This window comes from Anaeromyxobacter sp. SG66 (assembly GCF_022690805.1).
Taxonomy (GTDB): domain Bacteria; phylum Myxococcota; class Myxococcia; order Myxococcales; family Anaeromyxobacteraceae; genus Anaeromyxobacter; species Anaeromyxobacter soli.
In genome coordinates, this window is the sequence record NZ_JALCZC010000010.1 from 1 (window position 1) to 83933 (window position 83933).

At 72.0% G+C, this 83933-nt stretch carries 66 protein-coding genes and 1 pseudogene; 34 read left to right on the forward strand and 33 right to left on the reverse strand.

The window, feature by feature from the left end:
- The 4 genes from MNZ39_RS05055 to MNZ39_RS05070 form a co-directional block, all read left to right on the forward strand.
- A partial coding sequence (locus tag MNZ39_RS05055) for a phosphatidylserine/phosphatidylglycerophosphate/cardiolipin synthase family protein (protein ID WP_242335477.1) occupies positions 1–1229 on the forward strand: 1229 nt, incomplete at its 5' end.
- A gap of 79 nt (positions 1230–1308) precedes the next feature.
- Complete coding sequence (locus MNZ39_RS05060) at positions 1309–2808, forward strand: hypothetical protein (RefSeq protein WP_242335479.1); 1500 nt, start codon at positions 1309–1311, stop codon at positions 2806–2808.
- Between the two features lie 96 nt (positions 2809–2904).
- Entirely contained in the window at positions 2905–4212 is a 1308-nt protein-coding gene (locus MNZ39_RS05065; protein ID WP_242335482.1) for a DUF2157 domain-containing protein, read from the forward strand.
- Positions 4199–4720 carry a GDYXXLXY domain-containing protein gene (locus MNZ39_RS05070; RefSeq protein WP_242335485.1) on the forward strand — a complete coding sequence of 174 codons (522 nt, stop codon included), beginning with the start codon at positions 4199–4201 and terminating at the stop codon, positions 4718–4720. The genes MNZ39_RS05065 and MNZ39_RS05070 overlap by 14 nt, the downstream gene beginning before the upstream one ends.
- A 16-nt stretch (positions 4721–4736) precedes the next feature.
- Here MNZ39_RS05070 and MNZ39_RS05075 read toward each other — a convergent pair whose 3' ends face one another.
- A complete protein-coding gene (locus MNZ39_RS05075) occupies positions 4737–6188 on the reverse strand; it encodes a PAS domain-containing sensor histidine kinase (protein WP_242335488.1) in 1452 nt (483 codons plus the stop codon).
- Between the two features lie 9 nt (positions 6189–6197).
- Complete coding sequence (locus MNZ39_RS05080; protein ID WP_242335491.1) at positions 6198–7289, reverse strand: alpha/beta fold hydrolase; 1092 nt, start codon at positions 7287–7289, stop codon at positions 6198–6200.
- Between the two features lie 297 nt (positions 7290–7586).
- Here MNZ39_RS05080 and MNZ39_RS05085 point away from each other — a divergent pair, with 297 nt between their 5' ends.
- The 7 genes from MNZ39_RS05085 to MNZ39_RS05115 all read left to right on the forward strand — a co-directional run bounded on the left by MNZ39_RS05085 (position 7587) and on the right by MNZ39_RS05115 (position 15499).
- Positions 7587–7925 (forward strand): P-II family nitrogen regulator, encoded by a 339-nt coding sequence (locus tag MNZ39_RS05085; protein ID WP_012099225.1) that lies wholly within the window; start codon positions 7587–7589, stop codon positions 7923–7925.
- Between the two features lie 8 nt (positions 7926–7933).
- Positions 7934–8989 (forward strand): nitrogen regulation protein NR(II), encoded by a 1056-nt coding sequence (locus MNZ39_RS05090; RefSeq protein ID WP_242335494.1) that lies wholly within the window; start codon positions 7934–7936, stop codon positions 8987–8989.
- 90 nt (positions 8990–9079) lie between these two features.
- Positions 9080–10534 carry a sigma-54 dependent transcriptional regulator gene (locus MNZ39_RS05095; protein WP_242335497.1) on the forward strand — a complete coding sequence of 485 codons (1455 nt, stop codon included), beginning with the start codon at positions 9080–9082 and terminating at the stop codon, positions 10532–10534.
- A gap of 257 nt (positions 10535–10791) precedes the next feature.
- Entirely contained in the window at positions 10792–12216 is a 1425-nt protein-coding gene (gene glnA, locus MNZ39_RS05100) for a type I glutamate--ammonia ligase (RefSeq protein ID WP_242335500.1), read from the forward strand.
- A gap of 173 nt (positions 12217–12389) precedes the next feature.
- Complete coding sequence (locus MNZ39_RS05105) at positions 12390–13640, forward strand: MFS transporter (protein ID WP_242335503.1); 1251 nt, start codon at positions 12390–12392, stop codon at positions 13638–13640.
- A gap of 84 nt (positions 13641–13724) precedes the next feature.
- Positions 13725–14843 carry a DUF2332 family protein gene (locus MNZ39_RS05110; protein WP_242335505.1) on the forward strand — a complete coding sequence of 373 codons (1119 nt, stop codon included), beginning with the start codon at positions 13725–13727 and terminating at the stop codon, positions 14841–14843.
- A complete protein-coding gene (locus MNZ39_RS05115; RefSeq protein ID WP_242335508.1) occupies positions 14840–15499 on the forward strand; it encodes a hypothetical protein in 660 nt (219 codons plus the stop codon). Before MNZ39_RS05110 ends, MNZ39_RS05115 begins: the two co-directional genes overlap by 4 nt.
- A gap of 46 nt (positions 15500–15545) precedes the next feature.
- On the opposite strand, the gene MNZ39_RS05120 is transcribed toward MNZ39_RS05115, so the two are convergent.
- Both MNZ39_RS05120 and MNZ39_RS05125 read right to left on the reverse strand, forming a co-directional pair.
- Positions 15546–16757: a hypothetical protein gene (locus MNZ39_RS05120; protein ID WP_242335511.1), complete on the reverse strand. Its 1212-nt coding sequence runs from the start codon at positions 16755–16757 to the stop codon at positions 15546–15548.
- Positions 16758–16954: 197 nt separating this feature from the next.
- Positions 16955–17701, reverse strand: coding sequence for an SDR family oxidoreductase (locus tag MNZ39_RS05125; protein ID WP_242335514.1), 747 nt, complete (start codon positions 17699–17701; stop codon positions 16955–16957).
- Positions 17702–17857: 156 nt separating this feature from the next.
- On the opposite strand from MNZ39_RS05125, the gene MNZ39_RS05130 reads away from it, so the two are divergent.
- Positions 17858–19162, forward strand: a complete 1305-nt coding sequence (locus tag MNZ39_RS05130; protein ID WP_242335517.1) for an MFS transporter — start codon at positions 17858–17860, stop codon at positions 19160–19162.
- Between the two features lie 3 nt (positions 19163–19165).
- On the opposite strand, the gene MNZ39_RS05135 is transcribed toward MNZ39_RS05130, so the two are convergent.
- Positions 19166–20452, reverse strand: coding sequence for a hypothetical protein (locus MNZ39_RS05135; protein WP_242335520.1), 1287 nt, complete (start codon positions 20450–20452; stop codon positions 19166–19168).
- A gap of 346 nt (positions 20453–20798) precedes the next feature.
- Between MNZ39_RS05135 and MNZ39_RS05140 the strand changes: the two genes are divergently transcribed.
- From MNZ39_RS05140 to MNZ39_RS05160, 5 genes are all read left to right on the forward strand, one after another.
- Positions 20799–22256: a CotH kinase family protein gene (locus MNZ39_RS05140; RefSeq protein WP_242335523.1), complete on the forward strand. Its 1458-nt coding sequence runs from the start codon at positions 20799–20801 to the stop codon at positions 22254–22256.
- 152 nt (positions 22257–22408) lie between these two features.
- The gene (locus MNZ39_RS05145; protein WP_242335526.1) at positions 22409–23446 is read left to right on the forward strand and encodes a sulfate ABC transporter substrate-binding protein; all 1038 of its coding nucleotides are present in this window, start codon (positions 22409–22411) and stop codon (positions 23444–23446) included.
- A gap of 34 nt (positions 23447–23480) precedes the next feature.
- Positions 23481–24566 carry a porin gene (locus MNZ39_RS05150; protein ID WP_242335529.1) on the forward strand — a complete coding sequence of 362 codons (1086 nt, stop codon included), beginning with the start codon at positions 23481–23483 and terminating at the stop codon, positions 24564–24566.
- 173 nt (positions 24567–24739) lie between these two features.
- Entirely contained in the window at positions 24740–26056 is a 1317-nt protein-coding gene (locus tag MNZ39_RS05155) for a response regulator (protein ID WP_242335532.1), read from the forward strand.
- 170 nt (positions 26057–26226) lie between these two features.
- Positions 26227–27348, forward strand: a complete 1122-nt coding sequence (locus tag MNZ39_RS05160) for an alpha/beta hydrolase family protein (RefSeq protein WP_242335535.1) — start codon at positions 26227–26229, stop codon at positions 27346–27348.
- Between the two features lie 215 nt (positions 27349–27563).
- On the opposite strand, the gene nagZ is transcribed toward MNZ39_RS05160, so the two are convergent.
- The 6 genes from nagZ to MNZ39_RS05190 form a co-directional block, all read right to left on the reverse strand.
- Positions 27564–28658, reverse strand: coding sequence for a beta-N-acetylhexosaminidase (gene nagZ / locus MNZ39_RS05165; RefSeq protein ID WP_242335538.1), 1095 nt, complete (start codon positions 28656–28658; stop codon positions 27564–27566).
- Positions 28659–28747: 89 nt separating this feature from the next.
- Positions 28748–30901 carry a BatA domain-containing protein gene (locus tag MNZ39_RS05170; RefSeq protein ID WP_242335541.1) on the reverse strand — a complete coding sequence of 718 codons (2154 nt, stop codon included), beginning with the start codon at positions 30899–30901 and terminating at the stop codon, positions 28748–28750.
- Positions 30898–31803, reverse strand: a complete 906-nt coding sequence (locus MNZ39_RS05175; RefSeq protein WP_242335544.1) for a DUF58 domain-containing protein — start codon at positions 31801–31803, stop codon at positions 30898–30900. Before MNZ39_RS05175 ends, MNZ39_RS05170 begins: the two co-directional genes overlap by 4 nt.
- Before the next feature lie 7 nt (positions 31804–31810).
- Positions 31811–32839, reverse strand: a complete 1029-nt coding sequence (locus MNZ39_RS05180; protein WP_242335547.1) for a MoxR family ATPase — start codon at positions 32837–32839, stop codon at positions 31811–31813.
- Between the two features lie 22 nt (positions 32840–32861).
- On the reverse strand, positions 32862–34472 hold the full coding sequence (locus MNZ39_RS24815) for a peptidase MA family metallohydrolase (protein ID WP_242335550.1): 1611 nt from the start codon (positions 34470–34472) through the stop codon (positions 32862–32864).
- The gene (locus MNZ39_RS05190) at positions 34469–37705 is read right to left on the reverse strand and encodes a DUF4175 family protein (RefSeq protein ID WP_242335553.1); all 3237 of its coding nucleotides are present in this window, start codon (positions 37703–37705) and stop codon (positions 34469–34471) included. Before MNZ39_RS05190 ends, MNZ39_RS24815 begins: the two co-directional genes overlap by 4 nt.
- Before the next feature lie 193 nt (positions 37706–37898).
- Between MNZ39_RS05190 and MNZ39_RS05195 the strand changes: the two genes are divergently transcribed.
- The 3 genes from MNZ39_RS05195 to MNZ39_RS05205 all read left to right on the forward strand — a co-directional run bounded on the left by MNZ39_RS05195 (position 37899) and on the right by MNZ39_RS05205 (position 39488).
- Positions 37899–38510, forward strand: a complete 612-nt coding sequence (locus MNZ39_RS05195) for a sigma-70 family RNA polymerase sigma factor (protein WP_242335557.1) — start codon at positions 37899–37901, stop codon at positions 38508–38510.
- The gene (locus MNZ39_RS05200) at positions 38507–38983 is read left to right on the forward strand and encodes a zf-HC2 domain-containing protein (protein ID WP_242335559.1); all 477 of its coding nucleotides are present in this window, start codon (positions 38507–38509) and stop codon (positions 38981–38983) included. The genes MNZ39_RS05195 and MNZ39_RS05200 overlap by 4 nt, the downstream gene beginning before the upstream one ends.
- 64 nt (positions 38984–39047) lie before the next feature.
- Positions 39048–39488, forward strand: a complete 441-nt coding sequence (locus tag MNZ39_RS05205; RefSeq protein WP_242335562.1) for a hypothetical protein — start codon at positions 39048–39050, stop codon at positions 39486–39488.
- Between the two features lie 121 nt (positions 39489–39609).
- On the opposite strand, the gene MNZ39_RS05210 is transcribed toward MNZ39_RS05205, so the two are convergent.
- The 5 genes from MNZ39_RS05210 to MNZ39_RS05230 all read right to left on the reverse strand — a co-directional run bounded on the left by MNZ39_RS05210 (position 39610) and on the right by MNZ39_RS05230 (position 46465).
- The gene (locus MNZ39_RS05210; protein ID WP_242335564.1) at positions 39610–40737 is read right to left on the reverse strand and encodes a polysaccharide export protein; all 1128 of its coding nucleotides are present in this window, start codon (positions 40735–40737) and stop codon (positions 39610–39612) included.
- Complete coding sequence (locus tag MNZ39_RS05215; protein ID WP_242335567.1) at positions 40734–41180, reverse strand: low molecular weight protein-tyrosine-phosphatase; 447 nt, start codon at positions 41178–41180, stop codon at positions 40734–40736. The genes MNZ39_RS05210 and MNZ39_RS05215 overlap by 4 nt, the downstream gene beginning before the upstream one ends.
- A gap of 174 nt (positions 41181–41354) precedes the next feature.
- Positions 41355–43100, reverse strand: coding sequence for an ABC transporter ATP-binding protein (locus tag MNZ39_RS05220; RefSeq protein ID WP_242335569.1), 1746 nt, complete (start codon positions 43098–43100; stop codon positions 41355–41357).
- 134 nt (positions 43101–43234) lie between these two features.
- Positions 43235–45124, reverse strand: a complete 1890-nt coding sequence (locus MNZ39_RS05225) for a nucleoside-diphosphate sugar epimerase/dehydratase (protein WP_242335572.1) — start codon at positions 45122–45124, stop codon at positions 43235–43237.
- A 147-nt stretch (positions 45125–45271) separates the two neighbouring features.
- Positions 45272–46465 carry a DegT/DnrJ/EryC1/StrS aminotransferase family protein gene (locus tag MNZ39_RS05230; protein ID WP_242335575.1) on the reverse strand — a complete coding sequence of 398 codons (1194 nt, stop codon included), beginning with the start codon at positions 46463–46465 and terminating at the stop codon, positions 45272–45274.
- A gap of 287 nt (positions 46466–46752) precedes the next feature.
- Here MNZ39_RS05230 and MNZ39_RS05235 point away from each other — a divergent pair, with 287 nt between their 5' ends.
- From MNZ39_RS05235 to MNZ39_RS05260, 6 genes are all read left to right on the forward strand, one after another.
- Positions 46753–48072: a nucleotide sugar dehydrogenase gene (locus MNZ39_RS05235; RefSeq protein WP_242335578.1), complete on the forward strand. Its 1320-nt coding sequence runs from the start codon at positions 46753–46755 to the stop codon at positions 48070–48072.
- Positions 48073–48187: 115 nt separating this feature from the next.
- Positions 48188–49141 carry a Gfo/Idh/MocA family oxidoreductase gene (locus MNZ39_RS05240; protein ID WP_242335581.1) on the forward strand — a complete coding sequence of 318 codons (954 nt, stop codon included), beginning with the start codon at positions 48188–48190 and terminating at the stop codon, positions 49139–49141.
- A gap of 7 nt (positions 49142–49148) precedes the next feature.
- On the forward strand, positions 49149–49796 hold the full coding sequence (locus MNZ39_RS05245; RefSeq protein ID WP_242335584.1) for an acyltransferase: 648 nt from the start codon (positions 49149–49151) through the stop codon (positions 49794–49796).
- Positions 49797–49804: 8 nt separating this feature from the next.
- Positions 49805–50932 carry a DegT/DnrJ/EryC1/StrS aminotransferase family protein gene (locus MNZ39_RS05250; RefSeq protein WP_242335587.1) on the forward strand — a complete coding sequence of 376 codons (1128 nt, stop codon included), beginning with the start codon at positions 49805–49807 and terminating at the stop codon, positions 50930–50932.
- A gap of 13 nt (positions 50933–50945) precedes the next feature.
- A complete protein-coding gene (locus MNZ39_RS05255; RefSeq protein WP_242335590.1) occupies positions 50946–52190 on the forward strand; it encodes a lipopolysaccharide biosynthesis protein in 1245 nt (414 codons plus the stop codon).
- 121 nt (positions 52191–52311) lie between these two features.
- The gene (locus MNZ39_RS05260; protein ID WP_242335593.1) at positions 52312–53544 is read left to right on the forward strand and encodes a glycosyltransferase family 4 protein; all 1233 of its coding nucleotides are present in this window, start codon (positions 52312–52314) and stop codon (positions 53542–53544) included.
- A 23-nt stretch (positions 53545–53567) separates the two neighbouring features.
- Here the strand turns inward: MNZ39_RS05260 and MNZ39_RS05265 are convergent, their stop codons facing one another.
- Positions 53568–54773 (reverse strand): glycosyltransferase, encoded by a 1206-nt coding sequence (locus MNZ39_RS05265; protein WP_242335597.1) that lies wholly within the window; start codon positions 54771–54773, stop codon positions 53568–53570.
- A 59-nt stretch (positions 54774–54832) separates the two neighbouring features.
- Positions 54833–56200, reverse strand: coding sequence for a hypothetical protein (locus tag MNZ39_RS05270; protein WP_242335600.1), 1368 nt, complete (start codon positions 56198–56200; stop codon positions 54833–54835).
- A 427-nt stretch (positions 56201–56627) separates the two neighbouring features.
- Between MNZ39_RS05270 and MNZ39_RS05275 the strand changes: the two genes are divergently transcribed.
- Positions 56628–57242 carry a sugar transferase gene (locus MNZ39_RS05275; RefSeq protein ID WP_305037315.1) on the forward strand — a complete coding sequence of 205 codons (615 nt, stop codon included), beginning with the start codon at positions 56628–56630 and terminating at the stop codon, positions 57240–57242.
- A gap of 77 nt (positions 57243–57319) precedes the next feature.
- Here MNZ39_RS05275 and MNZ39_RS05280 read toward each other — a convergent pair whose 3' ends face one another.
- From MNZ39_RS05280 to MNZ39_RS05315, 8 genes are all read right to left on the reverse strand, one after another.
- Positions 57320–58525, reverse strand: coding sequence for a hypothetical protein (locus MNZ39_RS05280; RefSeq protein ID WP_242335603.1), 1206 nt, complete (start codon positions 58523–58525; stop codon positions 57320–57322).
- A gap of 8 nt (positions 58526–58533) precedes the next feature.
- A complete protein-coding gene (locus tag MNZ39_RS05285) occupies positions 58534–59898 on the reverse strand; it encodes an SLBB domain-containing protein (protein WP_242335606.1) in 1365 nt (454 codons plus the stop codon).
- A gap of 551 nt (positions 59899–60449) precedes the next feature.
- Positions 60450–61355 (reverse strand): SDR family oxidoreductase, encoded by a 906-nt coding sequence (locus MNZ39_RS05290; protein WP_242335609.1) that lies wholly within the window; start codon positions 61353–61355, stop codon positions 60450–60452.
- Positions 61355–62365, reverse strand: coding sequence for a dTDP-glucose 4,6-dehydratase (gene rfbB, locus MNZ39_RS05295; protein ID WP_242335612.1), 1011 nt, complete (start codon positions 62363–62365; stop codon positions 61355–61357). Before rfbB ends, MNZ39_RS05290 begins: the two co-directional genes overlap by 1 nt.
- A gap of 15 nt (positions 62366–62380) precedes the next feature.
- On the reverse strand, positions 62381–62929 hold the full coding sequence (rfbC, locus tag MNZ39_RS05300) for a dTDP-4-dehydrorhamnose 3,5-epimerase (protein ID WP_242335615.1): 549 nt from the start codon (positions 62927–62929) through the stop codon (positions 62381–62383).
- On the reverse strand, positions 62929–63816 hold the full coding sequence (gene rfbA, locus MNZ39_RS05305; protein ID WP_242335619.1) for a glucose-1-phosphate thymidylyltransferase RfbA: 888 nt from the start codon (positions 63814–63816) through the stop codon (positions 62929–62931). Before rfbA ends, rfbC begins: the two co-directional genes overlap by 1 nt.
- A 255-nt stretch (positions 63817–64071) precedes the next feature.
- On the reverse strand, positions 64072–65010 hold the full coding sequence (locus MNZ39_RS05310) for a glycoside hydrolase family 16 protein (protein ID WP_242335622.1): 939 nt from the start codon (positions 65008–65010) through the stop codon (positions 64072–64074).
- A 22-nt stretch (positions 65011–65032) separates the two neighbouring features.
- Positions 65033–65809 (reverse strand): hypothetical protein, encoded by a 777-nt coding sequence (locus MNZ39_RS05315; RefSeq protein ID WP_242335625.1) that lies wholly within the window; start codon positions 65807–65809, stop codon positions 65033–65035.
- A 225-nt stretch (positions 65810–66034) separates the two neighbouring features.
- On the opposite strand from MNZ39_RS05315, the gene MNZ39_RS05320 reads away from it, so the two are divergent.
- The 4 genes from MNZ39_RS05320 (at position 66035) to MNZ39_RS05335 (ending at position 70797) form a co-directional block, all read left to right on the forward strand.
- Positions 66035–66688, forward strand: a complete 654-nt coding sequence (locus MNZ39_RS05320) for a hypothetical protein (RefSeq protein ID WP_242335628.1) — start codon at positions 66035–66037, stop codon at positions 66686–66688.
- A gap of 15 nt (positions 66689–66703) precedes the next feature.
- On the forward strand, positions 66704–67486 hold the full coding sequence (locus tag MNZ39_RS05325; protein ID WP_242335631.1) for a glycosyltransferase family 25 protein: 783 nt from the start codon (positions 66704–66706) through the stop codon (positions 67484–67486).
- Positions 67487–67538: 52 nt separating this feature from the next.
- A complete protein-coding gene (locus tag MNZ39_RS05330; RefSeq protein ID WP_242335634.1) occupies positions 67539–69164 on the forward strand; it encodes a capsule assembly Wzi family protein in 1626 nt (541 codons plus the stop codon).
- A gap of 73 nt (positions 69165–69237) precedes the next feature.
- Positions 69238–70797, forward strand: coding sequence for a glycosyltransferase (locus MNZ39_RS05335; RefSeq protein WP_242335637.1), 1560 nt, complete (start codon positions 69238–69240; stop codon positions 70795–70797).
- Between the two features lie 56 nt (positions 70798–70853).
- Here the strand turns inward: MNZ39_RS05335 and MNZ39_RS05340 are convergent, their stop codons facing one another.
- Complete coding sequence (locus MNZ39_RS05340; RefSeq protein ID WP_242335639.1) at positions 70854–72110, reverse strand: hypothetical protein; 1257 nt, start codon at positions 72108–72110, stop codon at positions 70854–70856.
- Positions 72111–72228: 118 nt separating this feature from the next.
- On the opposite strand from MNZ39_RS05340, the gene MNZ39_RS05345 reads away from it, so the two are divergent.
- Together MNZ39_RS05345 and MNZ39_RS05350 are read left to right on the forward strand one after the other, a co-directional pair.
- Entirely contained in the window at positions 72229–73152 is a 924-nt protein-coding gene (locus MNZ39_RS05345; protein ID WP_242335642.1) for a nucleotidyltransferase family protein, read from the forward strand.
- 1484 nt (positions 73153–74636) lie between these two features.
- Positions 74637–75944 carry a UDP-glucose/GDP-mannose dehydrogenase family protein gene (locus MNZ39_RS05350; protein WP_242335665.1) on the forward strand — a complete coding sequence of 436 codons (1308 nt, stop codon included), beginning with the start codon at positions 74637–74639 and terminating at the stop codon, positions 75942–75944.
- Here MNZ39_RS05350 and MNZ39_RS05355 read toward each other — a convergent pair.
- The 6 genes from MNZ39_RS05355 to MNZ39_RS05380 all read right to left on the reverse strand — a co-directional run bounded on the left by MNZ39_RS05355 (position 75941) and on the right by MNZ39_RS05380 (position 82800).
- Entirely contained in the window at positions 75941–77335 is a 1395-nt protein-coding gene (locus tag MNZ39_RS05355) for a hypothetical protein (RefSeq protein ID WP_242335645.1), read from the reverse strand. The genes MNZ39_RS05350 and MNZ39_RS05355 overlap by 4 nt on opposite strands.
- A gap of 209 nt (positions 77336–77544) precedes the next feature.
- Complete coding sequence (locus MNZ39_RS05360; RefSeq protein ID WP_242335648.1) at positions 77545–78240, reverse strand: LON peptidase substrate-binding domain-containing protein; 696 nt, start codon at positions 78238–78240, stop codon at positions 77545–77547.
- A 1-nt stretch (position 78241) separates the two neighbouring features.
- Positions 78242–80680: a sodium-translocating pyrophosphatase gene (locus MNZ39_RS05365; protein WP_242335651.1), complete on the reverse strand. Its 2439-nt coding sequence runs from the start codon at positions 80678–80680 to the stop codon at positions 78242–78244.
- Positions 80681–80905: 225 nt separating this feature from the next.
- Entirely contained in the window at positions 80906–81490 is a 585-nt protein-coding gene (locus MNZ39_RS05370) for a biopolymer transporter ExbD (RefSeq protein ID WP_242335654.1), read from the reverse strand.
- A 9-nt stretch (positions 81491–81499) separates the two neighbouring features.
- Positions 81500–81997, reverse strand: a complete 498-nt coding sequence (locus MNZ39_RS05375) for a biopolymer transporter ExbD (protein WP_242335657.1) — start codon at positions 81995–81997, stop codon at positions 81500–81502.
- A 122-nt stretch (positions 81998–82119) separates the two neighbouring features.
- Positions 82120–82800 (reverse strand): MotA/TolQ/ExbB proton channel family protein, encoded by a 681-nt coding sequence (locus MNZ39_RS05380; RefSeq protein ID WP_242335660.1) that lies wholly within the window; start codon positions 82798–82800, stop codon positions 82120–82122.
- A gap of 334 nt (positions 82801–83134) precedes the next feature.
- Between MNZ39_RS05380 and MNZ39_RS05385 the strand changes: the two are divergent.
- Positions 83135–83933: pseudogene (locus MNZ39_RS05385) on the forward strand (hypothetical protein); the annotation flags it as partial.

Below are 83933 nucleotides of genomic sequence, written 5' to 3' on the forward strand. Positions count from 1 at the left end.
AGCTGCGGCTGCCCGAGCGCCGCGCGCGCGCGCCGGGGGACGAGGCCGCGCCCGCGGCGCCGCTCGCGCCGGAGGCGGCGCACCTCGCCGGCCTGCACGCGCTCGGCGACGCGGTCGTGCGCCGGCCGCTCCTCGCCGGCAACTCCGTGGAGCTTTTGCCCGGCGGCGCGGTGGCCTATCCGGCGATGATCGCCGCGATCGAGTCGGCGCGGCGCTCGGTCACCTTCTGCACCTACATCTTCGACCCAGGCGTCGCGGGCGAGGCCTTCGCGGAGGCGCTCGCGCGGGCGCAGGCGCGGGGCGTCACCGTGCGCGTCCTCGTGGACGCCGTCGGGGCGCGCTACCGGTTCCCGCCCGTGCACACCCGCCTGCACCGGCGCGGCATCCGCACCGAACTCTTTCTCCCGCGGGTCACCCCCGCCTTCCTGCCCTTCGTGAACCTGCGCAACCACCGCAAGATCCTCGTCGTGGACGGGCGCGTCGGGTTCACCGGCGGGATGAACGTCCGCGACGACTTCCTCCCGCCGCCGGGCGGCGGACCGCCGTTCATGGATCTGCAGGTGAAGGTCGAGGGGCCCGTGGTCGCGCACCTGCAGGGCGCCTTCGCCGAGGACTGGCTCTTCACGACGGGGGAGTCGCTCGAGGGCGACGCGTTCTTCCCGCCCATCCGGCGCGCGGGGGAGGTGGTGGCCCGCGGCGTGGCGGACGGCCCCGACGAGGACTTCGAGGCGATCCGCTGGGTGCTCCTCGGCGCGCTCGCGACGGCGCGGCGGAGCGTGCGGATCGTGACGCCGTACTTCCTGCCCGACCCCGGGCTCATCACCGCGCTCTCGGTGGCGGCCATGCGCGGGGTGGCGGTGGACGTCGTGCTGCCGGAACGGGGAAACCTGCCGCTCGTGCAGTGGGCGCAGACGGCGCAGCTCTGGCAGGTCCTCGACCGCGGCTGCCGGGTGTGGATGACGCCGCCTCCGTTCGATCACACGAAGCTCATGGTGGTGGACTCCGTCTGGACGCTCGTGGGCTCGGCGAACTGGGACCCGCGCAGCCTGCGGCTCAACTTCGAGCTGGCGGTGGAGTGCTACGACCCGAACCTCGCCGCCCGGACCGAGGCGCTCGCCGAGGAGCGCATCGCGCGCGCCCGCGAGGTGACGCTCGCCGACGTGGACGCCCGTACGCTGCCCGTGAAGCTGCGCGACGGCGTGGCCCGGCTCCTCTCGCCTTACCTGTGACCCGACGCCGCTCCCGCGCCGGGAGGTGCCCCGCGGAGGCGGAGCCGGCGACCGGGGAGGGCCCTTATGCTCCGGGCGCATGTCTCGAGCACGCGCCGCCGCGGCGGGCCTGGCGCTCCTCGCCGCCTGCGCCCACGCGCCCGGTCCCGGGGCGCGCTTCGTCTGCCCGGCGCGGGGCGGCCCGCCGTGGAGCGAGCTCACGACTGAGCACTTCGTCGTCTCCTCGGACGTCCGCCGGGGCGAGGCGGTCGAGCTCGCGCGCGAGCTCGAGGAGGTGCACGCGTGGGTCGTCGCGGCGCTCTTCCCCCGCGACGCGCCGAGGCTCGAAGGCCTCGTGCGCGTCGTCGCCTTCCGCACCCCGGAGGAGCTCGACGAGTTCGCGCCGCCCGGCCTGCGCGCGCTCTTCTCGCACAACGGCCTCGGCGAGCCGGTGATCGTCCTGCCCGGCGCGCTCGGCCCCGCGGCGCGGCGCCTCGTCGCCCACGAGCTCACGCACGTCGTGGCGTACCACGCCTACCCGCGCCAGCCGCGCTGGTTCGGAGAGGGGCTCGCCGGGCTCGCCGAGGCGGAGCGGGACGAGACGGGGCGGCCCGTGTTCGGGCCGCTGCCGGCGCACCGCGCGCGCGGGTTCCTCACGCACCCGGTGAGCGTGCCCGAGCTCTTCACGTGGGACGGACGCCCTCACGACGGGCGCTACCACGACACCGCCACCGTCCTCGTGCACTACCTCCTCGCGCGCGAGCCGGAGCGCCTCGCGGAGCTGCGCCGCCGCCTCGCGCGCGCCGAGGAGCCGGCCCGGGCCTGGCGGGAGGTGTTCCCGGCCTGGGATCCCGCCGGCGGCCACCCCGAGACGCTCGATCCGGCGCTCCTGCAGCACGCGCGGGCGGCGCTCGCGCCCGGGGGCGAGCGCCCCCGCATCGCCGTCCCGGTCGACCCGGTCCGCGCCGCTCCGCGCGCGCGCACCCTCTCGCCCGGCGAGGTGCACGCCACGCGCCTCGCGCTCACGCGGTTCTCCCGCGGCGACGCGCGCGCCGGCGCGGCGGAGCGGGCGGAGATGGAGGAGGCGCTCGCCGAGGATCCCGATCACGTGCTGGGACTTCAAGTAAAGGCCGCGCTCGACGGCCTCGAGCCGCTCCCCCTCGCGCGGCGCGCGGTGGCGAGCCACCCGGAGGACGTGCGCGCCTGGCTCTGGCTCGCCGCGGCGGCGCGCCCCGCGGGCCTCGAGGCGGAGCGGTTCCACGCGCTCGAGCGGGCGGTGGAGGTCGCGCCCAAGAGCGCGATGGCGGCGAACAACCTCGCCTGGAACCTCCTCCTCCGCGGCGACGCGCGCGCGGCGCTGCCGCTCGCCGAGCGGGCGGCGGCGCTCTCTCCCGGCGACCCCATGATCCTCGACACGCGCGCGGGCGTGCTCGAGGCGCTCGGGCGCTGCCCCGAGGCGCTCGAGACCGCGGAGCGCGCGCTCGAGCTCGTGCCCGAGGACGCGTCCGACGTCGCGCGCGCGCCGTGGCTCGAGCGCGCGGAGCGGCTGCGCGGGCGCTGCGGCGCGGCGCCGGTGCCGGTCCAGAATCCCGCGCGCTGAGGCGCGCGTGCGCGGCCGCGCGCAGGAAGCGGGCGTCGCCATCGCGCGCCGGGCCCGCTCCCGCGGTGGTACGCTCGCCTCCGCGAAGGGGGCGCCATGGAACGAACATCCCGGGGGTTCCGCGAAGGGCTGCGGCGGGAGCTCCCCGCCTGGCGCACGGAGGGGCTCGTCAGCGACGAGGCCGCCCGCGCGCTCGCAGCGCGCTACGACCTCGCCCGCGCGGAGCCGGGCGGGCCGAGCTTCCTCGCGGTGTACGTGCTCGGCGCGCTGCTCGTCGGCGCGGGCGTGGTGTCGCTCGTCGCCTGGCACTGGGAGGCGATGAGCGCCGCCGCGAAGCTCGCCACGCTCGGCGTCGCGATGGCCTCCGCGCACGTCGCCGGCTTCTGGCTGTGGAAGAGCGGCCGCTCGGAGCGGCTCGGCCACGCCCTCACGGTGCTCGGCACGCTCGTGTTCGGCGCGAGCATCGGGCTCGTCGCCCAGATCTTCCAGGTCTCCGGCGCCTGGTGGGGCGCCTTCGGCGCCTTCACCGTGGGAGCGCTCGCGGCGGCGCTCCTCTACGACAGCGTCCCGCAGCTCCTCCTCGCCGCGGTGGGCGGGCTGTGGCTCTTCGGGCCCGGGCTCGCCAGCGATCACGGGCTCTTTGGGATCGCGCTCGGCCACGCCGGCGCCGCGGCGGCCGCGGGCCTCGCCTGGCGGGCGCGCTCGCGCGCGCTCCTCGTCGTCGGCGCGGTGGGCGTCGCGCTCACGCTCGCAAGCGCGCTCGACGCGCTCCACGCCGACGCGGCCGTCCTCCCCATGATCGCCGCGCTCGGCGCCGCGCTGGCGGCGGCGGCCCTCGTCGTGCGCGATCCGGCGCGGCTCCCGCTCGGCGCGGCGGCCCGCCTCCTCGGGCGGCTCGCCTTCTACGGCGCGGCCTACCTCCTGTCGTTCCACGAGCTGGCGAGCCACCTGCGGCTCGAGCAGGGCGTGACGCGCGACCTCGCGCTCGGCGTCGTGCCGCTCCTCGCCGCCGCCGGCGCCGGGCTCGCGGCGGGGCTCCGGCGCGACGACGTGGACCCGCTCGCCCGGGGCGAGGCGATGCTGCTCGCCGCGACCGTGCTCGCGGTGGTGGCGGGGCTCTCGCTCGAGGCCGGCCGCGGGGCCACCCTCGTCGCGAACCTGGCCCTCGCGTTCCTCGCCATCGGCCGCATCGTGCGCGGGCTGTCCTGGCTCTCGCGCGGGCCGTTCTGGGAGGGCATGGCGGTGGCGGGCGTGCTCGTGGCGAGCCGCTTCCTCGAGATCGAGACGCGCCTGTGGCTGAAGGGCGCCGCGTTCATCGCCTGCGGCGTCCTGGTCCTCGTGGCCGGCGTCGCGTTCGAGCGGCGCCGCGCCCAGCGCGAGGAGGTGGACCATGCGCTCGCGTAGCCCCCTGCGGCTCGCCGCCGTCCTCGCCCTGCAGGTCGCCATCCTGGCGGCGATCCCCCTCCGCCAGGTGCGCGCGCGCCTCGACGGCACGGTGGTGACGCTCGAGACCGTGCCGTTCGATCCCTTCGACGTCCTCTCCGGCTACTACGCCACCCTCCGTTACGCCGCGGAGTCGCCCCCCGGGCTCGTCGAGGCGAAGCTCGCCCCGGGTGACACGGCCTTCGTCGTGGTGGAGCACGCCGTGCCCGCCTGGCGCGCCGTGGGCGTCGCGCGCGAGCCGCCGCCCGCGAGCGCGAGCGGGCGCGTGGCGCTCCGCGCGGTGATGACGCGGCGCGGGCTCGAGATCGTCTCGGCGGGGCGCTTCTACGTCCCGGAGAGCCGCCGCGCCGCGGTGGACGAGGCCCTGCGCGCGCGCCGGGGGAAGGCCCTCGTCGACCTGCGGGTGGACGGGGCGGGGAACGTCGCGCTCCTCAGGCTGCGCGACGGCGAGCGCGTGCTCGCCGAGTGAGCCGCAGCGAGGACGTTCAGCCGTGCGCCGCGCCGGCCCCGCGGTGGGCGCGGCCGGTGAGCGTCCGCGTGGCGGTGGGCTCCGCGGGGATCGCGAGCCGCGCCACCGTGCCGCCCCCCTCGCGCTCCTCGAGCGCGAGCGTCCCGCCGTGCGCGTCCGCGACCTTCTTCGCGAGCGCGAGGCCGAGGCCGGTGCCCTTCTCCTTCGTCGTGAAGAACGGCCGGAACAGGCTCGCCCGCGCGTCCGGGGCGAGCCCCGGCCCGCGATCGCGGATCTCGATCGTCGCCTCGCCGTCGGCGGCGCGGGCCACGAGCTCCACCTCGCTCGCAGCCGGCGCGGCCTCCACGGCGTTCCGCACGAGGTTCACCGCCGCGCGCCGGAGCTGCTCGCGGTCGGCCTTCGCCTCGCCCTCGCCGTCGAACGAGACCGACACCTGGCGCTGCGCCGCGAGCGGGGCGGCGAGGTCCGCCACCTCGGCCACGAGGAGGCGCAGGTCCACCGGCTCGCGCAGGGGCGGCCTGGTGCGCGCGTAGTCGAGGAACTCCTCGACCACCTTGGAGAGCGCGGCGAGCTCGCTCTGGATGCGCGAGACGTGCGGCGCCTGCGGGCCGCCCTGGAGCTCCTCGGCGAGCAGCCCGGCGAAGAGGTCGAGCGCGCCGAGCGGGTTCCGCACCTCGTGGGCGATCCCGGCGAGCAGGGTCTCGCGCTCCTCGTCGCGCGCGCGGAGCGCCCGCCGCATCTCCTCGAGCGTGTCGCGCAGCGTGCCGATCTCGTCGTGCCGCTCCCGCCGCCACAGCGGGGTCTCGAGGTCGCCGCGCGCGATGCGGCGGGCCGCCTCGGTGAGGCGCGTGAGCGGGCGGGTGACCGAGAGCGACGCGAGCGCGGCGACGAGCGCGCCGAGCACCGCGCCGGCGATGGCCACCGTGCCGAGGAGCCGGCGGAAGCGGCGCAGCGTCACGAAGGATGCGGCGTTGCCGTCCGCGCCCACCACCGCGAGGACGTTGCCCGCCTCGTCGGCGAGCGGGGCGTAGCCGGTCTTGTAGAGCCGCCCATCCGAGCCCTCGAACAGGATCTGGCTCGCCATCGCCCGCCCGGCGGCAGCTTCGGCGATCTCGAAGCGATCTCGCTCGAGCGCGGGGACGGGCTCGCCGATGGGGATCCGCCCCTCCGAGTCCACGAGCGCGGTCCGGTCCGGGCGAACCACGAACAGGCGCGTCCCGGTCGCGCGCGCCACGGGGAGGAGGCGCGCGCGGATGTGGCCGTACGTCCGGGTCGACTCCTGGCCGGCCTCGAGCCGGGCGACGCGGTCGGCGGGCAGCGCGGCGGCGGCGGCGCGGGCGGCCACCACGAGGCGCGCCGAGAGCTCGTCGTCGAGCGCGCGGCGGGCGAGCCGGTCGGCGACGAGCGCCATCACCGCGAGGGAGAGGAGCGCGGGCAGGAGCGCGGCGAGGGCGAAGCGGAGGCGCACCGGGCGATGCTACCCCGGCACGGGCGCGGCAGACGACCGCCCCGCCACGCCGCCCTCGGCGGGAAGCGCGCCGCTCTGCTCGAGGAGGAAGTCGCGCACCATCGGGAACACCACCTCCGGCGCGTTCCGTCCGAGGAGCACGTCGCCGTGGCCGTAGTCCCGGCCGCAGCTCCAGTAGCGCTTCGGCCCGGCCCAGCGCCGGAAGGCGGCCTCGACCACGGCGGGCGGCGCGAGCCCGTCCTTCTCGGCGGAGACGAAGAGCGCGGGCTGGCGAGCGCTCGCGAGCAGCGCGCGGTAGTCGCGACTGCCGTCCATGGAGCGGAACGAGTCCTCCCGCACGAAGGCGGCGAACTGGGCGAGCACGCCGGGCTGCAGGTTCTCGATCGCGTTCGCGAGCATGCGCCGGTAGACGGGCCGCTCGACGTTCCGCATGTTGATGGCGAGATCGGCCGCGGCGGGGTGCCAGTAGCCGGAGAACGGCGCGAGGAGCCGCGAGCCGAGCCGCAGGAACCCGCCGAGCGGCAGGTGGCGGAGCTTCACCACCGCGCGGAGCCGCTCCTGGACGTCGAAGTGCGCGGGCGCGGCGAGCGCCACGAGCGCGGCGACCCGCTCCGGGTAGAGCGCGCAGGCGGCCATCCCGAGGAGCGCGCCCTGGCTGTGGCCGACGAACAGGACCTGCGCCTCGCCGGTGGCGTCGCGGATCGCGTCCAGGGCGGCGGGCACGTCCTCGCGCAGGTAGGTGTCGAGGTCCCAGCGCCGGGTCGGCCCCCGGCGCGAGCCGCCGTGGCCGCGGAGGTCGAGGGCGAAGCAGTCGAAGCCGGCGCGGGAGAGGAACGCGGAGAGCGAGTAGCGCTCCACGCCGAAGTCGAGCGCCTGCCGGTTCATGGCGATGCCGTGGACGAGCAGCACCGGCGGGCGCCGCGCCGGGCCGCGCGGGCGGCGCCGGCCGAGCGCGAGCGTCCAGCCGTCGCCGGTGCGCGCGGGGACGACCTCGTCCTCGCCCGGCGGTGCGGCGAGACGCCACTGCCAGAACGCGTAGTGGAGGGCGGTGAGGACCGCGAGCGCGGCGACGGCGAGCAGCGCGAGGAGAGGGCCGGACATCGGGCGCGGATTGTAGCCGGGAGCGCCGCGGGGCGTGGCCTGACGGTTGCAGCCCAGGCTCCCGTGGCCCTCGCTCGAACGGTCGAAGCTCTGCACTCGGCCGTCTCTGCGTGGGACGCGCGAGGAAGCGAAGCCGGTGAGAAGATTGCTGTCTGGTTCTCGTGCAGCAGCCTGCTCGAATTCCAGGCAGCACGCCCGCAGGGTGAGCAGGCGGGAGCAGTTCCGTCGGGCGCGTTGACCGGCGGCCAGGGCCGGGCGTAGCGTGGAAAAACAGACACTTACCCACAGGGGTGCGCCGTGAAGAAGGTCGAGGCGATCATCAAGCCGTTCAAGCTGGACGAGGTGAAGCAGGCTCTTTCCGAGGTGGGCGTCGCCGGCCTGACCGCCACCGAGGTGAAGGGCTTCGGCCGCCAGAAGGGGCACACGGAGCTGTACCGCGGCGCCGAGTACGTCGTGGACTTCCTGCCGAAGGTGAAGGTCGAGGTCGTCGTCTCCGACCAGCTCGTCGGCCGCGTCGTCGAGGTCATCGAGCGCGCCGCCAAGACCGGCCGCATCGGCGACGGCAAGATCTTCGTGCTGCCCGTGGAAGAGGTCATCCGCATCCGCACCGGCGAGCGCGGCGACGAGGCGTTGTAGGCGGGAGCTTGTCCCGGAACGGCAAGGCTCCCCCGCTGCCGGCGGCGCTCGCCCGCGCCGCGGTGGACTCGATCGCCGACGCGGTGGTGATCGTGGGCGCCGACGGCGGGGTGGTGCACCTCAACCCCGCCGCGGAGGAGCTCTTCGGCCGCAGCCGCGAGCGCGCCGTCGACCTGCCGGTGCGCGCGCTCCCCGGCGGCGCGCAGCTCGCGATCCTCTCCGAGCGCGTGCGCATCTCGCAGGAGAGCCAGTCGATCGACTACCCGAGCCCGCAGGACCCGGGCATCGCGGTGTCGGTCGAGGCGGGCCCGCTCCTCGACGGCCCCGCCTGCGTGGGGACGGTGATCGTGCTGCGCGTGCCGCGCGCCTCCGAGCGCGCGCTCGACTTCGAGGCGCTCGCCGCCGGCCTCGCGCACGAGATCCGCAACCCCCTCGCCGGCCTGCAGGGCTCGGCCGAGCTCCTCGCCCGCGAGGCGGAGGGCCCGGCGCGCGAGTACGCGGCGGTGATCGCGCGGGAGGCGAAGCGCGTCGACGGGCTCGTGCGCGAGCTGCTCGACCTCGCCCGCCCGGCGGCGCTGCAGACCGGGCCGGTCGACCTCCACGACGTGGTGGGGGACGTCCTCGTGCTCGCTCGCGGCATCCCGGGCGCCGAGAAGGTCACGTTCGTCGAGCGCTACGACCCGTCGCTGCCCAAGCTGCACGGCGACGCCGAGAAGCTCACGCAGGTGATGCTGAACCTCGTCCGCAACGCGCTCGACGCGGTGGCCGGCCGGGCGGGCGCCCAGGTGGTGCTCGAGACCGCGGCCTCCTCGCTCCGGCTGCGCGCCGCGAGCGGGCGCACCCGGCCGCTCGCGCGCATCTCCGTCCAGGACAACGGCCCGGGCATCGCCGAGGCGATGCTACCCCGGCTCTTCACGCCGTTCGCCACCTCGAAGCCGCACGGCACCGGGCTCGGCCTCGCCGTGTCGCGCCGCATCGTCGAGGCGCACGGCGGCCGCATCGAGGTGAAGAACCGCGCCGCCGGAGGCGCCGAGGCGAACGTCTACGTGCCGCTCGACGTCTGAGGGCGCGCGAGGGGGCGGCGGCCGCCCGGCGCGTGGCGCGCTGGCCCCGTCCTTGCTTAAGCCAGGCGGCAGATCCTGACCGGAGGCGTGGTGCGCAAGGTCCTCATCGTCGACGACGAACCCTCCGTGAGGTTCGTGCTCGCGCGCACGTGCGAGCGCGCGGGCGTGCCGTTCGAGGAGGCGGGCAGCGCCGAGGAGGCCCGCGACAAGCTCCGCGCGCTCGGCGGCGGCCGCAACGGCGTCGGCCTCGTGCTCCTCGACGTGCGGCTGCCCGGGGACGATGGGTTCAAGCTGCTCGGCGAGATCGGCGGGCGCTCCGACTCCCCTTTCATCGTGGTGATGACCGCCGAGGACACGATGCGCTCGGCGGTCGAGGCCATGAAGCGCGGCGCCGCGGACTACCTCGGCAAGCCCTTCGACCTCGCCCGCGTCGAGAAGCTCGTGCGCGACCTCGCGGCGGCCGAGCCGGAGGGCGCGAACGGCCACGAGGTGGCCGAGCCCGGCGGGCTCGAGCGCCACCTCGACGCGAACGCGGAGCCGCGCCGCTACAGCGAGATCGCGCTGCCGGAGACCCTCATCGGCCGCTCGGCGGCGATGATCGAGGTCTACAAGGAGATCGGGCGCGTCGCGCGCACCGAGATGACCGTCCTGCTCATGGGCGAGTCGGGCACCGGCAAGGAGCTCGTCGCCCGCGCCGTCCACGCGAACTCGACCCGCTCGCGCGGGCCCTTCATCACGGTCAACATGGCCGCGATCCCGAAGGACCTCATCGAGAGCGAGCTGTACGGCCACGAGAAGGGCTCCTTCACGGGCGCGGTGGAGCGTCGGCCCGGCAAGTTCGAGCTCGCGAGCGGCGGCACGCTCTTCCTCGACGAGATCGGCGAGATGCCGATCGAGCTGCAGGCGAAGCTCCTGCGCGTGCTGCAGGAGCGCGAGGTGGATCGCGTCGGCGGCACCCGCCCCCTCGCGGTGGACGTGCGGATCGTCGCCGCCACGAACGCCGATCTCGCGCGCTCCGTCGAGGAGGGCCGCTTCCGGCGCGACCTCTACTACCGGCTCGCGGTGGTGCCGATCCGGCTCCCGCCGCTCCGCGAGCGCGAGGGCGACGTCATCCTCCTCGCCCGCCACTTCGTCGCGAAGTACGGCGAGCAGCTGAAGGGGCGCCCGGTGGCGCTGGGGCGCGACGCGGAGCCGCTCCTCGCGGGCCACCCCTGGCCTGGCAACGTGCGCGAGCTGCAGAACGTCGTCCAGCGCGCGCTCCTCAAGCTCGCCGGTCCGCGCCTCGGCGCGAAGGACCTCGCCGGCCTCTTGCCCGTCGCGGCGGGCCAGGAGCGCGGCCTGAACGGCCTCGTGGAGACGATCCTCGACGCGCCCGCGCCGGAGGGCGGCCGCTACCACGCCGCCCTCGCCACGCTCGAGGCGCCGCTCCTCGCCGCCGCGCTGGCGCGCACGAACGGCAACCAGCTCCGCGCCGCGGAGCTCCTCGGCATGAACCGGAACACCCTGCGCGAGCGCATGCGCGCGCTGGGGATGAAGGCGAAGTAGCCGTCCGCCCGCCTGCCCGGACTCGCCGAGGGCGGCCCCGGGGAAGGCGCCCGCCCGCCGGGCCCTCGTGGAACGGCGCCCGGGAACGGGGCAGACTGCGGCCCGCTGCCCGAGATCCGGGCAGCACGCTGCCCAGCGGGCACGCAGGAGGAGGCGGGCCCCGCCTGGATCAGGGCTGCCTTCGCGATCCGGGGCGTGGCATGCAGCGTGCTATCCCCCCGCCCGTTCCCCCCACCGACTCACGGAGAGAAGACCCGATGCCGAAGATGACGCCGAAGCAGGCCCTCGACCTCGCGAAGGAGAGAAAGGCCACCTACGTCGACCTGAAGTTCATGGACTTCGTCGGCATCTGGCAGCACTTCTCGATCCCGCTCTACGAGCTGTCCGAGGAGGTCTTCGAGGCCGGCCTCGGGTTCGACGGCTCCTCGATCCGCGGCTGGCAGGCGATCCACGCCTCCGACATGCTCGTCATGCCGGACGCCGAGACCGCGGTGATCGACCCGTTCATGGCGGAGCCCACGCTCTCGCTCATCTGCAACGTGGTCGACCCGATCACGAAGGAGCCTTACTCCCGCGACCCGCGCAACATCGCCATCAAGGCCGAGAAGTACCTGAGGTCCACCGGCATCGGCGACACCGCGTTCTTCGGCCCGGAGCCGGAGTTCTTCATCTTCGACGAGGTCCGCTACGACCACGGCGTGAACCACGCCTTCTACAAGGTCGACTCGGGCGAGGGGCAGTGGAACACGGGCCGTGAAGAGGCCGGCGGCAACCTCGGCTACAAGCCCCGCTACAAGGAGGGCTACTTCCCGGTCGCCCCGACCGACTCGCAGCAGGACCTCCGCACCGAGATGTGCCGGGTGATGGAGTCCGTCGGCATCCACGTGGAGCGCCAGCACCACGAGGTCGCCACGGCCGGCCAGGCGGAGATCGACATCCGCTTCGAGTCGCTCGTGAAGTGCGCCGACAACCTCCAGTGGTTCAAGTACATCATCAAGAACGTCGCCCGCCGTCACGGCAAGACCGTGACGTTCATGCCGAAGCCGCTCTACGGCGACAACGGCTCGGGCATGCACGTGCACCAGTCGATCTGGAAGAGCGGCAAGCCGCTCTTCGCGGGCGACGGCTACGCGGGCCTCTCGGATCTCGCCATGTGGTACATCGGCGGCATCCTGAAGCACGGCCCGGCGCTCGCCGCGCTCTGCAACCCCGGCACGAACTCCTACAAGCGGCTCGTCCCGGGCTTCGAGGCGCCGGTGAACCTCGCCTACTCGGCGCGCAACCGCTCCGCCTCGATCCGCATCCCGATGTACTCGCCCTCGCCCAAGGCGAAGCGCATCGAGTTCCGCTCGCCCGACCCGTCCTCGAACGGCTACCTCGCGTTCGCGGCCATGCTCATGGCCGGCCTCGACGGCATCGAGAACAAGATCAACCCCGGCCAGCCCCTCGACAAGGACATCTACGGCATGTCGCCGGAGGAGCTGAAGGACATCCCGAAGATGCCGGGCTCGCTCGACGAGGCGCTCGAGTGCCTCCGCCGCGATCACAAGTTCCTGCTCAAGGGCGACGTCTTCACCGAGGACGTGATCGAGACCTGGATCCAGTACAAGTACGACAAGGAAGTGAACCCCGTCCGGATGCGCCCCTCGCCGATGGAGTTCGCCCTCTACTTCGACATCTGATGCGCGCGCTGCGCGCGCGCGTCAGATGTCTCAGACTTCGACGGTGTCTACGTAGGGGGGCGTTGCCCCCCTACACCCCCCGGCAAGTCACGGCCGCCCGCGAGGGCGGCCGTTCTCTTTTGCGGGCCGCACGCGGGGTGACGGTGTGGCCTCCCTCTGCTACACCTCGCGCCTTGGCCTCCCTCCGGAACAGGCTCTCCCACGCGCTCGGCGGCCTCCCGGCGACGTTCTGGATGCTCTTCACCGGCATGCTCGTGAACCGGCTCGCGAGCTTCGTCGGGATCTTCCTGGCGCTGTACCTCGTGCGCGAGCGCGGCCTCTCCCCGAGCGCGGCGGGGCGGATCGTCTCGCTCTTCGGCGTGGGCGTGCTCGTCGCCGGCCCCCTCGGCGGAACGCTCGCGGACGCGATCGGCCGGCGCGCGACCATGCTCCTCTCGCTGGGCCTCGGGGCGCTCGCGGTGGGCTCGATCGGCTTCTTGCGCGCGCCCTGGCTCCTCGGGCTGTTCGCGTTCCTCGCGGCGGCCACGAGCGAGCTCTACCGGCCGGCGATGAACGCGGCGATCGCCGACCTCGTGCCGCCCGAGGACCGCACCCGTGCGTACGGGCTCGTCTACTGGGCGGTGAACCTCGGCTGGAGCATCAGCCTCGCCTTCGCCGGCCTCGTCGCCGAGCGGAGCTTCCTCCTGCTCTTCCTCGCCGACGCCACGACCTGCCTCGCCTTCGCCGCCCTCGTCTTCCTGCGCGTCCCGGAGACCCGGCCGGCGGGGGCGCAGGCGCACTCGCCGCTCGCGGGCCTCTCCATCGCTTTCCGCGACGGGCAGCTCGTCACGTTCCTCTTGCTCCACCTGCTCGGCCTCGTGGTGTTCCTCCAGTTCCAGCTCGCCGCGCCGCTCGACATGGCGGCTCACGGGATCGGGCCGAAGGGCTTCTCCCTGCTCATGGCGATGAACGGGTTCGGGGTGGTGCTGCTCCAGCCGCTCCTCGGGCCCGCGCTCCAGCGGCGGGACGGCGCCAACCTCCTCGCCCTCTCCGCGCTCCTCTTCGGCCTCGGCTTCGGGGTGAACGCCGCGGTCGGTACGGCCCTCGGCCAGGTGGTGGGTCCACTCCTCGTGTATGGTTCCGGCGTCCTCTTCTGGACGGTGGGCGAGGTGGTGGGGTTCCCGACCGCGAACGCGCTCGTCGCGAATCTCGCGCCCGCCGCGCTGCGCGGTCGCTACCAGGGCGCGTTCTCGATGGCGTGGGGCGTCGCCTTCACGCTCTCGCCGCTCGTCGGCGGCGAGGTGCTGACGCGCTTCGGCGCGCGAGCGCTCTGGCTCCTGTGCCTCGCGCTCGGGTCGCTCGTGGCGGCCCTGCACCTCGCCGCGGCGGGCCCGCGCCGCCGCCGCCTCGCCGCCCTCCGGGCGCACGCACCGCCGCCCGGCTGAGCGGCTGCTGTCGCCGTGCTGCCCCTCCACCGGGGAGGCGACATCGGCCGACCGTCCGCAGCATGGGGATCGGAGGAGGCCGGCATGGGCGCGCGACGGACCGGGATCGACGGGCTGTTCGAGGAGCTCGAGCGCGTGCGCGGGAGCGCGGTGAAGCGGTGCGCTCCGTACGTCCGGGCGCTCGAGCTGTTGCCCGAGGCGCTCGCCGGTCCTGCGGCCCGGTTCCTGGCCGCCGCGTGGGAGCGGCGCACGTTCCACGTCTACTGGGAGCGGCCGCTCCTGCTCCTCGCCGCGCTGCGCCACGATGCGATGAAGGAGGGCGAGGGCCACCCGCTGTTCGCCGCCTTCGCGGCGCCCGCGCCGAGTGCCGCCGCGGTCACCGTCGACGCGCTGCGCGCCGCCCTCGACGGCACGCGCGAGCGGCTGTTCGACACCCTCGCGGAGCGGAGCCTCCAGACGAACGACACCTCGCGGGCGGTCGCGTGGCTGTGGCCCGCGGCGCTCGCGGGGCTCTCGAACGGCGCGCGCCCCTTGGCGCTCGTGGACGTCGGCGCGAGCGCGGGCCTGAACCTCGTCGCCGACGCGCTGCCCGCGATCTGGACGGACGAGGCGGGCGCTCCGCTCGAGGTCGCGAAGGGGGTCGCCGCGGTGACGCGCCTCGGGCTCGATCCCGCGCCGCTCGACGCGACGAGGCCGGAGGACGCGGAGTGGATCCGCGCGTGCATCTGGCCCACCGACGCCGAGCGGCTCGCCCGGCTCGAGCTGGCGCTCGGGGCCTACCGGCTCGCGCTCCGACGCCCGGACGCGCCCGTGCTCGCCCCAGTGGCGGCCACGGCGGTGCCGGCGCGGCTCGACGTCCTCTCCGCCGCCGAGCGCGGCGCGCTCGTGCTCGCCTACCAGACGGTGATGCGCGACTACCTTCCGCCGCAGGAGCGCGCCGAGTACGCGGCGGGGATGCGGGCCTGGCTCTCGGCCCAGCCGCCCGGCCAGGCCCTGTGGGTGGAGCTCGAGGCGGCCGGGCCGGAGGCCGGCCCCGAGGAGCCGGCCGCGATCATCGCGCACGTCCGGTCCCCGGCCGGCGCCGTGAAAGACCTCGTCCTCGCCGGCTGCGGCTTCCACCCGACCCGCATCGCGCGGCGCACCGGGGCGGTCGCCGAGCTCGCGGCACTCCTCGCGCGCGAGCCCGCCGCCGCGCACCCTTGACCGGGCGCGCAGAGCTCCTCCTCGCCGCCGCCCTCCTCGCGACCGCGGAGCCTGCCGCCGGCGCGGAGTGGGGCGTGCAGCTCCTCGTCGGCGGGCCGCTGAACCTGCGGACGCCGCTCACGATCCGTCAGCGCGGCGAGCCCGATCTGCACCTGCGCGCCCGCTGGGCGACGCGGCCGTTCGAGAACCCGATCTATTACGGCATCGGCGGCTTCCGCCGCGAGGGCGGGCGCGAGATCTCGCTCGAGTTCCTGCACCACAAGATCTACCTGCAGAACCCGCCGCCCGAGGTGCAGGACTTCTCCGTCTCCCACGGCTTCAACCTGCTCGTCGGGTCCTACGGGATCGAGGTCGCTCGTGGCGTCTGGACGCGCCTCGGCGGCGGCCTCGTCCTCGCGCACCCGGAGAGCACCGTCCGCGGGCAGGCGCTCGACGAGGGGCGAGGTCTCTTCGGCCTCGGGTTGCACCTCGCCGGGCCGGCGCTGGCCGCCGGGATCGAGGGGCGGCTGCCGCTCGGCACCGATCGGCTCCGGCTCACGGTCGGCGGACGCGTCGTCGGCGCCTACGTCGGCGTCCCGATCGCGAACGGGAGCGCGCGCGTCCCGAACGTCGCCTTCCACGCCACCGCGGGCGTGGACGGGGTGCTCGCGCGATGAGCGCGCCGGAGGCGGCGCCGTCGCGCCGCCCCCGTTCTCGCGTTAGCTAGAAGATGTAGATGAGGCGGAGCCGCACCTCGTCCGTGTTGGTGTTCGTCGCGGCCCCTTCGTTCAGGCGGTGGCGGTACTCGAGGATGCCCTGGGCGCCGTTGAGCGCCGCGACGTTGACGGCGCCCACCACCGCCTGCTGCTCGTTCGACGAGCTCTTGTTCGAGGGGTCGAACCAGTCGTAGCGCACGGCCGCGCCCACCATCGGCGTCACGGAGGCGAACACCTCCCCGAACGCGCCGTTCGAGCGCGACTTGCCGCCCGTCGCGCCTCCGGCGAAGCCCGTGTCCCAGCCCGCCACGTAGCCTCCGAGGAGCGAGAGCGGAGGCACGCGAGCCCCCCCGAACCGCGGCAGCGGCAGCGTGCCGTACACGGTCAGGCGGTCGAACTTGTCGGTGAACTCCGGGCCGGGCGCCGCCACCGTGCCCGTCGGCACGGTGAGCTTGCCGTGGTAGTAGTGCGCGCTCAGCGCCGCGTCGCCGAAGAACTGGTTCGCGAATACCTGGTAGTCCTTCGAGTTGTAGTTCGGATCGTCGTTCGCGCGAGACAGCGCGCCGCCCTGGAAGGGATCGGCGATGAACCGTCCCTCCTCCTCCCGGACGACGAGGCCGTTCAGCACGCTCGCTGCGATGTTGAAGCCCGCGAACGTGTAGCCGAGCTCGATGCCCGCCTGATCGAACCCCCACAGCGTGAAGAAGGTGTTCCCGGCCCCGGCGCCGTAGCGCGCCGGCACGCGCTGGAACAGGGGGCGGTTGATGGTGATCGGCCGATCGCTCGCGCCGTAGCCCTCCCACGGGTGGAACACGCCGACCCGCGCGTTGAAGCGGCTCGCCGCGCTCCCGAACGTCGCGCGCACGTAGGCGTTCTCGACCTCGAACCCCTCGCCCGGCGCGAAGGAGAGCTCGCCCTCCGACGACCACCAGCGGCCGAACGAGCCGACGAGCGGATACAGCGTGGTCTCGAAGTACGAGATCTGGCCGCGGTTGGTGGTGGTCCCGCCCGTGCGGGTCCGCACGAAGCTCGGCTCGGTCTGCAGCCGGGCGGCGAACATCGTGCCGAAGTCCGGCAGGTCCTTCTGCTTCCGATCACCGATGGTGTCCGGCGTGCGGAAGCCCGAGTTCCGGTACTCGTAGCCGAAGCGGTTCAGGCGCGGGATGGTGGTGTGACACGTGGTGCAGTCGAAGCCCTCTCGGCGCGAGAAGTTCGGCATCGCGCGAGCCGAGCCACCGGCGAGAAACACTACGAGCGCTACTGCGAGGCGCTTTCGCATTTGACCCTCCGTGCCACGCAGGCTAGCGCGGCGGAGGGGCCGGGCGCGCACCCCATGCTCCCGGCTCCTTTCGAGCGTTCGGACCACCGGGCCAGTGCCTGGCCGCTGGCGGTGCGAGGGCGCGTCGGTCCGGCGGTTCACATGGCGAGGCCGCCGTCCACGTCCACGCACCGTCCGTCGAAGTAGTCGCACTCGACGATGAAGCGGAGCGCCCTCCAGATGTCCTCGGGCGTGCCGATGCGGCCGACCGGGATCGCCGCGACGAGCGCGTCGCGGGCCTTCGCGTTCATGCCCTGCGTCATCGGCGTCTCGATCATGCCCGGCGCGATCGCGCCGACACGGATGCCGAACGGCGCGAGCTCGCGCGCCCAGGTGACGGTGTTCGCCGCGAGGGCGGCCTTGGCCGCGACGTAGTTCGACTGGCCACGGTTCCCGTGGCGCGCCACGGACGACATGTTCACGACGACCCCCGGGCGCGTGCCGGCCCTGGCCAGCGTCGCGGCGACCTCGCGCGCCATCAGCGTCGCGCCGGTGAGGTTCACGCCGATGACGGCGTCCCAGTCCGCCCGCGGGAGTGTGGTGATCTCGCCGGTGGCGCGATCCCGCTTCACGAGCAGCCCGTCACGGATGATTCCGGCGTTGTTCACGAGCGCGTTGAGGCCCCCCATCGCCTGCGCCGCCCACGCCACGAACGCCTTCACGTCCTCCTCGTCGGAGACGTCCAGGCGGCGGCGGTGGACGGCCGCGGGGAGCTCGGAGAGCTTCGCCTCGTTCACGTCGCCCGCCGCGACCACCGCGCCCGCCTCGGCGAGCCGGTGGACGAAGTGGGCGCCCATCCCCTGCGCACCACCGGTGACGATCACCTTCAGCTCTCTCAGCTCCATCGGCGCGTTCTCCCATCGTTGACGTCGTTCAGCCGCTCCCGCCGTCCCCGCCCACCGCGGCGCGTCCCCACCGGCGACGTCGTACGCTCCGTCGACGCGGCGGCGCACGCAGGCGTTTGACGCCGGCCCGCCTCTCCGGTTATGCGCCTTGGCCCCATGGCCACGCACCCCAGGCTCGCAGCGCCAGCCCTCCCGGAGCCAGCGCACAGGAGGGGCCCTCCGGGCCGAGGCGCCTGGTGGCGAGAGCCGACCCGCCCGCAGTGGCTCTCGTTCCTCGCCGCCTGGCTCGGCTGGGTGCTCGACGGCTTCGACTTCACGATCTTCCTCCTCGCCATGCGCGACATCGCGAAGGAGTTCGGCGTCACCTACGTCGCGACCGCGGGGAGCATCACCCTCACCCTGCTCGTGCGGCTCGCGGGCGGGCTCGCGGCCGGCGCGCTCGCCGACCGGGTCGGGCGGAAGCTCCCGCTCATGATCTCGATCGCGTGGTTCGCGCTGTGCGACGGCGCGGTCGCCTTCGCGCCGTCGTTCGGCTGGGTGCTCGTCTTCCGCACGCTGTTCGGGTTCGGGATGGGCGCGGAGTGGACGGCCGGCGCCGCGCTCGCGATGGAGAGCTGGCCTGTGCGGAGCCGCGGGATCGCGTCGGGCCTGCTCCAGGGGAGCTGGGGGGTTGGCTTCATCCTCGCGGGCGTCGCACACGCGTGGGTGGTGCCGGCCTTCGGCTGGCGCCCGCTGTTCCTCCTGGCCGCGCTTCCCGCGCTGCTCGTCATCCCGATCCGGCTCCTCGTGCAGGAGAGCGCGGAGTGGCGCCGCGCGGCGCGGGAGCGCCCGCGGACCTCGCTCGCGGAGCTCGCGCGCGAGGGGGTGCTCCTGCGGATCGCCTGGGCGAGCGCTCTCCTCGGGATGAGCTTCTCCGTCTACTACGGCCTCACCGGGCTGTGGCCTGCGCTCCTGCAGGGCGAGCTCGGCCGGCCTCCCGGCGACGTCGCCGGGCTGGTCACGCTGTTCAACGTGGGGATGATGGTGGGCGCGGTGGGCTGCGGCTGGCTCGCGAGCCGCGCCGGCGTGGTCCCCGCCCTCGCAATTCCGCTCGTCCTGCTCCTGCCGGCGCTGCCGCTCCACGTCGGCCTCGCGCCCGGCCTCCTGTGGGCGGGTGCGCTCCTCGCCGGCGTGCTCGGGGCGGGCACCTCCGGCGTGACGCCCATGCTCTTCACGCTGCTCTTCCCCCCGCACGTGCGCGCCCGCTCGATGGGCGTCGCCTACCACGTGGGCGCGCTCGTCGCCGCGGTCACGCCGACCCTCGTGGCCGCACTGCACGAGGACGCGGGGGTCCCGCTCTCCCGCGCCATCGCCGGCGTGGTCGCCGCCGCGGCCGCGCTCACGCTGGCGGTGCTCTTCCTGCGCCCGCGCGGTGCGCTGCCGGACGGCGGGGCGCCGCTCCCAGACGACACCGCGCGCTGACGTTCAGCGCAGCGCCGCGGGCCAGAAGCGCCAGGTGCACGCGGCCTCGCTCTCGAGCGTGCCGGCCACCTCCTGCACGAGGGTGCCGTCCGGGCCGATCCACGGCGCGGGCGGCGCGCGCCAGGGGAAGCGCTCGCAGGCGGCCGCGCCCGGGAGGGCGAGCGTGCCGCACACCTCGCCGTCCGGCGCGACGATCTCGAGCGTCTGCGCGCAGGCGCCGCTCCCGTCGGGCGCGCTCCGCGCGAGCGCGTAGGCGCGACCCCCGAGCACCCGGTGCAGCGCGGCGCCGCCCGCCGCGGCGAGCCACGCGGGGACGGGGCCGCCGGCGAGCTTTCCCGCCTCGAAGCGCCGCACGAACGCGCCCGCGCCGTCCTGCAGGGCGAGGCTCCCGTCGAGGAGCGCGACGAGCGTCCCCGGCGCGGCGACGCCCGCGTCGAACGGCGGCCCGAGCGGCGCGCCGTCCGCATCGAACCAGCGCGCGGCGACCGCGCCCGGCGCGCACGGCGTGACGCCCGACCAGAGGACGAGGATGTGCCCGGCCGGATCGGCCCCGACGGCGAGGGCGGCGGAGGAGCGGAGCACCGGCGCGTCCGCCTCGCGGCGCGAGACCTCGACCGTGAAGAACGCGCGCAGCGCGCCGGGGGCGTCGAAGCGCGCCGCGTAGATCCCGTTCTCACCCTCCGCGTCCCCCGGCCCGGCGGAGACGACGAGCGCGCCGCCCGCGCCGTCCGGCGCGACCGCGTAGGGCCCCGAATAGCCCGCACGCTGCTGCAGGAGCGTGAAGCCGGACGGCCATGGATCCGCCGAGACCGGCGTCGTCCGTCCGTCGGCGGTGAAGGTCGCCGCGCCCGAGGCGTGGCGGTAGGCGAGGAAGCCGGACGGCCCGCCGAACACCTCGGCGCCCCCGAAGAGCTTCGCGGGGTCCGCCGCGTACCAGGCCTGAGCGCCGTCGGCCCTCCAGACCGCGAATGCGCCCGTGGCGTAGGTCGGCCCGTAGAGCAGGCCCGCCGCGACCGCGCCCGTGCCATCGGTGGTGGCCGCCGTGCACACCGCACCCGCGCCGAAGGCGGGAAGGCTCGCGGTGATCGCGGGGGGAAGCGCCGGGACGGTGATCCCGGCGCACGACCCGCCGGTGGGAGCCGGGGCGGGTAGCTCGGGAGCCCTCACGCAGGTGAGGCGGGTCACGTCCGCGTCCGAGAGGCGGCTGCTGCCGGTCCCGACGCCGTCCTTCGCGCCTGGATTCCCGCACGCCGACAGAACGACCACCGCCAGGAGCACGTTCGCCCGCATCGGGACCTCCGCGGCGAAACCTACGTGCGGTGGGTCGGCCAGGCGACGCCCGTCCGGCGCGCCCCTCGGGAGGCTGGGCGGGATACCGACGCTGCTCGCGCGGGCGGCTTGGTGCATCGGGAGGGCCGTGATTCAGAAAGTACGGCGGTCCGGATGAGGCTCGGCCCGGGCGAGGAGGTCCACACCCTCACACAAGCAACTACCTGTCCGCTCGGAGGCTGTACGAGCGATGACCCGAGCGCCGCGTTCCACCCCGCCCATGCTGGTGCTGATCGCCGTCGCCTCGGCCGTCCTCGCGTGCTCGCGGGAAGCGCCGGAAGCGGGGATCGATCCGGTCGTTCCACCCATGCCCGCTCCGCCCCCGGCTCCGCCGGAGTGCCAGATCACGCTCGCGGGCCCCGCCTGGATCGTGGAGGGGGAGCGGCTGCAGCTCTCCGTGGGGTGCGCGAACGGCGCTGCTCTGCCGGCTGACCTCGTGCTGGAGGGGCTCCCCGCGGCGGCCCGGCTCGATCCGCGCGCCGGAGAGGTCGTCTGGCAGACCGGGCTCGCCGACGCGGGGGTGTATCTCGCCACCGTGCGCATGCCGGGCAAGGCCGGGGCGCAGCTCCGGGTCGGGATCGTGGACCGCTGGGATGCGACCGGGAACACCCCGCCGGACCCGGCCCGATACACCGAGGAGTACGGGCTCCCCGTGTTCCACCTGCGGGTGGACGCGGAGATCACGGACTTGGACTACGTCCCTGCAAATCTCACGTACCGCGGAACCACCTATTCGCTGGGGGTGAAATATAGAGGCGCCAGCTCGCTGAACTTCCCGAAGAAGAGCTTCACGCTCTCATTTCCGGATGAAGCCCAATTCTCGGACCCCGTCCTCGGGTTCCCACCGCGCAAGAAGATCCTGCTCGTCACGACCTTCGACGATCAGACGCTCATCCGAAACCGTCTCACCCTCGGGCTTTGGTCGCTCGTCGCCGACCACCCCATCGACGTGCGCACCGCGAGTGCCGTCCTGTACCTCAACGGCGAGTTCCGCGGCGTCTACATGATGAGCGAGAAGATCGCGGGCCAGGTGCTCAAGGAGCACGGCCTCGACGGCGACGGGAACCTGTACTTCGCGATGTCCTGGTTCGCGAACTTCCGCGAGACCGGCCCGGACGGCCAGCCGAAGGTCACCTGGCACGACGGGTACGAGAAGGACGAGGGCACGCCGCTCGAGGGGGAGCCCGGCGCCTTCGACGATCTCGACGCCTTCGTGCAACTCGTCGCGACGGCCGACGATGCGACCTTCGCCGCGGCGCTGCCCGAGACGGTAAGCGTCGACGAGTTCCGCGACTGGTGGGTGCTCGCGATGCTGTCCTACTCGACCGATAGCGTGGGCAAGAACACGTTCCTGTATCACGATCCGCAGGCGGGCCCCTGGCGAGCGACCGTGTGGGATCACGCGGGAAGCCTCGGCCAGAACTATCAGATGCTCCGAACGAGCCCGCAGAGCTCGGCGGAGTTCATCGACAGGAACCACCTCTTCGAGCGCCTCCTCGCACCTCCCTTCGGAGACCTGACGCGGGCGCGACTGGGAACCGCACTCCGGGAGCGCGTGCCCAGCGACGCCGTGCTCTCCGAGTACGACCGCCTCGTCGCAGAGACCGCGGCGACCGCGTGGCGCGACGACGCGCGCTGGGGGAGCGAGCAGCGAGCCTACTTCGAGGCCATTGGGCGCACGGACTGGCACTCGTACGAGGATGAGGTCGCCTACGCGCGCGAGTGGATCGCAGCCCGCTGGGCCTACCTCGCAGAGCGCTACTAGCAGCCTGCGGCATTCCCCACTCCTCTGCTGAAAGGCCCGCCAGGCGCACGCCCTCGGGACCGTCCGCTTGACCGGACGGCCCGCCGTTATCTAGGATGTCCGTTATAACGGACGTCCGGCCGTTCGGTCGTCGCGCAACCCAGGGGAGTGTCATGACGAGAGGGGAATCGAAGCTGTGGAGGAACGCCGCCGCGGCCGCGCTCATAGCAGTCGCGCTCGGCGCGGCGCCGGCACGGGCCACGGAATCGGCGGGGGGCGAGGCGAAGCTGCTCAACGTCTCGTACGACCCGACCCGCGAGCTGTACGACGCGGTCAACAGGGCGTTCGCCGCCAGGTGGAAGGCAAAGACCGGCCAGGACCTCAGCGTGCGGCAGTCGCACGGCGGCTCCGGCAAGCAGGCGCGCGCCGTCATCGACGGGCTCGAGGCCGACGTGGTCACCCTCGCCCTCGCCTACGACGTGGACGCGATCGCCGCGCGGGGGCTCCTCCCCGTCGACTGGCAGAAGCGCCTGCCGGAGCGCGCGTCGCCGTACACCTCGACCATCGTCTTCCTCGTGCGCAAGGGGAACCCCAAGGGCCTGCGCGACTGGGACGACCTCGTGAAGCCCGGCGTCCAGGTGATCACCCCGAACCCGAAGACCTCGGGCGGCGCGCGCTGGAACTACCTCGCCGCCTGGGCGCACGCGGTGAAGAAGAGCGGCGGCGACGAGGCGAAGGCGCGCGAGTTCGTGAGGTCCCTGTACCGGAACGTGCCGGTGCTCGACTCGGGCGCCCGCGGCTCCACCATCACGTTCGTGGAGCGCGGGCTCGGCGACGTGCTCCTCGCCTGGGAGAACGAGGCGTTCCTCGCCGTGGAGCAGCTCGGGAAGGGGAAGTTCGAGATCGTGGTGCCGCGCTCGAGCATCCTCGCGGAGCCGCCGGTCGCGGTGGTGGAGCGGAACGCCGACCGGCACGGGACCCGCGCGCTCGCGCAGGCGTACCTCGAGTTCCTCTACACGCCCGAGGGCCAGGAGCTCGCCGCGAGGAACTACTACCGGCCCCGCGATCCGGCGGTCGCGGCGCGCCACGCGGCCCGCTTCCCCAGGCTCGAGCTCGTCACCATCGACGCCTTCGGCGGCTGGCAGAAGGCGCAGGCCGCGCACTTCGCCGACGGCGGCGTCTTCGACCAGATCTACACGCCCGGCCAGTGAACGGCGTTCCCTAAAGACCTCCCGGAGAAGACCCATGAGCTTCCGCCTCTCGCTCGCCGCGCTCGCGGCCGTCGCCACCCTGCTCGCCCCGCCCGCCCGCGCGCAGGAGAAGACCTCCCCCGTGTTCTACGGCGTGCTCAACGTCCAGGCCTCGCGCCTGGACGCGCCCACCCCCGGCGCGAACACCTCGACCGTGGAGCTTCGCCGCGCACGCATCGGCGCGCGCGGCGAGGTGACGCCGCACGTCGCCTACTCCTTCCTCTTCGACGCCGCCGACGCCTCGGTGAAGGACGCCTACGCGGCGCTCCAGGGCTTCTCGCTCTTGCCGGGGCTCGAGCTGCGGGCCGGCCAGTGGAAGACGCCCTTCGGCTACGAGCAGCCGGAGAGCGACACGAAGCTCCTGTGGGTGACGAGCTCGTACGTGGTGGCGGCGCTCGCGCGCTCCACCACGACCTCGAGCCTCACCGCGAGCTCCGACGCGCGCGACCTCGGCCTCGGGGTGGTGGGGCGGTGGAGCATCGCCGGCGGGCTCGGCGCGGACCTCGCCGCCTCGGTGGTGAACGGCGCGGGCCCCAGCCGGCGCGACGATCTCGACGAGAAGAACGTGTGGGGCCGAGCCGGGCTCTCGCTCGCGGCCGGCAGGACGACGGTGCGCGCGGGTGGGTCGTACGGCTACGGGCGTCAGCTCGCCGGCCTCGGCGCGAACGGCCGCTTCGACGGCGCCGGCGCCGCGGTGGACGACACCTCGTTCTACTTCCTGACCTACGGCGCGGACGCGACGCTCGACACCCCGTATCTCTTCGCGGCGGCCGAGCTCATCCAGTCGGAGCGCGACGTCTTCGCCGCCGCAACGGGCGCGCGCTCGGACGCGCTCGCGCGCGGCTGGTACGCGGGGCTGTACGGGAAGAGCCCGTGGAACGTGGGCCCGGTCTTCCGGGCGGAGCGCTTCGACCGCAACCGCACGACAGCCGGCGATCGCAACGAGCGCTACACGGTGGGCGCCTACGTGGACCTCCTCCCCATCAAGGCGCGGCTCATCGCCAACTACGAGCTCGATCAATCGCAGAAGGCGGTGCGGACCGGAGATCGGGCGGTCCTCTTCGGGCAGGTCGTCTTCTAGGGCGGGGCGGGACCCGGGCCCCGGCGGTCGGATCGACGCCGGGGCCGACTCTCCTTCGCTGCGAGCGCGGCGCGTGCCCCGCCTCCGGAGCGAGCGATGCGGCCGGTAGGCCGCGCGGCCACACCGGCGCACGCGTTGATCCGATGTGCCCCCACCGGTATCGTGCCGGGACCGTGCGGCCGAAGATCCTCCTCGTCGACGACAACGCCGAGCTGCTCTCCCTGCTGGCCCGCCTGATGGAGGCCGAGGGGTGGACCCCCATCGCCGTCGGCAAGGGCCACACCGCCATCTCCAAGGTCGCGACCGAGAAGCCCGCCGCCGCGGTGGTGGACGTCCTCTTGCCGGACATGATGGGCTACGACGTCGCCCACGCGCTCCGGAACGCGAGGGTGCCGTTCGTCTTCATGACGGGCGTGTTCAAGGGCGGCCGCGCCGCCACGGACGCGCGCACCCAGCACGGCGCGGCCGAGTACTTCGAGAAGCCGTTCGAGGCGCACAAGCTCGTGCTGGCGCTGCGCGCGCTCCTGCCGGCGACGACGCCCGCGCCCACGCGCACCCCGGCGCCTCCGCCGCTCCACGGGAACGACTTCGACGTGGAGGTCGCGGTCGAGGCGGACGAGCCCCTCGAGCCGATGGAGCTCACCGGCAAGGTGGTCCTCACCGAGGACGGCAAGGTCTCGGCGGTGCTCCGCGGCGAGACGGTGACGGCCGCGTCGGTGGGGAGCCCCGCGCGTCCGCCGCCCCGCCCCGCCCCGCCGCGCCCGCCTCCGAGCCGCCCGGGGCCCGACCTGTCCCGCACCGAGGGACGGCTCGAGGACAACGTCCCCGAGCTCATCACCGCCTTCCACCTCGCGCAGCAGACCGGCGAGCTGACCCTGCAGAAGGGCAAGGTCAAGAAGACGATCTACTTCGAGAAGGGGCGGCCCTGCTTCGCCATCTCGAACCTCGTCACCGACCGCTTCGGCCCGTTCCTCGTGCGCGTGGGCAAGATCACCACCGCCCAGCTCGAGGAGTGCCAGGCCGCCGCCGATCGCTCCGGCCGGCGCACCGGCGACATCCTGGTGGAGATGAAGCTCCTCAAGGACACCGAGAAGCTCTACTACCTCGCCCAGCAGGTGAAGGCGATCGTCTACTCCGTGTTCGGCTGGGAGGAGGGCGAGTACCGGATGCACTTCACCGACCGGGCCGCCCAGGAGGCGATCAAGATCGACCTCCACCCGGCGAACCTCATCGTCCGCGGCGTGAAGAAGCTCTACAAGCCGGAGCGGCTCTTCCGCCTGCTCAGCCCGGAGGACCGGCTCATCCCGAGCCCGCAGCCGGCCTACGGGCTGCACGAGGTCGAGCTCGAGCGCTGGGAGGCGGAGACGCTGCCCAGGGTGGACGGCACGCGAACGGTCGCCGAGATCGTCCACCACGCCCAGCGGCCCGAGCACGCGGTGTACGGCTTCCTCGTCGGGATGTTCGCGCTCAAGATCCTCGACCGGAGCTGAGGCCCGGGGCTCGCTCCCGCGGTCCACCCCCACGCCGCTCGCCCGCTCGCTTGGTCCGTCCCGGCGCGGGCCTCCCACGATTACAGCTTCCCGCGATCGACCGCTCGCCCCGCCGCCCGTGGGGGCGCGCGACGGCGCATTCCGCACTATCGTTTTTGCGGAGCGCGACCATGCATCTCTTGGATCTCATCTTCGGCGTTGCGATCCGGGGGCACCATTTCTTCGAGGATGGCTGGGGTGATCGCGCGATCTGCGCGTCCGCCGATCCGGAGCTGCTGCTCCGGCGCAGGACGCGGCCCATCGACGTCCGGCTCTCACCGAGCAGGCGCGCGCACGGCGGGATCGTCCGCGACGGGACGTTCGAGAGCCCGGAGGAGCGGCTGCCTTCCTGCGCGCGCACGGCGCGAGTGAAGCTCCTCCTCCCCGAGGGCGAGCTGCGCGGCGTGTTCGTGCACCTCGCCGCCTCGGGCGACCAGGGCTTCGGGATGCGGCTGCGCTTCGCCGAGCCGCTGCTCGCGCACGGCGTCGGCGCGGCGGTGCTCGAGAACGCGTACTACGGCGCGCGCCGTCCGGAGGCGCAGCTCCGTCACGCGGTCCGCTCCGTCGCCGACATGCACCTCATGGCGGCCGCGACCTTCCTCGAGGGCCGCGCGCTCCTGCGCTGGCTGCGCGACGCGGTCGGCGCCGAGCGGGTGGGCGTGACGGGCTACAGCATGGGCGGCCAGCTCGCGGCGATGGTGGGCGCCGCGGCGTCGTTCCCCGTGGCGGTGGTGCCGGTCGCGCCGGCCTGCTCGCCGGACTCGGTCCTGCGCGCGGGGGTGCTCCGGCACGTGCCCTCCTGGCCGAAGCTCGCCGGCGAGGGCGAGAGCGAGGAGTCCGTGCGCGAGGCGCTGCTCGCCATGGCCGCGCAGTTCTCGGTGACCTGCCTGCCGGCGCCCGTCTATCCCGAGGCGGCCATCGTGGTCGGCACCGCCTCCGACGGCTTCGTGCCGCCGTCGGAAATGCGGCGCATCGCCGAGCACTGGGGCGCCGAGCTGCGCTGGTTGCCCGCCGGACACGTGAGCGCCATCCTCCGCCACCAGGGCGCGATGCGGCAGGCGATGCTCGACGCGCTCGAGCGGCTCGACGCGGCCCCGCTGCCGAGGCGCCGCCCGCGCCGCGAGGCGCTGCGCGAGGACGCGGTGAAGACGGCGCCCCCCGCGATCGCGGCCCGCTCCGGCCGGCGCGACCGGCCGCGCGGCGCTGCGCTGCGCCAGCGGCGGCCCGCGACGCGCAGACCCCCTCGGGGATGATCCACGGGGGCTGCGCCCCCGCCCCGCCGAGCGAAGCTCCGCGCGCTCGTGCGCGCGTACCGATCGATGCCCCACCCCGACAGCCGGGTCCCGTGCGCCGCCGCGAGCGGCTTCGCCGCTTCCGCGGCGTCGCCCCGGCGGGCTCGCTTCGCTCGCCGGTTCGCGAATCATGATCGGCCGTTCATCGCCGGCAGACCGCCGCGAGGGGATCCCGTTCAGACGTGGGTCGGGTCGTGCCCCGTCGCGAGCCGCGGGATGCGCGTGGCGACGGCGAGGTGCTCCCGGGTGCGGAGCCGGGCGAGGACGCCGCGCGGGTCGGGCGCGGGGCCCGCGAAGGCGAGGAGCCGCTCGACGCGCGCGCGCGCCTCGGCGAGCCGGGCGCGCGGGATGCGCCCCCCCTCGACCGCGGCGCGGACGAGATCGATCGCGCGGTGCTGCACGCCCGCGGTGTGGCAGACGAGGAGGGCGTCCACCCCCGCCGCGACCGCGCCCGGCGCCGCCTCCTCGAGCGGGAAGTGCTCGGCGACCGCCTTCATCTCGAGGTCGTCCGAGATCGCGCAGGCCTGGAAGCCGACCCGCTCGCGCAGGAGCCGCATCACCTCCGGCGAGAGCGTTGCTGGCCGGCGCGGGTCGAGCGCCTCGAAGACGACGTGCGCGGTCATCACGGAGGCGACGCCCGCGCGCGCGAGCGCCCGGAACGGCGCCAGCTCCACCTCCTCGAGCCGCGCGAGCGGGTGCGGGAGGCGCGGCAGGTCCTTGTGCGAGTCCTGGCTCGTGTCGCCGTGGCCGGGGAAGTGCTTCGCGCAGGCGGCGACGCCGGCCGACTGGAGCCCCTCCGCGAGCGCCACGCCGAGCCGCGCGACGGCGGCGGGATCGCGCGAGAACGCGCGATCCCCGATGACGGGGTTCGCGGGGTTCGTGTCCACGTCAACGACCGGCGCGTAGTCCTGGTCGATGCCCACGGCGCGCAGCTCCCGGCCGAGGAGCGCGCCCACCTCGCGCGCGAGCGCCGCGTCGCCCGCGTCGCCCAGCGCGCGCATCGGCGGGACCTCCGTGAAGCCCTGCGGCTCGCGCAGGCGGGCGACACGGCCTCCCTCCTGGTCGATCGAGACGAGGAGCGGCCGGCCCGCGGCGGCCTTGAGCGCGTGGACGAGCTCCGCCACCTGCTCGGCCCCGTCCACGTTGCGGCCGAAGAGGACGACCCCGTACACCCCGCGCCGGACGAGCTCCAGCACCTCGGGCGACGGGGTCTTGCCGTGGAAGCCGACGCAGAAGAGGCCGGCGACGTCGCGATCGAGCGTGGAGATCACCGCGCCATCCTAGCCACGGCCGGGCGGCGGGCAAGGTGCCCGCTCCGCGGCGCTGCCGTGCCGATCGGGCCGCGGGCCCGACGCTCGCTTCAGCTGATGAGCACTCCCTCGAGGAAGAAGGCCGCGAGCGCGAGGACGAGGAGGACGGACCAGAGGGGGATCGTGCGGCCCGCCCCCGCCGCCTGCGCGTCGCCCTCGACCTTCGCGTGCGTCTCGCCGCCGAAGTAGGCGGTGAGCTCCTTCGGCTCGAGCCGCCGCGTGTCGGACTCGCGCGGATCGGGCGAGACGGCGAACGCGAGGCGCGGCTCGAGCCGCTCGCCCTTGCCCTGCGCCGCCACCTTCACCTGCCAGAGGCCCGGCTCGCGCGGCGTAACGACGAGCCCGCCGCGCTCTCCCTCGCGCAGCCCCAACCGCTCGAGCTCCGCCGGCCCGCGCTCCCGCCCGCCCGGATCGACGAGCCCGGCGAGCCGCTCGCCCGGCTCAAGCCGGATCGTCCGCTGCGCGCCCACCACGAGCGCCGGCTCGCGCCGCTCCTCGAGCCCGCCCGCCAGGAAGCCGGCGAAGCGCTGCATCGCCGGGAGGAAGCTCGTGCGGATCGGCCAGTCGGTCCAGTCGCGGTCGGCGCTCGAGGTGAAGAGCAGCACCCGGCCGCGGCCGCGCCGCGCCTCGACGAGCGCCGGCGCGCCGTCGTCGAAGCTCGCGAGCACCGTCGCCGGGGCGCCTTTCGGGCCGGGCTTCGCGAGGACGTAGCGGTAGGTGCGCGTGCCGAGGAGCCCCTCGCGCGCCTCGCCCACGAAGATCGACAGCGCGGGGTGATCCCAGGCCACGTCCGCGAAGCGCGCGGCCCGCGCCGCGCCGTCGGCGGGCGAGGCGGCGGTCTTCACGACGTGGAGCGGCATCGGCAGGAGCTTTCCGAGCTCGCGGTCGTATGCCTCGGGATCGACCTCGTCGCCGAGCGAGAGGAAGAGCCCGCCGCCGTTCTCCACGAACCGCTCGAGCTCCGCGGTCTTCGCCCCGACGCTGCGTACGTTGAGGAGGAGCACGACGTCGTACCTGGAGAGGTCCTCGCCCGGGAACGCGTCCGCGTCCACGAGCTTCGGTCGCACCGGCGACGCGGTCGAGGCGAGCGCGGACTCCACGAAGTAGGCCTCGTCCCGGTAGCGCACCGGCGAGGGCGCGCCGTCCACGACGAGCGCCCTCACCTCGCGCGGCACGACGAGCGCGACCGCGCGGGCGTCATCCATCGGGAGCGCGTCCTCCGGGAGCGCCACCTGCAGCACGGCGGGGCCGCCCTGCGGGAAGGCATAGGAGAGCGTCTTGCGCACGGTGCCGCCGGAGGGGAGATCCACGAACGCGCGGATCGCGGTCTTCGCGCCGGGGCCGGCCCCGGCGGAGAGCCCGAGCGGAACGTCCTTCCGCGCCTCACCGCCCGCGCTCGACACGGCCGCAGTGACGCGGTAGCCGCGGGGGCCCGCGGCGGGATCCGGCTCGGCGTCGAGACCGACCACCGCCAGGTTCGGGAGCGGCGCGCCGCGCGCGGCGTCCTGGACGGTCACCTCGGGGAGGATCTTCCCCTCCGGCCCCTCGATCACCGGCGGAGGCACGTCGAGCCGCCAGGCGCTCGCGGCGAGGTCGGTCGCGACGACGACGCGCTTGCCGAGACGCGCCTGCGCGGCGGGGCTCGCGAGCGCGCGCACCGCCGCGCCGACGCAGGCGGTGAGGTCCGCGTGGCCCGCCCACGCCTCGGCCTGCTCAAGCAGCCGGCGCACCGCGGCGCGGTCGAAGCCCGGCGGCTCGGCGGCGGGCGTCTCGGCGCCGCACACGACCGCGGTGGCGGGCTCGTCGGGACCGAGCGCGGCGAGGGCGCCGAGCGCGTCGGCGCGGGCGCGCTCGAACAGGGCCCGCCCGCCGAGCCGGTAGCGCATGGAGCCGGAGGCGTCGAGCACGATGGCCGTGGCCTTCGGCCCCTCTACGACCGCGGCGGCCGCCTCACCCGGCCGCTCCGCGCGCGGCCGTGCGATCGCGAGCGCCGCGGCGGCGAGCAGGAGGGTGCGCGCGGTGAAGAGCAGCACCTTGCGGATGCGCAGGCGCCGCTGCGTCTCGCGCCGGGCGCGGAGGATGAAGTCGATCGCCGGGAAGGGCGTCGGCCGCGGGCGGCGGCGGAAGAAGAGGTGGATCGCGAGCGGGATGGCCGCGGCGAGGAGGCCCCAGAGGAGCGCGGGGTTCAGGAAGCCGACGCTCATGCGGCGCTGCGCTCGCGGCGGGCGAGGAACGGGACGAGCACCTCGTCGAGCGGGCGGTCGGTGCGGCAGAGCGCGTAGTCCACGTCGGCCTCGGCGGCGGTCCGCTTCGTCTCCTCGAGCCAGCGCCCGAGCACCTCGAGGTAACCCTTCCGCACGTCGCGACCGTGCGCCTCCACCTGGCGCGCGTCCTCCATGGAGAGGAACAGGGTCGGATCGTCGAACGGGAACTCGAGCTCGGCGGGATCGAGCACGTGGAAGATCGTGACCTCGTGCTTGCGCCGGCCGAGCTGGGCGAGCTTCTTCACGATGCGCTCGTCCGGGTCGAAGAGGTCCGAGAAGACCACGACCGAGGAGCGGCGCGGCGCGTTCTCGATGATCCAGTCCACGGCCGCGTCGAGCCGCGTCACGCCCTGCGGCCTCGCCGCCTCGAGCGCCTCGACGACCGGCGTCAGGTGGCTCGCCGACGCCCGGGGCGGGATGGCGCCCGCGACGTGGCCCTGCACGAGCACGAGCCCGGCCGCGTCCTGCTGGCGTACGAGCAGGTAGCCGAGGGACGCGGCGAGCGCGCTCGCGTACTCGAGCTTCGAGAGCCGGTCGGGATCGCCGCGGTAGCCCATCGAGCCGGAGGCGTCCACGACGAGGTAGGCGCGGAGGTTCGTCTCCTGCTCGAAGCGCTTCACGTAGTACTTGTCGAACTTCCCGTAGGCCTTCCAGTCGATGTGGCGGATCTCGTCGCCGGGCGCGTACTCCTTGTGCTCGGCGAACTCGACCGACTGGCCGTGGTGAGGCGACTTGTGGAGCCCGGAGAGCACGCCCTCCGTCACCGCGCGCACCCGGAGCTTCAGGGTGCCGAGCTTCGCGAGGACGGCGGGGTCGAGGAGGGGGCGCTTCGCGTCGGCCATCGCGCCGCTAGCCCTTCACCTTCTCGAGCAGCCGGCCCACGATCTCGGCGCTCGTCACGCCCTCGCTCTCGGCGCGGAAGTTCGCGATCACGCGGTGCACGAGGACGTTCCTCGCGAGCGCGCGCACGTCCTCCACGCTCGCCGCCATGCGGCCGTCGAGGATGGCGCGGCTCTTCGCGCCGAGCACGAGGTACTGGCTCGCGCGCGGGCCGGCGCCCCAGGAGACGTTCTCCTTCACGAAGTCGGGCGCGTCCGGCTCCTTGGGGCGCGTCGCGCGCACGAGATCCACCGCGTACTTGATGACGTGGTCGGCGGCGGGGACGCGCAGGACGAGGTCCTGCAGCTCGCGGATCTTGTGGGGCGAGAGGATGCGCTTGAGCGGGGGGCGCGACGCGATGGTGGTGGAGCGGACGATCTCCTGCTCCTCCTGCGCGGTGGGGTAGCTCACCGTCACGTAGAACATGAACCGGTCGAGCTGCGCCTCGGGGAGCGGGTAGGTGCCCTCCTGCTCGATGGGGTTCTGCGTGGCGAACACCAGGAACGGCAGGTCGAGCGGGTAGGTCTCGCCGCCGGCCGTCACGCGGTACTCCTGCATCGCCTGGAGCAGCGCGGCCTGGGTCTTCGGCGGCGTGCGGTTGATCTCGTCGGCGAGCAGGAGGTTCGCGAAGATCGGACCGGCGACGAAGCGGAAGGCGCGGCGCCCGGTGGTGTGGTCCTCCTCGAGCACGTCGGTGCCCGTGATGTCGGAGGGCATGAGGTCCGGCGTGAACTGGATGCGGTTGAAGGAGAGGTCGAGGACGTCGGCGACGGTGGAGATGAGGAGCGTCTTGGCGAGCCCCGGGACGCCGACGAACAGGCAGTGCCCGCGCGCGAAGAGCGCGACGAGGAGCGAGTCCACGACCTCCTTCTGACCGACGATGCGCTTCTCGATCTCGGTGAGGAGGAGCCGCCGCGCCTCGTGCAGCTCGCGGACGGCCTGGAGGTCGGCCTCGGGGTTGGGCGATGCGCTCGTGTCGAGGGTCGTGGTGGTGGACATGGCCTGTTCCGTTCCCTGCCGGCTAGTGGTCCGCGAGTATCCGCGCAAAGCCCGCTTCTCGCGAGGCGCCGCCCGGGTCCCCGCTCGCCTCGAGCGCCTTGGAGAGGCCGGCGTGGATCTCCGGGTCGAACGGGTCCTGGCGGTTCGCGACGAGGAGGTGCTCCTTCGCGCCCGCGAAGTCCTTGCGGGCGAGCAGGATGCGGGCGAGCCGCACGTGGAGCGCGGCGTAGTCGGGGCTCCAGCCGAGCGCCTCGCGGAGCACCCGCTCGGCATCGGCGTCCGCGCCGGACATCATCGCGGCGAGCGCGTACTGGTTCGAGAGGATGGGCACCCGGGCGCCCACCCGCTGCACGGCCTTGCCGTACTCGATGCGCGCGGCGGTCCACTTGCCGCGGGTGCGCATGATCTCGCCCAGCCGCGCGAAGCCGCGCGCGCGCTCGTCCGGGATCTCCGCCCACTCGGCCCACTGGCCCGCCTGCTTCGGGTCGTCCTTGAAGCGGAGCTTGGCGAGCGCGTGCTCGCCGCCGCGCGGCAGCGCCCGGCTCCCCATGTGGCGGCGCCACTCGCCGAGGAAGCGCGGGAACGGCACGCCGAGGACCTCCGACACCGCCGCCTCGGTCGGCTCGCCTCGCGCGAGCGCGTCGAGGATGCGCGGCAGCACCGGCGGGCCCCGCTGCTGCACGAGGTACTCGATGGCGAGGGCGACCTGCGCGTAGGCGAGCGCGGCGCGCTCCTGCGAGGGCAGCTTCGCGAGCGAGGGGTGCATCTCCTCGAAGGAGACGAGCTCGTTCTTCTGCACCGCCTCGCGCACGAGCGCGGCCGACACGGGCGAGATCGGCTCGCCGCCCCCGCGCCAGTCGTCCTCGAACCACTTCGCGAGCCCCTCCTGCAGCCAGATGGGCGCGCGGTTGCGCGACTTCAGCGTGAGGACGTGGTGCGTGTACTCGTGCGCGGCGGTGTCGAGCCAGTCGTAGCCCTTGAGCAGCGCCTTGGGCGAGAGGAGCATCAGCTTGTTGAACTTGCACACCGCCACCGTGCCGGAGGTGCGGATCTCCTGCTCGGTGAGCGTCGAGACCTTGGCGAGCTCCTTCACGTCGTTCACGATCTCGACCGTCAGCCGCGCGTCAGGCGTGAAGGCGAGGCTTCTCGCGAGCGCTGCGCGCTGCCGCTCGAGCGCGTCCACGAGGTACGGCACGAGCACCTCGTCCTTGCCCTTCGGGTACGCCACGACGAAGTGCTCGCTCTCGAAGCGGGCGTCGTCCTTCGTGACCTCGAGCGCGGCCTTCGCGAGGGCGAGGTAGCCGGCGGGATCGCCGAGCCCCGAGGACTCGACGAGCGGCACCGCCTCCGCGTAGCGCTGCTCGTAGAAGCGCAGGAGCCCGGCGGCGAGGCGGACCGCCGGCTCGTCGGGGCTCGCCGCGAAGAGCGGCTCGATCACGGCGCGGGCGCTCGCGACGTCCTCGTCGGCGAGCGTGCGCAGCGCGCCGGAGATCCGCTCCGGGAGCGCGAGCTTCGGGCGCGGGGGGCGCGCGGGCGAGGCGTGGGGGGTGACGTTCTTCGCGGGCGGCGCCGCGGAGGCGGGGTCCGGGACGGCGACGAGCGCCGCGAGGAGAGCGAGCGCGAGGGCCCTCACTTGACGAGCTCCTCGTAGTAGCGCTGCACCTCGCCCTTGTAGCGCTCCGGGGCGCCCTGCCTCATCGCGTCGAGCAGGTCCTTGCGGAACTCCTCGGGCACCTTGTAGGCCTCCGCGCCCGGGATCTTCACCTTCTCCCGCGACGCCTCGCGGCCGTCGCCCGACTCCTCGCCGCCGCCCTGCTCGCCGCCGAACGGGAACGGGAAGCCCATCCCGCCCCCGCCGCCCTGGCCCTGGCGCTTCGCGGCCTCCTCGAGCCCCTTCTGGAAGCGCGCGAGCGCGTCGAGCGCGAGCGCCTGCTCACCGTGGCCGCGCTGCGGGTTGCGGTTGCCGAGCTCCGCGGCGGCCTCGCCCATGTGGCCGCGCGACTCGCCGAGCTGCGCCTGCGCCTCCTGTGGGAAGATCGGCGCCTGCTGCATGAGCTCCCCGAGCTTCTGCTGGAGCCCCTGCGCCTTCTGCTCGAGCGCGCCCTGCTTCTTCGCGAGCTCGCCGAGCCGCTTCTGCACCTCGGGCGGCAGGACCGAGCGCGGGTCGGGGAACATCTTCGAGAGGGCGTCACGGATCTCCCGCGCCTTCGGCACCGCCGCGTCCACCGCGCGGTGCGCGTCGGCGATGGACTCGCGGGGCGTGCCGTGCGCCGGCTGCCGCGACAGCTCGGCGTCCTCCTCGAGGTAGCGCGAGAGCCGCTCCACCGACGGGGCCGCGCGCTGCGCGGTCTCCCAGGCGGCCCCCATCTCCTTCATGCCGAGCGCGCGCTCGAGATCGGAGAGCGCCTCGCGCGACTGCTCGTACTCCATCTCCGAGCGGTAGGAGATCCCCGGCGCCGCGCGCTCCACGTCCTTGCGCGCCTCGCCGGCCAGCTCCGCGAGGCGCTTCACCTCCTGCTCGGAGGCCTTCACCCGCTCCTGCAGCTTCTTGCGGTACTCCGCGCGGACCTGGTCCGTCTCGCCGGCGGTGGCCTCCTGCTCGGCCTTCACCTTCTCGAGCTGCTCCTTGAAGGCGAGCATCTCCTTCATGAGCGCCTGGGCCTTCTCGTCCGGCCGCCCCGCGGTGCGCTGGAGCCCGGCGAGCATCTGGTCCATGGAGGAGGCCATCGCGTCGAGCGCCTTCATCGCGGCCTCGACGTCGCCCTTCGCGAGCAGCTTCTCCACCTCGTCGAGCCCGCCCACGAGGTCCTTCGAGCGCGCGAGCTCGGCGAGCGCCTCGGCGTTCATGTGCTCGTCGTTGAAGCCCTTCGAGAGCTCGGCCATCTGCGCGAGCAGGTCCTTCACGCGCTCCTTCATCCGGCCGATCTCGGCGAGCAGCTCCTTCTTCGCCGCCTCGCTCGGCGAGGCGCGGTACTTCTCCATGAGCGAGGCGAGCTCGCGGCGGCGGCTCGCGAGATCCTTCGCGAGCCGGACGAGGTCCTCGGCGCGGCGCTTGTCGAGGAGCTGCTCGAGGTAGAGGGCGCCCTTCTCCAGCTCCTGATCGAGCAGCCCGTCGAGCGCGGCCATGCCGCGGAGGAGCGAGGCGTCGGGGCGGATGCGCACGCGGATCGCCTGCGCGACCGAGCCGCGCGGGCCGGCGACGCGCCCCGCGGCGGAGCGGATCGCGCCCGCGACGTTCGTGAGCGCGTCGGCGACCTCCCGCGGGCCGGCGCGGTCGCGGCGGATCTCGCGCGCCGCGTCGCTCATCCGCTCGTGCAGTTGGCGCGTGCGGACGTCGAGCGCCTGCACCGGCGCGAGCCGCTCCGCGGTCGTCACCGGCCCGGCCGCGAGCGTCTCCAGCCGGTCGCCCAGGACCCCCACGAGCTCCTCGAACACGGCGCGCGCGTTCTCGAGCACCTGCCGGCGGTGCTCGGCCTCGGAGTAGATCTTGAGCGTGTGCGTCTCGGTGCGGGTCTTCTTCGGGCCGGAGACCGTGTCCGTGTCGAGCGCCTCGAGCCAGTAGTCGAGCCGCTCCCCCTCGCCGAGCTTCTCCGCGACGAGGTCGAGCTCGTACACGCCGCCGTCGCGGCGCAGCCCCTGCTGCCGGCGCAGCACCCGCCGCTCCTCCGCGCCGCCCGCGCGCTTCAGGACGAGCGCGGCCTCGGAGAGCCCCACGTCGTCCTCGGCCTGCCACTCGATCGCCACGCGCGCGTTCGCGTCCACCTCCAGCTCGCGCTCCGGCGCGGTGATGCGCACCTCCGGGAACGCGTCCGGCTCCACGACGATCGGGATGGGCGGCCCCTCGGCGACGACCGCCTTCCCGTCGAGGTAGCGGAAGCGATAGCTTCCGCCGTCGGTCACGAGCAGCCGGCCGCGCAGGTCGCGCTTGCCGCCGACGGACAGGGCGAAGCGCTTCACCGGCGCTGCCCCCGGCTCCGCTCGTGGCTCGCCTGGCTCGCCGCGAGCGGGCTCTTTCGCGCCACCTCGGGGTTGCCCCTCCTCACCGGCGCTGACGCCGGCCCGCTGCGCACCCTCGGCAGGGCCCCGAGCGGCGGGGTCGAGGTCGAACGCGATGACGAGCTCGGCCTGCTTCACGTCGCGGTCGGCGCGCGTCTCGAGCGTGACCTCGGTACCCTTCGGCGCGCGGATCTCGCCCCCGGTGCCGGAGAGCGTGCGCGGCTCGCGCTTCATGTACGCGGGGTACTTGAAGGTGAGCTGGATATCGCCCGTGATCGGGTCGGCGGCGGGGGCGGGCGTGCCGGGCGGATCGCCGAGCAGCACGCGGCCGTAGGCGTGCGCGAGGGGGCTGCCGCCGAGGAGGAAGGCGGCCGCGTGGGCGGCGAGCGCCAGGACGAGCGTGAGCCCTCCCCGCCGCGCCCAGAGATCCGGCACGGCGCGCGCGAGGTCCACCTCCTGCGCCGCCTCCGCGGTCCGCGCGAGGTGGGCGTCCACGAGCGCGACCGAGTAACGCCCGCTCGCCTGGATGGCCTCGCGCTCGCGCGCGAGCTCGACCGAGGACAGGAGGTCGGAGCGGAGCGCCGGCGCGTCGCGCGCGACGGTGCGGGCGGCGGCCTCGGCGCTCCAGGCGGTGCGGAGGAGCGCGCGGATCGCGAGCGCGGCGGCGGCGACGATCACCGTGGCCGCCGCGGCGAGCGTCAGGGATCGCACGCCGATGCGGGCGCCGAGGTAGAGCGCCACCGCCCCCGCGAGCAGCACGGCGAGCCCGGCCGCGAGCCCGAAGCCGAGCGCGGCGAGCAGGACGACGCGGAGCTGTCGGCGCCGCGCCCCGTCGAGGACGCGCGCGATGTCACCGTACGCGACGGTCATCGGCCCTTTCGTAGAGAAGCCCCCGCCCTCGGCCCGGCGGGTTCAGGGAGGATAACGCGGGGAGGTCCGGGGTGCCCCCGCGGTGTTACGCACGGGGCAGGTGTGCGGCGCACCTCTCTGGGAGCGCGCCGTCCAGGGTGTGCTAGTTTTCGCCCTCCGCTTGAATTTACACCCCGGAGCAGCCGTCCGACCGATGGAAGCTGACGACCTCGCGCTGGTCTCGAAGGCCCAGGCAGGCGATCCCGCCGCCTTTCGCGCGCTCGTCGTCCGCTACCAGAGGAAGGTCTACGCCGTGGCGCTCGGCATCGTGAAAGACTCGGACCTCGCCTGGGACGTCGCCCAGGAGGCGTTCGTGCGGGTCCACGGGCACCTGGGCGCGTTCGAGGGCAAGTCCTCGTTCTCGACCTGGCTCTTCCGCATCGCGACGCACCTGTCCATCGACGCCGTCCGGCGCGAGCGCGTCTCGCAGAAGGAGGACGTGGACGAGGTGCGCGAGAGCGACCTGACCGGCGGCGGCGAGGGCATCCTCGCGACGACGCTCGGGGACGATCCCGCCGAGAACGTGCTCCGCCGCGAGATGGCGGAGAAGATCCAGGACGCCCTCGCGACCCTGCCCGAGAAGCACCGGACCATCCTCGTGCTGCGCGAGGTGGAGGGGCTCTCCTACGAGGAGCTCGCCGAGCGGCTGGGGATCCACAAGGGCACGGTGATGAGCCGGCTCTTCCATGCGCGGAAGAAGATGCAGACCGCGCTGCGCGGCTACGCGGAGCGCAGCGCAGGGGACGACGAGGAGTCGGCGCCATGAAGGACTGCGTCCGCTACGCCCCGATGCTCGGCGCGCGCCCGGGAGAGCTCACGGACGAGGAGCGGCGCGCGCTCGACCTCCACCTCCAGGGCTGCGCCGGCTGCAGCGCCACCGCGGCGGAGCTGGCCGCGCTCGACGGCCTCGTGGGCGAGTCGCTCCTCGCCCGCGCGAACGCCCGGGACTTCGCGCCGTTCGTGGACCAGGTGATGGCGCGGGTGGGCGCCGCGCCGGGGCTCGCGCCCGCGCGCGGCCGGCGTGGCTTCCTCGGGTGGTTCCGGGCGCACCCGCGGGCGGCGCTCGCCTCGCTCGTGCCGGTTCTGGCGGCGGTCGCGCTCGTCGTGTACGTTCGCCTCGAAGGCGGCCAGCTCGGCCAGGTGGCCTCCCTCGAGCTCTCGACCGAGGGCGAGGTGACGATGGTGCTGCAGACGTCGGACGGCCCGGTGGTGCTGCTCGACGACGGGGAGCACTCGTGACTCGATGCCGCCGCTCGTGCTTCGACAGGCTCACGAGCGGGCCTGCGAAGCTTCAGGAGACCCGGTGACCCGCACGCTCTTCGCCGCGACCCTCGGCGCCCTCCTCGCGATCGGCGCCGCCCTGCCCACGGCCGCCCACGCCGAAGTGCCGGTCAGGGTTCGCGTCATCAAGGGCTCGCGGCAGGGACCGGCCAAGGTCGATCCCCGCCTCGAGGACCTGCGCCGCCAGCTCTCGCCGCTCGCCTACGTCCGCTGGGATCAGGTGAGCGAGCACCGGATGGAGCTCGACCGCGGCCGGACGCAGTTCGTCGAGCTGCCGGGCGGCGAGACCGCCGCGCTCACGCTGCAGGAGCGGCACGGCGACACGGTGACGTTCGAGGTGGCGCTCACCTCGCGGAACACCCAGTCCCGCCTGACCGTGCAGAAGGGCCAGCGCATCGTGCACCAGGTCACCGGCGAGAAGAAGGGCGAGGCCCTCTTCCTCACCGTGAATGCCTGGCCGTAGGGGGGGGGTCGGGCCTTGAGCCACCTGGCTCGAGCGTCATGACGACCGCGTACGAGCTCCAATCGGCACGGCGCGGGCGCGACTCGAAATCGAGCGCTTTTGCGTAGCGACGCTCTTCGCGTCAGTTCCCCTGGAGCACGTTCTGGCCGCGGTTGGCGAGATCGACGCTCTGCCAGATGCCCTGGATGGTCGGGAGGATCTGCGTCACCACGCGGTTCCAGTTGGTGAGGCCGTACGGCGCCACGTAGACGACGTCGAGCGGCTCGAGCTGGAACTGGGTGGCGAGCAGCATGGCGTCGGCGCTCGAGGCGTTCAGACGGTACACGCGCGGCGCGTCGTAGCGGCCCCGAAAGACGTACACCTCGCCCGGGTTCGAGGACACCGCCGAGAAGCCCTCGGAGTCGCCGATCGCCTCGGCGAGCGTCATCCTGCCGCGCGCCATGAGCTTCGACGACTGGCGCATCACCTCGCCGAGCACGAAGACCTTGTTCTCCTCGCGCGAGGGCACGTGCAGCACGTCGCCGTCCTTGAGGAGCCAGTTCTGCGAGCGATCGCCCTCGTCGTAGAAGGCCTGCAGGTCGAGCCGGTAGGTTCGGCCTTCGCGGGTGAGCGCGACGCCCCGCGTCCAGGCGCCGGGGGCGAGCCCGCGGCAGGCGGCGATGGCGTCCTGCACGCGCAGCGGCACGTCGCTGATCGGCAGCGTGGTGGGCTGCACCACCTCGCCCGTCACCTCCACGCGCTGCCCGCGAAACGCGGCGATGCGCACGTCGAGCTGCGGGTTCTCGATGTACTTGCGCAGCCGCTCGGCGATGAGGACGCGGACCTCGGGGAGGGTCTTGCCGCCGACCTCGATCACCCCGACGTGCGGGTAGAACATCGTCCCGTCTGCCTGCACCGCGTTGCCGAAGGTCTCCGCCGCACGGAACTCGCCGGCCGGGATGGTGAGCTCCGGGTGATCCCACACGATGACGGACAGCACGTCGTACGGCGCGATGCGGTACTGCCAGCTCGCGGCCTCGTCGGCGAGCGGGTCCTTCGGGCGTGCGCTCGCGGCGCGGACGCGCGCCTCGGCCTGCTCGACGAGCACCTTGGACGAGATGGGGACGATGGCGATGGGCTGCTCGGCGGTGCCGCGCGCCTCGAGCTTGTCCGGCTTGAACTGGAGGCCGGGAGAGATCGAGCGGCAGCCCGTGGCGAGCAGCGCGAGCGCGGCGAGGCCGAGGACGGTCGGGCGAGCGAGCGCGTTCAAGGCACCCTCCAGAACGCGCGGTCGAAGTCCTCGAGGCCGCGCTCGATGAGCGCCAGGGCCGACTCGAAGGAAGCACGGGGCAGGTGGTACGGATCCGGCACGTCGAACCCTCCGAACTTTCCGATGCGGTGCACGCGGCCGCGCGCAGAGGGCGCCATGGCCTCGATCTGCCGCTGGTGGGCCGACTCCATCACGAGCACGAGGTCCGCCGCCGCAAGCATCTCGGGGGTGAGCTGCCGCGCCCGGTGGGGCGTGAGGTCGATCCCGCGCTCCGCCAGGAGGGCCACCGCGATCGGGTCGGCGCCCCGTCCCTCGAGCGCGCCCAGCCCCGCCGACTCCACACGGCCACGCCCCCGCGCCGCGAACCGCGCGCGCAGGAGGGCCTCCGCCATGGGGCTCCGGCAGATGTTGCCGACGCACACGATCAGAACCCGGTCGAGCATGGCGTGCGCTGAAGGAGAGTTCCGTGGTGGCTTACTCGCCTCTCTGGGACTCGAGCGTGCTTGGCTGCCTGCCTCCCCTGCGCGAAGGTCGATGTCCGCCGTGCCAATGTCACCGCCCGTTCGGAGTGCCACCTCCAAATGGTGCGCGCGAGGCTAACCAGCGCGCAGCTGACGCTAACCAGCGCGCAGCTGACGCTCGACGAGCCGCTGGTACAGGCCGCCACGCGCCACGAGCTCGCGATGGGGGCCAGACTCCACAATCAAGCCACCCTCGATCACCACCACGCGATCGGCGCTCGCGACCGTCGAGAGCCGGTGGGCGATGATCACGGTGGTGCGGCCGGTCATGAGACGCGCGAGCGCGTCCTTCACGAGCGCCTCGGATTCCGCATCGAGGGCGCTCGTCGCCTCGTCCAGGAGGAGGATGCGCGGGTCCTTGAGGACGGCGCGAGCGATGGCGAGCCGCTGGCGCTGGCCGCCGGAGAGCTGCTGACCGCGCTCGCCCACCCGCGTCGCGTAGCCCTCCGGGAACCCGCGCACGAAGGCGTCCGCGTGGGCTGCGCGGCAGGCTGCCACGACCTCCTCGTGCGTCGCGTCCGGCCGGCCGTAGCGCACGTTCTCCTCCACCGAGGCCGAGAAGAGCGTGGGCTCCTGCGGGACGACGCCGAACTGCGCCCGCAGCCAGGTGGGGTCGAGGGAGCGTAGGTCATGGCCGTCGAGCGTGAGCCGCCCGGCGAGCGGGTCGTAGAGCCGGCCGAGGAGCGCCGCGACGGTGGACTTGCCTGAGCCGGAGGGGCCGACGAGCGCGACCACCTCGCCCGGAGCGATGTGGAGGTCGATCCCGCCCAGCACCTCGACGTCGGGGCGGCTCGGGTAGGAGAAGCGCACGCCCTCGAGCGCGATCCGCCCGTCGCAGCGCGCCGGCTGGAGGCCGCCGGCGACGGGCATCTCCGGCACGCGATCCATGAGCGCGAACACCCGCTCCGCCGCGCCGATGCCCTTCATCGCCTCGGCCCACAGGTCGGCGAGGCCGCCGAGGCTCATGGCGATGAGGAGCGTGTAGACGAGGAACGCGGTGAGGGCACCAGGCGTGAGGTCACCGCGCGCGACGAGCTGGCCGCCGTAGCCGAGCACCGCGGCGATGGCGAGGTAGACGCCCGCCGAGGCCCCGCCCATGAAGAGCGAGCCCGCCCGCGCCCGGCGTCGTGCGGCGTCGTAGGAGGAGGCGATGGCGGCGTCGTAGCGGCCGCGCTCGGCGGGCTCGGCGTTGAAGGCCCGCACCGTGCGCATCGCGGAGAGCGACTCCTCCGCGACGTGGGAGGCGTCGGCGAGCGCGTCCTGGTAGCGGCGCGCGAGCGCACGGACCTTGCGACCGTAGAACACCGAACCGACCGCGATGGGCGGCACGACGAGCAGCATCACCACGGTGAGTCGCGGGGAGGTGACGAAGAGGAGCCCGATGCCGCCGAGCGCGGTGATGGCGTGGCGGAAGACCATCGACACGTTCGCCGCGACGAGGCTCTGGATGGTGGCGGAGTCGGTGCCCAGGCGCGAGATGAGCTCGCCGGTGCGGGAGGCGTCGAAGAAGCCGATCTCCTGATCGAGGAGGCTCCTGTAGAGCCGCTCGCGCACGCGCCGCACGCCACGCTCGCCCGCGAGCGAGAAGAGGAGGTGCCGCCCCGCTATCGCGAGACCCTGGACGACGGCGATGACCGCGAGCACGCCCGCCGCCCGGGTGACCGCGCGCGGATCCTTCCCCGCGATGGCGCCGTCCACGATGAGCCGGATGCCCTGCGGGTACACGAGCGAGAGCGCCGCACCAGCGACCAGCAGGACGGTGCCGAGCGAGAGCGCCGGCAGCTCCTCGCGCAGGAGGCCGCCCAGGCGGCGGAGGACGGAGGTGGGCGGGCGGGCGGGCATCGGGCGGGAGTCATAACGCGGGAAAACTCCGCTCGCCCTCACCAGCCCCGCTCGCGGTTCGGCAAGCTCGCCGCGAGTGTTACGCGAATTCCGAACGCGAGCCGAAGCTGGTAGGCCTCTCGACTCGCGAACCGTCAGCGAGTGGCGATGACCTTGAGCGGCGGGTCCCACGCGAGCGGCGGAAGGGACTCCCCCGGCTGCAGCCGATTGTTTGCCGGTCGGGGATCGCTCGGCAGCGGGGTGTCGCACGGCAGCGTTGGGCGGAACTCCGGCACGATCTCCGCGAACTTGCGGCGAATGTCGTCGGGCGCGGCGTCGGAGAGCGCCCCGAGCTCACTAACGTGCCGCAACAGCGGCTCCCACGCGTGCGGGCGGAAGCGGCCGACGAAGATCTTGGGGTGCCGCGTCTTGGCGGCGTTCTCGGAGTGCACCGACAGCTCCTCGAACAGCTTCTCGCCGGGGCGCACGCCGGTGTACTCGATCTCGATGTCCACCCCAGGCTCGTAGCCGCAGAGGGAGATGAGATCGCGGGCGAGATCCGAGATCTTCACGGGCTCGCCCATGTCGAGGATGAAGATCTCGCCGCCTGCCCCCATGGACCCGGCCTGGAGCACGAGCTGGCTCGCCTCCGGGATGGTCATGAAGTAGCGCTGCATCTCCGGGTGCGTGACGGTCACCGGGCCGCCGGCCGCGATCTGCTCCTTGAAGATCGGGATGACGCTCCCGGTGGAGCCGAGCACGTTCCCGAACCGGACGGTCACGAACCGCGTCCGCGATCGCTGCGAGAGTCCCTGGACGTAGATCTCGGCCACGCGCTTCGAGACGCCCATCACGGAGGTCGGGTTCACCGCCTTGTCCGTGGAGATCATGACGAAGCGATCGACCCCGTACTGATCCGAGAGGTCGGCGAGCGTCTTCGTCCCGAAGACGTTGTTCTTCACGGCCTCGCCTGGGTTCCACTCCATCATCGGCACGTGCTTGTGCGCGGCCGCGTGCAGCACCACGTCCGGCCGGTGCTCCGCGAACACCTTGTGCATCCGGACCTCGTCGCCGACGTCCGCGATGCACGCCACGAGCGAGAGGTCGGGAAAGCGCTCCTGGAGCTCCCGGTGGATCTGGAAGAGGTTGTTCTCGCCGTGCTCGACCAGCACGAGGCGCTCGGGCCCGAACCGACAGACCTGGCGGCAAAGCTCCGATCCGATGGAACCTCCCGCGCCCGAGACCATCACCACCCGGCCCGCCATGACCTCGGAGATGGCAGCCATGTCGAGCTGGACGGGATCGCGGCCGAGGAGGTCCTCGATGGCGACCTCGCGGAGCTGGCTCACCGTGACGCGGCCGTCGATGAGATCACCGATCCCCGGGATCGTCCGGAAACGGACGCCGGCGGCCTTGCAGGCCGCGACCATGCGCCGCATTTGCGCGCCGGTCGCCGAGGGCACCGCGATGAGCACCTCGTCCACCGCAAAGTCGGCGGCGACCGTGGGGAGATCCTCGATCGTGCCGACCACGCGCACGCCGTGGATCTGCGCCCCCCGCTTGTGCGGGCTGTCGTCGAGGACACCCACCGCGTCCCAGCGCTCCTGACGCGCGTGGATCTCGCGGAGCAACGTCTCGCCGGCATCGCCGGCGCCGATGACGAGAACGCGCTGCCGCCGCTCCTGGCCTGCGGTGTGGAGACGCCGTCTCAGCGCCCGCGTCGCGAACCGCAGACCTCCGACGAGCGTGATCGCGGTCAACCACTCGATCGCCGGGACCGAACGGGGGAACCCCTCGAACCCGGCGAACAGGAAGACCGAGAAGAGCAGGGTCCCGACCGTCGTCGCCTGTACGAGTGCGACGAGATCCGGCGCGCCCGTGTATCGCCACAGGCCACGGAAGAGCCCGAGCGCGTGGAAGCTCGCGACGCGGGCGGCGAGAAGCACTGGGAGCCAGACCGCGAGGTCGATGGCCTGATCCGCGGGGATCCTGAAGTCGAACCGAAGGTTTAGCGCGATGAGGAGCGCCGACGTCCACAACGCCATGTGGGCGCCGATGACGGCCACACGACGTGCAGCGACCCTAAGTGCGACCCCCCGGTCAGTCACGGCGGAATGTGTACCAGAAGAAGCTCGGTCACGCATAGTGGCAGCCGCGTCGCCCGAGCACAGGACGCGGCCGCAGCCTCGCCGTCAGGCCGCCTCGAACCGGTGCCTTCCCCCGGAGCGCCGGTGCTTGCTGGCGATGTCGGTGACCGCCTCCACGACGCGTGCGACGTCGCCGTCCGTCATCTTGGAGTATATGGGCAGCGAGACGCTTCGGCGGTAGACGTCGAGCGCCACGGGGAGCTGCTCGGGCGCGTAACCGTAAGTGTCTCGATAGTACGGATGGACGTGGAGCGGGATGAAGTGTACCGAGGCGCCAATCCCGCGCTCCTTGAGCTCCACGATGAAGCGATCCCGGTCGATTCCGAGCGCTCCTGGGCGAAGCTTCAGGACGTACAAATGGTGCGTGTGGTCACGATCCGTCGACCACGACATCAGCTCGAAGGCCCGATGGTCGATGAAGGCGCGGTCGTAGGTCACCGCGATCTCGCGGCGCCGCTCGAGCATCTCGTCGGCCCGCTCCAGCTGGCCCAGGCCGATCGCCGACGCGATGTCGGTCAGGTTGTACTTGTAGCCCGGCGCGATGATCTCGTAGTACCAGCTGCCCTCGGCCGAGTACCGCTTCCACGCGTCCCGCGAGATCCCGTGGAGCGACATGAACCGCATCCGGTCCGCCCACTCCGCGTTGGCGGTCACCGCCGCGCCGCCTTCACCCGTCGTGATCGTCTTCGTCGCATAGAACGAGAAGCAGGAGATGTCGGCGAGAGTCCCGACCTTTCGCCCGCGATAGCGACCCGGGAAGCAGTGGGCGGCGTCGTCGATCACGAAGATGCCGCGCGGCCTCGCCAGCGCGACGATTTCGTCCATGTCCGCGGGCACGCCCGCGAAGTGCACGGGCATGATCGCCCGCGTGCGCGGCGTGATCGCCCGCTCGATGGCGGCGGGGTCCACGTTGTGGTCGGACCCGCGCACGTCCACGAGCACGGGGGTCGCGCCGAGGTACCTGACCACTTCGGCGGTGGCCGCGAACGTCAAGGTGGGGACGATCACCTCGTCGCCGGCCTTCACGCCGACCGCCTCGAGGGCGAGGTGAAGCGCAGCCGTACAGGAGTTCACCATCACGGCGTGCGGCGCGCCCGTCGCGGCGCCGAACCGGCGCTCGAATTCCTTCGTCTTCGGGCCGGTCGTGATCCAGCCGGAGCGGAGGGTCTCGACGACGGACTCGACCTCCGCCTCCGAGATGTCGGGTAACGCGAACGGCAGGAAGTTGGCGGCGCGCATCGCTCCCTGTTTACCACGGATGGTGCGGTCTCATGAATGGCCCTCGGACGTGGAAGGTACGAGAAGTTGGAGTGCCCCGCTGGACCTGTGTCGCCACTGCGCGTGCGCACGCGACTCCGCCTCGCCGCCTGGCGCTTACGCGCTTTCCTCGTCAGCGGCGCGACCCGCAGCATCTCGGTGATCGGACGACCGTCCCACCGCTCCCATTCCGACTCCGTTGCGGCGCCAGCGCGGGGCTTTTCCGTCCGCCGGTTTACGCGTAGAGTCCCACCTCCTCCGGTATGGACATGCAGAAACTCTTCGACGGCATCCAGAATCGCTCCGCGCGGATCGGCATCATCGGGCAGGGCTACGTGGGGTTGCCCCTCGGCCTCGTCTTCTGCAGCGCCGGCTTTCACGTCACGGGCTTCGACATCGACGCGAAGAAGGTCGCCACGCTCTCCAGGGGCGAGTCCTACATTCGCCACATCGGCCCGGAACGCGTCGCCGCGGCCGTCGAGAGCGGGCGGTACGTGGCGACCGACGACTTCGATCGGCTCGCCGAATGCGACGCGGTCTTGATCTGCGTCCCCACTCCGCTCGGCAAGCACCGGGAGCCCGACAACTCCTTCATCCACTCGACCGCTCGGGAGATCGCGAAGCGGCTGCGGCCTGGACAGCTCGTCGTCCTCGAGTCCACCACGTACCCGGGAACCACCGACGAGGAGGTGAAGCCCATCCTCGAGTCGAGCGGGCTCGAGTGCCCGAAGGACTTCTTGCTCGCGTTCTCCCCTGAGCGCGAAGACCCCGGCAACGAGCGGTTCTCGACGCGCTCCATCCCGAAGGTGGTCGGGGGCGTCAACGCCCCTTCGACGGAGGCGGCGGTCCAGCTCTACCGCGCCGCGCTCGACACCGTGGTCCCCGTCTCGAGCTCCCGCGTCGCAGAGTCGGGGAAGCTCCTCGAGAACATCTTCCGCTCGGTCAACATCGCGCTCGTGAACGAGCTAAAGGTCATCTTCGACCGGATGGACATCGACGTCTGGGAGGTCATCGAGGCCGCGAAGACCAAGCCGTTCGGGTTCATGCCGTTCTATCCCGGCCCCGGGCTCGGCGGGCACTGCATCCCGCTCGACCCCTTCTACCTCTCCTGGAAGGCTGCCGAGTTCGGCTCCTGGGCGCGGTTCATCGAGCTCGCGGGTGAGGTGAACACCCGCATGCCGGGCTATGTCGTCGAGAAGACCGTCCGCGCGCTGAACGACGACGGGAAGGCGCTGCGCGGCTCGCGCGTCCTCGTGCTCGGTCTGTCCTACAAGGCGAACATCGACGACGATCGGGAGTCCCCGTCGTACGAGCTCATCGAGCTCTTCCAGCACGGGGGGGCGCAGGTGGACTACTGCGATCCCTACTTTCCGGTCTCGCACCCGACACGGAAGCACGACCTCGCGATGCGCTCGGTGCCGTGCACGCCGAAGACGCTCGCGACCTACGACGTCGTCGTTCTCTCGACGGCGCACGACGAGTTCAAGCGCCCCGAGATCTACGAAAACGTGCCGCTCGTCGTCGACACGCGCAACGTCGTCGCCTCGCTGCGAGGCGGCGGTGGGCCGCGGAGGCTCGTGAAGGCATGAACTGACGGCGGCGCACCCGCGGGGTGCGCGCCACGCGGCGGGTGACGGCCGATCGGGTGTACGTCCGTCGCGAAGGGGCGGTGGCGCAGGGCCCTCCACCGCGCCAGGGGGCATCATGAAGAACTTTGCGATGACGGGCGTCGGCGGGTACATCGCGCCGCGCCACCTGCAGGCGATCAAGGATACTGGCAACCGCCTCGTGGCGGCACTGGACCCGCACGACGCAGTCGGCATCCTCGACCGCTACTTCGACGACGTCGCGTACTTCCGGGAGTTCGAGCGGTTCGATCGTCACGTCGAGAAGCTGCGGCGCCGCGGCGACGACGAGCGCATCCACTACGTCTCGATCTGCACGCCGAACTACCTGCACGACGCGCACATGCGCTTCGCCCTGCGCGTCGGAGCCGACGCGATCTGCGAGAAGCCGCTCGTGCTGAACCCGTGGAACCTCGACGCGCTGCAAGAGCTGGAGGCAGAGACGGGGCGGCGGGTGTTCAACATCCTGCAGCTGCGGCTGCACCCGACCATCGTGGCGCTGAAGGAGCGCATCGCCGCGGAGCCACCCGGCAAGATCCACGACATCGACCTCACGTACATCACCTCGCGCGGGCGCTGGTACGGCGTGTCCTGGAAAGGCGACGTCGAGAAGTCCGGCGGGATCGCGACCAACATCGGGATCCACTTCTTCGACATGCTCTCCTGGATCTTCGGGAGCGTGCAGGAGATGCAGGTCCACGTGTCCGAGGCCACGCGCGCGGCAGGCATGCTGCGCCTGGAGCGCGCGGTAGTGCGCTGGTTCCTCTCGCTCGCGAAAAGCGACGTGCCCCAGGCCGCGCGCGACCAGGGGAAGACCACCTTCCGCTCGCTGACGGTGGACGGTCAGGAGATCGAGTTCTCGGACGGGTTCACCGAGCTCCACACGGCCGTGTACCGGGAGATCCTGGCGGGGCGCGGCTTCGGACTCGAGGCCGCCCGTCCATCTGTGACCCTCGCGCACGACATCCGCGTCGCCCCAGCCGTGCGGACCTCTCCCCAGCTGATGCATCCGTTCGTCACCCGAGCGTCTTGAGGAGCCCATGGACTATTTCGTTCACGAGTCTTCGTACGTCGATGATGGAGCTCAGGTCGGCAAGGGCACGAAGCTCTGGCACTTCTGCCACGTGCTCTCGGGCGCGGTGATCGGCGAACGCTGCAGCTTCGGTCAGAACTGCTCGATCGCCGGCGGCACGACCATCGGCAACAACGTCAAGGTCCAGAACAACGTCTCCATCTACGAGGGCACCGTCATCGAGGACGACGTCTTCCTCGGCCCGTCCTGCGTGCTCACGAACGTGACGAACCCGCGCTCCCAGGTGGTGCGCCGCGCGCTCTACGAGAAGACGCTCCTTCGCCGCGGCGCCTCCATCGGCGCGAACGCCACCGTCGTCTGCGGGGTCACGATCGGCCGTTACGCCTTCGTCGCGGCCGGCGCGGTGGTCGCGAAGGACGTGCCCGACTACGCGCTCGTGGTCGGGGTGCCCGGCCGCTTTGCGGGGTGGATGAGCCGGCACGGGCATCGGCTTCCCAAACCTGACGGCGAGGGCATCATGCGCTGCCCGGAGAGCGGGCTCCGCTACAGGGAGGTCGAGCCAGGCGTGGTGCGCTGCCTGGATGTCGACGAGGAAGCACCGCTCCCGCCCGAGCTGGCGGTGGGCAAGGTGGCGTACGACACCTTCAAGAAGTGAGAGCGCGCGTGGCTGAGCATTCCAGGATCCCCGTTCTCGACCTCGCACCGGAGCTGGACGAGGTCGGCCCTGCGCTCGAGGCGGCGTTCCGTCGCGTCATGGCCTCGGGCCACTTCATCCTCGGGCCCGAGGTCGATGCGTTCGAGCGCGAGGTCGCCGAGTACCTGGGCGTTCGGTACGCGATCGGCGTGAACTCGGGGACCGACGCGCTCGTCATCGCGCTCCGGGCCCTCGGCATCGGGCCAGGCGACGAGGTCGTGACTTCACCGTTCACGTTCTTCGCCACGCCAGAGTCCGTCAGCGTGGTCGGGGCGACGCCGGTCTTCGTCGACGTCGATCCCGAGACCTTCAACCTCCGGCCCGAGCTCGTCGCGCGCGCGATCACGCCCCGCACGAAGGCCATTCTTCCCGTCCACCTCTTCGGCCATGCCGCGGATCTCGAGGCGCTGCAGTCGCTCGCCCGTGCGAAGGGACTCCGAATCGTGGAGGACGTCGCGCAGGCTTTCGGTGGGTCGCTGAACGGTCGGAAGCTCGGGACCTTCGGCGATGCAGGGGCGTACTCGTTCTTCCCCTCGAAGAACCTCGGCTGCCTGGGCGACGGCGGGCTCGTCGCGACGAACGACGCGGCAGTCGCGGACGCCGCCCGCATGCTGCGCGCGCACGGATCCCGGAAGAAGTACGAGAACGAGCAGATCGGCTACAACTCGCGGCTCGATGCGCTCCAGGCGGCGTTCCTCCGGGCGAAGCTGCCACACGTCGAGGCGTGGAATGCGGGTCGGCGTGAGGCGGCGACCCGGTATCGCGAGCTGCTCGCCGGAGTGCCTGGCATCGTGCTCCCCTCGGAACGTCCCGGCGTGCACCACGTCTATCACCAGTTCACGATCCGCGTGCTCGACGGGCGCCGCGGTGCGCTCAAGCAGGCGCTCGCCGATGCCGGCGTAGACACGATGGTGTACTACCCGAAGGCGGCGCATCGACTGCCGGTCTACGAGGGGTTCGGAGAGTTCCCGCAAGCCGATGCGGCGAGCGGCGAGGTGTTGTCGTTGCCGATGTGGCCGCGGATACCTGTCGCCGTTCAGGAACGGGTCGCGAGAGCGGTGACGGCGTTTTTCGCCCGCGATCCCGCGCGCGCGTAGTCGGTGAGGTGCCGTGAGCTTCCGCAGGGCCGTCGCGTCGAACCTCGTCGTCCAGGCGATCGGACCGGCGAGCGCCTTCTTCACCGTGTTCGTCATCGCCCGGCTCGGCGGTCCTGCTGACCAGGGTCAGTTCGCCCAGCTCAAGGCTGTCGTGGACCTCACCGTGGCCCTCGGCTGCTTCGGGTTCCCGCAGAGCTTCATCTACGTCATCAACAGGCTCGGCGCGTCAGCGGCGGTCCTGGCACGATGGAGCCTGCTCTACTCGCTCGGGTTCCTTCCCGTCGCGCTGGGCGGAGTGCTGGTGGCGCGTCGTCTCGGCTATCTCGGCTCGGGAGCGGAACGCCTCGACGCCGTCCTCCTGCTGACGCTCACGGCCGCTCTCCTCGTCCTCCACGGCCTGTGGCGCGGTGTGTACCTCACGCACGATCCAGGCATCCCGTTCGCCGTGTTCACGATTGTACCCGCGGTCGCGCTACTCGCATGCGTGCTCCTTGCGATGTTCGCGGGATCGAATGCATTCGAGCGGTCGCTTCTGGGTTCGAGCGTCGTCACGATCATCGTCACGGCCCTGATGATGCGACCGGTGACCCGCGATCGGAATGGGCACTATGGCGACCTGCCGTGGTCATCGTTGCTATCGAACGGAGTGCACGCGTTCCTGCAGGCGACCCTCATCGCCATCCATCCCCTGGTCAGCTACGGGCTCGTCCGGCTGGAAGGGGGCGGTAACACCGAGGTCGGCTTTCTGAACGTCGGAGTGTTTCTGGTACAGGGGCTCAGCGTACCGATCAGCATGGTAGCTCCACTCCTGTTCGCCCGGTGGACCTCCGTGCACGATGATGCGCTCATGCGAAGACTGCACGCCCGCACCCTGGCGCTCCTCGGGATCGGCGCCGCAGTGGGCGTAACGCTGGCACTCGCAGCCATACCGATCGTCCCGCTCATATTCGGCGCTGAGTACGCGACCGCCGTTCTTCCCGTTCAGATGATGCTGCTCACGTTGCCGCTCCTGTGCCATGTCCGGGTGATCGCGCCAGCGCTCCACGCGCGAGGCCGCCCGGGGGTCAACACGGCCGCAGCCGCGATACGAGTGGTTGCACTCGTCCTCGGAGGGCTATTGCTCTCTCGCACGACCGGCGATGTCCTCGTCGCCGTGGCGGCCGCCTGGTCCATCGCCGAGATCGCATCCGCGGCGGTGATCCTGTTCGGGCTGAAGCTTGCTGTTCAGCCGCTGGCACTTACCGTTAACGTACCGTGATATCCTCCGCGCTCACGCCGGTGCTTGGTCATCCTTCCGCCCCGTGCTTCGAGCTGTACTCCCTGCTGGCGACAAACGTCCGACGAGCTCGGTCGGGTCCCTGTAGAACCTGGACAGGACGATGAACCTTCTCCTCATCAATCACTATGCGGGCTCGCCGATTCTCGGGATGGAGTACCGCCCGTACTACATGGCGAGAGCCTGGCAGAAGCTCGGACACCGCACGCGCATCGTCGCGAGCTCGTTCTCGCATCTGCGCTCTCGACAGCCGGATGCGGCGGACGGCGTCACGATGGAAAGCATCGAAGGCGTCGAGTACTGCTGGTTACCCGGGAGGCCCTACCAGGGGAACGGGCTCGGCCGCGTGGCGAACATGATGGGCTTCGTTTCGCAGCTCTTCTTGCGTTCGGCGCGGATCACCGAAGGGTTCGTGCCGGACGTGGTCATCGCCTCGTCCACCTATCCCCTCGACGCGCTCCCTGCATACGCACTCGCGCGGCGCCACGGAGCACGTCTCGTGGAGGAGATTCACGATCTGTGGCCTCTTTCGCCGATGGAGCTCGGCAACATGCCGGCGTGGCATCCCTTCATTGCGACCATGCAGCTCGCGGAGAACTTCGCTTACAAGCGCGCGGACAAGGTCGTCTCGATGCTCCCGAACGCGGAACAGCACATGCGCGAGCACGGGCTCGCCCCTGGCAAGTTCGTGTATGTACCCAACGGCGTCGACGTCTCGGAGTGGGAGGCTGGCCCGCAGCCGCTTCCGGCCGCGGCAGACGAAGCGATCTCGCGGGCGCGGGAACGGTTCCCTTTTCTCCTCGCGTATGCAGGTGCGCACGGGCTCGCAAACGCCCTCGGCGCGCTGGTCGAAGCGGCCGCGCTACTGAGAAACGAGCCGCTCGGATTCGTACTTGTCGGACAGGGACCGGAGAAGGCCGGGCTGCAGCGGGCGGTGGCGGACCTGGATCTGCAGAATGTCTTCTTCCTGGACCCGGTACCAAAGTACTCCATCCCTTCGCTCCTCTCGAGGATGGACGGCCTATACATCGGTTGGCGCCGCAATCCGCTCTATCGCTTCGGCATCAGTCCGAACAAGCTGATGGACTACATGATGTCCGGACGGCCGGTCATCCACGCGGTAGAGGCTGCGAACGACCTCGTCGCGGAGGCCGGATGCGGTCTCTCCGTCGAGCCCGAGGATCCGAGCGCGATCGCGGCCGCCGTACGGCAGCTCGCCAGCGAGAGCCCCGCCACGCGCGCAGAGATGGGTCGGCGTGGGCGCGACTACGTTTTGGCGCACCACACGTACGACGTACTTTCGCGACGTTTCCTCAACGCCGTCGCCGCCTCCTGATGGGCAGCGCCGCCGCGCGTCTCTCACCGCTCCGGGCGCGCTGGGTCCATCGACTGGACCAGCCGCTCGACACACGCATCGATGTCCCAACGTTCGCGCACGCGTTCGCGACACGCGATCGCCGCTTGGCCATAGAATCGCGAGTCCCGGATCAGCCGCTCGAGTAAGGACGCGAGCGCCGGCCCGTTCTTGTCCGGGACCGTCAGTCCGAGCCGGTCGGGCAAGAGCTCCGGGATGGAGCCAGTCTTGGTCGAAACGACCGGGATGCCGAACCCCATCGCTTCCATGAGAGAGACCGGCACGCCCTCGTGCTCGCCTCCACCCAAGTCGACGCTTGGCAGCACGACCGCGTGGACTCGGCGCTCCGAGTACATCCTGAGAACGGCGGAATGGGCGATCTGACCGAGAAACGCCACGCGCTCACCCAGGGCTAAGCGCGCGACCTCCTGCTCCAGCTCGCTACGCAGAGGACCTTCCCCTGCAAGCAACAGCCGGATATCGAGCCCCGCTCGCACCAAGCGAGCGACGGCGTCGAGGAGAAACCGGTGCCCCTTCACCGGCAGAAGAAGGGCCGGGCACAGCAGCCTGAACTCGCCGTTTCCGGGCCAGGTGGGGCTCTCCGCGCTCTCCGGCAGCTCCGATCCCAGGGGGGAGACCATCGTGCGCCGTGCATCCACTCCCCGCGCGACGGCATCGGCACGGCCCCTCTCGGAGATGAAGCGCGTGAAGATCGCCGATCCTACTTTCTTACGAAGAAGATTGTTCTCGTATATGTCCCAGCGATGGCACGTCAACGACCAGGGAATGCCCGCCACCTCCGCAGCGATCATGCCCGCCGTAGCGGTCGTGCCGCCCCAGTGGACGTGCAGGTGATCGCACGCGCTACGCTCGAGCTCGTTTGCAAGCCACAGGCCCTTGGGCAGTACCGCGAGGTTCCTGGCCACGAGTCGCACGGGCCCACGCATGATACGCCAGGTCAGCCTTGAAGCGCGGAGAGGATGCCGGAGCAGGGCCCAGGCGCTCGCCGCGAGCATGCGCACGCTGAGGAGCGGAGCGCTGATGATGCTGACACGATCCGGCGCATTCCAATCCGATCGGCGGTCTCCGCGGGGGTAGAGCGGCCATATGCGTACCTGGATCCCGCGCGATGCGAGGCCGCGGATCTCGGGGATCAGAAACGTCTCACCGATCCCAAACGGAAAGGAGGCCGTGACGTAGCCGAGCGTCATCGGCCTGGAGAGGGGGCGCGCCGTCGAGACCACGGATCGCGTCCTGCTCGACGCTGCCGTCACGCCGTCACCCATTTCCATCCACGAGCGCGAGTGGCGACCACGAGGCCGAGAACTGAGGCGGACAGGTTCTGCACGGGAAGACCCACCAGAATGGAGCTGAAATCACCGGCGATTGCGCGAAACATGAACGCGACGGTCAGCGCGTACAGCATCGCGGACCCTGGATTGTTTCCAGAGTTCTTGCCGTAGTGCCACAGCGCGCCGAACCCGATACCCCACGCGAGCGCGATCGCCAGCGCGCCGATGATTCCAAAGTTCAGGTATCCCTCGGACATGAAGAAGAACGCGCGCCCTTCGTTCAGTCCATAACCCCCACCATAGAACTGGTTCATGTACCAGTTCGTCAGAGGGAGCGGGCGCTCGGGGTACAACGCGCTCGGGATGTAATAGAGCGGCGTCCGCAGGTAGCTCGCGCCGTACCAGGGCCGCAGGTCACTTCCAACGCTGCGTATCATCTGGGGCAATGTCTCGAACGGAACGACGAACTCCCCGGTCGTCAGCGTGTAGAAGAACGTGTCCTTCTTTTCCCCTGGATCACGCAGTCCGCTCGCGAACTCCGAGGCTTTCGCCACGTAGTCGCTCACGCTCTCGTAATCCGATCCCCTGAAATATCCCACCGCGTTCAGCAGCAGGAAGGCGACTGCGCCGAGTGGGATCAACACCCGAAGCCTGAGCGGGCGAATCGAGTGGTCGACCATCGCCAGGACCGCGATCGTCATGTAGAGGATGAGGCTGCGGTTGCCCGTCAGCAGCATCATTCCCGCGTTGACGACCGCTACCGCGCTGAAGACGAGGAGGTAACGCAGCTCCCTGGCGAGCGAATATTTGTACAGGAGGAACAAGCTCGCGACGAACATCCAAGGGAACCCGACGGCGAGGTATCCCCTGCCAAACGTCTCTGCGCTCGAACCGTATCCGAGCAGCAAGAACGGGATGATCCCTCCGAGCTGGGACACCAGCGCCTGTATGAGAAGGGATGAGAAGGCGAACAGCAGGAGGAACGCCAGGACCGGCTGGTCATCTGGGCGTGGATCCGGATGCGGGATGAGGGTCGCGACTCGTCGCGCCGCCGGCGAATAGTATCCGGCCACGAAGAGCACCAGCCCGGCCGTCGCAAGCACCACGGCCGGCGGCAGGAACGGGACGAGCGAGGGCAGATGCTCGCTGATGTTGCCCTCGATCGCGGACGTCACGTATGCGCGAATCGGCAACGGCAGCACGAAGACCGAGAAGAAGAGCAGGAACACCGAGATCGGCTCGAACACCCCCGCGCGTCTCACTCGATGAACGTAGACCGCCGCAGCACCCGCGACGGTCACATACAGCGCGATCGACAGGAGCAGCAGCGAGGGGGTGTCCAGCATGGAAGTGCGATCCTAGGACTCGCCAAGTTCAGTGAGAGGCTTCGCCGCCCCGCGCTCTAGCGAGCGACCGCCGTGAGTAGCTCGGGAGCCCTGTGACCACCGACGAGCTGTTTCGTAGGGTACCCCGGCGGACGTCTCGTACGTCGACGGCATGATACCCGTGGCGAAGATTCGCTCCACAGGAGTCGAGCAGCCGAGCGACGCCACCTCATCCCCCGGGAGATCGGTCGCCGGTGCGTCGCTCCCTCCCCGCCACGAGCGTGCGGCTCGCTCGCTCCGCTTTGAACCGGACGACGCGAGGTCGTCGTCGATGCGATGTGGTATGCGAGGAGTGTTTTCCGGCATGCTTGAAAGGCTCGCGGACGTGCTGGCGAGGCCGGCTGCCGCTCGGCCGCGATAACCAACAGCAGGCGTCGCTAGGATCATCATGGAGCACTCTTCGTCTTCGTCGTATGCCCGCACGAAGCGCGCGATGGACGTCGCCTTCTCGGCGACCGGCGTCTTCTTGCTTTCACCGCTGCTCGTTGCCGTCGCCATCGCCGTCCGTCTCGACTCTCCTGGCCCCGTGCTCTTTCGTCATGAACGGGTGGGGCGCAACGGCCGCAAGTTCGGAGTCCTCAAGTTCAGGTCCATGACACACGGGTCGCGCGGCGCGGAGGTCACTGCGGCTGGGGATCCGCGAATCACTCGCGTCGGTCGCGTCCTGCGTAGAACCAAGATCGACGAGCTCCCGCAACTCTTCAACGTGCTTTCGGGCGATATGAGCCTGGTCGGTCCGCGCCCAGAGGTTGCGCGCTACGTGTCGATGTTCTCTCGCGACTACGAAGAGATCTTGAAAGTTCCTCCTGGGATCACGGATCCCGCCGCCGTCGAATACCGCGACGAGGAGCGCCTCCTCGCGGCCAGTGCTGACCCCGAAGCGCAGTATTCGCAGGTGGTGCTTCCGGCCAAGATCGCGCTGTACCGGCGGTACCTCGCCGAGCGTTCGCTCTGGACCGACCTGAAGATCATCGGCCGCACGTTCGCTGCACTCATTCATTAGTCGCGACGACTTTGGCCCCGAGTTCGGCGGAGCACGCGACACGCCGGTTAGGAACTCGTATCCCCAACCTTCAAATGCTAACGGGATTTCTCGCCCCCGTCCGCCGCGCTGGAGCGCGGCGATGACCCGGCGGTCGTCCTGAACACTTGAGCGAGGCCTCCAGCCCTCCACCACTGCCAGCCCACGGATGCCGCGAGTCCCAGGAGGATGCTCTGCATGAGGACGAAGAGTCCCTGCGGCCGCGTCTTCTTCGTCGGCACCGTCGGGGGATCGAGCACCTGGAACGTCGAGACGTCGCGCGCCTCGTTGGCCTTGGCGCCCTCGAGGCGCTCGAGCGCGAACACCAGCGTCGCCTCTGACACCTTGCGGTCGCGGACCAGGGTCTCGAACTCCGCGCGAAGCTTCGGCACGGCAAGGGCCGCTGGGAAGACGCTTCCGCTCTGCTTCCCGCGGCGGCCCTGCTTCTGCGGCTGCTCATCGCGCTCGGGACTCGGCTGCTCAAGATCGCGCAATTTGTCATCGACGACGGCGATCTGCGACCTGAGCTGCTGCAGCGTCGCTTCGTCGCGCGCAGAGAACGTGCGCGCGTACTCGAGCTCGAGTTCCTTGTTGATGCGCTGGCCGTGCAGGTTGGCGAGGGCGGACACGACTGCCTTCGTCTGCGTATCGATGTCCACGATCTGATACTTCTCCTGGAACACTCGCATCCGAGCAGCAGTCTCGTCCGCGGCCTGCCGCAGCTCGGCCACACGCTTCTCGAGGAAGCGCACCTCCTCCGATGCCGAGCTCACGCCCACGCGCCGGAACACCTGGTTTCCGTAATCTGCGAAGTACGCGAGCATCGTCTGAACGAACCGCGGGTCAGTGTCCTCGCAGGAGAGCTCGACGAGGTTGGGCTTCGGCAGCGTCCTCACGTCGCAATGCCGCCACAGCTCGGCACGGGCGTTCTCCTGGTACTTCTCACCGTAGCGCGCGCGCAGATCGAATTTCTCGATGACGGCGTCGGTCACGGCGGTGCCCTGGAGGACGGCAGCGATCCGCGGCGCGTCCGTGCCGCCGCCCGCCTCGAACCCAGCGGCGAGGCCCGCGACCTCCGCTCCAAGCAGGCTCGAGATACCTCCCTTCTGCTGCTTCGCCGGTACCAGCGTCACAGTGGACCGGAACCACTTCGGCGCGAGGAGGGCGTACCCCACGCCGACGATGGCGAAGGCAACGGTGACCGCTACGATACGCTTCTGCACGGGTCGGGCGCGGAGGAATGAGAGGTCGAGCGAGTTGGACATGGCCAGGGTCACTTCCGGGCGGCGATGATGACCGCCACGCCGCTCACGATGACGCCGGCAGCACCGAGTACGATCTGAACGATCTCAGAACGCGAAAAGTTGCGCTCGGGAACGATCAAGGACGAGCCGGGCTCGACCTTCAGGTCTCGCGCATACTTCCTCGTCTCCCCGTTCGACGTGACGACGCGCACGTCTCCGAGCCCCTGCGCATTGCGGCTCCGCCCACCCGCGAGCGACAGGTACTGCTCGATCCCGAAGTTCGGGTTGTACGGATACGAACCGGGCTTGAAGACCGCCCCCTCGACGAGGATGTTGCGTCGCTTGAACGGCACGACCAGCGTGTCGCCGAGCTCGACCGCCCTATCTGCCTTGAGGTCCCGCAGCATGACGAGCGAGTAGAGGTCGACGGGCAGCGATTTCCTGTTGCGCAGCACGTACGATCCAGTGAGGTCGGCAGCGGGGCCAACGCCTCCAACGCGCTCGAGGAGCGTCCGGACGGAGTCGCCCTGCACGAACGCCAGACGGCGGGTCGCCGCCGGCTCGTCGGGATCCTTCACGCCGACCATCGCTCCGACGAGCGTGACCGACTGCTGAAGATCGGCGAACTCGGGGATGCGAACCTGATCCTCGTGCTGCATCGCCGTGGCGGGAAGCCGGCCGTCCGCCTCGAATGGGACGAGCGTCTGGTCCTGCCGGTCGTCGCGCTGCGATCTCCGCACGAGGCTGACGGGGAGCCGCTGCGTCGACGTTGGCGCGAGTCCACCGGCGAGCTCGACGAGCTCCGCGAGGTCGCGCCTCCCCGTGAGCTCGTATCGTCCGGGTCGATTCACGCCGCCGCGGATCGTCGCCGCGAGCTCCTCGAACGGGACGCGCACGACGTCCCCGTCGAGGAGGAAGGGATTGTGCTTCACGTCGCCCGTGAGCGCATAGAGCAGGAGGTCCGCCTGGATCACCTTCCCGTCCCGGCGGCGGATCTCGACCCTGCGTCGCGACGCGTTGGGCCCGAAGCCGCCCGCACGCTGGATGAGACTGGCCGCGCGATCGACGGCGCGAGCGGGGTATGAGCCGGGGCGCACCACGTCGTCGACCACCTGAACGAGGAACGTGCGAGGCTCTGCCAGCGTCACATCGAAGCTGAGGCGCGGATAGAACCGCGCCACCGACTCGCGCGTCATCCGGCGCGCGTCGGAGAGCGTCTTTCCCTTCAGGTCGAGGTACCCGATCTTGGGCACGAACGCCCTGCCCTCGAGATCGACGGTGGCGCGGAACTTGAAATTCTGGACGCCCCAGAAGTTAAGGTCGAGCACGTCTCCCGGGCCACAGACGTACTGGTCGGGATCGACGGGCTGGTCGATCGCAGGGGGTTCCCGCACAGCGCCTCGCGCCGCGATCCGGTCCGGCTGCGTGGCGCCTTGCTCGGCCGGCGGGAGGGGCGCAGGCGAAGGCGTCGGGAATGCGGGGACCGACTCGCGCTCTTCATCGGTCGGCGGCGTCGTGAACACACCGCGGTCAATCGTCTGCGCGAGCGCAACGTTGCTCATCCAGAAGACGGGCTGGCAGCAGAGAAAGATCGCGACCGCGCGATGGAAGGGCTTTTTGCGCATTGTGATGCCGGGGCTGGCGGCCGGACTGGGTCCTGGCTGCATCTTTTCGGCGAGGACGTGCGGGCGTAGGTCCCCACCTGCTCCCGCACTCGGAGAGTTCCGACCTTACCTCACGCCGCATCGCTCGGTCCAGAACAGGTGTGACCGCGTGGCGCCCGCTGCGACCAGGCGATCAGCTGCGCGGCGCGACGCTCGGCTGTGCTTCTTCCACGTCGAAGCGAGCCAAAGTCCACGGAAGTCGTGTGCCCTTGGGCTTCGCGTGGAGTACGTGCGGCCCCAGTTCACGCCGGTCGCGGCGGTGTCGAGGGCGGGACGGCTCGTCACGCTGCGCCGCGTAGCCGCCATTCTTCGCGGAAACGCCGGAGCGCCTCGTCAATCGCGAGGGGTTTCATCCGGAGCAGCGCCGCCGCACGCTCGGTGCGTAGGCCACCCCGGAGCGGCCGGGGCGCGAGCAGCTTCACGTCGGCAGTCTTCACGGGAACGATCTGACCCAAGAGACCGAACTCACTCGCGACCCGCCGAGCAAACTCCACCCGGTCGAGCACCGTGGCGTCGCTCGTGTGCATTACGCCCCGGTATCCCGTCTCGAGCAGCAGCTCGAGGCACATCGCCGCGCCGTTCGCGGCCAGCGTGGTGGAGACAAGCTGATCCGAGAACGCGTGGACCTTCTCTCCGCGCGAGAGCTTCTCCACCACCTGCGTCGCGAAGGTGGCCTTCGCCCCTGGCCGACCGCTGTACACGACTGCGACGCGCGCCACGGCGCAGTCCGGCACGAGCACGAGCGCCGCCTCCTCGCCGCACCGCTTCGTGCGCGCGTACACGCCGCGCGGGTTCGGTACGTCGTCCTCGGAGTACGGACCGGCCGTGCCGTCGAACACGTAGTCGGTGGAGACCGCCACGAGCCGTGCATCCAGGGCGCGGCAGGCGCGCGCCACCTGCTCGCTGCCGCCCACGTTGACGCGCCAGGCGAGCTCCGGGTCGCGCTCGCAGGCGTCCACGTCGGTCGCGGCCCCCGCGTGAAGCACCGCCTCGGCGCCGAATTCGCGGAGGACCCGCTCGACCGAGGCGCCGTCGCCGAGGTCGGCCTCGGCCCACCGGTACGCGCCCGGCGGCAGGCGGCAGGGCCCGCGGCCGATGGCGAGCACCTCGTGGCCGCCGCTCGCAGCGAGCGCTGCCACGGCCTCACCGCCGAGGAGCCCGTTCGCCCCGGTGACCGCGACGCGCACTACCGTCCCCCGTACTGCTTCTCGTAGTACTTCAGGTACTCGCCCGAGATGATCCGCTCCCACCACGGCCGGCGCTCCACGTACCAGAGCACGGTCGCGGCGAGCGCGTCCTCGAACGCGTGCCGCGGCGCCCAGCCGAGCTGGGTCCGCGCCTTGGTGGAGTCGATGGCGTAGCGGCGGTCGTGGCCGGGCCGATCCGTCACGTACCTGATGAGCGACCCGGGCTTTCCGACGAGGCGGAGCACCTGCTTCACGATGTCGATGTTGTGCCGCTCGCTCGACGCGCCGAAGTTGTAGACCTGCCCGCTCTCGCCCTGCTCCAGCGCGGCGAGGAGGCCGCGACAGTGGTCCTCGACGTGGATCCAGTCGCGCACGTTCATGCCGTCGCCGTACACGGGCAGGGGCAGGTCGCGGAGCGCGTTCGCGATCATGAGCGGGATGAGCTTCTCGGGGAACTGGTAGGGCCCGTAGTTGTTCGAGCACCGCGTGACGACCACCGGCAGCTTGAACGTGTGCGCGTAGGCGAGCGCGAGGAGATCGCTCGAAGCCTTCGAGGCGGAGTACGGCGAGGACGGATCGAGGGGCGTCTTCTCGGTGAAGAGGCCGGTCGGCCCGAGCGAGCCGTACACCTCGTCGGTGGAGACGTGGACGAAGCGGTTCACCCCGAGCTCGCGCGCCGCCTCGAGCAGCACCTGGGTACCGCGCACGTTCGTCTCGATGAAGACCGACGGGGAGAGGATCGAGCGATCGACGTGGCTCTCGGCCGCGAGGTGCAGCACCGCGTCGATCTTCTCGGTCCGGAAGACGTCGGCGATGAGCTCGCCGTTGCAGATATCGCCGCGCACGAAGCGGTAGCGCGGGTTCCCCTCGAGGTCGGCGAGGTTCTCGGCGTTCCCGGCGTAGGTGAGCTTGTCGAGGTTGACGATGCGCCACTCGGGCCGCTCGGCGAGGAGGAGGCGCACCAGGTTCGAGCCGATGAAGCCCGAGCCGCCGGTGAGGAGGACGTTCATTCTTGATTCTCCAGCTCAGTCGAACAGCGGCGCGTCGGCGAGGCGCAGCCCGGCCGCGTCCTTCGCGGAGACGACGGGCGAGTCGCCGCCGGTCTGCCAGTCGATGGCGAGGCCCGGATCGTCCCAGCGGATGCAGCGCTCGTGCTCCGGGTGCCAGTAGTCGGTGGTCTTGTAGAGGAACTCCGCCTCCGTGGAGCGCACGAGGAACCCGTGGGCGAAGCCCTCCGGGATCCAGAGCTGGCGCTTGTTCTCGGCGGAGAGCACCTCGCCCACCCACTTGCCGCAGGTCGGCGAGCCACGGCGGAGGTCCACCGCCACGTCGAGCACCTCGCCGCGGACCACGCGCACGAGCTTTCCCTGCGGGCGCGGGAGCTGGTAGTGCAGGCCGCGCAGGACGTTCCGCGCCGACAGGCTGTGGTTGTCCTGCACGAACTCGACGGCCCGCCCGACCGCGGCGTCGAAGGCCTTGCGGTTGAAGCTCTCGAAGAAGAAGCCCCGCGCGTCCCCGAACACCTTCGGCTCGAGGACCAGCACGTCCGCGATGCGGGTGGGACGGACGTTCATCAGAAGACCCGCGTCCCGACGAGCGCGCGGACGTACTGGCCGTAGCTCGACTTGCCCAGGGCCGCGGCGCAGCGCTCGAGCCGAGCGTCGTCGATCCAGCCCTGCCGCCAGGCGACCTCCTCCGGGCAGGCGACCTTGAGCCCCTGGCGCTTCTCGATGGTGGCGATGAACTGCCCCGCGTCGAGGAGCGAGTCGTGCGTGCCGGTGTCGAGCCAGGCGTACCCGCGGCCCATGATCTCGACCGCGAGCTTGCCCTCGTCGAGGTACATGCGGTTGAGGTCGGTGATCTCCAGCTCGCCGCGCGCGGAGGGGCGCACGGTGCGCGCCTTCTCGACGACCTCCTCGTCGTAGAAGTAGAGGCCCGTGACCGCGTAGCGCGACTTCGGCCGTGCCGGCTTCTCCTCGATGCTGACGGCCCGCCGCTTCTCGTCGAACTCCACGACGCCGTAGCGCTCCGGGTCGGTCACCGCGTAGGCGAAGACGGTCGCCCCGTCGCGCCGCTCGTCCGCGGTCCGCAGCACCTGCTGCAGCTCGTGGCCGTAGAAGATGTTGTCGCCGAGCACGAGCGCCGACGGGCCATCCCGCACGAAGTCCGCTCCGAGGATGAACGCCTGCGCGAGGCCGTCCGGGCTCGGCTGGACCTTGTACTCGAAGTGCATGCCCCAGGCGCCGCCGTCGCCGAGGAGCTCCGCGAACCGCGGCGTGTCCTGCGGCGTCGAGATGACGAGCACCTCCCGGATCCCGGCGAGCATCAGCGCCGTGAGCGGGTAGTAGATCATCGGCTTGTCGTAGACGGGCAACAGCTGCTTCGAGACGGACAGCGTGGCCGGATAGAGCCGGGTTCCGGCGCCGCCAGCGAGGATGATGCCCTTGCGCCTGGTCGTCATGGGATCCGCCGCGTCTCCGAGCGTTGGAGCAGCCCCGCGTCGTCGCGAGGATGAAACCGTCGGAGCCGCGGCCCGCCTGCAGCTTGCAGCGTCGAGGCGCTCGAACGCCCGTCCGCCGGCCAAGACCGCGAGTCCGCGATCTTCTACGACGCTCCGCGCGGCCGGCGCAAGCGCGGCAGGAGTCCGCTTCCGCTCACGGCAGGCTGGCGCCGTCTCGCGCCGCGGGGCAGCGTGGCGACGCCGGCGGCCGCGGCGTCAGCGCGCAGCCTCGTCGCTCGGCACCCACACCCGGACCCAGTCGATCTCCATCCTGGTGGTGCTCGTCTCGCGCGAGCCGTAGCCGCCCGCCGGGACGTCGCCTGCCCAGCTGTGATCCAGCACCTCGCAGGTGAGATACAGATCCTGCGCGATGTTCGACACCGCCGCGCTCGTGCGGAAGACCGGCTTCTCGTCGATGTAGAAGGTGTAGCCCTCGGAGGTCCACAGCACCGAATAGTCGTGCCACTCGCCCTTGAGCGGCGCGCCATCGGGATGCGCGACGGTGCGGTTGCTCTTCTTCCACTCGCTCCCGAAGCCGTCCCAGTTGATGCCGACCTGGACGTAGTTGGGCATCCGCCACCCGCTGCCGTCGATCTCGCGGTGCTCGTAGATATCCACCTCGACGCCGGCGCTGCCCGGGTCGCCGATGGGGTTCCCGTAGGTCACCGGCCAGACGAAGAACGAGCACCACTGGCCGTAGCTGTCGCCGAAGCGGGCGCGCGTCTCGTAGTAGCCGTAGCGCGCCTGGAACTTGCCGTGCGTGCTCATGTGGCCGGCGTGGTGCACGCCCGCGTCGTCGGTGAAGGTGATGAACGTGAGGATGCCGCCGCTCACGTCGAGCGCCTCGGGGCCTCTCACGCCGCCCTTCCACCTTCCACTGTTCACGGTCCACTTGCCGGAATCGACCGCGGACCCGGAGAACTCGTCCCGCCAGGCGAGCGTGTAGCCGGCGAACGGTGCCTCCGGCACGGGATCGCCGGGAGCGCTCGGATCCTGCGGGGTGCTCGGGTCCTGCGGCCGCGGGATCGGCACGTCCGGCGTCGACCCTCCAGGGAGCTCCCCCGCCGTCCTCGCCGGCGGCCCCTCCGGCTCGAGGAGCCCGCACGCGGAGAGCGCGAGCGCGGCTGCGACGAAGATCCGGATCTCGTGGCGCATGGTCTCCCCCCGCCGAGCCGCCCTAGTACGACCAGTTGACGCCCGCCGCGACGACGCCGTTGCCCTTCCGCTCCGTGGTGTCCCAGGTGCGGAGGCGGTCGAGCTGCATCTCGTCCCGGTACGTGAGGAAGAGCCCCCCCGGCCGCCAGTCCCAGCGTCCGAGCGCGAACGACACGCGCCACTCGGGCGGCGTCGCCGTGCCCTCCAGCGCGCCCGGGATGGTCCAGCCGAGCCCGCCGGTGGCGAACCAGGTCCGCGCCACGAGGAAGGTGGTGCGCGCGCCGAGGTACGGGCCGCCGCGGAACGGCAGGGTGGCGAACGCGCTCGGCGCGATGCAGAACGGCCCCCCGCACAGGCTCGGGAGCTTGTAGCCGAGGCTCGCCTCGGCGTCCTTGAGCGTGAACGAGTCGTCGGGGCGCACCGGCCCCCAGTCGTGCACGTGCAGGAAGAAGGAGTTGTCCCGCCAGTCCTCGAACCCGAGCCCCCACAGGAACCGCACTTCGCCATCGCGGGAACGCGGCGTGAGCTCCGCGCCCAGGCGCACGAACGACTTCCACCCGGGGGCGGCCGTCACGGTCGCGCCGGTGGTCTGCCGGTCGATGCCGCGGTAGCCGAGGAACGCCGTGCCGCTGAGGTGCTGGCCGGGAAGCACCGGCGGGAGCACCTGCACCGGGCCGCTCGTCATCTCGGGGACCACCGTTCGAGGCGGCTCGCCGAGGCCGTCGTCGCTCGCGCGCGCCTCCGGCGGAGCGGCGCCGACGGCGACCGCCAGCGCGACGATGGCGTAGCGCGAGCTCACTTCCGGAAGCTAGCGGTGGGCCGGCGGACGGCAATGGGCGCGCCCGCGGCACGGCGGGGCGCTCCGATCTTCGCCACGAGTGGAGAGGCGCACGCTCGTTTGGCCGTGGCGCGCCCTCGGGGGATGCGCCGTGGCCTCGCGTGGACCTCCGTCCGCGGGCTTGCTCCCGGCGCTCGCACGCTCGACGTTGGAGCGCTGGGACCGCGCTTGCGAACTTTACCTTTCGTGTTGCTCCTCGCGGCGCAGGCCGCGGCCGGGCAGGAGCCTTTCGGCTCGCCGGGGGTGCCGAGGTCCACCCCCGAGGTCGAGGCCGCGCCGGCGGTTCGCGCGCCCGAACGGGCCCGCGCGAGCGACCACGGCTTCGTGCTCGAGCTCCACAGCGACTTCGGCTTCGAGCGGCTGGTCGCGATCCAGTACCCGGACGATACCCGCACGACGATGCACCTCAACGACGGCTTCGCCTTCGCGCTCGGCTGGAGCTTCCTCCCGCTCTCGCAGGGCCGCCTCGCGACCCGGCTCGCCGCCGGCTTCAAGCTCGACATGCTCCGCGCGTCGAACGGGGACGCGCTCTTCACGACGGTGCCGGTGGACCTCATGGAGCTCGCCTACGCGGGGCCGTTTCGGCTCGGGGCAGGCGCCTCGGTGCTGCTGTGGCCGCGCATGCGCGGCGGCGGGTTCCTCGAGGATGCGCGCTTCCACTTCGACCCGGCGCCCGGCGTGGTGCTCGACGCGGAGTGGATCGTGGCGCCCCGGACCCGCACCGGCCTCGGGCTGCGGGCGAGCTGGTACCGGTTCTCCTGGGACGGCGGATCGCGGGGGGCGCCCTCGATCGGCCTCCTCATCCGGACGGACCTGCCGGTCGGACGGCGAGTGCGATAACATCGCGCCGTCCCCATGGATCCCGGTCTCGACCGCTCGTACCGAGCCCTGAACGACTACTTCGATCGGATCTTCGTCCTCACGCTGCCGCGCGCGACCGATCGCCACCCGGCGATCGAGCGCTCGCTCGGCGGGCTGCGCTACGAGCTCGTGTACGGGCAGGACAAGCTCGAGCTCGACCTCGCCGACCTCGAGGCGCGCGGCGTCTACGACGATCGCGCGGCGCGGCGCGCCCACCGGTACGGGCGCAGCATCACGCTGGGTCACATCGCCTGCGTCCTCTCCCACGCGCGCATCTGGAGGAGGATGCTCGACGAGGGGCACGAGCGCGTGCTCGTCTTCGAGGACGACGCCGAGCCGATCCCCGAGGCCATCGGGCTCGCCCCGGCGGTCCTGGAGCAGCTCCCTCCCTCGTTCGAGCTCGTCTACCTCGGCTACAAGGGGCGCGAGGTGGTCACGGCACGGCGGCGGCTCGACCAGGCCGCCTACGTCGCGCTCGGGGCCTTGGGCCTCATCCGCTGGAGCGCCCGCGAGGCGATGAACCTCTTGCCGCGCCCCTACTCGGAGAACCTCCGCCGGGCCGGGCGCCACGATCACACCCACGCGTACGCGCTGAGCCGCTCCGCGGCCCGGAAGCTCCTCGCCTCGCAGCAGCCCGTCGTCCTGAACGTGGACACCGGCATCGGCCGGCTCGTCCTGCGCGGGGAGCTCGAGGCCTACGTGAGCGAGCCGAAGCTGTTCCGGCAGCGGGGCGACACCTCGTACATCCTCGAGGGGCCACCGAGGGCACAGCGGTAGGGAAAGGGTTCTCCCTTCGCGCGATCGGTTCGCGTAGAGTCGCGCCGCCTCCATGCGCTCCCGACCGCTCGCCCTCGCCTTCGTCCTCGCGCTCTCGCTCCCCGCCGTCGCGCCGGCGGCCGACGACACGCGCTGCAAGCCGGCCGCGACCTTCGCGGTGGACGGGTTCCGGGACCCCGCCGACGACCTCGCCCGCGTGGGCGAGCTGGTCGGCGCGGTCGCGCCTGAGCCGCGGCTCATCCGGCGCGGCGGGTTCCGCCTGGAAGAGACCTGCGCCGCCGTCGCGCTCCCCTGGAACGTCGCGCGCGCGCCTGCGGACGGCGAGCGCTTCCTCACGGCGCTCCCCGCCCGGCTCGAGGGCACGTTCAACTCCCGCTTCCCCGAGGGCGCGAACGACGGCCTCCTGTGGGCGGGCCGCGGCGTCTCGGCGTTCGCCACGGTCGGCGTCGCCGGACGCTACGGGCCGCTCTCCTTCGCGCTCGCCCCCGAGGTCGCGGTCTCGCAGAACCGGGACTTCACGCTCGTCCCGAACGGCAAGACCGGCGATCTCCGCTTCCAGAACGCCTGGTACGGCGACACGATCGACTATCCCCAGCGCTTCGGGGCGGGGACCCCGACCTTCTGGGCGCCCGGCCAGAGCTACCTGAGGCTCGACGTCTGGAACGTCGCCGCCGGCGTCTCGACCGAGAACCTCTGGTTCGGGCCGGGCATCCGGAACTCCATCGTGATGTCCTCGGCCGCCGCCGGGTTCCCCCACGCCTTCGTCGGCACCTCGCGCCCGGCCGACATCTGGATCGGAACGGTGGAGGCGAAGGTGCTCTGGGGGCGGCTCGACCGCACGCGCTACGTCACGACGCCGACGCACCCGCTCCTCACCGCGCTCGTGGTGGACTACACCCCGCGCTGGCTGCCGCGCCTGTCGCTCGGCCTCGCGCGCGTTCAGCTCCAGGTGTGGGACGACCTGCGCGTCCGCGACTGGTTCCCGTTCTTCCAGAGCTTCGAGAAGAAGAACCTCAGCTCCTGGTACGGCGGCCCGCAGGGGGACAACCCGCGCGACAACCAGCTCGCCTCCGCGTTCGGCCGCTGGGCGTTCCCCGAGAGCGGGCTCGAGATCTACTTCGAGTGGGCCCGTGAAGATCACGAGAACTCGTGGGCGGGCTTCATCCGCGAGCCGGACCACACGCAGGCGTACACGCTAGGCCTCCAGAAGGTCGCGCGCCTCGGCGAGCGCTGGGTGCGGTTCCACGCCGAGTACACCGACCTGCAGGAGTTCCGCCCGGTGAGCAGCAGCCGGGGGCAACCCGTCTACTACATCCACGGGAACGACCTCTCCTACACGTACCAGGGCCAGCTGCTCGGCGCGTGGATCGGGCCGGGGGCCGACTCGCAGATGGTGGCGCTCGACGTGTTCGGCAAGCGCGGCCGCATCGGCGGCTACCTCGAGCGCGTGCGCCGGAACGAGCCCGTGTTCTGGCTCGTCATCGACCCGAACAACCCGGGCGAGATCTCCCACGACACGGAGGTCACCGCGGCGGTGCGCCAGGTCTACTTCGCGGGGCCGGTGGACGTCTCCTGGGAGGCCGCGGCCACATACCGCTGGGACCGCGACTTCCTCCGCAACGAGCCGAACCTCCGGCTCGGCGTGCAGCTGGCGATGCCGCTCGGCCGCCGGCCTTGATCCCGCTCCTGCGGCGGCGTCCGCCCGCCCGTTCGTTCCGGGGGCAGCCAGGGTCTGGTAGAACCGGACGGTCATGACGTCCCTATCCGTCCTCGTCCCCGTCTTCAACGAGCAGCACCTCGTCCAGACCTCGCTCGCGCGGCTCGAGCTCCTCGAGACCTCGCCGCACCTCGAGCGCGTGCAGGTCATCGTGGTGAACGACGCCTCCAAGGACGGCACGGCGGGCGCGCTCGCGGCGTTCGCGGCGGAGCGCGGCATCGCGTGGCAGGAGAACGGGCCCGCCGCGGAGGGCGTGCGGCTCCGCGGCCACGGGCGGACCGGACGGATCGAGTGGGTGTTCCTCGAGCACGTCGTGAACGGCGGCAAGGGCGCGGCCATCCGCACCGCGCTCGCCGAAGCCGACTGCGAGCTCTCGGTGATCCACGACGCCGACCTCGAGTACCACCCGAAGGACCTGCTCCGCATCGTGAAGGTCTTCGTGGACGAGCAGGCCGACGCGGTGTTCGGCTCCCGCTTCGCGGGCGGCGAGGCGCGGCGCGCGCTGCTCTTCCGCCACGAGCTCGGCAACCGGCTCCTCACGTTCCTCACCAACTGGGTGACGAACGTGAACCTGACGGACATGGAGACCTGCTACAAGGCCGTCCGCACCGAGCTCCTCAAGTCGCTGCCGCTGCGCTCGAACGACTTCCGCCTCGAGCCCGAGCTCACCATCAAGCTCGCGAAGCGCGAGGCGCGCATCTTCGAGGTGCCCATCAGCTACTCGGGGCGCACCTACCAGGAAGGCAAGAAGATCAACTGGCGCGACGGCCTGAAGGCGCTGTTCGCCATCCTGCGCTTCTGGCTCTCCGACGAGATCTACGCGAAGGACGCCCACGGCTCGCAGATCCTCGGGCGGCTCGCGCGCGCGCCGCGCTTCAACGCCTGGATGGCCGACACCATCCGCCCGTTCTGCGGCCAGCGCATCCTGGAGATCGGCAGCGGCACGGGCAACCTCACCCGCCGGCTCATCCCCCGCAACCGCTACGTCGCCTCGGACATCAACCCGCTCTACCTCCAGACCCTGCGCAGCCTCACCGCCGACCGGCCCTACCTCGACGTCGCCCTCACCGACGTCACCGCGGCCGGCTCGTTCCCGAAGCTCGAGGGCGGCTTCGACACGGTGGTGTGCCTCAACGTCATCGAGCACGTGGAGGACGACAAGGGCGCCCTCGAGAACATCCGCGCGGTGCTCTCCGAGCGCGGCCGCGCGGTGGTGCTCGTGCCGCAGGGCCCGGAGCTGCTCGGCACCCTCGACGAGGTGCTCGGCCACAAGCGGCGCTACACCGAGGCGTCGCTCCGGGTGCTCGCGGTCGAGAGCGGCTTCGATGTGCGGGAGGTGCTGCGCTTCAACCGCGTGGGCACCGCCGCGTGGTGGCTCAACGGCAAGCTCCTCAAGCGCCGCTCCTTCGGGCTCCTGCAGATCGTCGCCCTGAACCTCCTCACGCCGCTCTTCCGGCTCGTGGACCGGGTGCTGCCGCTGCCGGCCCTGTCGCTTATCGCGGTCCTCGAGCCGGCGCGCGCCGGGCGCGCCGCGGAGCCGCAGTTCCCGCAGGAGGCGCTCGAGCCGGTGCCGCCCTCGCTCGACGTGGGGTGAGGCGCGCCCCGCCCGCGCCGGAGGGCGAGCGGGGCGCGTGACGGTGTCGGACCTCCCTACTGGCTCGCCCCCGGCGCGCTCGGGTAGGGCGGGCTCGCGCCGCGGAGCCCGGTCTGCGCGGTCTGACGGAGGAACGCGCCCACGCCCCGGTAGCTGTGGAGCTTGTTCGCGTGGGCGACCACCTCCACGGCGGCGCCGTCGAGGAGCGCGCGCGCCACGATCGCCTCGCCGAGGTCGCGCACCGCGTGGAGCTCTCCGCCGCAGTAGGGGCAGGACTCCGCCGACTCCGCGTTCGCGCCGATGGCGAGGCAGTTCTCGCAGCGCCAGCCCGTGCCGTCGAAGCACTCCTCGATGACGAGCCGGTGCACGCGCCCCTGGTTCAGCGCCTCGACCACGTCGCTCGGACCGAGCACGCCGAGCGCGCCGCGGAGCGACTGGGCCACCACCTGCTCGATGGCGTCGTGCTCGTCCAGCTTCTCCCGCTCGGCGAGCGCCTTCACGGCGCCCTTCACGATGCCGTCGCGCCGCATCCCGTCCCCGGACTCCCAGTCCCTCGGCCGCGGGAGCCGCGCGATGATGCGCTCCTTGAGCCGCTCCGGAAGCTCGCGCTCGAAGGCGGCCAGCGTCTCGGCGGTGCCGACGAGCACGACGTAGGCCTGCCGGTGCTGGTCGTAGAAGGCGGTCACCTCCGCCGCCGCGGCGCGCCGGTTCTTCTGGACGTAGTTCTCGTGGTGGCGGACCTCCTTCGTCTCCCGCTCGTACTGCGCCCGCGGCCGCCCGGAGCCGCCCGCGTTGAAGTTGTCGCGCTCGCGGCGCGGGACGAAGCCGCGCAGGTTCGCCTCGACGGCGAGGTCGCCGAGGGACACGTGGTAGATGTCCGCGCCCTCCTGGCTCGGCGCGACCACGATGGCCGGCGCGACGTCGTCCTGGAGCCGCGCGAGCTGGGTGAGGTGCGGGATGGCGTCGGTGGTGAGCGCGTTCTCGAACGACCGCCGGAAGAAGTGCGGCTGCCACAGGCCGAGCGCGTCGCACGCGAACAGCGCGAGCCCGTTCTTGTTCTCCTCGTACTCCTGGCCGAGCAGGCCGTTCACCTGCTCCTGGATCCGCCTCAGGTTCTTCTCGAGCCCCGCGCGACCCGGGCTCTCCGGTAGGTAGTGCGCGAGGGTCTGCCGGATTCGCTCCTGCACGAACAGCCGGACGCGTTCGCGCTGCTGCTCGTCCTTCCAACGGATGTCGAGGTACAGGCTGACGATGGGCTCGCTGCCGCTCTTGTAGCGGGCGAGCTCGGAGAGCGTTCCGTCGAGCTCGATCATTCCTTCCTCCCTTGTCACCACAACGTGGACATGCCCACGCGCCCCGCGCGCGTCGAGTCGTCGGCGGGGCCCTGCGCCTCTCGATTGGCCGATTGCCGCGCCGCGCCGGACGGGTTAGATGGCGGCCGTGGCCCTGCTCGACGCCCTGCGCGCGCTCACCGACTTCACGCCCCCGCGGGCGCTGCCCGACGCGGATCTCTCGCTCCTCGGCGACGTCCTCGAGGCGCACGGCCTCGGGCCGCTCGCCTCGTACCAGCTCGAGACGACGCGGCTCGGCGCAGGCCTGCCGGAGGCGTTCCGCGAGCGCCTGCTCGGCAACTACCAGGGGGTCGTGAACGACAACGTCCTGAAGCTCGTCTCCCTGCGCAACGCGCTGCGCGAGGCGCCGGAGCTGCCGGTCGTGCTGCTCGACGCAGCCGCCTACGTGGACTGGCTCTACCCGCACATGGCGTTCCGCCCGGTCGGCGAGGTGCGCATCGCGATGCGACCCGCCGACCGCGAGCAGCTCGTCTCCCGGGTGCCTGCGCTCCACGTGGAGCGCACCGAGCACGAGGGCCGCACGGCCGTGCTCGCCGACGAGCGCATCACCATCGCCGTGCAGGACGCCCTGTGGCCCGGCGGCCCGGCGGAGGGGCCGCTCTTCGAGCGCGGCCGGCCGCACCGGGCGTTCGGCCCCGGGGCCGCCCGGCCATCGGCCGAGGACGCGCTCCTCGGGACCGTCGCGGAGCAGGCGGGCCTGGGGCTCTTCGCGCCGCTCATCACCTACGTGGACGTGCGCGAGCTGCTCCGCCTCGAGCTCGACCTCCGGTACCTGCACGCCCGCGCCGCGGACCTGCGGCTATCGCGGGCGCTCTTCGGCTCGAGCCTGCTCGCCGCGCACTTCTACCCCGAGATCGCGGACGCGGCGGCGCGGGTGCGCCCGGCGCTCGGCATCGCCGAGCGGCTCGCGGTCGAGCGGGTGGTCGAGGCGGCGAAGGACCCGGCCCAGCTCCGCCACCTGCGCGGCGTGGACGCCGCGGCGAGGCTCGTGGTCGCGCCGTGACCCCGGAGCGCGCGAGACGCGTCGGCGTGGGGGCCTACGCGGCCGCCCTCGCAGCGCTCTCGCTCCTCCACCTCGGCACCGGGCTCGCGGACAACGGCGACTTCGATCGCTCGACCTACTTCCTCCTGGAGAAGCCGGTCGGGTTCGCGACGAACTGGCCGCCTTACGACACCCCCGAGCGCGAGCGCCGCATCCTCGGCGAGTGGCACGACCGCTGGGAGCTCGCCCCGGACGCGCCGCGGCTCCACCCGGGCATGACGGCCTCGTCCTACAAGCCCATCCTCGCGGCGCAGGTGGCCCTCGACGGGCTCGTCACGCGCGACCGCGAGTACTCGTTCGTCGTCGGCTCCCTGCCGCTGCGAGTGCTGCTCGTCGCGGGCGTCGTCGCGCTCGTCGCGGCCGCGGCCGCCGAGGCGCCCGCCGCGGGGGTGGTGCTCGCCCTCCTGCTCAGCCTCGCCGCGCTCGAGACGAGCTTCGTCGCGTTCCTGAACAGCGCCTTCGAGGACCAGGTCGCGATCGTATTCCTGCCGCTCCTCGCGCTCCTCACGTGGCGCGCGGCGCGGGCGCGATCGCGCTGGGTCGCGCTCGCCGCGCTCGCGGTGGCCGCGCTCGTGGGGGCGGCGAAGCCCGCCTTCTTCTACCTGCCGCTCCTCGCCGCGCCCTTCCTGTGGGACGCGCTCGGCGCGCGGACGGCGGCCGCTCGCGCGCTGGCGGTCGCGGTTCTCCTCCTCGCGCAGGCCGTCGCCCTCGTCCCACCCCTCGTGAACCGCGCCACGACGCGGCTCAACGCTTACCAGGCGCTCTACTACGGCGCGCTCCTCCCGCTCTCCGACGCGGAGCTCGCCGAGGTGCGCGTGCGCGGGGCGCCCGTCGTTCGCGACTGCATCGGCGTGCGGGCCTTCGTGCGGCCCCAGGGGCCGGCCTGCCTCGAGCGCGCGCCCGGCTCGCTCGCCGCCGCCGCAGGGCTCCTCGCGACACACCCGCGCGCCACCGCCGCGCTCGTCGCCCGCGCGGTGGCGAAGGGCGCCGATGTGGACCTCGCCTACCTCTCGAAGCGCGCGCCGGGCCTCGCGTCCTTCGCCGAGCTGCCCCCGTTCCGCTTCTGGACCGGCGTCTTCCACCGGCTCGGCCGGGCCGTGCTCGCGCTCGCGCTCTTCGCGGCCGCGTCGCCGCTCCTCCGCAGCAGCGCGGAGCTCCGGCGCGGCGCGCGCGGCGGGGCTCCTCGCGCTCTTCGGCATCCTGCAGTACCCGGTCTCACTCGCCGATGGGCTCGTCGAGACGCAGAAGCACGTGCTCGTGGGGAACTACGCCAACGTGCTCGCGCTCTCGCTCGCCGCGGCCTGGCTCGCCGCCGCCGCGGCGCACGCGCTGCGCCGGGGACCCCTGGAGGCGGGCGGCGCCGCACCGGCGCACGCTCGCACCGCCGCTCGTTGAGCCGGCCGCTCCGTGCTACCCTCCGGGCGCTTTTTCCTGGGGGAGCACACATGCGGATCGCTGTCGTCGGCACGGGCTACGTCGGCCTCGTCACCGGCACCTGCTTCGCCGAGACCGGCCACACCGTCGTCTGCCTCGACGTGGACGCGCGCAAGATCGAGACGCTGCGCGCCGGCGGCATCCCGATCTACGAGCCCGGCCTCGAGGAGCTCGTCCGCCGCAACGTGAAGGAGCGGCGGCTCACCTTCACGACCTCCTACGCCGAGGCCATCGGGGGCGCGGAGGTCGCGTTCATCGCGGTGGGCACTCCGCCCGGCGAGAACGGAGAGGCGGACCTCCAGTACGTGCTCGCCGCGGCCGAGGACATCGGCCGCCACCTCACCCGCCCGTGCGTGGTGGTGGACAAGAGCACCGTCCCGGTCGGCAGCGCGGAGAAGGTCGCCGAGGCCCTGCGCCGCGTCGCGCAGCACCCGTTCGACGTGGTCTCGAACCCCGAGTTCCTCAAGGAGGGGGCCGCCGTCGAGGACTTCATGCGGCCCGACCGCGTGGTCGTGGGCGTCGCCTCCGAGCGCGGGCGCGCGGTGATGGCCGAGCTGTACGCTCCGTTCGTCCGTGCCGAGCAGCCGGTGCTGTTCATGGACCTGCGCTCCGCGGAGCTCACCAAGTACGCCGCGAACGCCATGCTGGCGACGCGCATCTCCTTCATGAACGAGATGGCCGCGCTGTGCGAGCGGCTCGGCGCCGACGTGGATCAGGTGCGGCGCGGCATCGGCTCCGATCGCCGCATCGGCCACCCGTTCCTCTTCCCCGGCGTGGGGTTCGGCGGCTCCTGCTTCCCGAAGGACGTGCGCGCCGTCATGACCATGGCCCGCCACGTGGGCCTCGACTTCGACCTGCTCCGCTCGGTGGAGCGCGTGAACGAGCGCCAGAAGCGCTGGCTCGTGGAGAAGGCCACGAAGCACTTCGGCTCGCTCGCCGGGAAGACCATCGCGGTGTGGGGGCTCGCCTTCAAGCCCAAGACCGACGACATGCGCGAGGCGCCGGCGATCTCGGTGGTGGAGGGGCTCCTCGGCGCGGGCGCCCGGGTGCGCGCCCACGATCCGGTCGCCGCCGAGGTGGCGGAGCGGCTCTTCGACGGCCGCGGCGTCGTGCTCGCCGACGAGCCCTACGCGGCGGCGGAGGGCGCCGACGCGCTCATGCTCGTCACCGAGTGGAACGAGTTCCGCCAGCCCGACCTCGCCCGCCTGAAGACGCTCCTGCGCCAGCCGGTGCTCCTCGACGGCCGGAACGTGTGGGACGCCGCGAAGGTGCGGGCGGCGGGGTTCACGTACTACGGGGTGGGGCGGAACGTCAGCTAGCCCCGCGCCCCCGGGTCCGTGCGGGCCGCGCCGACCGCTCCCGCGGCGACGCGCTCCACGGTCCGAGCGCGGGCGGCGATCGCGCCCCATACCGTCATCGCCGCGATCAGCAGCAGATAGACGACCCGGTACTGGTACCGGTCCTGCGGGTTCGAGAGCGACGCGCACACGACGGCGTTCGAGACCGTGCCGGCGACGAGCAGCGCAGCGAACGGCCAGGCGCGGGCGGCGGCCGAACGCGCGGCCCGCGAGGCGCCCGCGACTCCCAGCGCCGACGCGGCCAGCGCGAGCGCCACCCACTGCACCTCGTCGAGCCAGCGCAGGTGCAGCGCTCCGCGCTGCTGCGCCGCTCGCATGTACGCGGGAAAGGCTCGCGGCAGCCAGCGGCGGGTCTCGGCCACCGCGTAGAACGAGGGGTCCGCGAGGGGCCGGATCCAGCGCGTCGGAGACACGAGCAAGAGCTGCTGCGCGGAGGCGGAGGCGGCCTCGCGGACGTGCCTTGCGAGTCCACTGCGAGTGCGGACACTCGCCCGGAGGATGTCGCGAAACTCTGCGAAGTTCTCGTCGGTCCACCCGCCCGTGAGGTAGAGCGGGCTCGAGGGGGACCAGGCGAACTCGTCGGTCGTCATGGGGAGCCGGTCCTGATACGCGCACAGCCGCCACCGGGCCTCGGCGCAGCGCGCTCCCAGGACGTCGGCGAGGATCCCGTTGGCCGCCATGCGGCCGACGAGGAACACCGTCCCGCCGCGCGCCAGCGTGAACCCGCCGCCCATGAGCGCGTGCGTCGTCGGAATGGTGAGCCAGGCGGACACGGTGATGACGGCGATGAGGGCGAGGCGGCGCGGCGCAAAGCGGAAGCGGGCCCGGCGCGCGGCGAGATTCCAGCCCCCCGCGAGCACCAGCAGGGCCACTGCCAGGTTCAGGTGCGACAGATGGACGACGAGCGCGAGCCACAGCAGCGCTCCGAAGGCGACGAGATCCCGCCGGCTCAGCTCGAGGCCGAGCACCGCCGCCATCGACACGATCACGAGCGCCGTGAAGACGTCCGGCATGAGCTCGCTCGCGGCGATGCCCGCTCCGCCCAGGCAGGCCCCTGCTAAGGCCAGCGCGACGGCGGCCCCCGGCGAGGAGCGGCCTGTCGCGAGCGAGAACGCGCGCTGGAGCGCCCAGGCGAGGAGGAGGGCCTGCGCCACGACCACGAGCCAGGGTTGAGAGCCGGCGCTCGCGACGCGCAGGAAGAGCCCGTACGTCACGGGACGGTCGACCGGCACCTCGGGGTGGAAGCCCGACAAGATGTACGTCCCCGTGTCGTCGTACACGAGGGGGTAGCCGTTCAGGACAGCGGGCCAGAGCAGGATCGCCGCAGCCGCGGCGAGCGTGAGCCATGGCACGAGGCGTCTTGCCGCGGAGCGCTCGGCGGTCCCCGGAACAGCGCTCGGCGCTCGCATCGTGGGCTGCGGACAGGAGATGGCAACCTCCAGGAACAGACGGGCGGTCAGCGGGAGCTCCGTGCATCGCCGAGCGGATTCCGGACGGCGCTGCGCATCCTACTTCGCGCTCCGTGCGGCATCCACGAGAAGCCGCGGCCAGCCGGGCCCGCTCACACCCGCGGGTTCTTCCCCTTCGAGAGCACCAGCACGACGCCGGCGACCTCCTCGAGTACGTACTCGAGCCGCCGCGCGACCGCGAGCTCCTCGAGCACCTTCTGGCGCGACTCGGGGTCGGAGACCACCGCGGCGCCCACGAGGTCCACGATCGCGGAGGGATCGCTCATCTGCGCGACCGCCTCGGCGAGCTGCGGCGCGCCGGACTCGGCCGGGAGCCGCGTCGAGAGCTCGTAGACGAGCTGGCGGAGCGCCTCGAGCTCCGGCGCGAGCGCGGCGGCGCCTCCCTGCGGCCAGATCTCCTCGAGGATCTCCGCCTTCCACTCCCGGTACGCCTTCTCGGTGACGTGCTCCTCGACGAGCCGCACGCGGGCGAGGCCGCGCACGAGGATGTCGTAGCGGCCGTCGGGGTACTCCTGCTCGGCCTCGATGATGCCGGCCCCGCAGATGGGCTTGAGGCGCGGGCGGAGCCGCTGCGCGTCGGCCTTGGTGTAGAGCGCGGGGATCGCGACCACGCGATCCCCGGCCAGCGCGTCCTTCACGAGCGCCTTGTAGCGGGGCTCGAAGACGTGAAACGGCGTGGGCGTCCCGGGGAGGACGGCCACGCCGTGGAGCGGGAACACCTTGAGGGCGGCGCACGCGCTCGCGAGCGCCGCCCACTTGCCCTGCGGAGCGATGCGCTCCGCGCACATGTTAATGGGCCGCCGGGCTCGCCGAGGTCTCGCCCGCCGCCTTCATGCCCACCTGGATGCGCATCCCGTAGAACGAGCGGTAGACGAAGAACAGCGCGACGGCGAGGAAGACGGCCGCGAGGGTGACGCGCGTCCCGAGCTCCATCTTGATCGCGAGCTCGACGGCGAGGAGGCCGAAGAGCGTCGTGAACTTGATGATGGGGTTCATCGCGACGGACGAGGTGTCCTTGAACGGGTCGCCGACGGTGTCGCCGACCACGCACGCGTCGTGCAGCGCGGTGCCCTTCGCCTTGAGCTCCACCTCGACGACCTTCTTCGCGTTGTCCCAGGCGCCGCCGGCGTTCGCCATGAAGATCGCCTGGAACAGGCCGAAGATCGCGATCGAGATGAGGTAGCCGATGAAGAAGAACTCGTCGACGAACGAGAAGGACAGCGTCGCGAAGAACACGACGAGGAAGATGTTGAACATGCCCTTCTGCGCGTAGACCGTGCAGATCTCGACGACCTTCTTCGAGTCCTCGACGGAGGCCTTCTCGACGCCCTCGAGCTTGATGTTGGCCTTGATGAACTCGACCGCGCGGTAGGCGCCGGTGGAGACGGCCTGCGTGGACGCGCCGGTGAACCAGTAGATCACCGAGCCGCCCATGATGAGCCCGAGCAGGAAGAGCGGGTTCAGGATGGAGAGCTTCTCGAGGTTGGCGGTGAGGCCGCTCGTGAGCGCCACGATGATCGAGAAGATCATCGTCGTCGCGCCGACGACGGCCGTGCCGATGAGCACCGGCTTGGCGGTCGCCTTGAAGGTGTTGCCGGCGCCGTCGTTCTCCTCGAGGAAGTGCTTCGCCTTGTCGAAGTTCGGCTCGAACCCGAACTCCTTCTTCACCTCGGCGTGGACGTTCGGGACGTTCTCGATGAGCGAGAGCTCGTAGACGGACTGCGCGTTGTCGGTGACCGGGCCGTAGGAGTCGACCGCGATGGTCACCGGGCCCATGCCGAGGAAGCCGAAGGCGATGAGGCCGAAGGCGAACACCGCCGGGGCCATCATGAGGTCCGAGAGGCCGAGCGTGGAGACGCCCCAGCCGGCCGCCATGAGGGCGGTGATGACGAGGCCCATCCAGAACGCAGAGAAGTTGCCCGCCGTGAGGCCGGCGAGGACGTTCAGGGACGCGCCGCCCTCGCGGGAGGCCGTGACGACCTCCCTCACGTGGCCGGAGGAGGTGGAGGTGAAGACCTTCACGATCTCGGGGATGATCGCGCCGGCGAGCGTGCCGCAGGTGATGATCGTCGAGAGCTTCCACCACATCGTGCCGTCGCCGAGGTCGGCGATGAGCAGGTACGAGACGACGTACGTGAGGACCACCGAGACGACCGAGGTGAGCCACACGAGCGCGGTGAGCGGCGCCTCGAAGTTCATCACGGTCGCGGCGGCGTAGCGGCCCTTCGCGACGGCCTCGTTGATCCAGTAGGACACGACCGACGCGATGACCATCATGATGCGCATCGCGAAGATCCAGACGAGCAGCTTCACCTGCACGGCCGGGTTGGAGATGGCGAGCAGGATGAAGGTGATGAGCGCGACGCCCGTCACGCCGTAGGTCTCGAAGCCGTCCGCGGAGGGGCCGACCGAGTCACCCGCGTTGTCGCCGGTGCAGTCGGCGATGACGCCGGGGTTGCGCGCGTCGTCCTCCTTGATCTTGAAGACGATCTTCATCAGGTCCGAGCCGATGTCGGCGATCTTCGTGAAGATGCCGCCGGCGATGCGGAGCGCGGACGCGCCGAGCGACTCGCCGATCGCGAAGCCGATGAAGCAGGGGCCGGCGAGGTCGCGCGGGATGAAGAGGAGGATGAACAGCATGATGAGCAGCTCGACGCTGATGAGCATCGTGCCGATCGACATGCCGGCCTTGAGCGGGATGGCGTAGGTCGGGAACGGCTTGCCGCCCAGCGAGGCGAACGCGGCGCGGCTGTTCGCGTAGGTGTTCACGCGGATGCCGAACCAGGCGACGCCGGTCGAGCCGATGATGCCGACGAGCGAGAACAGGAGGATGATCGCCACCCGGCCAAGCCCCATCCCCTGCTGCCCCTCGGGGCCGGTGGTGAGGAAGCCGAAGTACGCGACGATGATCACCGCGATGAAGGCCCACAGGATCGCGATGAACTTGCCCTGCGTGCCGAGGTAGGTCTTCGCGGTCTCGTAGATGAGCTCGGAGATCTCCCGCATCGAGCGGTGCACGGGCAGCGCCTTGAGCTGCCGGGCGACGACGAGGCCGAAGACGAGGCCGAGCGCGCAGACGAGGAGGCCGACGAGGAGGAGCGAGTGCCCCGTCACACCGCCGAGGAAGGTCTCGGACCCGAGGTCCGGCAGGACGAGGTTCGCCTCGCCCCCGCCGTGGTGCGGCGCTGCGGCGACGGCGAGGCGTGAAAGCAGGTGGGAGATGTTCATGGTCCGGGAATCCGAATCTTCGGATATTTCTTGGAATATCCGTTGGTTGCGCGACGGAACGCCGCGGCGGAGCCCGGATAGTACCGGCCCGTTGCGCTTTTTGGCAAGCGTTCGGGGATGTTCGGGCGTCGAGGGCGCCCGCGGCCGCCGCGCGGCGCGCCGATCAGCCGCGCCGCGGCCGGCGCCCCGCGCCGGAGGCGGGGGCGAGCGCGGCCGGGCGAGCGCTCAGATGCCGGGCGTCGGGGCGCCGCTCGAGGTGGCGGTGAGGCCGCCGAGGTCGAGCGCGGCGAAGTTCACGTTGAAGTAGCCGGCCACGCCGCAGGAGTACATCACGCGCTTCACGATGCGGAACGGCACCGCCTTGTCCGCCTGGATGTTCACCACCCCGTCCCACTTCTTCTCGGGGTCCTGCTGGTGGATGAACTCCCAGCGCTTCTTCTCGTCGCGCAGCCGCTCCTCGAGCGCGGGGATGTTGAGGTAGCCCGAGTCCGAGTCGAGCTCGCGGATGTCCGCGACCTTCACCCCGGTCACGACCACCTGGTCGGCGCTCACCGCCACCACCGGCGCCATCTCGATCATCTGCCCGTGCTGAGCGTCGGGGAGCTTGATGTCCTTCTGCATGTACAGCACCTCGCCCGTGGCGCTGAACTGCTGCAGGAGGAAGATGACGAGCATCGTCATCATGTCGACCATCGGGACGACGTTCAGCTCCGCGTTCGTCGCCTTGTGAGCGCGGCCCATCTTGCCGCCGAGGATCTTCGACTTCTCGAACCGCTTCGCCGGGCGCTTGCCTGGAGTGACGATGGGCATGGCGGCTCTTTAGACCCCGGTGACGGCGACGGAGACGAGCCCCGCGCCGACGCACGTGTCGATGACCTGCACGAGGTCGCCGTACGGCACGGTGTCCTCGGCGGAGAGGGTGACCGCGGCGGCGTCCGGGTGATCGCCCTTGAGCGCCTTCAGCCGCTCGCCGAGGCCCTTGAGGTCGAAGCGCACGAGGCCGTCCTGGCCGCGCCCGAGGTTCGGGATCTCGACGGAGGTGCCGGCCGAGGTGGAGAGGTTGAAGCCCCGCTCGCCCATGGCGAGGGTCACGAGGAGCTGCTTCTGCGCCTCGGTCTGCTCGACCTCGGGCGCGCCGGTGCCGAGCTGCTGCACCTGGAGCCGCGAGACCTGCGTCCAGACCGCGGTGTAGAGGAGGAAGGTGATGCAGCAGGAGAGCAGGTCGATCGCCGGGACGACGTTGATCGTCGCGTCGAGCGACTTCTTTCGCCGCTTGCCACCGCCGCCGCCCTGCTCGGGCATCGCGCCGCCGCCCATTGGCTACCTCCTCTCGCGTGAGCTCGGATCCGCTGCCGGCCGCGGCGCGCTCGCCGCGGCGGTCGCTCGGGCGCTCCGGGCCGCTCGCCCCGAAGGGCGAGCGGAGAGCGCCGGGATCCGTCCTAGTCGTCGTCGCCCGCCGACACCGTCGCGGGCATCTTCATCTTGTCCTTGTTCGCGACGATGAGGTTCAGCACGGCGACCGAGGTCTCGTTGATCTCGTCGATCATGTGCTGGGTGCGGCCCTGCAGCACCGAGAAGGCGACGAGCGCCGGGATCGCGGTGAGGAGGCCGAACGCGGTGCAGTTCATGGCCTCGGAGATGGAGTCGGCGAGGATCGCCGCCTTGTCGGCCGGGTTGGCGTTCGCCACGGCGCCGAACGCGCCGATGAGGCCGACGATGGTGCCGAGGAGGCCGAGCAGCGTGGCCACGTTGCCGATCATGGCGAGGTAGCCCGTGCGCGCCTCGATCTTGGGCGACTCGCGCAGGGTCGCCTCGTCCATGGCGGCCTGCACGTCCTGATCGCCCTTCGGCACGTTGATGAGCCCCGCCTTGATGACGCTCGTGAGCGGCGTCTTCTTCTGCGAGGCGGTGAAGCTGATCGCCTTGTCGAGGTCGCCCGCGTAGATGTGCTTCTTGAGGCCGCGCAGGAAGGCGTCCTTATCGACGTTCGCCCTGAAATACAGGGCGATGATGCGGTCGATGACGAGCCCCACCACGAAGAACAGCGACACGAGGATGGGGTGCATCATCCAGCCACCGTCGTGGTAGTGCTTCGCCAGCGTTCCGAACATGTCGCCCATCTGGAAGGGTCCTCCGGACCGTGGGCCCGCGCGGAAATCCGCAGGGAATTGCCGCGCGCTTGCCCGAGTGCTCGATCCCCTATCACGGGGTTTTCAGAGGCGTCAATTCGACGGCGTGCGCGCGCCGCGCACACCGTTCGACCTACACGCGACGCGCCCGCCGCCCCGCGCGGCCGTGTCGCGCACGTCCGGGCGAGACGGTGCATCCGCCGCGCTCGCCCGGCAATTGCCCGCGAGGCGGCCTGCGTCGTAGGCTCTCTGCCTCCGCGCGCCGGAGCGCCTGGCCGGTGAGCGGCCGAAAGCGCGCCGCGCTCCGTCCGGGCGGTCGTCGGACATGCTGAACGAGACCACCTTCGCGCCCTACCGCCTCGCGCCCGGCGCGTTGCCGGAAGAGGCTGCCCGCGCGGCCGCCGCGCTCGACGCGCACCCGCTCGTCGCCACGCCCGCGGAGCCGTTGCCCGCGTCGCTCGTGAACCGCGCGCTCGCCGACGTGCCGTCAGGCCGCGCCACGACGCCGTCCGAGGCGTGCCGTGCGGCCGACGGGACGATCGCGGGCATGGGCGGCACCCCGCGCGCCTGCCTGTCGTCCGAGCGCCAGCGCGCCCGCGTCGGCGACGCGGTCCGGGCCGCGCTCTCGGCCGGCTTCGCCGGCGTCTGCCTGGACCGCCCGGACGCGCCGCTCACGCTCGGCCTCCTCGGCGCAGGCTTCTGCACCGACTGCCAGCGCGCCTTCACCCGCCACCTCGTCCGCGAGTACGGCGATCACTTCCAGCCGATCGACTACCTCTCCCTCGCGCGCGAGGCCGTGGCGCAGGCCTCCGGCGCGCTGTCGTTCGAGGTCCTCCCGTTCGGGCGCGACTTCTGGCGCACCCGCAACGAGGCGCTCGAGCGGGCGGTCGCCGACTACGCGCGCAGCGCGCGCGACGCGGCTCGCGCCGCCGCCCGCGCGTTCGAGGTGGTGGTCCAGTTCGAGGCGGTCGGCCCGGCGCAGCTCCGCGCCGCGCGCCACGCCGACGCGGCCATCTTCCCGGCGAGCCTCGCGCCCGGCGCGACCGGGATCGGCCTGTTCCGCCTCCTGCGCGCGGCCATGGGCCGCCGCCTCGCGGCGGTCGCGCCCGCGGCTGCCTCCGCCG

Coding starts and splice junctions, on each gene's coding strand:
- MNZ39_RS05060 (WP_242335479.1), top strand. CDS start 1,309: ATGTCTCGAGCACGCGCCGCCGCGGCGGGCCTGGCGCTCCTCGCCGCC.
- MNZ39_RS05065 (WP_242335482.1), top strand. CDS start 2,905: ATGGAACGAACATCCCGGGGGTTCCGCGAAGGGCTGCGGCGGGAGCTC.
- MNZ39_RS05070 (WP_242335485.1), top strand. CDS start 4,199: ATGCGCTCGCGTAGCCCCCTGCGGCTCGCCGCCGTCCTCGCCCTGCAG.
- MNZ39_RS05080 (WP_242335491.1), bottom strand. CDS start 7,289: ATGTCCGGCCCTCTCCTCGCGCTGCTCGCCGTCGCCGCGCTCGCGGTC.
- glnA (WP_242335500.1), top strand. CDS start 10,792: ATGCCGAAGATGACGCCGAAGCAGGCCCTCGACCTCGCGAAGGAGAGA.
- MNZ39_RS05110 (WP_242335505.1), top strand. CDS start 13,725: ATGGGCGCGCGACGGACCGGGATCGACGGGCTGTTCGAGGAGCTCGAG.
- MNZ39_RS05120 (WP_242335511.1), bottom strand. CDS start 16,757: ATGCCGAACTTCTCGCGCCGAGAGGGCTTCGACTGCACCACGTGTCAC.
- MNZ39_RS05125 (WP_242335514.1), bottom strand. CDS start 17,701: ATGGAGCTGAGAGAGCTGAAGGTGATCGTCACCGGTGGTGCGCAGGGG.
- MNZ39_RS05130 (WP_242335517.1), top strand. CDS start 17,858: ATGGCCACGCACCCCAGGCTCGCAGCGCCAGCCCTCCCGGAGCCAGCG.
- MNZ39_RS05135 (WP_242335520.1), bottom strand. CDS start 20,452: ATGCGGGCGAACGTGCTCCTGGCGGTGGTCGTTCTGTCGGCGTGCGGG.
- MNZ39_RS05140 (WP_242335523.1), top strand. CDS start 20,799: ATGCCCGCTCCGCCCCCGGCTCCGCCGGAGTGCCAGATCACGCTCGCG.
- MNZ39_RS05145 (WP_242335526.1), top strand. CDS start 22,409: ATGACGAGAGGGGAATCGAAGCTGTGGAGGAACGCCGCCGCGGCCGCG.
- MNZ39_RS05150 (WP_242335529.1), top strand. CDS start 23,481: ATGAGCTTCCGCCTCTCGCTCGCCGCGCTCGCGGCCGTCGCCACCCTG.
- MNZ39_RS05160 (WP_242335535.1), top strand. CDS start 26,227: ATGCATCTCTTGGATCTCATCTTCGGCGTTGCGATCCGGGGGCACCAT.
- MNZ39_RS05170 (WP_242335541.1), bottom strand. CDS start 30,901: ATGAGCGTCGGCTTCCTGAACCCCGCGCTCCTCTGGGGCCTCCTCGCC.
- MNZ39_RS05175 (WP_242335544.1), bottom strand. CDS start 31,803: ATGGCCGACGCGAAGCGCCCCCTCCTCGACCCCGCCGTCCTCGCGAAG.
- MNZ39_RS05180 (WP_242335547.1), bottom strand. CDS start 32,839: ATGTCCACCACCACGACCCTCGACACGAGCGCATCGCCCAACCCCGAG.
- MNZ39_RS05190 (WP_242335553.1), bottom strand. CDS start 37,705: ATGACCGTCGCGTACGGTGACATCGCGCGCGTCCTCGACGGGGCGCGG.
- MNZ39_RS05195 (WP_242335557.1), top strand. CDS start 37,899: ATGGAAGCTGACGACCTCGCGCTGGTCTCGAAGGCCCAGGCAGGCGAT.
- MNZ39_RS05200 (WP_242335559.1), top strand. CDS start 38,507: ATGAAGGACTGCGTCCGCTACGCCCCGATGCTCGGCGCGCGCCCGGGA.
- MNZ39_RS05215 (WP_242335567.1), bottom strand. CDS start 41,180: ATGCTCGACCGGGTTCTGATCGTGTGCGTCGGCAACATCTGCCGGAGC.
- MNZ39_RS05220 (WP_242335569.1), bottom strand. CDS start 43,100: ATGCCCGCCCGCCCGCCCACCTCCGTCCTCCGCCGCCTGGGCGGCCTC.
- MNZ39_RS05225 (WP_242335572.1), bottom strand. CDS start 45,124: ATGGCGTTGTGGACGTCGGCGCTCCTCATCGCGCTAAACCTTCGGTTC.
- MNZ39_RS05230 (WP_242335575.1), bottom strand. CDS start 46,465: ATGCGCGCCGCCAACTTCCTGCCGTTCGCGTTACCCGACATCTCGGAG.
- MNZ39_RS05235 (WP_242335578.1), top strand. CDS start 46,753: ATGCAGAAACTCTTCGACGGCATCCAGAATCGCTCCGCGCGGATCGGC.
- MNZ39_RS05240 (WP_242335581.1), top strand. CDS start 48,188: ATGAAGAACTTTGCGATGACGGGCGTCGGCGGGTACATCGCGCCGCGC.
- MNZ39_RS05245 (WP_242335584.1), top strand. CDS start 49,149: ATGGACTATTTCGTTCACGAGTCTTCGTACGTCGATGATGGAGCTCAG.
- MNZ39_RS05260 (WP_242335593.1), top strand. CDS start 52,312: ATGAACCTTCTCCTCATCAATCACTATGCGGGCTCGCCGATTCTCGGG.
- MNZ39_RS05265 (WP_242335597.1), bottom strand. CDS start 54,773: ATGACGCTCGGCTACGTCACGGCCTCCTTTCCGTTTGGGATCGGTGAG.
- MNZ39_RS05270 (WP_242335600.1), bottom strand. CDS start 56,200: ATGCTGGACACCCCCTCGCTGCTGCTCCTGTCGATCGCGCTGTATGTG.
- MNZ39_RS05275 (WP_305037315.1), top strand. CDS start 56,628: ATGGAGCACTCTTCGTCTTCGTCGTATGCCCGCACGAAGCGCGCGATG.
- MNZ39_RS05280 (WP_242335603.1), bottom strand. CDS start 58,525: ATGTCCAACTCGCTCGACCTCTCATTCCTCCGCGCCCGACCCGTGCAG.
- rfbB (WP_242335612.1), bottom strand. CDS start 62,365: ATGAACGTCCTCCTCACCGGCGGCTCGGGCTTCATCGGCTCGAACCTG.
- rfbC (WP_242335615.1), bottom strand. CDS start 62,929: ATGAACGTCCGTCCCACCCGCATCGCGGACGTGCTGGTCCTCGAGCCG.
- rfbA (WP_242335619.1), bottom strand. CDS start 63,816: ATGACGACCAGGCGCAAGGGCATCATCCTCGCTGGCGGCGCCGGAACC.
- MNZ39_RS05310 (WP_242335622.1), bottom strand. CDS start 65,010: ATGCGCCACGAGATCCGGATCTTCGTCGCAGCCGCGCTCGCGCTCTCC.
- MNZ39_RS05325 (WP_242335631.1), top strand. CDS start 66,704: ATGGATCCCGGTCTCGACCGCTCGTACCGAGCCCTGAACGACTACTTC.
- MNZ39_RS05330 (WP_242335634.1), top strand. CDS start 67,539: ATGCGCTCCCGACCGCTCGCCCTCGCCTTCGTCCTCGCGCTCTCGCTC.
- MNZ39_RS05335 (WP_242335637.1), top strand. CDS start 69,238: ATGACGTCCCTATCCGTCCTCGTCCCCGTCTTCAACGAGCAGCACCTC.
- MNZ39_RS05340 (WP_242335639.1), bottom strand. CDS start 72,110: ATGATCGAGCTCGACGGAACGCTCTCCGAGCTCGCCCGCTACAAGAGC.
- MNZ39_RS05345 (WP_242335642.1), top strand. CDS start 72,229: ATGGCGGCCGTGGCCCTGCTCGACGCCCTGCGCGCGCTCACCGACTTC.
- MNZ39_RS05350 (WP_242335665.1), top strand. CDS start 74,637: ATGCGGATCGCTGTCGTCGGCACGGGCTACGTCGGCCTCGTCACCGGC.
- MNZ39_RS05360 (WP_242335648.1), bottom strand. CDS start 78,240: ATGTGCGCGGAGCGCATCGCTCCGCAGGGCAAGTGGGCGGCGCTCGCG.
- MNZ39_RS05365 (WP_242335651.1), bottom strand. CDS start 80,680: ATGAACATCTCCCACCTGCTTTCACGCCTCGCCGTCGCCGCAGCGCCG.
- MNZ39_RS05370 (WP_242335654.1), bottom strand. CDS start 81,490: ATGCCCATCGTCACTCCAGGCAAGCGCCCGGCGAAGCGGTTCGAGAAG.
- MNZ39_RS05375 (WP_242335657.1), bottom strand. CDS start 81,997: ATGGGCGGCGGCGCGATGCCCGAGCAGGGCGGCGGCGGTGGCAAGCGG.
- MNZ39_RS05380 (WP_242335660.1), bottom strand. CDS start 82,800: ATGGGCGACATGTTCGGAACGCTGGCGAAGCACTACCACGACGGTGGC.